General features: G+C 62.3%; 75 protein-coding genes, 5 tRNA genes and 1 other RNA gene. 48 read left to right on the top strand and 33 right to left on the bottom strand.

Going from position 1 to position 99,894, the window contains the following annotated elements; genetic code table 11:
* Positions 1 to 129: 129 nt before the first annotated feature.
* A complete protein-coding gene (locus tag H6A21_RS04090) occupies positions 130 to 558 on the bottom strand; it encodes an Hsp20/alpha crystallin family protein (RefSeq protein WP_204560475.1) in 429 nt (142 codons plus the stop codon).
* 309 nt (positions 559 to 867) lie between these two features.
* On the opposite strand from H6A21_RS04090, the gene H6A21_RS04085 reads away from it, so the two are divergent.
* Entirely contained in the window at positions 868 to 1,329 is a 462-nt protein-coding gene (locus tag H6A21_RS04085) for a hypothetical protein (protein WP_204560473.1), read from the top strand.
* A 47-nt stretch (positions 1,330 to 1,376) separates the two neighbouring features.
* Positions 1,377 to 2,615, top strand: a complete 1,239-nt coding sequence (locus tag H6A21_RS04080; RefSeq protein ID WP_204560472.1) for a cysteine desulfurase family protein — start codon at positions 1,377 to 1,379, stop codon at positions 2,613 to 2,615.
* Between the two features lie 417 nt (positions 2,616 to 3,032).
* On the opposite strand, the gene H6A21_RS04075 is transcribed toward H6A21_RS04080, so the two are convergent.
* Complete coding sequence (locus tag H6A21_RS04075) at positions 3,033 to 3,359, bottom strand: Spy0128 family protein (RefSeq protein WP_204560495.1); 327 nt, start codon at positions 3,357 to 3,359, stop codon at positions 3,033 to 3,035.
* Positions 3,360 to 3,570: 211 nt separating this feature from the next.
* Positions 3,571 to 5,265 (bottom strand): phospho-sugar mutase, encoded by a 1,695-nt coding sequence (locus H6A21_RS04070; protein WP_204560470.1) that lies wholly within the window; start codon positions 5,263 to 5,265, stop codon positions 3,571 to 3,573.
* A 1,947-nt stretch (positions 5,266 to 7,212) separates the two neighbouring features.
* On the opposite strand from H6A21_RS04070, the gene H6A21_RS04065 reads away from it, so the two are divergent.
* Positions 7,213 to 7,713, top strand: coding sequence for a hypothetical protein (locus H6A21_RS04065; protein WP_204560469.1), 501 nt, complete (start codon positions 7,213 to 7,215; stop codon positions 7,711 to 7,713).
* Between the two features lie 222 nt (positions 7,714 to 7,935).
* Here the strand turns inward: H6A21_RS04065 and H6A21_RS04060 are convergent.
* Positions 7,936 to 8,011, bottom strand: a tRNA-Ala gene (locus H6A21_RS04060).
* A 62-nt stretch (positions 8,012 to 8,073) separates the two neighbouring features.
* Positions 8,074 to 8,150, bottom strand: a tRNA-Ile gene (locus H6A21_RS04055).
* A 182-nt stretch (positions 8,151 to 8,332) separates the two neighbouring features.
* Between H6A21_RS04055 and H6A21_RS04050 the strand changes: the two genes are divergently transcribed.
* Positions 8,333 to 8,833, top strand: coding sequence for a bifunctional nuclease family protein (locus H6A21_RS04050; RefSeq protein ID WP_204560467.1), 501 nt, complete (start codon positions 8,333 to 8,335; stop codon positions 8,831 to 8,833).
* Between the two features lie 131 nt (positions 8,834 to 8,964).
* Here the strand turns inward: H6A21_RS04050 and H6A21_RS04045 are convergent, their stop codons facing one another.
* From H6A21_RS04045 to H6A21_RS04010, 8 genes are all read right to left on the bottom strand, one after another.
* A complete protein-coding gene (locus H6A21_RS04045; RefSeq protein ID WP_342636058.1) occupies positions 8,965 to 9,594 on the bottom strand; it encodes a helix-turn-helix transcriptional regulator in 630 nt (209 codons plus the stop codon).
* A gap of 335 nt (positions 9,595 to 9,929) precedes the next feature.
* Positions 9,930 to 12,701, bottom strand: coding sequence for a DNA gyrase subunit A (gene gyrA / locus H6A21_RS04040; protein WP_275052455.1), 2,772 nt, complete (start codon positions 12,699 to 12,701; stop codon positions 9,930 to 9,932).
* 145 nt (positions 12,702 to 12,846) lie between these two features.
* On the bottom strand, positions 12,847 to 14,871 hold the full coding sequence (gyrB, locus tag H6A21_RS04035; protein WP_342589673.1) for a DNA topoisomerase (ATP-hydrolyzing) subunit B: 2,025 nt from the start codon (positions 14,869 to 14,871) through the stop codon (positions 12,847 to 12,849).
* A gap of 108 nt (positions 14,872 to 14,979) precedes the next feature.
* On the bottom strand, positions 14,980 to 15,543 hold the full coding sequence (locus H6A21_RS04030) for a DciA family protein (protein ID WP_342636057.1): 564 nt from the start codon (positions 15,541 to 15,543) through the stop codon (positions 14,980 to 14,982).
* A complete protein-coding gene (gene recF, locus H6A21_RS04025; RefSeq protein ID WP_342636056.1) occupies positions 15,530 to 16,630 on the bottom strand; it encodes a DNA replication/repair protein RecF in 1,101 nt (366 codons plus the stop codon). Before recF ends, H6A21_RS04030 begins: the two co-directional genes overlap by 14 nt.
* Positions 16,631 to 16,751: 121 nt before the next feature.
* The gene (gene dnaN, locus H6A21_RS04020) at positions 16,752 to 17,855 is read right to left on the bottom strand and encodes a DNA polymerase III subunit beta (RefSeq protein ID WP_204560461.1); all 1,104 of its coding nucleotides are present in this window, start codon (positions 17,853 to 17,855) and stop codon (positions 16,752 to 16,754) included.
* 240 nt (positions 17,856 to 18,095) lie between these two features.
* Positions 18,096 to 19,817, bottom strand: coding sequence for a DnaA ATPase domain-containing protein (locus H6A21_RS04015; protein WP_204560459.1), 1,722 nt, complete (start codon positions 19,815 to 19,817; stop codon positions 18,096 to 18,098).
* Between the two features lie 16 nt (positions 19,818 to 19,833).
* On the bottom strand, positions 19,834 to 21,123 hold the full coding sequence (locus H6A21_RS04010; protein WP_204560457.1) for an ATP-binding protein: 1,290 nt from the start codon (positions 21,121 to 21,123) through the stop codon (positions 19,834 to 19,836).
* 344 nt (positions 21,124 to 21,467) lie between these two features.
* Here H6A21_RS04010 and rpmH point away from each other — a divergent pair, with 344 nt between their 5' ends.
* From rpmH to H6A21_RS03965, 9 genes are all read left to right on the top strand, one after another.
* Complete coding sequence (gene rpmH / locus H6A21_RS04005; RefSeq protein ID WP_085829682.1) at positions 21,468 to 21,611, top strand: 50S ribosomal protein L34; 144 nt, start codon at positions 21,468 to 21,470, stop codon at positions 21,609 to 21,611.
* 15 nt (positions 21,612 to 21,626) lie between these two features.
* Positions 21,627 to 21,965, top strand: coding sequence for a ribonuclease P protein component (gene rnpA, locus H6A21_RS04000; protein ID WP_204560455.1), 339 nt, complete (start codon positions 21,627 to 21,629; stop codon positions 21,963 to 21,965).
* Positions 21,949 to 22,191, top strand: coding sequence for a membrane protein insertion efficiency factor YidD (yidD, locus tag H6A21_RS03995; RefSeq protein ID WP_204560453.1), 243 nt, complete (start codon positions 21,949 to 21,951; stop codon positions 22,189 to 22,191). The genes rnpA and yidD overlap by 17 nt, the downstream gene beginning before the upstream one ends.
* Before the next feature lie 33 nt (positions 22,192 to 22,224).
* Positions 22,225 to 22,995 carry a YidC/Oxa1 family membrane protein insertase gene (locus H6A21_RS03990; protein ID WP_204560452.1) on the top strand — a complete coding sequence of 257 codons (771 nt, stop codon included), beginning with the start codon at positions 22,225 to 22,227 and terminating at the stop codon, positions 22,993 to 22,995.
* Between the two features lie 39 nt (positions 22,996 to 23,034).
* Positions 23,035 to 23,589 carry a protein jag gene (locus H6A21_RS03985; protein ID WP_239462640.1) on the top strand — a complete coding sequence of 185 codons (555 nt, stop codon included), beginning with the start codon at positions 23,035 to 23,037 and terminating at the stop codon, positions 23,587 to 23,589.
* A 111-nt stretch (positions 23,590 to 23,700) separates the two neighbouring features.
* On the top strand, positions 23,701 to 24,471 hold the full coding sequence (rsmG, locus tag H6A21_RS03980) for a 16S rRNA (guanine(527)-N(7))-methyltransferase RsmG (RefSeq protein ID WP_204560448.1): 771 nt from the start codon (positions 23,701 to 23,703) through the stop codon (positions 24,469 to 24,471).
* A 1,785-nt stretch (positions 24,472 to 26,256) separates the two neighbouring features.
* A complete protein-coding gene (locus H6A21_RS03975; protein ID WP_342589670.1) occupies positions 26,257 to 27,057 on the top strand; it encodes an AAA family ATPase in 801 nt (266 codons plus the stop codon).
* 40 nt (positions 27,058 to 27,097) lie between these two features.
* Positions 27,098 to 27,940: a ParB/RepB/Spo0J family partition protein gene (locus H6A21_RS03970; protein WP_204560487.1), complete on the top strand. Its 843-nt coding sequence runs from the start codon at positions 27,098 to 27,100 to the stop codon at positions 27,938 to 27,940.
* Entirely contained in the window at positions 27,930 to 28,184 is a 255-nt protein-coding gene (locus H6A21_RS03965) for a hypothetical protein (protein WP_204560446.1), read from the top strand. The genes H6A21_RS03970 and H6A21_RS03965 overlap by 11 nt, the downstream gene beginning before the upstream one ends.
* Positions 28,185 to 28,292: 108 nt before the next feature.
* On the opposite strand, the gene rlmN is transcribed toward H6A21_RS03965, so the two are convergent.
* Complete coding sequence (rlmN, locus tag H6A21_RS03960) at positions 28,293 to 29,336, bottom strand: 23S rRNA (adenine(2503)-C(2))-methyltransferase RlmN (RefSeq protein ID WP_204560445.1); 1,044 nt, start codon at positions 29,334 to 29,336, stop codon at positions 28,293 to 28,295.
* 69 nt (positions 29,337 to 29,405) lie between these two features.
* On the opposite strand from rlmN, the gene H6A21_RS03955 reads away from it, so the two are divergent.
* Positions 29,406 to 30,434, top strand: a complete 1,029-nt coding sequence (locus H6A21_RS03955; RefSeq protein WP_342636054.1) for a D-alanine--D-alanine ligase — start codon at positions 29,406 to 29,408, stop codon at positions 30,432 to 30,434.
* Positions 30,435 to 30,459: 25 nt separating this feature from the next.
* On the top strand, positions 30,460 to 33,345 hold the full coding sequence (locus tag H6A21_RS03950) for a helicase C-terminal domain-containing protein (RefSeq protein WP_204560481.1): 2,886 nt from the start codon (positions 30,460 to 30,462) through the stop codon (positions 33,343 to 33,345).
* 72 nt (positions 33,346 to 33,417) lie between these two features.
* On the opposite strand, the gene H6A21_RS03945 is transcribed toward H6A21_RS03950, so the two are convergent.
* Complete coding sequence (locus tag H6A21_RS03945) at positions 33,418 to 34,335, bottom strand: helix-turn-helix transcriptional regulator (RefSeq protein WP_204560443.1); 918 nt, start codon at positions 34,333 to 34,335, stop codon at positions 33,418 to 33,420.
* Positions 34,328 to 35,347 (bottom strand): helix-turn-helix transcriptional regulator, encoded by a 1,020-nt coding sequence (locus H6A21_RS03940; protein WP_204560441.1) that lies wholly within the window; start codon positions 35,345 to 35,347, stop codon positions 34,328 to 34,330. Before H6A21_RS03940 ends, H6A21_RS03945 begins: the two co-directional genes overlap by 8 nt.
* Before the next feature lie 213 nt (positions 35,348 to 35,560).
* Between H6A21_RS03940 and H6A21_RS03935 the strand changes: the two genes are divergently transcribed.
* Positions 35,561 to 39,826, top strand: coding sequence for a hypothetical protein (locus H6A21_RS03935; RefSeq protein WP_204560439.1), 4,266 nt, complete (start codon positions 35,561 to 35,563; stop codon positions 39,824 to 39,826).
* 94 nt (positions 39,827 to 39,920) lie between these two features.
* Here H6A21_RS03935 and H6A21_RS03930 read toward each other — a convergent pair whose 3' ends face one another.
* On the bottom strand, positions 39,921 to 40,166 hold the full coding sequence (locus H6A21_RS03930) for a glutaredoxin family protein (RefSeq protein WP_204560437.1): 246 nt from the start codon (positions 40,164 to 40,166) through the stop codon (positions 39,921 to 39,923).
* A 196-nt stretch (positions 40,167 to 40,362) separates the two neighbouring features.
* On the opposite strand from H6A21_RS03930, the gene H6A21_RS03925 reads away from it, so the two are divergent.
* Entirely contained in the window at positions 40,363 to 40,539 is a 177-nt protein-coding gene (locus H6A21_RS03925) for a hypothetical protein (RefSeq protein WP_204560435.1), read from the top strand.
* Positions 40,540 to 40,558: 19 nt separating this feature from the next.
* On the opposite strand, the gene H6A21_RS03920 is transcribed toward H6A21_RS03925, so the two are convergent.
* From H6A21_RS03920 to H6A21_RS03900, 5 genes are all read right to left on the bottom strand, one after another.
* Positions 40,559 to 41,311, bottom strand: a complete 753-nt coding sequence (locus H6A21_RS03920) for a class B sortase (RefSeq protein ID WP_204560433.1) — start codon at positions 41,309 to 41,311, stop codon at positions 40,559 to 40,561.
* Positions 41,312 to 42,610 carry an InlB B-repeat-containing protein gene (locus H6A21_RS03915; RefSeq protein ID WP_204560431.1) on the bottom strand — a complete coding sequence of 433 codons (1,299 nt, stop codon included), beginning with the start codon at positions 42,608 to 42,610 and terminating at the stop codon, positions 41,312 to 41,314.
* 371 nt (positions 42,611 to 42,981) lie between these two features.
* Positions 42,982 to 43,590 carry a hypothetical protein gene (locus H6A21_RS03910; protein ID WP_204560429.1) on the bottom strand — a complete coding sequence of 203 codons (609 nt, stop codon included), beginning with the start codon at positions 43,588 to 43,590 and terminating at the stop codon, positions 42,982 to 42,984.
* Positions 43,591 to 43,636: 46 nt separating this feature from the next.
* The gene (locus tag H6A21_RS03905; protein ID WP_204560427.1) at positions 43,637 to 44,143 is read right to left on the bottom strand and encodes a hypothetical protein; all 507 of its coding nucleotides are present in this window, start codon (positions 44,141 to 44,143) and stop codon (positions 43,637 to 43,639) included.
* Between the two features lie 5 nt (positions 44,144 to 44,148).
* The gene (locus H6A21_RS03900) at positions 44,149 to 48,258 is read right to left on the bottom strand and encodes an MSCRAMM family protein (RefSeq protein WP_204560426.1); all 4,110 of its coding nucleotides are present in this window, start codon (positions 48,256 to 48,258) and stop codon (positions 44,149 to 44,151) included.
* A 319-nt stretch (positions 48,259 to 48,577) separates the two neighbouring features.
* Between H6A21_RS03900 and H6A21_RS03895 the strand changes: the two genes are divergently transcribed.
* Both H6A21_RS03895 and purB read left to right on the top strand, forming a co-directional pair.
* A tRNA-Gly gene (locus H6A21_RS03895) sits at positions 48,578 to 48,652 on the top strand.
* 189 nt (positions 48,653 to 48,841) lie between these two features.
* Positions 48,842 to 50,185, top strand: a complete 1,344-nt coding sequence (gene purB, locus H6A21_RS03890; RefSeq protein ID WP_204560424.1) for an adenylosuccinate lyase — start codon at positions 48,842 to 48,844, stop codon at positions 50,183 to 50,185.
* A gap of 210 nt (positions 50,186 to 50,395) precedes the next feature.
* Here the strand turns inward: purB and H6A21_RS11215 are convergent, their stop codons facing one another.
* Positions 50,396 to 51,949, bottom strand: coding sequence for a LuxR C-terminal-related transcriptional regulator (locus H6A21_RS11215; RefSeq protein ID WP_204560422.1), 1,554 nt, complete (start codon positions 51,947 to 51,949; stop codon positions 50,396 to 50,398).
* A gap of 120 nt (positions 51,950 to 52,069) precedes the next feature.
* Between H6A21_RS11215 and H6A21_RS03880 the strand changes: the two genes are divergently transcribed.
* Both H6A21_RS03880 and H6A21_RS03875 read left to right on the top strand, forming a co-directional pair.
* Positions 52,070 to 52,849, top strand: a complete 780-nt coding sequence (locus H6A21_RS03880) for a hypothetical protein (protein WP_204560420.1) — start codon at positions 52,070 to 52,072, stop codon at positions 52,847 to 52,849.
* Between the two features lie 46 nt (positions 52,850 to 52,895).
* The gene (locus tag H6A21_RS03875; RefSeq protein ID WP_204560418.1) at positions 52,896 to 53,486 is read left to right on the top strand and encodes an iron-sulfur cluster assembly scaffold protein; all 591 of its coding nucleotides are present in this window, start codon (positions 52,896 to 52,898) and stop codon (positions 53,484 to 53,486) included.
* 145 nt (positions 53,487 to 53,631) lie between these two features.
* Here the strand turns inward: H6A21_RS03875 and H6A21_RS03870 are convergent, their stop codons facing one another.
* The gene (locus H6A21_RS03870; protein WP_204560417.1) at positions 53,632 to 54,996 is read right to left on the bottom strand and encodes a coproporphyrinogen III oxidase family protein; all 1,365 of its coding nucleotides are present in this window, start codon (positions 54,994 to 54,996) and stop codon (positions 53,632 to 53,634) included.
* 538 nt (positions 54,997 to 55,534) lie between these two features.
* Between H6A21_RS03870 and H6A21_RS03865 the strand changes: the two genes are divergently transcribed.
* The 5 genes from H6A21_RS03865 (at position 55,535) to H6A21_RS03845 (ending at position 60,856) form a co-directional block, all read left to right on the top strand.
* A complete protein-coding gene (locus H6A21_RS03865) occupies positions 55,535 to 56,257 on the top strand; it encodes a 4Fe-4S binding protein (protein ID WP_204560415.1) in 723 nt (240 codons plus the stop codon).
* Positions 56,258 to 56,275: 18 nt separating this feature from the next.
* The gene (locus H6A21_RS03860; protein WP_204560413.1) at positions 56,276 to 58,519 is read left to right on the top strand and encodes an aldehyde ferredoxin oxidoreductase; all 2,244 of its coding nucleotides are present in this window, start codon (positions 56,276 to 56,278) and stop codon (positions 58,517 to 58,519) included.
* Between the two features lie 23 nt (positions 58,520 to 58,542).
* Positions 58,543 to 59,217: a cytochrome c3 family protein gene (locus H6A21_RS03855; protein WP_204560411.1), complete on the top strand. Its 675-nt coding sequence runs from the start codon at positions 58,543 to 58,545 to the stop codon at positions 59,215 to 59,217.
* A gap of 164 nt (positions 59,218 to 59,381) precedes the next feature.
* Positions 59,382 to 59,645 carry a TIGR03905 family TSCPD domain-containing protein gene (locus tag H6A21_RS03850; RefSeq protein ID WP_204560409.1) on the top strand — a complete coding sequence of 88 codons (264 nt, stop codon included), beginning with the start codon at positions 59,382 to 59,384 and terminating at the stop codon, positions 59,643 to 59,645.
* Positions 59,645 to 60,856, top strand: a complete 1,212-nt coding sequence (locus tag H6A21_RS03845; RefSeq protein ID WP_204560407.1) for a hypothetical protein — start codon at positions 59,645 to 59,647, stop codon at positions 60,854 to 60,856. The genes H6A21_RS03850 and H6A21_RS03845 overlap by 1 nt, the downstream gene beginning before the upstream one ends.
* A 71-nt stretch (positions 60,857 to 60,927) precedes the next feature.
* Here H6A21_RS03845 and H6A21_RS03840 read toward each other — a convergent pair whose 3' ends face one another.
* Positions 60,928 to 61,518, bottom strand: a complete 591-nt coding sequence (locus H6A21_RS03840) for a GNAT family N-acetyltransferase (protein ID WP_204560405.1) — start codon at positions 61,516 to 61,518, stop codon at positions 60,928 to 60,930.
* Positions 61,519 to 61,688: 170 nt separating this feature from the next.
* On the opposite strand from H6A21_RS03840, the gene H6A21_RS03835 reads away from it, so the two are divergent.
* From H6A21_RS03835 to typA, 12 genes are all read left to right on the top strand, one after another.
* The gene (locus H6A21_RS03835; protein ID WP_204560403.1) at positions 61,689 to 62,417 is read left to right on the top strand and encodes a response regulator transcription factor; all 729 of its coding nucleotides are present in this window, start codon (positions 61,689 to 61,691) and stop codon (positions 62,415 to 62,417) included.
* 101 nt (positions 62,418 to 62,518) lie between these two features.
* Positions 62,519 to 64,006: an ATP-binding protein gene (locus tag H6A21_RS03830; protein ID WP_428840756.1), complete on the top strand. Its 1,488-nt coding sequence runs from the start codon at positions 62,519 to 62,521 to the stop codon at positions 64,004 to 64,006.
* Between the two features lie 119 nt (positions 64,007 to 64,125).
* Positions 64,126 to 65,013, top strand: a complete 888-nt coding sequence (locus H6A21_RS03825; RefSeq protein WP_204560399.1) for a phosphoribosylaminoimidazolesuccinocarboxamide synthase — start codon at positions 64,126 to 64,128, stop codon at positions 65,011 to 65,013.
* Positions 65,014 to 65,628, top strand: coding sequence for a hypothetical protein (locus tag H6A21_RS03820; RefSeq protein WP_204560397.1), 615 nt, complete (start codon positions 65,014 to 65,016; stop codon positions 65,626 to 65,628).
* Positions 65,629 to 65,780: 152 nt separating this feature from the next.
* Positions 65,781 to 67,061, top strand: coding sequence for an aminopeptidase (locus H6A21_RS03815; protein ID WP_204560395.1), 1,281 nt, complete (start codon positions 65,781 to 65,783; stop codon positions 67,059 to 67,061).
* Positions 67,062 to 67,260: 199 nt separating this feature from the next.
* On the top strand, positions 67,261 to 68,190 hold the full coding sequence (locus tag H6A21_RS03810; protein ID WP_342636053.1) for a MurR/RpiR family transcriptional regulator: 930 nt from the start codon (positions 67,261 to 67,263) through the stop codon (positions 68,188 to 68,190).
* Complete coding sequence (murQ, locus tag H6A21_RS03805) at positions 68,183 to 69,085, top strand: N-acetylmuramic acid 6-phosphate etherase (RefSeq protein WP_204560393.1); 903 nt, start codon at positions 68,183 to 68,185, stop codon at positions 69,083 to 69,085. Before H6A21_RS03810 ends, murQ begins: the two co-directional genes overlap by 8 nt.
* 37 nt (positions 69,086 to 69,122) lie before the next feature.
* On the top strand, positions 69,123 to 70,580 hold the full coding sequence (locus H6A21_RS03800) for a PTS transporter subunit EIIC (protein ID WP_204560391.1): 1,458 nt from the start codon (positions 69,123 to 69,125) through the stop codon (positions 70,578 to 70,580).
* 124 nt (positions 70,581 to 70,704) lie between these two features.
* Positions 70,705 to 70,777, top strand: a tRNA-Lys gene (locus H6A21_RS03795).
* Positions 70,778 to 71,054: 277 nt separating this feature from the next.
* Entirely contained in the window at positions 71,055 to 71,630 is a 576-nt protein-coding gene (locus H6A21_RS03790) for a J domain-containing protein (RefSeq protein WP_204560389.1), read from the top strand.
* A 140-nt stretch (positions 71,631 to 71,770) separates the two neighbouring features.
* Positions 71,771 to 72,223 (top strand): hypothetical protein, encoded by a 453-nt coding sequence (locus H6A21_RS03785; RefSeq protein ID WP_239462637.1) that lies wholly within the window; start codon positions 71,771 to 71,773, stop codon positions 72,221 to 72,223.
* 97 nt (positions 72,224 to 72,320) lie between these two features.
* Entirely contained in the window at positions 72,321 to 74,156 is a 1,836-nt protein-coding gene (gene typA / locus H6A21_RS03780; protein WP_204560385.1) for a translational GTPase TypA, read from the top strand.
* Positions 74,157 to 74,299: 143 nt separating this feature from the next.
* Here typA and H6A21_RS03775 read toward each other — a convergent pair whose 3' ends face one another.
* A complete protein-coding gene (locus H6A21_RS03775; RefSeq protein WP_204560383.1) occupies positions 74,300 to 75,190 on the bottom strand; it encodes a trimeric intracellular cation channel family protein in 891 nt (296 codons plus the stop codon).
* Between the two features lie 113 nt (positions 75,191 to 75,303).
* Positions 75,304 to 75,393: transfer RNA gene (locus tag H6A21_RS03770), tRNA-Ser, on the bottom strand.
* Positions 75,394 to 75,447: 54 nt separating this feature from the next.
* On the opposite strand from H6A21_RS03770, the gene tadA reads away from it, so the two are divergent.
* The 6 genes from tadA to bilS all read left to right on the top strand — a co-directional run bounded on the left by tadA (position 75,448) and on the right by bilS (position 83,673).
* A complete protein-coding gene (tadA, locus tag H6A21_RS03765) occupies positions 75,448 to 77,208 on the top strand; it encodes a tRNA adenosine(34) deaminase TadA (protein WP_342636052.1) in 1,761 nt (586 codons plus the stop codon).
* A 501-nt stretch (positions 77,209 to 77,709) separates the two neighbouring features.
* A complete protein-coding gene (locus H6A21_RS03760; protein ID WP_204560382.1) occupies positions 77,710 to 78,948 on the top strand; it encodes a MalY/PatB family protein in 1,239 nt (412 codons plus the stop codon).
* Positions 78,949 to 79,058: 110 nt separating this feature from the next.
* An RNA gene (gene ffs / locus H6A21_RS03755) (signal recognition particle sRNA small type) lies at positions 79,059 to 79,154 on the top strand.
* A gap of 187 nt (positions 79,155 to 79,341) precedes the next feature.
* On the top strand, positions 79,342 to 81,171 hold the full coding sequence (locus tag H6A21_RS03750; RefSeq protein ID WP_204560380.1) for an ABC transporter ATP-binding protein: 1,830 nt from the start codon (positions 79,342 to 79,344) through the stop codon (positions 81,169 to 81,171).
* On the top strand, positions 81,172 to 83,040 hold the full coding sequence (locus H6A21_RS03745; RefSeq protein ID WP_204560378.1) for an ABC transporter ATP-binding protein: 1,869 nt from the start codon (positions 81,172 to 81,174) through the stop codon (positions 83,038 to 83,040). It abuts the gene before it with no gap.
* Positions 83,041 to 83,139: 99 nt separating this feature from the next.
* Positions 83,140 to 83,673: a flavodoxin family protein BilS gene (gene bilS / locus H6A21_RS03740; protein ID WP_204560376.1), complete on the top strand. Its 534-nt coding sequence runs from the start codon at positions 83,140 to 83,142 to the stop codon at positions 83,671 to 83,673.
* Positions 83,674 to 83,808: 135 nt separating this feature from the next.
* Here the strand turns inward: bilS and H6A21_RS03735 are convergent, their stop codons facing one another.
* Positions 83,809 to 86,028 (bottom strand): LTA synthase family protein, encoded by a 2,220-nt coding sequence (locus tag H6A21_RS03735; RefSeq protein WP_204560374.1) that lies wholly within the window; start codon positions 86,026 to 86,028, stop codon positions 83,809 to 83,811.
* Between the two features lie 274 nt (positions 86,029 to 86,302).
* On the opposite strand from H6A21_RS03735, the gene H6A21_RS03730 reads away from it, so the two are divergent.
* Together H6A21_RS03730 and H6A21_RS03725 are read left to right on the top strand one after the other, a co-directional pair.
* Complete coding sequence (locus H6A21_RS03730; RefSeq protein WP_204560372.1) at positions 86,303 to 87,574, top strand: amidohydrolase family protein; 1,272 nt, start codon at positions 86,303 to 86,305, stop codon at positions 87,572 to 87,574.
* A gap of 109 nt (positions 87,575 to 87,683) precedes the next feature.
* Positions 87,684 to 88,493, top strand: coding sequence for a nitroreductase family protein (locus H6A21_RS03725; protein ID WP_204560364.1), 810 nt, complete (start codon positions 87,684 to 87,686; stop codon positions 88,491 to 88,493).
* A gap of 177 nt (positions 88,494 to 88,670) precedes the next feature.
* Here the strand turns inward: H6A21_RS03725 and H6A21_RS03720 are convergent, their stop codons facing one another.
* On the bottom strand, positions 88,671 to 90,710 hold the full coding sequence (locus H6A21_RS03720; RefSeq protein WP_239462636.1) for a KUP/HAK/KT family potassium transporter: 2,040 nt from the start codon (positions 90,708 to 90,710) through the stop codon (positions 88,671 to 88,673).
* Positions 90,711 to 90,918: 208 nt separating this feature from the next.
* On the bottom strand, positions 90,919 to 93,225 hold the full coding sequence (locus H6A21_RS03715) for a class I SAM-dependent methyltransferase (RefSeq protein WP_204560360.1): 2,307 nt from the start codon (positions 93,223 to 93,225) through the stop codon (positions 90,919 to 90,921).
* Positions 93,226 to 93,561: 336 nt separating this feature from the next.
* Between H6A21_RS03715 and H6A21_RS03710 the strand changes: the two genes are divergently transcribed.
* Both H6A21_RS03710 and H6A21_RS03705 read left to right on the top strand, forming a co-directional pair.
* Positions 93,562 to 94,383, top strand: coding sequence for an HAD family hydrolase (locus H6A21_RS03710; protein WP_204560359.1), 822 nt, complete (start codon positions 93,562 to 93,564; stop codon positions 94,381 to 94,383).
* Positions 94,384 to 95,136: 753 nt separating this feature from the next.
* On the top strand, positions 95,137 to 95,325 hold the full coding sequence (locus H6A21_RS03705; protein ID WP_204560357.1) for a ribbon-helix-helix protein, CopG family: 189 nt from the start codon (positions 95,137 to 95,139) through the stop codon (positions 95,323 to 95,325).
* Between the two features lie 104 nt (positions 95,326 to 95,429).
* Here the strand turns inward: H6A21_RS03705 and H6A21_RS03700 are convergent, their stop codons facing one another.
* The 3 genes from H6A21_RS03700 to H6A21_RS03690 are packed head-to-tail and all read right to left on the bottom strand — an operon-like array spanning position 95,430 to position 99,717.
* Positions 95,430 to 97,400: an ABC transporter ATP-binding protein gene (locus tag H6A21_RS03700; RefSeq protein ID WP_204560355.1), complete on the bottom strand. Its 1,971-nt coding sequence runs from the start codon at positions 97,398 to 97,400 to the stop codon at positions 95,430 to 95,432.
* On the bottom strand, positions 97,401 to 99,209 hold the full coding sequence (locus tag H6A21_RS03695) for an ABC transporter ATP-binding protein (RefSeq protein WP_204560352.1): 1,809 nt from the start codon (positions 99,207 to 99,209) through the stop codon (positions 97,401 to 97,403). It abuts the gene before it with no gap.
* Complete coding sequence (locus tag H6A21_RS03690; protein ID WP_204560350.1) at positions 99,202 to 99,717, bottom strand: MarR family winged helix-turn-helix transcriptional regulator; 516 nt, start codon at positions 99,715 to 99,717, stop codon at positions 99,202 to 99,204. Before H6A21_RS03690 ends, H6A21_RS03695 begins: the two co-directional genes overlap by 8 nt.
* Between the last annotated feature and the right edge of the window lie 177 nt (positions 99,718 to 99,894).

Genomic DNA, 99,894 nt, shown 5'->3' with positions numbered 1-99,894 from the left:
GGGCGCGGCCGCGCCCCCTGTGGCACCAAACTACCCCGTCCCCGATGAGGACACAAAGGGGGCCGAAGCCGAAGCTCCGGTCCCCTGCCGAGTCTTTTTGCTGAGCCCTGTCAGCTATGCGTGCGAAGGCTAGTCGATGGCGATCTTCGTAACGTTGTTCTTCTCAACGATCTTCGGGACGTTCACGGTCAGGACGCCATCAGCGTAGCGAGCGGAAAGGCCCTCGGACGCGGCGTCCTTCAGATACACGCCGCGGGTCGCGCTGTAGGAGGTGAACTCCTTCTGCAGGTAGTTCTTGCCCTTGTCCTCCTCCTTGTCCTCGACCTTGACGGCGATGGACAGGCGACCCTCGTTGAGCTCGACGTCGATATCATCCTTGCTGACACCGGTGAGGTAGGCCTTGATCTCGTAGCCGTCACCCTTGTCCTCGACATCGATCGGGAACGCCTTGGTCGCGAGCGGCGCGTTGGCGAAATCCATCATGTCATCGAAGGCATCGAGCAGAGACGTCGCCGGACGAAGACCGAAAACCGAACGATAAGGAACCATGCTTGCCATATCAATCACTCCTTTAAGTGATGTCCGCGCTCCCCTTGGGACGCGTTGACTTCTTTGTTCGCTTCTAGTTATTCCCGCGTCCCCACGATGTATTCAACCCGATAGAGATTTTTTAAGCGTCACAATATCATCAAATCTAAGTCTAACTGACTAAGATATTTGAGGAGGACATGCCGGAGGCCCCTCAGCCCGCACTTGGACGGCGAAGGGTCAATGCATGCTCCGCATGAGCGTTTTCTTAATTCCTCGCCGGCGCGGCAACCGAACCGTACAATGAGGTCACGTACCGCATCTGTTCTGAGGCAGCACATGAGCGATCAGACCGGGGACCTCTTCCCCACCCCATACCCTGAGCAACATGGACCGGCAACACCGCCGGCGAGCCCCTCCCCCTCTCGACCTGCGTACCGTCACGAAACCAGACACATCACCCAGGAGCCCATCGACGATGTCGAGACGACGTACGTCACGCGCGAGCGCTATGTGACGCTCGACAAGCTGCAGAAGCCGAGGCGCGTCCATATGGGTGTGGCTGAAGGCGATCCGGAGTATCTGCCGCAGACGAAGGGCGGCAAGGACAAGCGTGGAGCCGCTGGTGGCGAAGGTGGCAAGCCGAGGCTTCACTACGATCGCTACCTCGAGCTTCCCAAACGGGGCAAGTCGATCTTCACCCGGCGCGAGCGGGCCCGCAAGCGCACGCGCCGTCTTATCGCCATCGTTGCGATCCTGGTAGTTATCGCGGTCGTCGTGTGGGTGTTCTTCCTCCGCTAACGCACGCGGCCTCGCCGTCTACATGAACAAAAGAGGTGCCTTGCATCATGTCCGATGAGTCCCAGCCCTACATCTATGCCGACAACGCCGCCACCACACCGCTCTCGCCTGCGGCGCTCCAGGCGATGATGCCCTACCTCACGACTGAGTTCGGCAACCCCGGCGGCATCCATCGCATCGCCAAGGCAGCTGCGCAGGCGCTTGAGGTTGCACGTGCAAAAATGGCGGAGCATCTCGGTGCGAACGCACATGAGCTGTATTTCACCAGCGGCGGCAGCGAATCTGACAACTGGGTCCTGCACGGGGCCGTCGAGCGCTATCGCGATCGATTCGGAACGACCGCACCGACCTGCATCATCACCAGCGTCATCGAGCACCACGCCATCCTGCACGCCTGCGACGCGCTTGAGCGCGACGGGGTACGCATCGTGCTGCTGCCCGTTGATGAGATGGGCCACGTGCGCGTCGATGACCTTGAGCGCGCCCTCGTCGATGCCCGTGAAGCCTCACATGCCGCGGGCATCGACGCGCCCGGCTGCGCGCTCGTGTCCATCATGCTTGCCAACAACGAGGTCGGGACCATCGAGGATATCCCCGCGCTCGCGGCGCGCGCCCACACCCACGGCGTGCCGATGCACACCGACGCCGTGCAGGCCGTCGGCCACATCCCCGTGGACGTGGATGCGCTGGGTGTCGACGCCCTCTCGCTTTCCGCCCATAAGTTCCACGGACCACGCGGCGTCGGTGCCCTCTACCTGCGCGAGAGCTTCTCCATCCCACCGTTTATCGAAGGTGGTGCACAGGAGCGCGGCATGCGCGCGGGAACGGAAAACGTCGCGGGCGCGATCGGTATGGAAGCTGCGCTGGCAGAAGCGCTGGATGGCCTCGATGACCGCCGCACCCGTGTCGCGCAGCTGCGCGACCGCCTTGTACAACATGTACTCGATACCTGTCCCGACGTTCGCTACACCGGGGATCCCGATTCCGGGTGGCGGCTCCCCTCCATCGCGTCGTTCGCGATTCGCGATGTCGACGGAGAGCTGCTCGTGGTCCTGCTCGACCGTGCCGGCGTGGCCGCCGCCACCGGATCGGCATGCTCCACGGGCTCTACCGACCCTTCGCATGTGGCCGTCGCCCTGGGCATCGATGACCCGGCATGGGCACGCGGAACCTTGCGCCTGTCACTTGCTGACGATGTATGCGATGCCGACATCGACGCTCTGTGTGAGCGCGTACCGCGCTGCATCAAGCGGGCTCGCCTGATGTCGGGGAGCTGTGCCGTCTAGCGCGGGGCACAAAACAAAAGACAAACCGCCGGCGCCTCGGTCACATGCATATCAGACGAATCCGCAAGTGACCGAGGCGCCGTCTTCTCTTCTGCTTAGACGCCACGAAACGTCATCTTCATCAGCATATAAAGGCAACAAGCTGTCTAGCGAAACACAAAAAGCCCGGCACCTGGGTCGGGTCGGTGCCGGGCCAAACCGGAGCCGGGGGTCGGGACCGGCTTCCGGATTACGCGGCCACGCCCCGGGTCGGGAGGGGACGGGCCGATCCGTGCGGGCAGGCGGATGATTGGGGCCGGCCCCGCATCGCCACGCATCGCGCGGTACTATGCAAAGCCCGCAGGGGGCGATGCATCAAGAGAAAGGAATCGTAGGAGCGGAGCCGGATTCAATCCGGCTCCGCTCAACGGACAGCCGCTAGCGGTTGGTACGACGGCGCAGATACAGGCCGGCCGCAATCAGGGCGACGGCCGCGATGCCGATACCGCCCACCGTGGCGAGCGTATAATCGCCCGTCTGCGGGATGCTCGAGGAGGGCTTGCCAGGCTTGGATGTGCCGGGCTCCTCCGGAATGAAAGGCTGCTGGTAGGTGTTGACGAACGTCGGGGCCTGACCGGAGCCGTCATAGGTGACGGTGGCCGTCAGCGTTCCGTCGCCGTTGTAGACGACCGTGACGACCGCGGTGTGGACCGCCGTGTCGTAGGTCACGCCGTCAAGGTCACCCGCAACCCATCGGCATCCCACGCTTCACAGCGTGCATCTCGGGCAGGCCCGACCCTCCATCAACCCTGCCATCTTGCCCCACCGCGGCGCCTGTATGACAAGCACCATGTCGCTTGCGCGCGCTCCATATAAATAAAAGGAGAGCGCTCGAAAGCACTCCCCTTTTTCACTAACGGTTTGGTCTGACTCGGTTCATGACGCAGTCGATGGCGTAATAAAGAACACCGGCCCTCTAGCTCAGAAGCTCACGACCGGCAGCCTCGATGGCATCAATCTGCGCGTCAGCGGCTGCAGCATCCTCACCCTTGGCAAAGATGTACAGCTTGATCTTGGGCTCGGTACCGGACGGGCGGACAATCGCTTTGTCGCCACCGGCAAGGTCGAACTCGATGACGTTCGCCTTGGGCAGGCCGTTCACGCCGGTCTCATAGTCCACAACGCCCTCGACCGCAGCGCCTGCGATCTCGGTCGGAGCGCTCTCGCGCAGACCAGCCATGATGCCGGACATCTTGGCAGCGCCGTCGGCACCCGGGTAGCTCAGCGAGATGGTCTTGTTGTGGTAGTAGCCGTACTTCTCGTACAGGGCACGCATGGCCTGGACCAGGTTGATGCCCTGCAGCTTGTAGTACTGAGCCATCTGGCAGATGAGCATGGAGGCGTTCACGGCGTCCTTGTCGCGCACGTGGTCGCCGGACAGGTAGCCGTAGCTCTCCTCGAAGCCGAAGATGAAGCGGTCGACCTCGCCCGCATCGGACAAGCTGGTGATGATGTCACCGATGTACTTGAAGCCGGTCAGGCAACGACGAAGCTCGAAGCCGTACTCCTCGGCGAGCGCATCGACCATGGCGGAGGACACGATCGTGGTCACCGCGACCTTGGTGGACAGGTCCTCGCCGCGCTCCGCGCGCATCTTGCAGATGTAGTCGAGCAGCAGCACGCCCATCTCGTTGCCGGTCAGCAGCGTGTAATCGTCGCCGTCGGCGCAGGCAACGCCCACGCGGTCGGCATCCGGATCGGTCGCGAGCAGCAGGTCGGGCTTGACCTCCTGGCACAGATCGATACCCTTCTGCATGGCCTCGCGGATCTCCGGATTCGGATACGGGCAGGTCGGGAAGTTTCCATCCGGGTCCTTCTGCTCGGGCACGATGGTGATGTCGGTGATGCCCACCTTGTTCAGGACGGTCGTGACCGGGATAAGACCCGTACCGTTGAGCGGAGTGTACACGAGCTTGAGCGGAGCCTCAGCAACCTGTTCGGGCGTGAGGTTGCTCACCGACTTGTCCACGACGGCGTCGTAGTAAGCGTCGAGCACGGAGTCGTCGATCCATTTGACGAGGCCCTTCTCGACAGCCTCATCGAAGTCCATGATCTTGATGTCGGTAAACGGGTTTGTAGCCTCCATAGCAGCGGAGATGGCAGCCGCAGCTTCGCTCGTGATCTGGCAGCCGTCGGGACCATAGGCCTTGTAGCCGTTATACGGCGCCGGGTTATGGCTCGCGGTCATGCAGATGCCGCCGGAGCACTTGAGATAACGGGTAGCCCAGGACAGGGTCGGAACCGGAGAGATCCTCGGGTACACATACGCAGTGATGCCGTTGGCAGCCAGGATCGAGGCGGTCGTCTTGACGAAGAGCTCGCCCTTGTTGCGGCTATCGCGTGCGATGGCAACCGTAGGATTCTCAAACGTCGCGTTCAGGTAGTTGGCGAAGCCCTGCGTCGCGCGGCCGACGGTGTAGATGTTCATACGGTTGGTGCCAGCGCCGATCGTGCCGCGCAGGCCAGCGGTGCCAAACGCCAAATCCTGGAAGAACGCGTCGGTGATGGCGTCCTCGTCGCCCGACTCCTTCATCTGCGTAAGCTCAGCGAGCAGTTCCTCGTCCTTGACATTGGCAATCCATGTGTCGAGGAGCTCATGTACATCTGCCATTGCGTGAACCTTTCCCTTGGCATGTATACATCGCGATAAAACTCCGTGCTGCGGAGTGGATTTGCACAACGTGCGCACCCACTCGCATCGTACCTCATGAGGGCAATGTTTTTGACATTTACCGCCCGACGGCCGATTTGGCCGGTGGGTGTGGCACGCCTGTAAACCTTTCGCGCATCTCTTTACTTTTCGGAAGGATGCAGCTCGCGATGGGAGCGCACGACTTGGCTCTCCCCCGCCCTTTTCCAACCCTCTCTCCATGACGGAGTGAGCCCTTCTCATGGCACGTTGCTCACCAATTCTCGCGGGCGCTGATACTGCGCCTTGATGCAGTTTCCTTTCCGATTCTCGTACCGCATCACACTGATAATGCGCCTGTCGTACATATCTATTTGATTCGGTCATATTCGGTATTCTTGGCGCAATCTTGTCTTGATGATATCGCTTAAAATACCTGTTGATTACCTATTGCAACTATATTGGTCTACACCTGATTCAATCTGGTCCAATAACAATTTGGTGCGATTTGATTGAGTCGTGTCACAGCATCATGGTTCAGATTGACGCCGAGGCGCAGATGGTGTGGACGACGGACTCGGCCCAAGCTCCAGAACAGGTCTCCCGCCTTCCTGTGACGGCAGCCCCGCAAAACCGATGTCGGCCACCTACTTGCATCTGACGGCACCAAAGCCCCTCGATACGACCGATCTCACACGCGTTGCTGTTTGCAGTCGTGCTCTAAGCACGAGATATGGTTCTAACCCGCGGGATCGATCCGGTCAGGAACTGTCTCTCTGGATTGGTACTTTATGTAACCCACCGCCCAAGCGTCCGCCGGCGATGCGCCACCGTGTAGCGTGCGGTGCGAACGCTTGCCCCAGGAAGCCTCGCCCACAGCTCTCGAGCGGACGCGGCGAGGCGAGCACCGGTCGTGAGACGCAATCAACCTCTCTTTGGATTCGCATAGACCCAATCCATGACGCGCATTGCCAACTCGGTCAGCGAGTTGGCACGCGGTTCGCATCCAACGCACCAGACGCAACCGCAATCCTTCTAAAGGATTGAACCGATTCGCTTTCACAGGATGCTTTTGAATTTGATGGACTGGGTCACTGGTGCACAAACAGATGCATCCGCCCCATTGAAGCGCGTCTGATTCACCTTTATGGAATCAGGTACCATCTGCACCAACTACTGTGCCTGCAACGCACCAGCAACGCGCCGTATAACCGATTCCGCTCGTGTTCCTTGGAGCGACCACAAGCAAAGCAAGTTGGACCTGTGCCGCTTGGCTCCTATCAATTCAATAATGCACGCGGTTCGATGCACCTATTTAGCTTTGGTGCAGGGTCCGCCCCATCACAAATCCCCATACGCGTGGTTTGACGCAGTCACAAGTGCAACCTCTTTAGGCTGAAGAAGACCAGACACCGCAGAAGACAACATCATCGAATTCGATAGACGACTACGTAGCCCTCATAACAACAGGAGAGTGACGCACTCTACACATTGAATGCCATATCGGAGCTTGACTCAATCCAATCGATTCATAAGAAGACAACCAATGCGGTCCCACACCAAACAGCCGCCGCATATATTTCATCCTCCTGCCCATCGATTCGACTCAGCCACCGCGTCAATTAAAACAAAGCGGTCTTATACCGATTCAGAAAGATGCAATGGTAGGTGCGTTCCGTCGGACGAACCAACTATCGCGCTACCGGGTCGGTGCATCGGCAGTGCACATTCAGTCAATTGCCCAATCATCACGTAACATGAATCAGTACGGTTCGTTTCCTCCGATTCAAATCATGAACAAGCCAGGTCTATTCCACGTGAATCGTTTTGGACGCACCACGTGGCGCAAAGGCCGTATAATCATTGAAGCGAACTGAATCATGCGATCGATTCGCATGATGCGATAGCCGATAGGGAAGGGGAGAAGCGATGCCGACCATCAAGGAGATTGCCGACGCCACGGGGCGCGGCAAATCGACCGTCATGCGAGCCGTCAAGGAGCTCGGCTTGCGCGAATCGGGTCACGCGAGCCCTGATGGCGCACGAGGAGCCCTTATCATCGATGCCGAGGGCGCATCCATGCTCGCGGACTACCTGACCAAAAACACCGAGTCGCGTCAATCAGGCGACGATACCCAAGGCAAAGAACAGCAGCCGCAGGTCGACATCGAAGCCATCGTGTCGGTCTACCGCGAGCGTATCGAGGATCTGAAGGCTCAAATCGAGGGACTGAACGCTCAGCTGAAGACGAAGGATGATCAGATCAAAGAACTCTCGTGCGCGCTCGAGAACGCCCAGAGCGCTGCCAAGGAGGCCCAAGACGAAACCCGTCGTTCGCACGATCGCGTCGTTTTGATGGCCAGTGCTGGCGTTTGGGAGCGTCTAACAGGATTTAAGGGCCTTCTTGGTCCCGGTGTGGACACTGAGTAGGACTATGCCTTCAAATGGCCGTATACGGCATTTGGTGAGGTCGTTTTTCGGGGTCCCGTGGACCCCGTTCTTATTGCGACGATGAGCGGCGACGATGGACGCGCCACGTGCCCACAAGGACGCAACCCAAGAAGTTCTACAGAAAGAAGGGGAGAGGCCATACCCAAAGGAACATATCTATCAAAAAGAAAAAACCTCGCAGGAGCGAGGTCATCAATCATATGGTGGAGGTTAGGGGGATCGAACCCCTGACCTCAGGCTTGCAAAGCCCGCGCTCTCCCAGCTGAGCTAAACCCCCGTTAGTAATAAACACCCCACCGGCGACTCGGCTCTCGGTGGGGTGTTTATTGCGAAAAGAAGTGGTGGACCTGACAAGATTCGAACTTGTGACCTCCCGGTTATCAGCCGGACGCTCTAACCAACTGAGCTACAGGTCCATCGCGCGAGGAATATATTAGCGCGCACCCGTCTTGAGAGTCAACAACTATTTTTAAAAAATTTTGAGGGCATGAAAAAAGGCAGCGGAGACCGAGACAACGTGCCGTTTTGGGTACTATTACAGACCGGTAAGAGCCGGATAGGATTTCGGCAAAACCACGACGCCATAGGAGGTGCCATAATGATTCGCGTTGATATCGAGACCATTATTATGGCCGCCGGCCCCGTTCCCTCTGCCATCGTGCTGCGCGAGCGCGGTGCTGAGGGGTCTTCGGACGCTCCTCTGCGGGCGCTCTCCATTCAGACGGGCTCTTACGAGGCCGCGGCGGTCAGCCGCGGTATCGAGGGCTCAGAGGGCGCACGTCCCATCACGCACGACCTGATGCTCGACGTAATCAAAAAGCTCGGCGGAAAGCTCGAGCGCATCGAGATCAACCGCGTGGACGTTCCGGTGTTCTACGCATCCGTCGTGCTCGAGAACAACGGTGGGGAAGAGCGGCATGTCGATGCGCGCCCGAGCGACGCGCTGGCACTCGCCGTCCGCACCAATGCGCCCATCTTTGTCGAGGATGACGTCATGAACCGTGCCGGCAGCATCTCGTATCGAACGGAAGACGATAAGGAGAAGGAGCTCGAACGCTTCGATGAGTTCGCCCGCTCCGTCACTCCCGACGACTTCTAACGTGCCCGGAACACCCGGCAGCACTGCGCCCCGTTTCGCATGAACACCATGCGAAACGGGGCGCTCTCATTCATCTGATGATTTAATCAATATCGAATCGCTGGCGCGGTATGTGGTCGAGCGTGCCGCGCTTATCCAAACAGCCTATCGATGGCACCTGAGACGAGAAAGCCGACAAACGCCCCGATTGCCAGGGCGATAAGCGTCCAGCCGACCGTACGGACGGCTTTCATCCACGAAGGGATGGCGCGCTCGCGGCGGCCGCGCTCGGTATCGCGATCGATGGACTCTCCGCGCCAGTACGCAAGGATCTCCTTATAGGTGATCAGGTCATGGCGCTTCTTGATGCGGTCGATCCAAACGGCCGCGAACATCGATATGCCCCAGAGCAACACCGCGACGACTATGGTCGGAAGCGCGTGATCGAGCGGCCAATCCCAGACAGCCACTTGGAAGGTGAACCAGCCGCCGGCGATGACTGTGAGCGCCATGAACGCAAGCATCACGTACGCCAACCGCTTCATGGTCCGGACATCTGAATCGATCACTTTCGTCATGGTCGCCACATCCTCCTTGATTAGGCTGTCAACGGTTACGCCGAAGATCTCGGAGAGCAGCAGGAGGCTCTGAACGTCAGGGTAGGTCTTGTCGTTTTCCCACGAGCTGATCGTCTGGCGCGAAACGTACACGCGCGCCGCCAAATCGTCCTGGGACATGCCCGCCTCGGTGCGGTGCGCCCTGATGTGGTTCCCGATCTCCACGGCCCCCTCCTTCCAGATCTTCGGCCAACCAGGTTCAACCCGCAGCATTCCATGACGGGGCGCATCGTACCATCAAAAGCCCCCGACATCGGATGCGAATCGGTGCGACCGACTCGTCAAAAGGTCTTGACGCACCCGTGACCTGCAGTGATTCGGTCATACATCAGCCGTGGTGCAGCCGTTGTCTCCATCGGGGACGGGGCAGTTTGAGGACACCCTGCGCCCATCCGGGCGCAGGGTGTCCTCAAACTGCCCCGTCCCCGATGGAGACAAAGCAGGGCCGGAACCCGAATGGGATTCCGGCCCTGTCAAGCTCAGCGAGAGGGGAGAGCACGCTACTCGTCCATCAGGTCCTCGAGCGCCTCGTCACCGCTGCCGATGTCCACGTGATCCTCCTCGTTGGGAGCGTCCATAGCGCCAGCTGCCGCCAGATCGAGCGACTCCTGGCCCTCAGCCACCGCGGGGGCCTTCGGCTTCTTCTTGGCGCTCGTCATGCGCGCCACGGCGGTCACGCGATCGCCGTCGGCCACCGTCATCATCTTGACGCCCTGGGTGGCACGGCCGGTCTTCGAGATCTCGTCGGTCTTCACACGGATGACCGTGGCGCCCTCGGTGATGATGAACAGCTCGTGCTGCGGGCCGACCGTCTTCATCGCCGCCAGATTGCCCTTCTTATCGGTCATCTGGATGGTGTAGACGCCCTGGCCGCCGCGGTTCTGCTCGGGGTAGTCGGCAACCGGGGTGCGCTTGCCGTAGCCGCGCTCGGTGATCACGAACAGGTCACCGCGCCCGTTGGAGATCTCCATGCCGAGCACCGTCGTGTCGCCCTTCATGGTGATGCCGCGCACACCGCTCGTGTCGCGACCGGTGGCGCGCACCTGGTCCTCATTGAACATGATCGCCTTGCCGGCCGTCGTGGCGAGGATGACCTTGTCGCCCTCGCGCACGCGGCGCACGTCGAGCAGGTCGTCGCCCGCCTTGAGGTTGATGGCGATGATGCCGTCGCGGCGGCTGCGATCGTACGCGCTCATGACGGTCTTCTTCACCATGCCGCTCGCCGTGGCGAACATGAGGTACTCGTCGTCGGGGAACTCGCGGCAGGAGATGACGCTCGCGATCTTCTCGCCGTCCTCGAAGGGCAGCAGGTTCACGATCGCGGTGCCACGCGCCTGGCGCGTTCCGACCGGCAGCTCGTGGACCTTCAGGCGGTACACCTTGCCGCGGTTGGAGAAGAACAGCACGTACTCATGGGTGCTCGCGATGAACATCTCCTCAATGACGTCGTCCTCTTTCAGGTTCGCGCCGGTCACGCCCTTGCCGCCGCGCTTCTGCGCGCGGTAGGCGGCCACCGGGATGCGCTTCACGTAGCCGGTGTGCGTGATGGTGACGACCATGTCCTCATCGGCGATGAGGTCCTCCACGTCCAGATCGCGCTCGGCGGCGCAGATCTCGGTGCGGCGCTTGTCGCCGAACTTGCGGGAGATCTCACGCATCTCCTCCTTGATGACGCCGAGGATCTTCTCCTCATGCGCCAGCAGGTCCTCGTAGTAGGCGATCGCGCGACGCAAACCGTCGAGCTCCTCCTGGATCTTGTCGCGCTCCAGGCCGGTCAGGCGGCGCAGCTTCATCTCGAGGATGGCCGTCGTCTGCTCCGGGGTGAACCCGAAGCGCTCGATCAGGCGCTGGCTCGCCTCGGCGTCGGTGCGCGAGGAGCGGATGATGGAGATAACCTCGTCGATATGGTCGAGCGCCATGAGGTAGCCCTCGAGGATGTGTGCGCGGGCCTGGGCCTTCTTGAGGTCGAAGCGCGTGCGACGGGTCACCACGTCGACCTGATGGTCGATGTAGCAGCGCAGCATCTCGCGCAGGCTCAGGCACTTGGGCACGCCGTTCACGAGCGCAAGGTTGTTCACGCCGAACGTGTTCTGCAGCGAGGTGTACTTGTACAGGTTGTTGAGGACGACCTGCGGGATGACGCCCTTCTTGAGCTCGATGACAAGACGGATGCCCTTCTGCGTGGACTCGTCGCGCATGTCGGAGATGCCCTCGATGCGCTTCTCGTTCACGAGCTGGGCGATCTTCTCCTGGAGGTTGCCCTTGTTCACCTGATAGGGAATCTCGGTGAACACAAGGCGGTTGCGGCCGGTCTTCGTGGACTCCACATGCGCCTTCGCGCGCACGGTAATGGAGCCGCGCCCGGTCTCGTAGGCCTGGCGGATGCCGTCGGAACCCATGATGCGGGCGCCGGTGGGGAAGTCCGGGCCGGGCATGACCGTCATGAGCTCATCGGTCGTCGCATCGGGGTTGTCGATGAGCATGCACGTGGCCTCGATGGCCTCCGAGAGGTTATGCGGCGGGATGTTCGTCGCCATGCCGACCGCGATGCCCGAGGAACCGTTGACGAGCAGGTTCGGGAAGCGCGCGGGCAGGACCTGCGGCTCGGCGAGCGACTCGTCGTAGTTGGGCTGCCAGTCGACGGTATCCTTCTGCAGGTCGCGCAGCAGCTCCATGGCGGGCTTCGCCAGGCGGCTCTCGGTGTAACGCATGGCCGCCGCGGAGTCGCCGTCGATGTTGCCGAAGTTGCCGTGACCGTCGATCAGCGGGGTGCGCATGGAGAACCACTGCGCCAGGCGAACCATGGTGTCGTACACCGCGGAGTCACCGTGCGGGTGGTATTTACCGATAACCTCGCCGACCGTCCACGCACTCTTCTTGTGCGGGCGGTTCGGATAGATGCCCGACTCGTTCATGGCGTAGAGGATGCGGCGGTGGACCGGCTTCAGGCCGTCGCGCACATCCGGCAGGGCGCGCGCGGTGATGACCGACATCGAGTACTCGATGAAGGACTGCTTCATCTCGTGGCCGAACTCCGAGATCTGGAGCTGGCCGCCGTTGATGTCCTCTCCCGCGGCCTCGCCGCGGTCGACGGTGCCGAAGCTCTCCTCGAGCTCGCCGTCCTCCTCCTCTTCCTCATCGTCATCGGCGTCCGGGTCGTACCCGATGGTCTCGCCGTCGTCGTTTTGCGTCTCGGCGCGGGCAAGCAGGCGCTTGAGATCCTCAGGCAGGCCCTCGGTGCCCTCATCGCCGGCGCCCGGCGTGTTGTTCATATCGTCTGCCACGTACTACCTCCTGTTGGTGACGTCTGGGGGCAGGCCCGCGTCACCATCGTTTACCATCTCGCGTGCGCAGGTCGCGCCGGCCGCAGAGACACCAAGAGCAGCGCTCCCGGCACCTATGCGGCCGGCAGTGCGCTTAAGCGTCGAGGAAGCGCGCGTCGTGGGCGTGCTTCTCGATGTACTCGCGGCGGTACTCCACCTGGTTGCCCATGAGCTCGCGCACCGCGCGGTCGGCCACGGCGGCGTCCTCGATAGTCACGCGCTGCAGGATGCGCGTCTTGGGGTCCATCGTCGTCGACGCGAGCTGCTTAGGATCCATCTCACCCAGACCCTTGTAGCGCTGGACGGTGTAGCCGCGGCGCTTCTTGGTGATCTTGCCACCGGCAGCCTCGTCCTCCGCCTCGTCGGGGTTGAGACCCAGGCTCTTGATGGTGTCGCGCAGGATCTCCTCCTCGGGCTGGCGGCCGTTGGGATAGACGTAATGGATCTTGTTGCGCACCTTGATGCCGAAGATCGGCGGGCACGCCACGTACACGTAGCCCGCATCGATCAGCGGACGCATGTACTTGTAGAAGAACGTGAGCAGCAGGATACGGATGTGGGCGCCGTCGACGTCTGCATCCGTCATGATGATGATCTTGTGGTAGCGGGCCTTCGTGATATCGAAGTCGCCGCCGTCGCCGCTGCCGGTCGTCACGCCGCAGCCGATAGCCGTGATGAGCGACTGGATGGTGTCCGACGAGAAGGCACGGTGGTCGCCCACGCGCTCGACGTTCAAGATCTTGCCGCGCAGGGGCAGGATTGCCTGGATGTCGCGGCGGCGGCCATCTTTCGCCGAACCGCCTGCAGAGTCGCCCTCGACGATGAAGAGCTCGGTCATCTCGGCATCGCGCACCGAGCAGTCGGCCAGCTTGCCTGGCAGGCTGGCGGTCTCGAGCAGGCTCTTGCGGCGCGTGGCCTCGCGCGCCTTGCGGGCGGCGTTGCGCGCCTTGGAGGCCTGCTGGGCCTTCTTGATGATCTCGCGGGCCTGCTTCGGATGCTCCTCGAGGTAGTCCGTCAGGCCATCGGAGACCACCTTGCGCACAAGCGTGCGCATGAAGGAGCTGCCGAGCTTCGCCTTCGTCTGGCCCTCGAACTGCGGGTCGGCGAGCTTGACGGAGATGACGGCGGCGAGGCCCTCGCGGACGTCGTCGCCGGTCAGGTTCGCGTCCTTCTCCTTCAGGATGTTCTGCTTGCGGGCGTAGTCGTTGATGACGGAGGTCAGCGCGGTGCGGAAGCCCTCGAGATGCATGCCGCCCTCGGGGGTGTAGATGTCGTTTGCGAAGCTCATGACCGTCTCGGAGTACGAGGTGTTCCACTGCATCGCGATCTCGACCTCGCCGGTGCGGTCTACCGGAAGACCGGGCTCGGAGGCGCCGGACAGGTAGATGGGCTTCTTCAGGCCGTCGGGAATGTCCTTGCCCTCGTTCAGGAACTTCACGAAGTCCACGATACCGCCGGCGTAGCAGAACTCGTCGACGCGCGGGGCGAGCTCGCGCTCGTCGGTCAGGACGATCTTCAGGTTCTTGTTCAGAAACGCTGTCTCCTGCAGGCGGTTGCGCAGGGTATCGTAGTCGTAGACGGTCGTCTCGAAGATCTCGTCATCCGGCCAGAACGTCGTGGTGGTGCCCGTCGTTTTGGACGTGCCGACCTCGATCATCTTCTGCGTGGTCTTGCCGCGGGCGAACTGCATCTCGTAGATCTTGCCGTCGCGGCGAACCTGGACCACCATCTTCTTCGAGAGCGCGTTCACGACCGACACGCCGACACCGTGCAGGCCGCCGGACACCTTGTAGGCTGAGTTGTCGAACTTGCCGCCGGCGTGCAGGATGGTCATAACGACCTCGAGCGTCGGGATCTTCTTCACGGGATGCTTGTCCACAGGGATGCCGCGGCCGTTGTCCACGACCGTGACCGAGTTGTCCGGGTGCACCGTCACCTCGATCTTGGTACAGAAACCAGCCATGGCCTCGTCGACGGAGTTGTCGACGATCTCCCACACGAGGTGATGCAGACCACTCGAGCTCGTCGAGCCGATGTACATGCCCGGGCGCTTGCGGACGGCTTCAAGACCCTCGAGAATCTTAATTTCGCTGCCGTCGTATTCGTTCTTTTTCGCCACGCACATCTCCTTAGTCACAAGAAGCGTCATTAACGTTCAATATTTTAGATGAATTGCTAGGGTATCTCATCAGGGTTCAAATACCCCTACAAGACCACCAGACGCCATCTACGACGTTTTTGGACCCTCGGTTGAGATTTTGTGCTCAAAACTCGCTTTCATGGCGTTTTTGAGGGCTTGTCGCAGTTTTGTGTCGGAAATCGGCAAGACCTGCGCGTCGAGTTCGCGCTCGGCCTGAGCATCGAGCGGCGTCGCGGGCGGCGGAGTCTTCTTCTCGTGGGCGGTGGGCGCGGCGGCTGCGCTTGGGTGGAACCGGCGCTCATAGCCCTCGCGCGAGCGCTTCACCTTGATGTCGTCGACGTTCACGCCGCGGCGGTACATGCGCGCGCGAATGATCTCGCGCATCATCGTGAGTTCGCTCACCCAGGTCGCACCGTCCACGTACACGATCAGCTCGTTCGATTCGGGAACGTAGTGCAGCCCGGTCACATGCGCGCCCTCGCGCGTGCCCCCGCACACCTCGTTCCACGCGCGGTAGACATCATGGCTCGTCTCGGCGGCGCGCATCTGCTCGCGGCGCTGCGGGGTGGCCCCATCCATGATGCGGCGGCGCTCGATGGGCAGGAACTCAGAGAGGGAATGCGTCTCGCCGGCGCGATCAGACCGCTTCACCGATATGCACCACCTTTGCACCATCGAGGATGTCGGAAGAGAAATACCCCAGGTTCGTCGTGGTGATAACCGTCTGGATCTCACCGGCAATGAGCCGCATGATCGCCTCGCGGCGACGCTCGTCGAGCTCGCTCATCACGTCGTCCAGAAGAAGAATCGGATAGCGGCCGAGGATGTCCTGCGTCACCTCGACCTCGGCGATCTTCCACGCCAGCACGAGGCTGCGCTGCTGCCCCTGGCTCGCAAAGGAGCGGGCGTCGCGTCCATCGATCATGAAGACGATCTCGTCACGGTGCGGACCGACGAGCGTGAGGCCGCGGCGCGCTTCCTCGTCAGCCGTCTCGGCGAGCGCGTCGGCGATCCGCGTCATGACCGCATCACGGTCCTTTGCCTCATCGGCCGTGATGCCGCCGATCGATGCGCGGTAGCGCACGTCAATGGTTTCACGTGGAGCAATCGTGCGATACGCCTCGATCAGACGCGTTCGCACGCGCTCCAGCAGGGCGATGCGGTGGACGAGTACCGCAGCGCCGGCGGAGACGAGCGCATCGTCCCAAGCGGCGAGCAGGTCACGCGAGGTGAATCGGTCCTTGAGGAGGTTGTTGCGCTGCTCGAGCGTCCGCTCGTAGCTCGATACGAGCTGCGCGTAGCTCTCGTTCAGCTGCACGCCGAAGTCGTCGAGTGCCGCACGGCGCACCGACGCGGACCGCTTCACCATATCGAGGTGGTCGGGACAGAACAGCACGCTCGGCAGGATGCCGCGCACGCCTGACGCGGTCACGCGCTTGCCGTTTTTCGTGAACGAGCGGCGCCCGCGCTCGGAGGTGAGGCCGATATCGACCAGACGGCCATCGCCCTCGAGCCGCAGGCTCGCCTGGGCGCGCGTCGCCCCGTCGTGCACGAGGTCGACGGGGGAGGGGCGGCGAAACGACTGGCCCGCCGTGAGCAGCTGGATGGCCTCCACGAGATTCGTCTTGCCCGCCGCGTTCGGACCGACCAGCACGGTCACGCCCTCGTCGAGCGCAAGCTCGAACGAGATGTAGCTGCGGTAATTCTGCGCCGTCAGCGTTCGCGCAAAGATGCCCACCGGTCCCCTTTCCCCATCCGTCTTTCCGCTGTCCTCTTCCGGGACGGGGTTGTTCGGTGCCAGATGGCACCGAACAACCCCGTCCCGGAAGAGGACAGCGCCGTGCTGCCTACAGGTACTTCTAGATGCGCACCGGCATGACCAGGTACAGGTAGTTGATCTTGTCGTAGCTCTTGAAGATGCCGGCCTGGCTGTAGCTCTGCAGCTCGAGGGTGAGTTCCTTCTCATGCGACAGCACGTTCAGGCAGCCGAAGATGTAGTGGTAGTTGAACGCGATGATGCCGGATGCGCCCTCGACCTCGACATCCACGGTCTCCTGCGCCTGGTCCTGATCGTTGGAGATGGCGGATAGGCCCATCGTGCTGGTCTCCGCCGAGATCTCGAACTTCACCGCGGAGTTCGCCTGCGCCACGACCGCCACGCGCTTGAGCGCGGCCGAGAAGGCGTCGACGTCGATTTTCACGGTCGTCGCGCAGGTCGCGGGCAGCAGCGCCTTGTAGTTGGGGTAGTTGCCCTCGATGCGGCGCGACACGTACGTGGTGTTGCCGGCGGCGAACACGACCTGCGTGTCGGTGGAGCCGACCATGATGGTGCCCTGGCCGCCCATGATGTTCAGCGCGTCGTTGAACGCCTCGGCGGGCACGTTCAGCTCGAAGCTCCCCTCGAGCGAGGAGGTCTCGACCTGCGTGTCGCACACCGCCAGACGATAGGAGTCCGTGGCCACGAGGCGCACAGTGTTGTTCTCCACCGTCATGTACACGCCGTTGAGAACCGGGCGGTTCTTGTCGGTCGAGGTCACGCGCCACACGCGCGACACCATCTCGGACAGGATGTCGCACGGCAGCTCCACGGAACGCTCGAGCGCGAGCGTGGGGAACTCGGGGAAGTCGGTCGGATCGAGCGTGTTCAGGCGGAATGAGCTCTTCTCGCACGTGATGGAGACCTGGCGCTCGACGACCTCGAACGACACGGGGGAATCCGGCAGCGTCTTGGTGATGTTGGAGAGCATCTTGCACGGGATCACCGTCTCGCCCTCTTCCTCCACGCGCGCGGCGACGCGGTGGCGGATCGAGATGGTGTAGTTCGATGTCTGGAACTCAAGGACACCGTCGGCGGCCTTGATGAGGACGCCTGAGAGGATGGGGAGTGTGCTCGCGCTCGCGACGCCCTTCATGACGATGCCGAGTGCTTCGGAGAGTGCCGGCTGGCTGACGGTGAATCTCATGTCCTTGCGGTCCTTCCTTTTATATCTTTCTCTATATATATCTATCTAACAATAGTAATAAGGTCGTTGACGGTGTGGATGACTGCCAAATCCCCTGCTTGGAGCCGGTGGATTTGTTGAGAGGGCGCTGTGGATAACATACCCGGTTTTCAACAGAGCTCCTGCGCCCCTGCGCTTGTCCCCGTGCCCTTGCCATCTTCCAACACTTTTTCCCTTCGTAATCCCCCGGTTTTCCACAGGCTATGACTTGATCAGGATGATGTTCTTGAGTTGCTGCAGCTCCTCGTTGAAACGAGCGTCCTCCTTCATCTTGGTCTCCACGACCTCCAGGCTGTGGATGACGGTGGTGTGATCGCGCCCGAAGGCCGACCCGACGGCCTTGAGCGACATCTCGCAGAGCGTGTTGGTGAGGTAGACGGCGACATGGCGGGGGAACGCGATGTTCTTCGAGCGCTTGCGGCCGATCATGTCCTCGTGGCTTACATGATAGAACTCCTCGACGACGCTCTGGACGGTGTCGACGCGCACGACCTTGTGCGCGGTGTCGAAGTACTCGTCGGCGATCGCGTCGATGTCGCTCGCGGTGAGCTCGCCGCCCGCCTGCTCCTTCTCGTAGGAGAGACCGGCACAGCGCTCGCAGAAGCTTTCGAGCTCGCGGATGTTGTTGCCCGAGATCTCGGCCATGTGGCGCAGGTGGTCGTCGGTGAGGTGCCCTTCTTCGAGACCGATGCCGTCGAGCAGCGACGAGGTCGCGCCCCCGAGCGGGCGCGCGGCGGAGCCCAGGATGGTGTGCTCGTAGTAGTTCTTGAGGATCGCGTACTTCATCTCGAAGCCCGGTTCGGAGACGAGGCACAGCATGCCTGAGTTGAAGCGGCTGGTCAGGCGTTCGTCCATGCCGAGCTTCTTGGGCGCGCGGTCGCTCGCGATGACGATCTTCTTGTTCTCGCGGATGAACTCGTCCACGAGCTGGAAGAAGAACTCGATGGACGCCTGACGCCCGATGATGTTCTGGATGTCGTCGATGATGAGGACGTCGGCGGCGCGGTACTCGCGCATGATGGGTTCGCCCGGACCGCGCTGGGCGCCGAGGTCGCGCATGTAGTCGTCGATATAGGCCTGGCTGTTGGCGTACTTCACCCTGATGTAGGGCTTCTCGGCGGCCAGGTAGTTCTTGATGGCGAACAGAAGGTGGGTTTTGCCCAGACCTGAGTTGCCGTAGATGAACAGGCTTGTGCATTGACCCGGCTCGTCGGCGAAGGCGGCGAAGCGCACGGCGCTCTGATAGGCGTGCTTGTTCTCGTCGCCGAAGACGAAGTTCTCGAACGTGTACTTCGCGTTGATGCCGACAGCGGGGTAGGAGTCCTCCGGGGTCTCGGCGGCAGGCTCGGGCGCGGCCTGTGGCGCGTGCGTGCGCTCTGCCGGCGCCGCCCCGCCCGCTTTGAGGTCCGCCATCATGCGCTTGAACTGGTCGGGGGAGATCGTGTTGTTGACATTCACCCGCGCGTCGGCGGACGCATCGGTGGCGAGCATGGGGCCGCTATGGGCAGCCGGCGCGCCCCCATGGGCGGCGATGGTGCGCTCCATGGGGCTCGGAGTGGCGTCTGCCACCGGAACGGTCTGCGTCTGTGCCATCGGAGTCACGGCCGCGCGCTGTCCGTCCTCGGCGCCCTGTGCCTGGACGGGTTCGGTGCGCGAGGTGGGCGTACCGGCGGCAACCTGCGGCACGCAGACGTTCAGCGCCAACGGCGCGAACGCGATCTCCTCGAGGTATCGTTCGATAATCTGACGCTGTTTCACCAGGTACGAATAGGCGAATCGGCTCGGCGCCTCGATGGTGAGGGAGTCCTCGGTGAACTCGGTCGCCCGTGCGCTCGCGAGCATGTTGATAAGCCGCGTGTCCATGCCGTCGCGCTGGCAGAACGCGATGACGTCGTCGAGCAGCAAACGTGCCTCGTTATCCATACTTCACCGACTCTCTCTACGAAAGGTGCGCCTGCGCCCAGGCCCGACCGGCGTCGGTCAAAAAGCGCTTCTGGCCCCGTTTGATAACCAACCCAGCCTGGCCGAGCCCCTCGAGTTCGCGTGACCACGTTGGAGCCGAGGATCCGAAGGCGCCTGCAAGGTCCGTCGGGCCGCAGCTGCCGTGCTCGACGAGAAACCTAATGGCAAGCGCTCCGCGTTCAGACACAAACGGCTCGGTGGCCGGCACCGGCTGCGACTGCGCTAGGGGAGGATATGCTTGCGCCTGCCCTTGGCCGCCCCAGGGCGCACCGGGTGCTTGCCCCCAGGGATTTAGCTGGTAGGCGGGCCAACCGGACGGGTTCTGCCACGCCGCTGGCTGCTGGGACGCCCAAGGCCATCCCTGCTGCGGATAGGGGGCGTAGAGGCCTGCTTGCTGTGGGGCGGCTGCGGGCGCCTGCATGCCATAGGCGCCCATGCCGGCCGCAGCCGCGTATCCCATATCGGGGCCAGCGCCCGGCCCTGGCATCTGCGTACCGTACTCAGGTGTGCCTGCGGGCGCCATCTGCGCCGCGTAGGGTGCTCCTGGCTGCGTGGGTGCCGAGGGCGCCGCGCCGGTGGCCGGCATGGCTGCGCCCGTCGGTATGGTTGCCTGCTCGTGCGCTCCGCGTACCGCGCCGCCGCGGGCGCCCGCCCGCTCGATCTCGGCGACGCGTGCGGGGTCGATCGACACGGTGACCACCGTGCCCTGATGGAGGTTGTCCTCGATCGAAACGGCTCCGCCGGCATGCTCCAGGTACTGCTGGACCATGGGGAACCCCGCGCCGGTTCCGCGGATATAGCGCTTCTGGTTGCGGTCGGCGCTCGTGACGCCGAACTCGAAAGCCCGTTCCTTGTCGTCGATGCCCGGGCCCTGGTCGGCGAAGCGGATGGTGTTGCCGTCATCCAGGATGGAGATGATGGGCTCGACGAAGTTTGCGTGGATGAAGTTTTCCACGATCTCGCGGATAACCATGAGGGAGATGCCGCCGCCCTGCTCCTTCATGCAGCGGTAGACGGTGTTGGTGATTTCCTCAAGGTAGGTCCTGACGTCCTGCGGCGCGATCACGATGACCCGCGGTGTGGAAAACATATCGTCATAGATGGCGATGCGGGTGGCGTAGCTGACCTGCGCCGTCGCACCGTCCGGCGCGTCTGCGCGCTCCGACCTGGCGATATCTCCTTCGGCGTTATCGACGCGCCCAGTGAGGTGCGCGTTGTCCGGGGCGGGATCCCCGGAGTCAACAAAAGGGTAGAAATCGTCAGACATGGGCGGAGTCGCAATCTTCGAAGGGGCGCGGTGGCACAAGCATATCAGCTTGTTGCGAGAGGTTTTGCAGCTTTCAACAACTTTTCCCAACTTGTTGAAAAGTATCGAAAACGGATGAAAAGTTATTAACACTTTCCATCTGGCCTGTGGAAAAGTCGGTGAAAGCTTCTGAAAGGTCTGAAATCGTTGGGTGGGCCAGTATGTAGTTCATGCGCTGAGATGAAGGGAATACGTACATTTAGCTTGCATTTATTGACATCGTCGTTCCATTTTCCCTACAATCTTCAAGCTCACGTGTCTATACCGTGCAAACAGCACTAAATTGCAGCAGGAGGATGTCAACCATGAAGCGTACGTATCAGCCTAACAAGCGTAAGCGCGCCAAGACCCACGGCTTCCGCGCCCGTATGGCCACCAAGGGCGGTCGCGCCGTGCTCGCCCGTCGTCGTGCCAAGGGCCGCAAGCGTCTTACCGTTAGCGATAACTAAGACAATGCTTCTCGCATGAGGACGATAAAGTCTCGCTTGGAATTCGAGCGCGTCTTTCACCAGGGGAGAAGCTACAAGCATCCTCTGATGCGTATGATCGCATGCGAATCCGTCAACGAAGGCGATCCCGGGCGGGTCGCCTTCGTTGCTGCAAAGCGCCTTGGTTGCGCCGTCGTGCGCAACCGCTCGAAGCGCGTTTTGCGTGAGGCTGCCCGTGCCTGCGAGTTCCCTCGCGACGGGTATGACGTCATCCTGTTCGCGACGAATCGATCGCGAACAGCTTCTCCATGCGAGCTGCAGGCCGCCCTTACATCGCTGTGCACACGGGCAGGCTTAGATGGACAACAAAGCTAATGTTCTTGCGCACCTGCCGCGACGCCTGGGCGTTGCAGCGGTGCGCTTTTACCAACGCACCATCTCGCCGATGCTGCCCAACGCCTGCATCTACATCCCGTCGTGCTCTCAGTACACCCTCGAGGCCATTCAGAAATACGGCCTGCTCAAGGGGTGCTGGTTGGGATTACGGCGCATTTTGCGCTGCAATCCGCTTCACGACGGCGGATACGACCCCGTGCCGTAACACGGCGCTTGCAACATTCGGAGGTAATTTCACATGTGGGACTGGATAGTCAACATTCTCTTCCAGATTCTCAAGCTCATTCAGGGTTTTGCGGTCGACTGGGGCCTTTCGATCATCATCCTGGTGGTCATCATCCGTCTGCTCCTGACGCCGCTCATGGTCAAATCGTCCAAATCGACGGCGCGCATGCAGGTCCTGCAGCCCAAGATGATGGAGATCCAGGAGCGCTACGCTGACGACCCGCAGCGTCAGGCCGAGGAGATGCAGAAGTTCTACTCCGAGAACAAGTTCAACCCCTTCGGCGGCTGCCTGCCCTTGCTTATCCAGATGCCGATCCTGTTCGCGCTCTTCACGCTGCTGAGGAACCTTCCCCAGTACTTTTCCGGTGAGAACTTCTCGTTCTACAACATCCTGCCCGATCTTCAGGCTACCCCTGCGGGCACCTTCGGTGAGGGCCTGGCCGTCTCCGCGCCGTATCTGATCGCTCTGATCCTGTTCGCGGTCCTTACGCTCATCCCGCAGCTGTGGATGTCCCGCAACCAGACGGGCCAGCAGGCGTCTACCATGCGCATGACCGCGGTCGTCATGACCGTCATGATGCTGTGGGTCGGCTGGGGCCTGCCCGCCGGTGTTCTTCTGTATTACGACGTCTCTTCTGCTTGGCAGGTCGTCCAGCAGCTGTTCGTGACCCAGCGCGTCATCGACAAGGCGAAGGCCGAGGAGGAGGAGCGCATGGCTAATGCGCCCATCGAGGTCGACGTCGTGCGTCGCGAGCGCAAGCAGCGTCCGCACAAGAAGAAGTAGTGCTGACTGTTATTAGGTACCTAACTAATGGAGTGTAAGATGTCTGAAGAGCTTCACGAGAAAACTGAGGAGGTTACGGGCGAGTACGCTCAGCTTGCTGCGCGTTATAAGGCCGGCGAGGCGCTGACTGACGAAGAGCTCGACACCATTGCCGACCTCGCGGTGTCTGTCCTTCGCGACCTGCTGTTCTATTTTGACGCCCAGGATTCTCCCATTGATGAGTACGATGGCGATGAGGGCGAGCTGATTCTCGACGTTACCGCTCCTGATCTTGCGGTGCTCATCGGCCGCCATGGCAAGACGCTCGAGTCGCTGCAGACGCTGTTCTCGCTTCTGGTGAGCCGTAAGCTGGGCTTCCGCTACCCCGTCGCGGTTGATGTTGAGGGGTACAAGAGCCGTCGACATGACAAGGTCATCTCCATGGCTCACTCCGCCGCTTCCCGCGCGGTGCGCCAGCACATGTCTGTATCGCTGCCCCCGATGTCTGCCTATGAGCGCCGCCTGGTACACATCGCGCTCCGCGATAATGCTCGGGTGGACACTCACTCCGAGGGTTCCGATCCTGAGAGGCGCGTTGTCATCACGCTTCGCTAACGTTTGACGATTGCGATGTTGAGAGGGACGTACGGTTCGTGCGTCCCTCTTTTTTGTCTGAAGTTCTTGCTACACTGATTTCTGTCAGTTTCTTCTTAATTGGAGTGTCTTATGACTGAGTCTTCTGCTCGATCCATTGTGCTTCAGCCGCTTGAGATTTCACCTGACCGCATGGAGTCTCTCTGCTCTCGTCTGAATGACTTGGCCCAGGGGATTGGGGTCGAGATGTCCTGTGCTCAAGTGGCGGCTTGCATCGAGCATCTGCTGTATGTTGATCAGATCAACAGCTATATCAATCTCACGCGCATTACTGATCTTGAGGATGCCCTGACGCTCCACATCCTTGATTCGCTGACCCTGATTCCTTTTCTTGCCGTCGAGCAGTTCTCCTTTGTCGATATGGGAACGGGAGCTGGGTTCCCCGGTGTGCCTCTTGGCATTATCACCGGACAGCATGGTGTCCTCTTGGACTCAGTGGGGAAGAAGGTCAAAGCAGTTAACGCGATAATTGGGCAGTTGGGCCTTTCCAACCTTACTGCGGTGCATGATCGGCTGGAAACCTTTGCCCAGTCGCATCGCGCCGAGGCTGATGTGGTGGTTGCACGTGCTTTAGCTCAGTTGCCCATCCTACTTGAGTATGCGGCCCCGCTGCTTCAGCGGGGCGGTCAGCTCTTGGTGTCCAAGGGCAATCCTGACGAGGACGAGGTGGAGCGTGGTCGCAAGGCTGCTCGCCTTTGCGGATTCGAACTGTATGACGTTCATAGTATCGATTTGCCTGGGGGCTATGGTCATAGAGAGATTTACGACTTCAGGCTCCTCCATAAGCCTTCCGTCAAGCTTCCGCGCGCTGACGGCATGGCCCGAAAGCAACCTCTTGCGTAAGTGGGTGCCCGGTGTTTCACGTGAAACACCGGGCACTTTTGTTTGACACCATTCTGTCGGATGACTACTCCACAATAAGTGATAGATCTGAGCTTCGTGTTCTAGATTGATGTATCTAAAGCCGCCGCGGGTGTCCTGACGTTCTCTCATTGAGCGCTCGTATCTCATCGATGTATTGCATATCGGAGGAGGGACAAGCTCACCGCTTGCATTTGGTCAACAACACTCCATCCAAGGTGATGCACGTTCGCGAGTAATCGGTTGCCCTGGTTTCAGCCTTTTCTGCGGGGCCCGTGAACCTGAGTGTTGGTGCATGGCCCTGAGGCAGATTGGAGCCATGCACACCGATTGTTGGGCCAAACCCCCAGCGGTTGATCGGTTCATGCTATGCAGTGCCGGGTGCCAATCTGTGATGCGGTGAGAATACAGGGCTCTGCATCCACACTGTCGATCATGCTGCTGTGTCGTAATCGGGTCTGTCGGGCACCACGGCCCTGGAAGGATCAGTACTTTGCAAAAGAGTGTTGTTTGATAAGCAGATTGGAGCTGATGCGTGCTGGGCGGTACATCTTTTGGATCTCGATCCGCGTTCGTCATGTTTTTCGCCCACACAATACAATGATCGGGAACACCATACAGGTGTTTTCAATCTAGCGATATTGAAGTTATTGAGCTGATAAGTCGGTATATGGGTTCAGATGCGTTGGATACCTTCGCGTTAAGTGCATGCGTCTTCATGTCTCACCTCATTCGAACTGATGCAGCGATTATCACTCGTTCACCCCTTGGCCTGTCATTGACCGTCTGACATGGTCCCCATGGGTTAGACGCTATTGTTGCTATTAAACTGTTGATTTATTCATTAGAGCGATGCGAGTTTTGAGGAGCCTTTTGTACTGAATGCGAGCCCATTGCCATATTTCTACTGCGACTTTCGCGTAAGAAGACCACTTGCTCGATTATGTTGTGTTATCGCGCATGATAGGTGCTCGTTTGTTGATCTTCGATTCTATTCGAGACGATTCAATCTTCAGAGATGATTATCGTGACAAACGAGCTAGTTAGTCGGATGATTGTTGCCTGCGGGAATGTTTCACGTGAAACGACCAGTGTTTCGCCTGCTCACCGGAGTTAATACGAAGAATTTGCAACGTGCAGGTTGCAGTCATAGAAAACATGGCATGTTGTGATGACTGGAAATTCAGTAGAAATAGATGGTGAGCTAATGCTCACAAAAGCTGGTTTACTGCTATTTGGCAAAGCCGATGCAGCTTTCAACAGCATGGGGACTAAAGCCTATCTCACTTTGAAGACAGTTGGCCCTGCATATTCAGAATTCGTATAGTTGGGAGTAGGGGTACCGTCGTTAAGCTGGTAGTGGCTTATCACATCCTCAAAGCACCATGTATGTGGTCGCGCTGAGGTGTCTTTGACGCCACGCGTGTTCTGCTTTTATTTGAAGGTAGCGGGAGTGACGTGTGTCCACAATAGCCTGTATCGACATGGATGAACTACTTTATATGCCAACAATGGAAATGAAGATTGATGAAGGGCCGTGGCGTAGTGAATTGAGCTTATAGCCATAACGCCGTTATCAGCTGCTGGTGTAAGGTGGATGTTTGAACTGGGCTAGGGACTTCGAAAGTTTTTTACCGAGCGGATTAGGTGAATCTTGCGAACAGGTTTCACGTGAAACATAATGAACGATAATCACGCGGATACACAGCGATGTTTCACGTGAAACCAGCTTTCAGCATGCAGTCAAGGTGCACCAAGGAGGGCGCAGTGGGATTTAAGGACACAAAACGCTCCAAATCGGCAAAAGCGACGCGAGTCATTGCCATAATCAATCAGAAGGGCGGAGTCGGAAAATCTACAACTGCAGTTAACCTAGCTGCTGCCCTTGGAGAACTTAATTACAAGGTGCTTGTTGTGGATTTCGACCCACAGGGGAACACTACGAGTGGCCTCGGTATCGAAAAGGAGCAGCTGGACCATTGCGTATATGATTCACTGCTGCATGATGTTCCGGTTGAAGAGATCATTCAGGATACTGATTGCAAGAAAGTATATGTTGTGCCGGCGACCATTCAGCTTGCTGGCGCAGAAATCGAGCTGGTCTCGACGATGGCACGTGAAACGCGCTTGAAGGACTTGCTTGAGCCAGTCCTGGATGAGTTCGACTTCATCTTTATTGATTGCCCGCCATCGCTTGGCTTGCTAACGATTAACGCATTGACTGCTGCCGACAGTGTATTGATACCAATCCAATGTGAGTATTATGCGCTTGAGGGTGTGACCAAGCTTCTCGAGTCGATGAAGATGGTTAAGTCTCGCATCAATAAGTCGCTTGATACCTTTGGCGTGCTGCTGACCATGTATGACGGCCGTACTTCACTGTCTAATCAGGTTGTGGATGAAGTGAAGGGATACTTCGGGGACAAGGCGTTCAAGACGTGCATCCCTCGTTCAGTCAAGGTGTCCGAGGCGCCTTCGTTCGGTATGCCGGTGGTGACCTATGCTCCCCAGAATAAGGGAGCACTTGCATACAAGGCTCTTGCGAAAGAGGTGGTGAAGCGTGCCTAGTCCGAAAAAGAAAGCGTTGGGTCGTGGACTTGGATCACTTATCCAAGAGGCGCAGTCGGAGGCGGGTGCCCAGCAGCAGCCGGATAACATCATCTCGGTAGAGGAGATTCATCCAAATCCGAATCAGCCTCGTACCCATTTTAATGAAACGGAACTCGAGGAGCTCAGCGAGTCCATACGTGCCCATGGTGTTCTACAGCCGCTCTTGGTTCGTAAGGATAGGACCGGATACGAAATCATCGCAGGTGAGCGCCGCTACCAAGCATCGAAGATTGCCGGTTTGACCGAGCTGCCTGTGATCGTTCGCGATGTCGATGATAGCCAGATGCTCGAGCTGGCACTCATCGAGAATTTGCAACGCTCAGACCTTAACCCCATTGAAGAGGCAAAAGGGTATCGTGAGCTCATCAAGGCGAGCGGGATGACTCAGGAGGCTCTGTCTAGGGCGGTGTCGAAGTCTCGCTCCACTATCACCAATTCTCTTCGCCTGCTGGATCTTCCTCAGCACGTTCAAGATCTTTTGTTCGAGGGCAAGTTGACCGCCGGCCATGCGCGAGCCATTCTTGCTGTTCCGTTTGAAGAACAGCGAATCAAGCTGGCGGATAAGGTTGTAAAAGAGGGTTTGTCCGTTCGAGCGACTGAAAACCTTGCACCGTTGTTTTCTGTCGGAGATACACCTAAAACTCCTCGACCGGTGACGCCTCAGTCCTATAAGAAGGCGGCTCGTGTTCTCCGTCAGGTATTCAACACCAACGTGAAAGTTAAGTCTTCGCGCGGGAAAAACAAGATAGAGATCGAGTTCAAGGATGAAGAGGAACTCGCAGGCATCTTGAACCGTGTCATGAATGACTCAACGGTATCGGAGGTTGAGGATGAAGACTAGGATTCTCGGGGGAGTTATAGCTGGGCTTGTGGTTGCCGCTGGTGCATTTATCGGCTATAAGGTCGCAACTGATGAGGAGTTTCGCGGAAGGTTGACGCGCGGGGCTAAAGATATGTACCAGACATCCAAGAAAAAGGTCGGTGACATGACTGAGGATGTCGCCCTGCGCACCGCTCAGCTCACCAAGAATCCGAAGATCAACCAAGAGTGGGTTGAGAATCAATGGGAGACACTGGGTTACTAGAAATAGTAAAAATTACTAATTAGTAAACAGTAAATATAAAAGGCCGAGTTCCTTGTGAACTCGGCCTTTTTGCAGGCGAACATGTTTCACATGAAACATGTATGATGCCTAACGCGCCAGGTGCTTCTGCTTCAGCTGTCCACAGGCAGCGTCGATATCGTTGCCGCGAGAGTTGCGGATGGTTGCCTCCACGCCGTGCACCTGCAGGCGCTTCTGGAGCGTCTCGATCTTCTTCATGGGGGAGGGCTTCATGAGGGAGGCGGGCGTGTCGTTCAGCGGGATGAGATTGACGTGGCAGAGCGTGCCGCGGCAGAAGTCGATCAAGGCTTCCATCTCGGGGTTCGTGTCGTTGATTCCCTCAATCATGGCGAACTCATAGGTGGGGCGGCGGCCGGTTTTTTCGACGTACTGCTGAATGGCCTCATGGAGGCGCGGCAGCGTGTACTTCTTGACGCCGGGCATAAGCTTGTTGCGCGTGCTCTGCACGGCGGAGTGGAGCGAGATGGCAAGGGTGAACTGCTCGGGAAGCTCGGCGAATCGACGGATGCCGGGGATGACACCGCACGTCGAAACCGTTAGGTGACGCGCGCCGATAGCCATGCCGTCGGGGTCATTGAGGATCCTGAGCGCTTCGACCGTGGCATCCATGTTCACGAAGGGCTCGCCCTGGCCCATGAACACGACGCTCGTGACGCGCTCACCGAAATCGCGCGAGACATGAATGACCTGGTCGACAATCTCTCGGGCAGTTAGCGAGCGCGTGAGGCCGTTGAAGCCCGTGGCACAAAACGCGCAGCCCATAGCACAGCCCGCCTGTGTCGAGACGCAGACCGAGAGCTTGTTGCGGCTCGGCATGCCCACGGTCTCAACGGAGGTACCGTCCGCGAACTGCAGAAGATACTTGCGCGAGCCGTCATGGGAAACCTGCTTCGTGATTTCGGTAGGGGTGGCAAACGTGAATCGGGCAGCGAGCTCTTCACGCAGCTTCTTCGGGATATTGGTCATCTCGTCGAACGAACCGGCCTGCTTGGCGAAAATCCATTCGCAGATCTGCTTGGCGCGAAACGCGGGCTGACCGAGCTCTTTGACGAGATCGGCGATTTCCTCCTCGGTTAAGGAGCGAATATCGCGAAGACGGTGAGAACGTTCCATGCGGCACCTTTCGAAGGTTATACAGCTTACGATACCTATACAATAAAATAACGCGCGGCTCGCGGCCGCATGAGTCGCGCGCAGTGGATAAACAACATCAGGGCATGCGACCGGGTACGCCATAAAGGAGATGCCATTATGCAGAGCAGCCAACGTGCCGATATGCACATTGCCGTATTGGCCGGCGGTATGTCGGCGGAGCGCGAGATCTCGTTTTCTTCGGGAAAGAATGCGGTCAACGCTCTTAAGCAGGCGGGCTTTGGGTCTGTTGAGATGCTTGACCCCGCCGACGACGGCTTTATCGACGCTATGCGCACCGGTTCGTTCGATGCGGCCTTCATTGCGCTGCACGGTACGGGTGGCGAAGACGGCATGATTCAGCATCTCATGGAATACCTTGGCATTCCCTATACCGGGTCTGATGCCACCTCGAGCGTCTGCGGCGCGGACAAGGAGCTCTCGAAGGTGCTGTATGAACGAGCGGGCATTCCGATTGCTGCGGGCGTGACGGTTCACCGTGGGGAGCAGGTCGACGCTGAAGCCGTATTCGAGCAGCTCGACGGCGCTCTGTTCGTGAAGCCTGCAATCAATGGCTCGAGCTACGGTGTCACGAAGGTGACGAAGTCCGACGAGCTTGCCGGTGCCATCGCGCGCGCTCTTGAGTATAGCGACAAGGCGCTGGTGGAGACGTGCCTCGAGGGAACCGAGATCACGGTGGGCGTGTTTGGCGACGAGGATCTTCAGGCGCTGCCTATCGTTGAAATCTGCACTCCCGACACGGTGGACTTTTACGACCTGAGCGTGAAGTACATCGTGTCCGATGACATTCACCGGATTCCGGCGCGTCTGCCCGAAGACGTGTACGCGCGTGCGCAGGAACTTGCGTGCCGCGCCCATCGCGCTCTGGGGTGCTCCGGGTTCTCGCGGAGCGATTTTATCGTTACCGCTGACGGTCCGGTTATTCTGGAGACGAATACCATTCCGGGTATGACGGACACATCGCTGTTCCCCGATGAGGTCCTTCACGCGGGCATGGAGTTCAGCGATGTGTGCGCCCGCCTGGTTGAGATGGCGATTGAGCGCCACGAGCGCCGATAAGGAGTAGCGTGTGCCGATAGCAACGATGGCCGAGGCCGTGATGGCGGGGACGCCTGACGCGGTCGTGGCGGCATATGAAACCCTCGCCGAGCGTGCGAAGACGAGGTCGTTCGGGCTGATCGAGGAGGACGTCATCATCCTCGATACCGAGACGACGGGCCTGTCAGTACAGGACAACCACCTCATCGAGATTGCTGCCGCGCGCTTGCGTGGCCGTGAGATCGTCGACAGATTCGATACGTTCGTGCATCCCGGGATGCCGATTCCCGAGGAAATCGTGCGCCTGACGGGGATTCACGATAGCGATGTCCAGTATGCGCCGTCCGCCGAGGAGGCGGTCGCCATGCTCGCCGATTTCGTCGGAGGCTGTCCTGTCATTGCTCATAACGCGACATTCGATCGCTCGTTTATCGAGGCGGTTCGCGGCGGTGTCAAGGTGAGCGACATCTGGATCGACTCGTTGGCCCTGTCCCGCATCGCCCTGCCGCGCTTGGCATCACATAAGCTGTCCGTTCTGGCCGAACTATTCGACTGCGATGCGGTGTCACACCGGGCGATAGACGACGTCGAGGCGCTCGCCGGCGTGTGGCGCATCCTCCTGGTGGCGCTCACCGACCTGCCGCGCGGCCTGATGCGCCGTCTTGCGGATATGCACCCGGATGTCCCGTGGAGCTATCGCCCCATCTTCTCGTTTCTGGCAGGAGAGGACCCCGACGGCATCTTCTCGCTTCCCGCCGCGCGTACCGAGATTCTGCGTGCTCAGGTTCCCGATGAGCGCATCGATGCCGATGAACTGCCGTTTCTATCGATGCCCTCAGCCGACGAGATCAAAGCGTGCTATGCGCCCACCGGCGTGGTCGACCGGATGTATCCGGGTTACGAGCCCCGTCCAGAGCAGGTGGAGATGGCGTGCGAGGTACGCGACGCCCTCGAGACGCGGACCCATCGGGTAATCGAGGCAGGAACAGGCGTCGGCAAGTCCATCGCCTATCTCATCCCCTTCGCCCACGCCGCGCGCCGCAACAACGTGACGGTCGGTATCGCGACGAAGTCGAATAACCTTGCTGACCAGCTGATTTACCATGAACTGCCGCGTTTGGCGCGCGAGCTTGATGGAGGCCTGACGTTCTGCGCCCTCAAGGGCTACGACCACTACCCCTGTCTGCGGAAGCTCGAGCGTCTCAGCCGCTCCGATGCAGAGATCCATACGGCAAAAGATCCCGCTGACACCCTGACTGCCATCGCGGTCATCTACGCCTATGTCTGCCAGTCGCCGACCGGCGACCTCGATGGCCTGGGCATCCGGTGGAAGAGCGTGAGCCGGGCGGACCTCACCACGCCGTCGCGCGAGTGCGCACGTCGCCTGTGCCCGTTTTTCCCGGATCGCTGCCTGGTGCACGGTGCACGCCGCCGTGCGGCGCGCGTGGACGTCGTGGTGACCAACCACTCGCTGCTGTTCCGCAACGTTGCCGCTGACGGCAAGATCCTGCCGCCCATCCGCCACTGGATCATCGATGAGGCCCATTCGGTCGAGCGAGAGGCGCGCCGCCAGTGGGCGGTTACCGTCTCGGCTGACGAATCGCGAGCGATCTTCGAGCGTCTGGGCGGCGAGCGCTCCGGTGCACTGGGTCAGCTGGTGCGTAACCTGGCGGGCTCGGACGCCGCGACACTCTACATGGGGCTGTCCGCGAAGGCGACCGCGACGGTACAACGCGCCTCCTTGGCTATGGCCGAGGTATTCGACGGGGTACGCGATCTGGCACGGCGGGGGAGAAGCGACGGCTACGACAACGCCAACATCTGGATCGGGCCTGCTGTGCGCGAGGGCGATGCCTGGCAGCATTTCTTGCCTGCCGCGCTTACGGCGCTCGATGCGCTTGAGGAGGCGCATAAGAACCTCACCTCCCTCGTCGAGGCGATATCTGCTGAGAAGCCCGAGTTCGTCGTGGACGTCGCGGATGGTACGCGCCGTCTGGGGGAGATGCTCGAGGGGCTCTCGCTGATTGTGAAGGGCGAGGACGACCGCTATGTCTACTCGCTGCAGGTCAATCGGCGCCTGCGTGCAGGAGGCGAGTCGCTGACCGCCGAGCTGATTAACGTGGGCGAGATGCTTGCCGAACGGTGGCTTCCTGAGGTCCATACGGCGATCTTTACCTCGGCAACCATCTCCATCGCGGGAAATTTCAACCACTTCATGCGGTCGGTAGGGCTCGATCGTCTTGACCGAACGGCCGCGAAAACCCTGCATCTCGATTCGAGCTACGACTTCGATGAGAACATGACGGTCGTGGTTGCGGGCGACGTGCCCGACCCGCGCAGCCGCGACGCCTACCTCGACACCATGGAGCAGCTGCTCGTCGATGTGCATATCGCGATGGGTGGCTCGGCGCTGACGCTCTTCACGAACCGTCGCGACATGGAGGACCTCTACGCGCGCGTCGAGCCCAAGCTCGCCGCCGCCGGGCTCGAGCTCGCATGCCAGCAGCGCAACTCGTCGGCACGCCACCTGCGCGAGCACTTCATATCGGAAAAGTCGTCCTCCCTGTTTGCCCTCAAGGCGTTTTGGGAGGGGTTCGACGCGTCCGGGGACACCCTGCGGTGCGTGGTGATCCCCAAGCTGCCGTTCTCGAGTCCGACGGACCCGCTGGCCTGCGAGCGCGATCGGCGCGAGGAGCGCGCCTGGGCGCAGTATGCCCTGCCCGAGGCGGTGCTCGAGGTCAAGCAGGCGGCAGGACGTCTGATCCGGTCGTCTTCCGATGTCGGTGTGCTGGTGCTGGCGGATTCGCGCCTCGTCACCAAGGGGTATGGCAAGAAGTTCCTGAACTCGCTGCCCACGTCGGGTTATCAGCGTATCGAGAGCGCTCAGGTCGGACGCTATCTCGAGCTGTGGCGTCATGCGCACGGCGAATAGCAGGCCAAGGCATGCAAAACGCAGCGCACCCGCCATCTTCCCGCGACGGGGTGATGGCGGGTGCGCCCGTATCTACGCACGCAGGTTCGCCCCGTAGTCAACAAGGCGCTCGCGCAGCTCTGCGGGCTCAATCAGCTCGAGCTCGCCTGCGGCAGCGAGCACCTGGTCGAAAAGCCAAGATTCGGATGAATAGTACAGACTGAATGCCATCGAGCCGTCTTCATGCGGCTCGATATCCGCCGCGCCAGCCCAATCCAGCAGGAAGGTGCGTGCGCCGGGGCGCAGCACGAGCCGTGCGACGAGCCCCTGCGCACGCAAGCTCTCCGACGCGCTGTGCGAAAGCGCCCCATGGTGCTCAACCGACTCCTCGGTGAACGTCACCTCGCCGACCCGATCGAGACGATAGCGGCGCTCTGCATCCTTCTCGATATCCCAAGCGACGAGGTAGACCTCGCCATGCTCCTCCTGGATCTCTAACGGGTCGATCGTTCGGGTTCGCGCCGCCCCCTCAGTGAGCGAGCGATAGGTCATGGTGCAGCGGATGCCGTCTTCGATGGCCTCGCTCAGGCGCGCGAAGCACGAACCGTAGCGGGCGGGCTCGACGATGCCCGGTGCGCTCATCGCGCCCTGGGCGGGCCCCACCGCGGCGCGGATGCGCTCGCGCGTCTCGTCATCGAGGTCGAGGACATCGAGAATGTGTGCGAGCACCATGCCTTCCTCGAGGCTGAAGCGACGGGGCATGATGAGGGCGGCATCGCCATGCAAGGTGACGCGGCCGTCCGCGATCGTGATGGCCGCGCGCGCCCCGCTTGAGCGGCTCGAGAGCTTGGAGAGGGTGTCGACGATCTGCTCGAGCTCGGCATTCGTGCAGGCGAGGAGCTCGCATGCACCGCCAACCGCAAGCGTCTGGCCAGGCGCTGCGGAGAGCGCCTCGAGAAGACGGATGCCGGAGGCGACTGTCTGCTCGGCAGTGAGATGAGGTTTAGCCATGGAGCGTCACCGCCTTGTCGATACATGCGTTCCACGCGTTGACGATCTTTGCGGGAGAGACGGGGCGCATGCCGGACTGCGCATGTGCGAGGCCGAAGCGCGCGGCGGCGTCGACGTCGCCCGCCTTGATGGTCCAAAGCCAGCGCTTTTTCTGCTCGTCGCGCACAAGCTCTCCGCGTTCCTTGGTGAGCGCGCGTACCTCGGTGGCTTCGATTTCTATCGGAAGGGAGAAGGTGACCTTCGTCGCCATCCCGCTGCCGATGTCGAACGGCAGGAACAGGTAGTCGCGCACGTTGAACCGGGCGGGGACCGTGTAGCTGCCGGTTGGCCGCCAGGCGCGCGTGATGCGGTCGCCGCGAAACGTCCGGACCTGTCCGCTTTGATCGTCGAGGCCGACGTAATAGATATGGCCGTGCTGCATGAAGATGCCCCAGATGGCGAGCACGCGCTGCGTTTCCAGCCCGCGGGCGTCGACGTAGGCGATGCGTACGCGTCGGTGCAGGGCAAACGCGCTCCATAGCGTGTCGGCGGCCGGGCTCGCGGTGGTCTGTTCGCCCGCGACGGCGTCGCCCGCTTCCGCCGATGAGGTCATAGCCGCCAGGCGTTGGCGGATGTCGACAAGAGCCCGGCGGAAGGGGATGTCCTGTCGTGACAGGCACTCGTCGACCGCGCGCAGCAGCGCATCGGCGTCATCGCGCGAGATGGCGCCGAGCGCCGCGTAGGTGCTCGAGCGGTCGATGGTCCACAGGCTCTCTTCGGTTTGTGCCGCGCCTGCGGGTCTGATCTCCTTCACGTTGATGCCGCGCTCGGCCAACTTTTCGCGATCGCGTTTGAACTTCTTCAGGTCGGAGGCACGGTTGGGCGACCCGTAGCCCACGTCGGAGTCGCTGACGATCTCCTCGGTCGTGAGCGGGACGGACGACGAGTTGAGGATGAACAGGAGGTTGAGAATGCGCAGGGCCGTCTCGTTGAGCTCGGGCTCCTCCATCTCGTCGGTACGGTCGGGTTCCATCGGGCGGCACCGCCTTTCTGCCGCAAGGTGCAAAGCTGTGGTTCAGCCCACTATTCTAGTCGATGTGAAGATAGGTGGATGAACGGGTGGCAGAACGCCGCGAGAGGTATGTGCTGCTGCGGGGTCCGAGAGTTCAGGGTATACTTTCGACTATATATGGGCGGATGTCTGCGCATCCGTCCGCATATTAGGACATAACGATGTGGAGCCCGCATGGCGAATACTCAGAAATACTTGAACCACCTGCTTCAGAGCGTCGGTATCACCCCCGCATGCAGCGAGGAGGAGCGCGCCGCCGCTGAGGAGATCGCGCGCATCTTTTCCAACCACGGCTTTGAACCCGAGGTTCAGGAGTTTACGTCATCGTCCTCATCCAAGCTGGTGCGGGCGGTGCTGTGCCTGTTGCTGTTCATCGGCGTGCTGCTGACGGGCTTCGGCGGTGCGATCGGGCTCGTCGGCACGCTGCTCGTTGTCGTCTGCGGCGTGCTGTTCATGCTCGAGCGCTTCGGTCGCATGACCTTCCCGCGCATCGGTGCGGGCGGTCTTTCTCAGAACGTCATTGCGTATCACAAGGCAGCGGGCCCTCTGGCCTCGCCGCGCAACCGCCCCGTCGTCGTGGTGGCGCACTACGATTCGCCTCGTGCCGACTTCCTGGCGCAGATGCCGTTTGCCGCTTATCGCCCGATCCTGGTGAAGCTGCTGCCGTTCGCGATGGTCATTCCCGTGGCCGTCGCCATCGTGCGCCTGCTCCCCATCCCGACGGTCGCGAGCCTCATCCTGTGGATCGTGGCCCTGCTGATTTCGCTCGTGCCGCTTGTGAGCGCGCTTTCCGTGCTCGCGAACCGTTACGTGCTGCCCTACACGAGCGGCGCGGTGTGCAACAAATCCTCCGTTGCGGCGATGCTTGGCGTCATGGACGCCGTCTCGCCGTTCAAGGGTGCTAAGGAGTTCCCGGAGGACATGCCGTTTGCCGCCTACATGGCCGAGCAGCGTCGCGAGTTCAACGATGCCTTCATGGAGGCCGCGGCCGCAAACGGTCAGGCTCCCGTGATCGAGCGCGGCGTGTCCGAGGAGACCTTCGAGGAGGAGCCGGACGAGGACGCGCAGCAGCAGACCCGGTTCCCCCTTGCACCTGAGGCGACTGACGAGTCCGACCAGGACGAGGTCATTCCGCTCACGGGTGCGACGGTGCAGATGCCCGCGGTCGATTTGCCCGGGCCGATTGACGCGCCGGTCGACGTGTCACCCAACGAGGGTGCCCAGGCCGCGCTCGATTCGCTCGATAGGGCGCCCGCGCCGGTCGAGGATGAGCCCGAGACGGAAGAGGAAATTCCTGCTGAAGAGGCTCCTGCTGCCGAGCCCGTTGAGCAGGTTGCCGAGGAGACCTACGAGGAGGAGCCGCCGCTCGTCAACGACGCCGGTTGCATCCGTTTCGGTCTCGACACGCTGCGTGGCCTCGGCATGGTGCCCGAGACCTGCGTCATCGAGTACGAGCCGAATGCACTGCCCAAGCCGAAGCCCAAGGCGGTGCTGAATTTCAAGATTCGTCAGACCGCGCCGAAGCTCGAGCCCGAGCCTGTGCTCGAGCCCGCGCCTGTGCCTGCAGCCAGCGCTGCGGTCCCGGCAGCTCCGGTTGCCGAGCAGGCGCCTCGCGCCATCGCGGACGTGCCGGTTCCACAGCCCGTTTCTGAACCGGTGCTCGATTCCGCCCCTGTTGCTCCGTCTGCCCCCATCGATGTCGCCCCGGTCGCTGAGGTTCAGCAGCCTGTTGCGCCCGCAGCGTACGCTGAGGAGGACGACTTCGAATCCGATGTGGCCGCTCCCGCTGAGGAGGCATACGACTACGCAGCCGAGGCTGAGGCGGACGATGCGTACGACGCCTATGAAGAGGGGGCCGATGGGGCTCCTATGGGCTATGAGGAGGTCGACGTTCCCGGCTACACGGCCTCGACGTATGGTCAGCAGGACGCTGCTGTGTATGTTCCCGACGAGGATGAGGACGAGGACGCCTGGGAGGACGATCTCGATGTGCCGATGGAGGCCATCTTCGAGACCGTCGATGACGAGGATGACTCTGAAGACTACGACGAGGACGAGATTGTCGTCACAGACGGTGACGAGGATGCCTCCGTCGACGATGGCGAGCCTACCGATGACGATGCGTACGACTACGACGAAGCCCAGGAGGCGCTGTACGACGAGGTCCTCGACGAGGATGAGGGCGAGGATGCCGAGATCGACGAGGAGGATATGTTCCCTGTCGACGAGGTGGAAAACGAAGAGGAGTACGACGAATTCGCTGCCGACGACGATGACGCCATCGAGGATGAGGTCGAAACCGAAGATGACGCTGAGGTCGAATCCTACGAGCAGCTCGAGGAGTCTGCCGAGGACCCTGAGGTCGCCGAGCAGGATGCCGGTGAGGAGTACGTCGCCGAGGATACCTGTAGCTATGAAGAGGTGGAGGAGCCCGAGGTTACCGAGGTACAGACCAACGAGGTCGACCCCTTTGCTGCCGGTCCCGATGCGGATGGCGACGCAGAGGAGAAGCTCTACAGCCCCTTCTCGAACGTGAACGTGGAGCATCTGCCGTTCGAGCAGCAGGAAGACGGATCGTGGACCATCGGTGCTGTCGACGATGCGTCCGCTGCTGCGGTCGAGCCTGACGCCACGGCTGTCATGGCCGCGCTCTCCGATCCCGACGCCATCGAGACCGAGTACGTGGAGCCTGTTATCGAAGAGGCTGACGTCGAGATTCTCGATGATGCCGATGAGGAGGCTGTCGAGGAGCCTGCGCAGACGGAGGAGGCTGAAACGGAGCAGACCGAGGAGGCCGACGAGGAGGAGGAACAGCCCGTCGAGGACATCGATTTCGATGAGTCGATGTTCGATTTCGAGCCCCTCGCCGAGGATCTCGACATCATGGAGGCTATCTACGAACCCGTTGACGAAGAGGATGATTCTGCCGAGGTGGTCGATGGGGACGAAGTCGTCTTCGGCGCGACGGAGGACGGTCAGCCCCACCTTGACCACACCGTCGAGTTCAAGGTTCCGGTGCTTACCGATGAGCCCTCTGACGTTGCCGAGCCTGAGCCCGAGCTTTCCGAGATTTCTGTCGAGGATTCCGCTGAGCAGCCCGTGGAGACGGTCGAGGAGCTCGTCTTCGACCAGGTTGCTGTGCCCGAGCCTGTTCAGATTGACGAGACCCCCGAAGTCACCGCGGTTGAAACCGCGGCTTCTGATCAGGATGTCGCCGCCATCGAGCCCGAACCCGTCTCTGTACCCGTTGCCGAAACCGAGCCCGTGCCGGCTTCCGAGCCCGTGCGTCACGAGATTCGCAGCATACCGAACCTGCCGCTTGTCGAGACGGACGAGACTGCTCCCGAATCTGCGGAGAAGCCGCTGGCGGGCAGCACGCAGCTGTTCGATATGGCGAGCGTCATCGATCGAACCATGCCCGCCGTACCCGATGTACCTGAGGCTCCGCGAGAGACCGAGACGGTCGATTCGATCATGTCCGAGATCGAGCATGATATCCCGCAGCGCCGTCAGCGCTCCATTAAGCTGCCGGATATCACGCCGACCGGCGATGCCGTCCCGCAGAATCGCAGCCGTTCGCCCCTGTTCGACCTGCCCGATCCTGCGGCGGCGAAGATCGACCCGCTGGCGAGCTCGAGCAGCTCGGTCACCTCTTCGAGTGCAAAGGGCGGAACGGCTCAGTTCACGGTTGTGAGCTCTGAGGAAACCCCGAAGCCCTCGTCTGGCTCCTTCGAGACCATTTCTGCTCCCTCGCCGACGCAGGGCAAGAAGAGGCGCGGCCTCGGCGGTCTGTTCGGACGCAAGAAGAAGCGTGACGAGGAAAGCATGAGCGAGTGGCTCGGCGTCGATGACGACTATGATGCCAAGAGCTCCGGTCGCAATATCGGCTCGTGGGATAAGTTCAACGGCGACGACAGCTGGAAGGGTGGCGCCGCGAGCGACGGTACCCTCACCGAGGACGAGCTGCGCGGTGCTGTCGCCTCGCTGGGCGACGATGAGCTACTCGGACACGACATCTGGTTCGTGGCAACTGGATCGTCCGAGAACGGCAACGCCGGTATCCGCGAGTTCCTCGATGCGCATCGTGACAAGCTGCGCGGTGTGTTCCTGATCAACCTCGAGTGCATCGGCGCCGGTCGTCTGGCCATGCTGAAGACGGAGGGCGAGCGCCGGGTCCTCAAGGGCGATAAGCGCATCATGGGTCTCATCTCGCGCGTATCGTCTGACTTCCACCACGAGATCGGGTCCGTCGATATGCCGTATCTCGACACGGACGCGCACGCGGCGATGGAGATGAGCTTGCGTGCTTGCACGCTTGCTGGTGTCGAGGGACCGAGCTTAGCGTGCTCGCACAGCCAAGAGGACATCTCGCTGAACGTCGACACGTCGAACATCGCACTTGCTGCCGATGTGATTACCGAGGTCATTCGCCGTTCGTAGGAACAGCGCATCGGTACATGAAAAGCGGTCGCATCCTTTAGGGGATGCGACCGCTTTCTCATATCTACCGAAAATGTTGTGCGCGGTCGATCTGCTAGCAGTCGAATATCTTGCTGAGATGCTCGATGATGTCGGCGGATTCGTAGAGGGGGACGCCATCGATGAACAAGCAGGGCACCTGGCGCTTGCCACCTACCGCAATAAGGGTTTGCTCCGCATCGTGATCCGTGGTGATGTCCTTCAGGGGAATGTTGATACCGTGCTCGTCGAGCCATGTTGTCACACGACGGCAGTACGGGCATCCGGGCATGATGTACAGCTCATATGAGGTTTCGGCCATGCTGGTCTCCTCTCGTTTCGGGAACATGAGCGTGATGTGGCTCTCATACCCAAAAATCAGGGTATAGACTCTGCAGCGTACGTCCGTCTCCATATGGGCTGCATCTCGTTTTTCCGAAGTGTGCCTGCCATGGAACGCTGGGCGGCGAGGATTGCTGGTAGTATACGGTGCATGGAAGATGACTTCGGGAGGGCTTGTGTTCTCATTCATCAGGAGACATTGGGTACTCTATCTGGTTGGGATTGTCATCGCCGTCGCCTTGGGACTCGGCCTTGCGTATTTTGTCGGCATCAAGGGGTCGACACCTGAGTCCGTGCATGCGGCGGAGGTCGCCGCGGAGTCCGGTGAGGCTTCGGCGGCCGATGCGTCCTGAGTTGCATAGAGCTTGCGGCCTATCGTGATGCTGTATCCGGCGAAACAAACACTGTAAGGGTTCTGGTTCTTCCGCCCGCTTGCGCTTCCGAGCAGGTGACAAGCGTGAGGACGCGCGCTGCGCGCTCGATGAGCGTCTTGGCATCGGGCGAGGTGGCCTCGGCGCGCTTTGACAGGCTGATGAGCCAAGAGCGCATCTCGCCCTCGTTGGCAAAGGTGAATCGTTGGATTTCCGAATCCGATGCATCGACGCTCAAGGCGAAGAGGGGATCGAATGTTGTTGCCGTGCCGTTTCGAGTGTCCCATGTTGCCGCCCCGATGCTGTCGAACACCTCTTGCTGACGGGTCTCGGAAAGCTCGCTGAACATCTGGTCGGTTCCTTGCATATGGTGACCGAACACCATAAGGTGCTGTCCTGTGAGGTCGCAACGCCGGTCGAGGTAGGGGCACCCTAGGGGATCCCATTCTCCCCAAACATTATGGGAGAGGTACCAGTCACGGGGGAGATTCGCGACGGGTTGGACGACAGGGTAGGAGATATGCGTTCCTTCCACCTCAAGCCATGCGGCAATGTGCTCAGTGATCGCGTCCTGTGGTGCGCTATCTGGTTGTCCGGCACGCGATGACGCATCAAACAGACTGGCTGCGCGAAGGTTCTCATACGCCCGCTCGCTGATGATGCTGCGAGCGAAGAGGATCGCGATCGACATGACACAGACCACGCTGATGAACAGGGCGCCCATGTGGATGGCGCGCCGAATGAGTCGCATCATCTATTCCGCCTCGAACGTGAAACTCACCAAGCAGAGTTCTTGGGGTGATTGAGCTGCTGCGGCGATAAGTTCGGCGTTGAGCTCTGCGTCAAACGGTGCGACGTTCCAGGTGAGGTTCTTGGAAGCGTTGGCATCGATCGAGAACCCTGGTCCCCCGTCTTCGGTCGACCACGCAACGCTTTCGCCGTCAAGCAGTTCGACTGCGGTGTTCGGCGCCTGTTGCAACACCTCGATGCTGGAGGTGCGCACGGGGATTGACGACCTATTCTCGATGGCGTAACTATCGTTTGTGACAACCTCTCCTGACGGGAGAAGCGTACATGCGACTGTCGTCGGTACGCGAACCGTGATGACCGGTTCGTAGACGGGCTGCACGACCATGTCGCTGTGTATCTGCGTCAGATCCTGATCCCAACCGCAGGAGGCATACCCCTCGATATCGGGTATAGCGGGCGGTGCTGCATCTGCACCATCATCGACAACGACGCGATCGAGTTCAACGCCGTCGCGGTCGAGGAAGACGACTGTCCAGACCTTGGTGAATGTTGCGGCGACGCAATGATCATCATCGACGTTGTTGAACGTGAACGACGAAATCGGTCCATAGGGCGTGCCATCGATGAGGACCTGCTCGGTGCGGTATCCAGCGTCTGGTGTGATGGTGCAAGCAAAGGATGAGCCCGGTTTCGCATAGGTCGGTTTGTCGGGATTGATGCTCCCGCCCTCGGTGACGCTCGGAGTAATGACATAGGGGACATAGACGTAGAAGTCCCACCCCGCCTTCGTTTGCGTGCCGCCGCGAAACGGTATCTCGATACTTGTGATGTGGTGCACGCCGCCCTTGGAGAGTCGGAAGGAGGTGCCTTGGCTAATGCTTTCGCCCTTACCGGCCTCCTCTCTATTCTCAGGAATAGATGCAACCTCAACGCCGTCGCAATAAATGGTTTTCGTCGTGGTCCACATGACGGTAGGGAGGCTGATGTTATAAATGGTCGTTTTGATTTCGATCAAGATGTTGCCCTGATCGTCAGGCTCTGCCGCGATGCGGTACTCGTTTACCTGCTTTGCCCCGTTGATGACCTCTGAGTCATCCTGGATCCATATGCCGGTCGGACTCTCCTCTATGGTGCGTGCAAGGGACATGGTTCGAGGAGTGGCGTCGACGGGAGGTCGGAGCCCATAGTAGTCGGCGATATCGGCAAGGTCGCTGGCGTAAGAGCTTATCGGCTGCAAAGCGATTGCGAGCAGACAAGCGAGGAGGAGGACCGCCCCACGGGTCGTGTGAATGATTCGATTCATGAAGCGGTCCCCTTTCCTTCCGGTTTGGTTACTGGCGCTGACGCGATGGGCTTTCCGATGTCGCTGCGAAGAGCGCACATGACCCGCATGCGGCGATAGCGAGCATGGCGAGAGGGTTGTTGACGCCGGTCTGCGCCAGGTCACCAGTTGGGCTGCTGGCGTTTCCCGTCGTTGCGGGTTTCGACGAGGTCGCCTTGTCCTGGTCGGTTTGCGGCGAATCGACGCCGGTGATGGTGACATCGGTTGCGCCTGATCCCGAGTCGGGTGTGATGTTTGGTGTGACCGTCTGCCCCGCCCACGCTGGCTGTGCGCCGAAGAGAAGTGGTGCGCATCCAGCAATCAGGCAAATCCGGGCAGCGATATCTCGGAGGCTAGCTGCTCTGCGCATCATGGTGCTGACCAGCCTCGATGGTCCACGTGATCGTCGCCGCCTTTACGCCGCCATCGAGGGAGAGATCCTGCGTCGTGTTTGAGATATTGCCCGCCGCATTCAGTTCGAGCGATGAGCTTTCTGAATTAGCAAATCCCATATCCCAAGCTGCATCTCCCGACAGGTCGATTCCACCTGGGTGAGACGCTTCGTATGCGGATCTGGCATTCATGTTTGGACCAACCTTAAAGCTGATTGAATTGTTGACGCCAGATGTCGTTGCTTCCTCTACAAGCGTCCAGGGCGATTCAGCGCTCACCGCCATATTGGTTACGTGGATGGCGAAAATCGAGCGGTTTTCGATTACAAGGTTTTCGGGATTCGCCGCTTGAAGCTTACCGTCCGGCATGGCGGCAAAGGCAATGACGGTGGGGACAGTAAATTCTAGGTTGCCATCCGCTGCCGCAACGGTTACCTCTGTTGTGTTCTTATCGCCGTCATCTGAGAATGCAGCGAATGCCGCTCCCGGGGCGAGGAGCGCCGCCGATGCGCTGAGCGCGCAGGCGCAAGCGGTGCAACGTCGCAAAGCTCGATGCATCTGTTCTTTCATGGTCAATCCCTTTCTCTTCGCGGCATCGTCGGTTACCGATGCCTGATTACGAGGCTGATGCCTCATTGACCGCGATGTTGACCCGCATGGGGCTGCCGTGATCTTCACCTGTTTCCTGGTCGACGGCTTGGATTTCGATGCTGGCGGACCCAGGTTCCAATCCGTTCACGTGGCAGGTTTCAATCTTTCGTCCCGGATTCAGCTGGTCCGATGTGTAGAGAACCTCGTCGTTCTGAATGATTGAGAATCGCTGGGCGAACCTGTTCTCGGAAACGTTGATGACGTTCACCCTGACCGTGCCGTCAGCCTGAATCGTTGCGTTCGGGGCAACTGAGATGGTCATCATGTTTTCGCGTGCTGACCGGTTGAGCTCCTCAATGATCTCCTCGCGGGTCAGTCCTTCGTAATCGCCGATGGTGGTGCCAACCTGCCCCCTGTCTGTGCCCACGAAGCGCCAGATGAGGCATCCGAGGCAGATAAGCGCGACAAGCAGTGCGCCAATTATTGCGATGCGCCGAGCGGTCGGCTTTCTCGATGTGTCACGTGAAACCATGATGATTACCATCTCCTTCGAGTGCTACGCGTGGTGCGGTGAGATCCTCCCCGGACGACGGAGATTGCGCTGACGCCTGCGGCAGTCGCGGCGACCATAAGAAACCCTCTGATTGAAAGCCCCGTTTGATCGAGGTCCCACGTTGCGGCTCCGGCTGTCTGCGTGACGCGGTCGGTGTCGTGAGCTTCCAGCCCATCTCCTCCGCCACTTCGATACAAATCGACCGATGCTGTGTTAGAGAGTTCCGCGCCATCGCGAAACGCATCGGTGGTTGCGAGGCGGACAACAAAAGGCTGAGAGGTATCCTGCTCGCCGCTCTGGACGGGGGTGAACGAGTCATTCGAATCTTTCAGGTCCGAGCGGTCCCAGGTTTGTGGGCTCGTGGAGAAGTCGGCCTCCACCGCACCGAATTCCAATCGAATCGCGACGATGCGTTCTCCCTCTTGAAGTTCCAGATCATCGGCGGAGACGGCGTTGTCATGGGAGCATTCCACGTTTTCCTTCAGGAGCCTCCAGCCCTGGTAGTCGAGTGCCCGGGCATCTTCACCGATGGACATCTGAATCGCCTGGTCTTCAAGCTGCGGGTTGGCGTGTCCGTCGTCGAGCGTCGCGTTGGCATCCGATGCCTCGGGTCCTTCCGACCCGCCTTCGGTCCGGTACCAGACGTTGACCAGGCCATCGACATCACCGGTGACATCAGGCAACCGGATGGTCTCGACCTCGGCGATACCATCTGCTGCCGCCTCAATCTCGTCGGTGACGGTGAATTCGTCGACCCAGGTGTCGCTGAGATTTCGGAAGTCGATGCTGTAGGAGACGAGCCTTCCTGCCCCTCCCTCGTCATCTAGGAGTTCCTGTCGCTTATCGACCTGCCCGCAGATGAGGGGTGCCTCGTCGTACATGGTGACTGTCTGCACGCTGGCTGTTTCTTTGACGGTGAATTCGAGCTTGGTGTCCTCGATGTAGGTGCCCTCCGCAGTTTTCTCAGCAAGAACGTAGGACCCTGGTGCGATGCCCTCGATGCGGTGGGGAGCTGCTTCAGTCGTCCAGCTGTCGACAGCTTGGTCCTCGCTATCGAGCACGACGAGCTGTGAACCGACGACGAACGATTCGTCAAGTTTGCTGCGCTTGGATATGTCGACCTTGGTGCAGTCATTGGCAATATGGACCGGCAGGTTCGCTTGGCCATCGATCAATCCGTTTTCGTCGATGGTGAACGTGAGCCCATCGGAGTCCGAGACATAGCCGGCAGGAGCCTTGATTTCTATAAGGCGATAGGTTCCCGACTCAAGATGAAGCGCACTGCATGTACCGGTCTCGTCGGTCACGTACTGTGTGGCGGCATCGGTGTCGCTTCCGTCATCGGACGGTGTCGACTCGTCCTCGTCGGTTGCTGCATCGTCATTGTTTCCGGAGGGTCGGTTGACGGACGGCTCCGTGGCCTGGTCGGCATCAGCTTCATCGTCTGGCGCATCTTCGACAGGGTCGCCGTCTTCTGCGGAAGCGTTCGTTTCCGCCGCATTTTCGACGTCCTCCATTCGCTCATTTTCTGCGTCGGCTTCGACATCCTCTCCTTCGGTGGAGTCGTCACTGTCTGGCGCGGTCTCATCGGTGCTGTCGTTGCTGTCTGGTGCTTGCTCGTCGTCCTGTACGGGGACGATATTGAACGTCGCGCCGGCAAGTACTTTTGTCTTGTCATGCGCGCTGACTTTGCTGATCGTGATGCCGGTCGCCTCGGAGACCGCCTCGATGCGGGCCTCGACGTCAGGTGTCTGCTGATCCTGGTAGGCGAGTTCGAACGGAATGGGCTCTGTGTTGAGGGCGTGGCCGGGTGCCGCTTCGGTCTGTACGAGGGTGTAACCGGTGCGTTCCCCTCCCAGGGGCAGGCCTTCGATGTGGGCTGTGCCGTCGGCGCCGGTGGTCGCATGTCCTGCGACCTGGCCGGCAGGAACCAAAACCGTGCCGTCGGGGGCGACGATATCGCTCTGCGCGACGATGTCGTACTCAGCGCCGGCAAGTGGTTGCCCGTCGACGGAGCAGATGTTCGTGATCGTGGCCGATCCGGTGGCGGTGCTATCCGCGACAGATACGGCTGCCTCGGGTGACCCCGTGTCCTCACTGATTTCGAGGACGGTGTCCTCTTGGGGAAGCACATAGGGTGCCACCGCATTCGTCTCGCGAATGCGATAGGTGCCTGCGCGCAGGTATGCAGGTAGCGTTACCTGGCCCGTCTCATCAGTCGTGAACGTGTCGGATGCCGGTGCCTCGGGGTACCAGGCACTCTCATCGAGCGGCTGCCCCGTGCCGTCGAGCACGGTGAAGGAGAAGCCGGCCTGGGTTACGGGGTGGCCCGTTGCGGCGTCGGTTTTGACGATGGTGACGCGAGAGGTGACCATCGTGTTGGTCACGGCGAAGTGAAGCGTTGCGCCGTTGACGAGGTCCTCGGGTTTGATGGTCCAGTCCTCAAGTGCGGTGAATCCCTCAGGCGTGGTTGCGGGGTCTTCGTGCACCGTGTAGCCCGCGGCGTCGAAAGGCAGTGCTCCGGCAGCGTCTGCAGGGCGTGTGCCCGCGCCCATCCACATGTCAGCGCTCGTTGCCATGCCCTGTTCGTCGGTGGTCAGCGTGCCAACGACCTCATGCGTCGTGTTGGAGATGATCTGGAAGCTGATGCCTTCGGCTGCGGTGGAGCCGTAGTCCGGATCGTCCGGCTGTCCGATATCGAGCGTCTTAATGAGTTCGATGTCGCACGCGATGGGAGTTTCGGGGAAGTCATTGGCAGGGGAGAGGGTAAACGGTTCACCGTTCTCGGCATCTTCCGGCGTTACCTCATAGGTCTTCACGCCGGTATCGAGTACATAACCGAGCGAGGGCCGGGTTTCGACAATCTGGAACTTACCCAGGGGAATGCCCTCGAGCGTCAGGTGGCCCTCGCTATCGGTTGCTCCGCTGGTGGCGAATCGATGGGTCGTGATGGAGGAGAGCGTATATTCTGCGCCCTCAAGCGATGCGCCCGGCTGCGCCGCTCCACCGGTTGCCGCATCCTTCTTGGTGATCTCGAAGGCGAAGGTGCGCGGGGTGCTTGTGAGCTCAACGGTTTGGGAGCTGGTGCCGGTGCTGAACGGAATGTGCTCGTTTGTGAGCTCGTAGCCGGTCGAGGCAGACGTTTCCACCGCGTAGTACGACGTGTTCGGCTCAAGCGCAAGCGTTGCCCGTCCATTCTCGTCGGTGGTTATGGTGTCGACAAGTTGTTCGCTATCGGCGAGGTAGACCTCGTACGTGGCGCCTTGCAGCGAGTACACCGAACTCAGTTCGGTGATGTCGGGTGCGCTGGACGTTTTCTGGAAGGTGACGGCAATCGTCTTCTTGGCAGTCACGAGGGCTTGGTAGCTCGCGGTGCCGTCGCTGTTGTTGACGGTGCGGTTGAGCCACAGGACGGCGCATCCGTCCTCGTCGCCACCAGCTCCCTCGTTGCGGTAGTCGACTGCGTCCTCATACAGGTCCATGGCAGCGGTTTTGACCTGCTCGTTCTCAAGGCGCTGCCAGCGCTCGAGGTACATCTTGTTGCCATGGGTCGCTTCGCTATCGGATGCGGTGTACCCCAGGATGTCCTCACGCTGGTTGCCGATGGCGAGCCAGACCGCAGCGGTGGTTGCCGCTTCGGACTGCTCCTCATCGAGCCCGTAGAGGGAGGTGACGGTTTCGCCGTCGTAGCCGTGATACATCACGTAATCGAGTTCGGGGATATCGAGATCGCCATGACGCTCGAGTTTCTGGCCCTCCTGCGGTGTGATGAGCCAGCCTTGCGCGCAGTATGCGACGGGAGTCGTCCCGTTGCTCGTCCGGACGAAGCTTCCCGCCCCGCCATACGAGTAGGGGTTGGGGATGAGCGAATCCACGACGATGGATTGCGGGTCTGCCCAAGCGGCGTGCGGATATGCTGCAAGGACGATGCCCACGAACGCAATGACGCACAACAGGATGGCGCCGATCAACGATTTCACGGATGCGCTGATGCGGTCGAGCACACGCAGGGGCGGTTTCGCCATTTCGTTCGGTATCAGGTGACGGAATGCGGCGGCGTTCAATCGGTTGCCGCCGCAAGTCGATGGACTCATATCGGACCTCCTTCACAGACTGGTGAGGGAGATCGTAGAAGGGCGTACTTGGTGGATATCCCGCCGGTTCTGCCATATGTCGAACGCGCTTCCGTCTGCGGTCCTAAACATTTCCAACAATGCAGGTCAGATCCCTCATCGGGTGGTTTTAGAGGCATTGGCGGCAGATGGTCGATGCCAGCTGCAGCGCACGCGCACAAAACCAGCAAGGTGAGCCGATTTCATGCTGTTCGAGTTTGTTTCCCATTCGAAACCTTGTCCCGTGAAAACGGGCGGGCTATACTATCCCTTACGTCGGTTAGCCCCGGCGAACGCATATGCGGGCATCGCCAAGTGGTAAGGCATCAGCTTCCCAAGCTGACACTCGCGGGTTCGAGTCCCGTTGCCCGCTCCAGTACATGACGAGGTCCCCAGCGATGGGGACCTTTTGTTGTGCGTGCGCCGCCATGACTCGAACCGCGAGGTCGCAGGCCGTGCAAATCTGTCGAATGTGCCCGCCCCCAACGGCGAAGAGAAAAGAACGCCTGCGCCGCGTACAATAGAGAGGTACCAACAGCGTGCCAATACTCAAAAAGGAGCCGCCATGATCGACCGTTATACCCGTCCGGAGATGGGCCACATCTTCTCGCTGGAGAACAAGTACGCCATCTGGCAGGAGATCGAGGTGCTCGCATGCGAGGCGCAGGCAGAGCTCGGCAAGATCGGCATCACCAAGGAGGAGGCCGCTTGGATTCGCGAGCACGCCGCCTTCAACAAGGAAGAGGTCGACGCTATCGAGGCCGTGACCAACCACGATGTTATCTCCTTCCTCACCAACATGGGCGAGTATATCGACAAGGACGTCCCCGAGGGCGAGCCCAAGCCGAGCCGCTGGGTCCACTTCGGCATGACGAGCTCCGATCTGGGCGACACTGCCCTGTGCTATCAGCTCGTTCAGGCGACCGACATCCTGATTGAGGACTGCAAGAAGCTCGGCGAGATCTGCAAGCGCCGCGCGTTCGAGGAGCGCAACACCCTGTGCGTCGGCCGTACGCACGGCATCCATGCTGAACCCATGACGTTCGGCATGAAGTTCGGCAGCTGGGCCTGGGAGCTCAAGCGCGACCTCGATCGTCTGAAGGACGCTCGCGCCAACGTTGCCTTCGGCGCCATCTCCGGTGCGGTGGGCACCTACTCCTCCATCGACCCCTTCGTGGAGGAGTATGTCTGCGAGCACCTGGGCCTTGTTCACGATCCGCTGTCCACCCAGGTTATCAGCCGCGATCACCACGCATATCTCGCCGGCGTGCTCGCCACGACGGCAGCCACCTGCGAGCGCATCGCCACCGAAGTGCGTAACCTCCAGAAGACCGATACCCTCGAGGCCGAGGAGCCGTTCAAGAAGGGCCAGAAGGGCAGCTCGGCCATGCCGCATAAGCGCAACCCCATCACCATGGAGAAGGTCTGCGGCCTCTCCCGCGTGGTGAAGGCTAACGCACAGGTCGCCTTCGACAACGTGGCTCTGTGGCACGAGCGCGACATCTCGCACAGCTCTGCCGAGCGTGTGGCCCAGGCCGACAGCTTCATCGCCCTCGACCACATGTTCCAGTGTCTCATCCGCGTCATCGACGGCCTCATCCTCTACCCGGAGCAGATGAAGGCGAATCTCAACAAGACGCGCGGCCTGATTTTCTCCTCCAAGGTGCTGCTGGCGCTTGTCGAGACGGGCATCACGCGTGAGGAGGCCTACGCTATCGTCCAGGAGAACGCCATGGCAACGTGGCGCGAGGTGCAGCAGTGCGTGGCGGGCACGACGTTCCGCGAGAAGCTCGAGGCGGATCCGCGCTGCACGGTGCCGGCTGAGAAGCTCGACGAGATCTTCGATCCCTGGGACTTCTTGACCCGCATCGACCGTGTCTTCGATCGCCTGGAGCTGCTGGAGTTCTAGCTTCCATAATTGATGCTTACAGCGAGTCGTGATTGAGCGACCGCACCGTGCATATGCTGCGCGGTGCGGTCGTTTTCCTTGCGTGGTGCAGATAGAAGACTATGAGATAACATATCGTAGAATGTACGGTATACAGATCATGTATTCATAAACAGATTATCGGGGCATTTTCATGCGACATCGGTCCATTAGCGTGCGGGACCGGCGTATCTAGCGCTTGGGGCTTCCGTACTCGGCGATGTAGTCCAGGATCTCTTGGCGTGAATGGAGATCCGTCTTGTCGTAGATGCGCTTGATGTGCGTGTGCACCGTGTTCGGCGAAAGCTGCAGTTCCTCGCTTACGCGCGCTTGCGTGTGGCCGAGTGCGTAGAGGGTGAGAACCTCCACCTCGCGTCCGGTAAGGCCGAAACGTTGACCCATTTCCATGACGGAGGTGGCGATATGCACGTCGGGAGTCTGCTGGACCATGGGCGCCTGCTCCTGCGGTGCGATGGCGAGCACGCCCATGAGCGGGATGCGACGGATATCCTCCTCGGTTACGGGAGCTGCCGCCTGCTGGCGCTCGGCGCGCTCGGTGGGGGAGGCGAGCAGGCGGGTAAACACGACCTGCGCCGCTATGAGCACGAACAGGCTCATAATGGAGATGATGACCGGGGTGTTATCGGGGATGAGGCGGGTTATGACGGCATCCACGCGCATACCGGCAATGACCAGGATCGTCTTGGCGATCCAGGCGGCCGAGCAGTAGTAAAACGGGTCGCGCCAGCCGAAGCTGATGAACGCGATGGTGAGATACCAGACAAAGGCATTCAGGATGAGCGATGAGCTCATGACGAACGCGGCACCGACCGAGACCGTCTTGGGCCACACGGCGAAAAAGATGGCGCCCAGGGCGATGAAGATCTGCATCACGACCCAGATGCTCGTCGTGATGGCGCGCATGCGCGAGGCAAGGCCGAAGCGGATCCACTGGAGGGACACGCCGACGACGAACAGCAGGACCATGAAGCGGGGGACGGTGCTCATGTAGATGGCGTCTCCCGCGGAAAAGCCCAGTCCCATGCCCATGGGGATGGAGATGCACCAGATGCCAAGGGCAGCGACGGCAAGGAAGCTGCGGTTGGAGAAGCGGTCCTCGTTGGTGCCGAAATACGACTCGGACACGGCGGGGAAGGGGTCGCCCGCCGCGCCCAGCACACGGGATGCGCGAACGGCGGTGAACTGCGCGTAACTGAGGAGCATACCCGCGGTGTACCACACGACCTCGCTTGAGAAGCTAAGCACGAAGGTGATGAACTCGGAGAGGGCGAGTGCGCAAAACACGACGATGACTGCGGCCTGGGCGGACGTACCGCGCAGCTTGCGGAGCCAGTAGAACTTGAGGAAGGTGGACCCGAGCGCGACGCCGGTTTGCAGGATGACGGACAGTTCGAACGCGATTTGGGTCCCCTGGGCGGAGAGCAGCGCGAGCGCGAGGCAGCAGAGCGCAGCGATATGCGTGGAAGCGAGCACGAACACCGAGACGAATCGCTTCGTGAATCGTTTCACCATGAGCGTTGCCAAGAAGAGGCACCCGCACATGAGAGCGGCGATGACCATGGACGTGCCGTTGAACGTCGCCGCGCCCGTGGTTCGATGCGCCTGCTGGACGACGATGTTGATGGTCGTCGATGCGAGCGCGAGCCCCACGATGGAGGGGATGAGAACCCGGTAGGTCTCAAACGAGATCGGCGGCATCGCCTGGTTGTCCTCGCGTTGCGGCACCTCTACCCCCATACCCTGTGCGAAAGGTCTCTGTCACCTGTTTTAGGCGATATAAAAGTATAGCTTGTACTACACTGAACCATGCTGATTCGAATACGGGACTTTGCGAGGTGAACAAGAGTGCAGGAGCAGTCTAAGGAGCTGGCCGGCCCCGCATCTCTCGACAACGAGGCGGTCGCGGCGGCGCCTGTCGGCGCTCCCGAGGTCACACCCGAGGAGCTTGAGCGCATCCATGCCCAGAACGCCTTCATCCGCGCCATGGACGAGGCGCTGACCGATGTGCGTCAGCGGTCGTACGAGGGCAAGCTCACGAAGTCATCGCGCTGGCGCAAGCTTGCGCTCGCGCCCGCCGGCATGGATGGCCGTGCGTTCGAGGAGCAGGTGCTCACCTATATCGAGACGCATGAGCATGCCGAGGATACGCCGGCCATGGGCAAGCTGGTGGCGCCCAAGCCGCTGACGGTCCAGCTGGAGGGGGCCGATGTCTCTCCCGACGAGCCGCTGCCCGAGCTCGACGTGACCGATTTGGTGCTTATCTTCGGCAAGAAGGGCATCTACCTGTACTCCAAGGCGCTGATGTCCCACAGCTTCGCTCACGCGCTCTACCAGACCGCTGAGAACAGCGCGGTTGCGACCTTCGTCGATGTCGTGCGCAGCGAGTCGAAGAACTACCCGCGCCCCGTGTCGATCGGTTCGTTCATGAACGCGCCGTACCTGTGGGCGAAGTCGAAGACGCTCGAGGTATTCGAGCAGGTGCAGCAGTCCGGTTCGTTCGATGACATCCATATGGTGCGCACGAGCATGAACGAGCCGTATTTCTACTCCACCCTCTACCTGTCCGACGCCCAGGGAAAGGCGTTGGCGGAATGGTACGGCGTGGAGAAGGGGATGAACCCGTAGGCGCGATTGCGCCCGCGATGAGGGAAATTCGAAAGAGGAGAGACCCATGCCCAAGCGGAAACTGACCGAGGACACGCCCTTCCTGCGTACCCCCGATATGTATCAGATTGAAAACGACGCGCCGATCACCGAGTATTCCGATAAGCTGCTCGACCTGATCGCCGACACCCCCAACGGGGGCATGCCCGATGGCGCGAACGCCTTCTGCAGCGTGGGCAAGGAGAAGCGCGGCACAGTTCAGATGCAGCTGTTTGCCGTCATCGATCCTGAGACCGAGACGTTCGGGCCGGTGGGATTCAGGAGCCACGGTTGCCTGGCTGCCATCGGCAGTGCGGCGGCGCTGGCCGAGATGCTGCCGGGCAAGACGTTCGCCGAAGCGCTCGCCATCACGAAAGACGAGATCAAGGAGCGTCTGGGTGGGGTTCCGGCATCCAAGATGTACACCCTGATTCTGGCCACCTGTGCGGTCAAGGCGGTGATCGGCGACTATCTCATTCGCGTGAAGCGTGCGCAGGCGGAGCTCGATGAGCTCTTTACCTGCGAGATCCTGTCCGTCGACTGCATCATCACCGAGAACTGCTCGCTGCGCGACGAGCGCGTCGACGAGTACATGCGCGCCTGCGGGGAAATCGAGTAGACGAGGGACCTCTTTTCGAAGGTGTCTCCATGGGGGGCGGGGTAGTTTGGTGCCATGCGGGCGCGGTCGCGCCCGCATGGCACCAAACTACCCCGTCCCCCATGGAGACACCGCACTGAACAGGTGTTTTGATGTCAGCTTCGTTTTAGTTGGCGCGATGCTCCGCCGCATCGGCTGCACGCGCGGCGGCGATCTGACGCTCGGCGGAGTCCGAGAACATCTTGCGCTCGTTTGCCGGCAGCTGCGTACGCAGACGATCGCGCTCGGTGTTCATGCCGATGAAGATCTGACGCATCATGACAAGGACCAGGTAGCGTCCGCGGCGTGTGAGCGTGAGCTCGTCGGCGTTGTTCGTGGCGAACGCGCCGTTCGCGGCGAGGTAGCCGTACTCGATCGGCATGTCGTACTGGATGTACTTGCCATAGTCGCGGCGCCAAGCGCGGTTGTCGAGACGCAGGCCGAACAGCTCACGTCCCATGCGGTAGCGCTTCCAGTTGGCGTGACCCATCTCGATGCAAGAGGCGACGCTCATGTTGCCGCTCTCGATGCGCTGGATATAGCCGGATACCGAGGAATCGTTGTTGAAGATGTGCTCGTCGAGGAACGAGTACGCACCGCATCCGGCGCCGACGTACTCGGCGTAGTCCACGACGTACTCGTCGATCATGGCGTTGCGGTCGGCGGCGAACGTGTAGACGTCGGTGGCAAAGAATCCGGCGCCCCCTTCGCTTACGGGCGCGGTCATGCGGTCGAAGAGCGTGTTGTAGAGCGTCTTCTCCAGGCTGTAGTCGACCTGCCCGTGGAAGCAGGTCTCCATGAGCTTCTCCGAGCCGGGCGACGCCATGAGCGGGTAGTAGGTGATCTGGTTCGCACCGGTTGTCTTGAAGACGTCGATATCGTGCAGGATCATCTCCGGGGTCTGACCGGGGAAGTTGAAGATCATGTCGACGTTGAACGTGTCGAACATGTCATGGACGCTCTGGATGCGTTCGACAATCTCAGCGGCGCTGCCGTACTTCTCGTAGCGGTCCATACGCTTGAGCAGCGTGTCGTCGAAGCTCTGGACACCTACCGAGAAGCGCTGCACCATGCGCGAGATGCGCTCCAGGCGCTTGCGGTCGAGGTGCGGCGGGTTGGTCTCGCTGGAGACCTCCTTGATGGTGGGGAAAAGCTCGCGCATGTAGTCGATGGTGCGCTCGAGCTCATCCATCATGATGGTGGGCGTGCCGCCGCCGATATAGGCGCTCGGCGGCTCGTAGCCCAAGTCGTGGATCATCTTGAGCTCGGCGCGCAGGGCCTCGAAATAGCGGCGTGCAAGGTCCTCCTTGAACGGGAAGCGCGTGAAGGAGCAGTAGGGGCATAGCACGTCGCAGAACGGGACGTGCACGTAGAGCAGATACTCATGACCGTGTTGCGGCGCGGGGACCATGGGGCTGACCGCGTTCTTGGAGCGCAGCAGATGCGTCGCGCCGAAACCGATGGTCTTCGAGAGCAAGCGTTCAGAGAGCATTGGCGTATACCTCCTGCGGGGCGTGCCCGCGTGTGACAACTCTCCCATTTTGCCACACTCCCTGCGGACGTACGGCGTAAGAAGCCGGAGCGCCCCGCGACGGTGACGCGAACCGTCTGCGTCTCTATGCACCAGCGCAGTGTTGTGGTGCGGATGTGGTTCGGTGCCATTGAATCAGCGCAGGTAAAATGCATGACGTATATGGCGTTTCGCGCAGAGCTATCCGCATATCTGGTTCGGTCAAATGATGTGATGGCATGGTGCGCGCGTCGATTTCGCTGACGGAATCCTCCACCCATCAGCTCGGTGGGAGATAGGCCTCACCCGCAGGTAATCGGCATACCCTCTTCCAGGTGACAGCCAAATCGTCCATTTTTCGCCGCCTGGGTCAAATTACCCATAAGGAGGTGACGGTATACGCGCGCGCATAGAGAAAATAGTGTGGACATGTTATGGCGCACATCGCCGTGCGCTATGTCGTGAAACGGGTCCGGCGTCTGCCCTGGGCGCCGCGGCCGAAGACCGAAAAGGGGGGACTATGAAAGAGAACACCGCTTTGGAGCATGTGGGCTCCGGCGCGGACCGTCTCGACTCCTTCTTCACCCGTCGCGGGTTCGTGAAGGTATCGAGCGCGTTCGTGGCCAGCATGGTGGCGCTGGGGCTGCTCCCCGACTCCGCTGCAGCGGCTCCGACGAGTTCGAAGGGCAAGATCGACTACTATGCGACCCCGTCTCACGTGCTGAAGGTGAACCGCTCCAAGTGCACCGGTTGCCAGCGCTGCGAGATGAGCTGCACCCTTCTGAACGACGGTGTGGCGCAGCCGGCGGCTGCCCGCATCCACGTGAACGACGGCTACTTCTACGGTAGCGAGCTCGGCAGTGGCGACGGCATCTACTACTCCATGGAGTGGAATGTCCGCACCTGCCACATGTGCACCACCGCCCTGTGCCAGACCGCCTGCCCGCACGGCGCCATCGTCACGAACGACAACGGCGTGCGTGAGGTCGATCCCGAGAAGTGCGTCGGCTGCGGCACCTGTGTTGCCGCCTGCCCGTGGCACATGCCCACGGTGAACACCGTGACCGGCAAGTCTTCCAAGTGCATCGCCTGCGGTCGCTGCGCCGAGCAGTGCCCGAACGGCGCCCTGGAGCTTGTCGAGTGGGAGGACGTCAACCACGCTTCCGGCCCAACCCGTCAGGAGAATCCGCTGCCGCTCGTCAGCGAGGAGCAGGACTTCGTCGCCGGCGGCAAGATCGCGTAACGTAGAGGGAGAAACGCAATGGCTGATAACGTCTCTTACGGTTGGATGGGCTGGATCGCCCGTGTCAACCTTTCGACTGGCGAGATCACCGAAGAGTCCGATGAGGCGATGCAGAAGGACTATATCGGTGGCATGGGCTTCGCCAACAAGATCATGTACGACGAGGTGCCCGCCGGCGTCGACTGGATGGACGAGGAGAACAAGGCCGTTCTCTGCGTCGGTCCTCTGACCGGTTCCGGCGTGCCGCTGGCCGGCCGCTCCACCTGGGCCACCCTGTCGACCTTCACGACCGACCACCTGGTCGTCGACTGCCACTGCGGCGGTCAGCTGGGCGCCAAGCTCAAGTACTCCGGCCATGACGGCCTGATCATCGAGGGCAAGGCCGACAAGCCGGTCTACATCTACATCGATGACGACAAGATCTCGATCGAGGACGCCTCCGCCCTGTGGGGCAAGGGCACCCGTGAGACCAACGAGGCCCTGTGCAAGAAGCACGGCGTCGACGTCTGCGTGGCCGCCATCGGCCCGGCGGGCGAGAACCTGCTTCCGTACGCCTGCGTCATCAACACCCGCAGCCACTCCGCGGGTGCCGGCCTGGGCGCGGTGCTCGGTTCCAAGAACGTCAAGGCGGTCGTCGTGCGCGGCACCAAGGGCGTCAACGTCGCCGACCCGCAGATGGTCGCCGACCTGTCCGACTACATGATCGACCAGGTCATCGGCTCCAACAACAACCATGTCGTGCCCTCCACCCAGCAGTCCTGGGCCGAGTACTACGACAAGGGCTCCCGCTGGACGGCCCGCAAGGGTCTGTACTGGGCTGCCGCCGAGGGCGGTCCCATCGAGACCGGCGAGCCGAAGCCGCATGAGCCCAACACCATGGGCTATCGCTGCATGAAGTCCACGAAGGACCTCGGACCCGAGGCTGAGAAGTACACCGTCAAGATGGCCGGCTGCCACGGCTGCCCCGTGCGCTGCTACGCCCAGGTGAAGCAGCCGCAGATCCTCGAGATGACCGGCTACGAGTCCATGGGCAACACCTGCGTGCCGAACTTCCCGTTCTCCAGCTACATGCAGAGCATGATGAAGGTCCCCGGCACCACGACCGAGGAAGGCACGCTCACCGAGCAGTCCATCCTGTACAACCTGCTCATCCAGGCTGTCGTTGACGATCTGGGCCTGTGGTGCAACTATGCCCAGCTCTACCGCGATATCGCCCACACCTATGTGGACGGCATCCTCGAGCGCGAGCTCGGCGACCAGTTCGCCGAGTACGGCTTCGACCAGATCATGGCCGGCGACCCCACGCCGTTCATCAAGATCCTCTCCGACATCGCGTCCAACGACACCGAGAACAAGCCCATCGCCTGGCTCGGGCACGGCCCGCTTGTCTGGACGGAGAAGTGGAACGACGCCAAGTGGTTCGACGACACCCGTTCCTGCCTGATCAACTACCGCGGCTGGCCGGTCCATCACGCCATCGAGTGCTTCGCCCAGGTCGGCGGCCTGTACAACATGGTCTTCAACCGTGACGACATGATCCACTCCGCCGTCAACTTCCAGGGCTGCGGCCTGCCCATCGACCTCAAGAAGGAGATGGCCGCGGAGATGTGGGGCAGCGAGGACGCGGTCGACCCCGACAAGAACTACACCCCGATGAACGAGGCGAAGGCCGAGTTCGCGTGGTGGTGCATCGTCACCGACGTCCTGCATGACTCGCTGACGCTGTGCAACTGGGTGTGGCCGATGGCCATGGCTCCGGACAAGGACCGCAGCTACCGTGGCGACCTGGACCTCGAGGCCCAGTTCTACACCGCGGTCACCGGCCAGGAGGTCACCATCGACGACCTGTACAAGGCCGGCGAGCGCATCATGACCCTCCAGCGCGTCAACACCGCCCGCGGCATGACCGACGCTGACGGCAACATGGGCTGCAACGACTTCCGCAACGTCCACGACGTCATCACCGAGTGGCCGTTCACCAAGGATCCGGACATCGAGCCGTTCACCGAGGGCACCGACAAGATGGAGAGCGAGGACTGGCAGACGGCCCTTACCATGCTCTACAAGCGCTTCGGTTGGGACGAGGAGCTCGGCTGCCCGACGAAGGAGTGCCTGGAGGACCTCGGCCTGACCGAGCAGGAGGCCGACCTCGAGGAGCTCGGTCTGCTCACCGAGGGTGGCGCCAAGTACGACGAGCGCACGCGCAAGTACGACCACGTGCTCGAGAAGTACTGCGGTGACAACCCGGCGCTGAGTGCCTAAGCGCAGCTCGAGAGGAGAACACAATGGCTGACGAGAAGAAGGAGACCACGGAGGCCACCGCCACCGAGAAGGCTCCGAAGAAGAAGATCAACTGGAAGGGCAAGCGCCTTCCCATCGTCATCGCCCTGGTCGTCGTCGTGACGGTCATCGGTGTTGCCGGCTGGGCTTGGCATGCCACCCCTGAGTGCTGCGACACCATCTGCCACAGCACGATGGGCAAGTACTACGACACGTTCGTGAACGACACGGATTCGCTGGTCTACAAGCACCGCGCCGCCGCGAACAACCAGTGCCTCGGCTGCCATGAGGCCACGCTGCCCCAGATGGTGCACGAGGTCCAGGTGCAGCTGTCCGGCGACTACCCGCAGCCGTTCGAGAAGGTCGCCTTCTCCAACGACTTCTGCCTGCAGAGCGGCTGCCACGCCGGGGCCGGCGTGATGCCGGGCGCCACCGAGTCCTCCACCGCCGACTGGAGCTTCGACCCGCACAGCGATTACCACGGCGTGCAGCAGTGCAACTCCTGCCACCTGATGCACGACCAGAGCGTCTTCACCTGCGCGAGCTGCCACCAGGTCGGTGCCTGGGAGGGCGAGGGCGGCGTGCCCGAGGGCTGGGTCGTCCAGGAGCTGGGCGACGGCAAGACGGGCGCTGTGCCCGAGGGCTGGACTACCCCGATGCTGTTCGAGGCTTCCGAGTAGTCACACGCTGATAAGCGCGCGGTATCGACATCGCTCGTACATGCAGCGCGCATGAAGACGGGGCGACTCCGTGAGGGGTCGCCCCGTTTGTGTCATTTGGGGTGCCGCTGGGTATCAGGGCAGCACGACCCGTATAATGGCGTCACGATTTGAGAGAGGTACCGATGATTCATCTTGACTTCAAGCCGCGTGGCGTCTGCGCCCGCGCCATCCATGTCGACCTGACCGACGACGGCAAGACCATCGAGGCGGTATCGTTTGAGGGCGGCTGCAACGGCAACCTCAAGGCCGTTTCCAAGCTCGTTGCCGGCCAGCCGGTCGAGCACATCGTTGAGCTTCTGGCGGGCAACACCTGCGGTCCGCGCAAGACGTCGTGTGCAGACCAGCTGACGCGCGCCCTCACCGAGGCTGCATCGAGGGCGATGTAATGAAGCTGTTCGGCAAAGACGGCGTGACGCGGCGCCGGTTTCTGATCGGCGGAGCAGCCGCGACGGCTGCGACGGCCGCTGCCGTCTCGCTTGCCGGCTGCAACGATGGCAACGAGAACGACAACACCGGCGAGCCGCAGGTAATCGATGACGATTCGCAGATCATCGACGCGCTGGACGAGTACGCCAGCGCCGATGCGGCCGCAACGCTGAGTGCCACGTGGACCCTGCCGCTCGGAACGCTTCTGTATCACACCGACGGCGTGTGGTCGGCGGCTATGATGGCGCCGGAGTCCGCCACCTCCATCAATACGCTCGGCGTGCTGTCGCTCACCTCGGGCAACCTCATCACGCTCGTCTCCTCACCGGTTCGGGGGAGGACCTACGACTTTCACGATGTCCGGTGCGGCAACGGGGTGTTCGCGTGGTTGGAGGTGGAGTACTCGACGCTGACCTGGGTGCTTTTGGCGTCGAGCTTTGCCGATGGAACGTTGACGAGCGATCCGGTCGAGCTGGACAGCGGTAGCGCCGATTGGGACCCGCCGATGTTCACGGCGGTGGGCTCGACGGTGTTCTGGCAGAAGATGCCGAGTCTTTCCGGTGATCGCACATCTGAGGCGAGCCATTGCTATGCCTGGGCGGTGGGAGACGACGATCCGCGCGACGTGTGGGAGTCTCCCGGGCGCTTCGCCACGCAGCCCCGGGTATCCGACGGCATCCTGACGATCACGCCGCGCGTGCGTGCTGACGAGGGAACCTACTACGGCATGACCGCGCTCAATGTGGGTGACGGCACCTACAAGCAGATAGACCAGCTGGTGCTGCCCGCCGGTGTGCACCCCTTCGAGGCCGTGTACATGAACTCGAGCTTCGCGTTCGCCATCGAGGCGAGCTACAGCGGAAGCGGCAGCTTGGGCAACATGGGCACCTTTATCGGTCGCGAGGGCGGTCCGTATGTGTACATCAGCCGTGAGCCCGCTGCATGCCCGGCGGGCAAGGGGACGCGCTACATCGTCAAGATCCGCTCGTCGCACTACGTGATCGATACGGACGCGCAGACCTACGGGATGATTGCGTGCCCCGACCGCTCGCTCGACTACGGCGACTATCCGGCAAGCGAGGGAACCTGCGACCTGTTCATGGTCTACGCGACCGTGAAGAACGACCAGGGCATGCCCGACAGCGTGACGGCGCGGGTCTTCGCGCTGTAGCGAACCTCATATATATTAGTAAGGCAACGCGTGGCCGGCACCGCTTCGACTCGAGGTGCCGGCCACGCGTGCTATACGCCGACCCCGGTATTTGCGCGCTCGAGCACCGCCTGCACCTCGGAGTCGGTGGGAACATGATGCGCGGCGGGCGCTTCGTCGCAGGGAAGCAGCTGCTTTTCAAGCCAGAGGACCGAAAGCCATCGACCGAGCTTGAAGCCGCAGGACTCCTGACGGCCGCACAGCCGGTACCCATGGCGCTCATGAAACGCGACCGATGCCTCATTTCCCTCGGTGATGCACGATTCGGCCATATGGATGCCCTGCAGGCGCATGAGCTCCTCGAGGGTGCTCAGAAGCGCCGACCCGAGGCCACAGCCCTGGTAGGGTTCGGCGATATAGATCGAGATCTCGGATGCCCAATCGTATGCGGGGCGCGAGCGAAACGCGTGGTTGTACGCGTAGCCGGCAATAGCTCCCGTGTCGGTGTCCTCGGCGACGATAAACGAGAAGCGTGCGAGCGTGTCTGCGATGCGCCGGGCGAACTCAGCGGCATCGGGTACCTCGGTTTCGAAGCTGATGCACGTGTCGCGTACGTACGGTTCGTAGATGGCGGCGACCTGTGCTGCGTCATCGACGGTTGCGACGCGAATCCGGAATGCCATGGCTGCTCCCTGAACTCTGCTGGAAGACAATCTGCGTCCTGGGAATAATGTACAACAGCTACGCCGCTCCGCGGTGCGACGCGTTCCGTATGGCGCCTCGATGCGCACGGCGCACGAATGTGCGCTAAAATGGGCGAATGTCGAGTCAGATAGGAAAAGGAGGCCGCAACATGGCTTCGGATGCAAGGAAGATTCTGCTAGTCGAAGACGAGAAGGCAATCCGCGACGCTGTTGCCGCCTACCTTGAGCGCGAGGGATATTGGGTCGTCGGTGTCGGCGATGGCCAGTCCGCTGTCGAGGAGTTCGAGAAGCATCAGTTCGACCTGATCGTGCTCGACCTCATGCTGCCGAAGCTGTCCGGCGAGCGCGTCTGCCGCGCCATCCGCGACACCTCCGACGTGCCTATCATCATGCTTACGGCCAAGGGCGAGGTCGAGGACCGCATCATCGGTCTCGAGCTCGGTGCAGATGACTACCTGATCAAGCCGTTCAGCCCGCGCGAGCTCGTGGCACGCGTGCGTGCGCTGTTCCGTCGCACTCATCTCGCCGACGAGCCGCAGGTCGAGGTGCTCGACTTCGGCGACCTGGTCATCGATATCTCCGGCCATAAGATTTTGGTTGAGGGCCGCGAGGTCGATCTCACGGCGTCCGAGTTCAAGCTGCTGACCACGCTGGCGCGCCATCCGGGCCGTGTGTACAACCGCATGGAGCTCGTCGAGAAGGTGCTCGGCTACGACTTCGAGGGCTATGAGCGCACGATCGACAGCCACGTCAAGAACCTGCGCGCGAAGCTGGGTGACGACCCCAAGAAGCCGAAGTGGCTCTACACCGTCCACGGCGTCGGCTATCGCTTCGAGGCGCCCCAGCAGCCCAAGAAGGATGAGGATACCAGCAAGTAATGCTTCCGGCACGTTTGGTTACCGAACAGAAGAATAAGCAGGATTCCGAGGCGAGTTCCCGCGCGAGCTGGAACACGCCTCGTTCCGATTCTCGAGGCCGCATGAGCTACGGCACGCGCATGGCGCTCTCGTTCGCGCTGACCTCCCTCATGACGGTGCTCATCATGGTGTGCGTCGTCTCGGTGGTGTGGAGCGGCGTGTTCTCCGAGTACACGCGCTCGAATGTGACCGAGATTGCCCAGCTCACGGCGCAGAAGCTTGCCAACATGTATGAGTCGAGCGGTTCGTGGAGCCTGTCGGATTTGGCGTCGCTCGCCGATTCGACCATTTCTTCGAGCGATATCGGTCTACAGGTGGTGGATGTCGACGGGACGATTCTCTACGATGACACCTGGCCCGCAGCGCCGGTGGCTGCCGAGCTCAAGCGCCTGAAGGAAAGCGCCGGCTCCCAGGAGGAGTCGGATGAGGGGGACAAGGAGTGGTCGAAGCAGGCCCACAGCCTGGTGTCCACCGCGCCGATCGATTCCGAAGGGGCCGTCACCGAGCCGATCGTCACCTCCGACGGCAGGATCGTGGGCAAGGTGAACCTGTGGGTCATGGGCAGCGACGTGCTGCTCACCAAGGCGGACACGATGTTTCGCGACCGCACGTTCAACGCCATGATCATCGCGGCGTTCGTCGCCGTGGCCATCGCACTGCTGATCGGCCTGCTCGTCTCGCGTATGCTCACGAATCCCATCCGCCGCATCACGAGCACGGCCAAACAGATTCGCGACGGAGACCTGTCCGCCCGTACCGAGCTGCGCGGCGACGACGAGATCGATCAACTCGGCGAGACGTTCGACGAGATGGCGACTTCGCTCGAGAAGGACCTCAAGCACGAGCGCCGTCTGACCTCCGATGTGGCCCACGAGCTGCGCACCCCGCTGATGGCCATGCTCGCCACGGTCGAGGCCATGCAGGACGGCGTCTACCCCACCGACTCCGAGCACCTCGAGACCGTCGCCTCCGAGACGCGCCGTCTGGCCCGCCTGGTGCAGCAGATGCTCGAGCTGTCGCGCATGGAGAACCGCACTGCGCCGCTCAACCTCGAGAAGGTCGACATCGTGGCGCTCGCGCGCAACGTCGTGAACGCCCAGGAGCAGCTGTTCGTCCAGCGCGACCTGCGTCTGCGCTTTGCCGACGAGACCGCCGGGCGCGGCGCCACCATCGAGGTCGATCCGGACATGATCACACAGGCGATCATCAACCTGCTCTCCAATGCCATGCGCTACACACCCGAGGGCGGCTGGGTGGTCGCCACGGTTGCGCTCGACCGTAAAAACGTGCTGATCTCGGTGGCCGATACGGGTATCGGTATCGCCAAGGAGGACCTGTCCCGCATCTTCGGCCGCTTCTGGCGCGCCGATGCGAGCCGCGCGCGCGAGGCGGGTGGCCTGGGTGTCGGCCTCGCTGTGACGAAGCAGATCGTCGAGCGTCATCACGGGTTTATCTCCGTGGAGTCGGAACTTGGAAAGGGTACGACTTTTACGATTCATCTGCCGCGTGAGCATGCACTCGAAGCGCCATCTACTACAATGAAACACTAGTCTGCCGCGATACGGTGAAGGAGCGGCGGGGAGCTTGCGCTTCCCGCCGCTGCCGTTCCGCTATCGGGCGGACCACGCGTATGCGTGCCATAACCCGTCTATGTGAGGAGTTGACCAACGTGACTTCGATCGAGCGTCGTCCGGATTCCAAGGGCAAGGTTCGTGATATCTACGATGCGGGCGACAACCTGCTGATGGTCGTGTCCGACCGCATCTCGGCCTTCGATTACATCCTTCCCGACGAGATCCCCTTCAAGGGCGAGGTCCTGAACCGCATCTCCGCGTTCTGGTTCGACAAGTTCGCCGATATCGTGCCGAACCATCTCGTCTCCATCGACGTGGACGATTTCCCTGCCGAGTTCGCCGAGTACCGTGATTACCTGGCGGGTCGCGCCATGCTGGTCAAGAAAGCCGATCCCATCAAGATCGAGTGCATCGTGCGCGGCTACCTGACCGGTAGCGGCAAGAAGACCTACGATGCGGACGGCACCGTCTGCGGCATCAAGCTGCCCGCGGGCCTGACCGAGGCCTCGAAGCTGCCCGAGCCGCTGTTCACGCCTTCCACGAAGGCCGACCTGGGCGATCACGACGAGAATATCTCCTACGAGCGCTGCTGCGACATCGTGGGCACCGATATCGCCTCGCAGATCCGCGATCTTTCGCTCAAGATCTACACCGCCGCCGCCGATTACGCGGCGACCCGCGGCATCATCATCGCCGACACGAAGTTCGAGTTCGGCATCATCGACGGCAAGGTCACCCTCATCGACGAGTGCCTGACGCCCGATTCGAGCCGCTTCTGGCCCGCCGACACCTATGAGGAGGGCAAGGTCCAGGACAGCTACGACAAGCAGTACGTGCGCAACTGGCTGCTCGCCAACTGGGATATGACCGGCGACGCGCCGCACCTGCCCGCAGACGTCATCGAGGGCACGTCGGCCCGCTACCGCGAGGCCTACGAGATGCTCACGGGCACCAAGTTTGAATCCATGAAGGAGAACAAGTAAGTGAGTACCCGCAACCCTATGAACAAGCGAAGCCAGGCGCAGCAGCAGGGCGAGATGACCGGCTTCACCCGCAAGTCCGCCGCATCCGCCAAGCCCGCCCGCGCCGCCGCCGCTTCGGTTCGTGTGGTCCCCGCCTCAGCAAAGGAAAAGCGCAAGCAGGCCGAGCGCGGCGAGTCCCTCGCCGGTCTTTCGCGCGAGGAGAAGCGCGCCCGCAAGCGCGAGCTGCGCCTCAAGGAGGATCGCATCTACACGGCCTCGAACGAGCTGCTGAAAAGCGAGCCCGATTACGGTAAGCATCGCCGCGTGTTCTGGGGTCTGCTGGTGCTCGGCGTCATCGCGAGCGTGTTCGTGTGGATCGTCCTGCTCGGTCTGCCGGCGGGCAGCACGGAGCTTTCCACGCCGATCCAGATCGGCGGTCTGGTCGTGGCCTACGTGTGCATCATTGCCGCGTTCATCTACGACCTGGTGAAGATCCGCCCGCTGCGCAACGATGCCCGTCGTCGGGCCGAGGGCATGTCCGACGCCAAGATCGACGCGCTGCTCGAGGAGACCGCCGCGGCCGCCCGCGCCAAGCGCGAGGAGCGCGAAGCGAAGCGCAAGAGCAAGAAGAAGTAACGCCGCGCGACGCTGTGGCGCACAGACTCATGCGCGTGTGGAACCGCTCGCGCATGCATATGATGGCTACGGGGCGTGTCGCATACGGCGGCGCGCCCCATATGTGTAGAGGGAAGCCCTTCTGCCAGAGGTTTCCGTAAGATTGGAGAGACATGGAGAGAGCCGAGATGACTGCCCAGGAGGCGCGCGAGGGCATCAGGGCCCTCATGCCACAGATCGACAGGTATGCCCGGTTGGTCGTCAGGACCGGCGTCAACATCAAGCCCGGTCAGGAGCTCGTCATCCAGGCGCCGGTCGATACGAGTGAGTTCGTGCGCATGCTGGTGAAGCACGGATACGAGGCGGGCGCCGGCCACGTGACGGTCATCTGGTCCGACGATTGCGTCACGCGGCTCACCTACGAGCATGTTGAGACCTCCTATTTCGAGCAGACGCCCGAGTGGCAGCGCATCCAACTCGATTCCCTCGCCGAGGCGGGCGCGTGCTTCGTGTTCGTCGAGGGCTCCGACCCCGAGGCCCTGCGCGGTATCGATCCTGCGAAACCCGCCGCCGCATCCAAGGCGCGCAACACCCAGTGCCGTGCGTTCCGTCGCGGACTCGACTTCAACATCAATCCGTGGTGCATTGCCGGCGCTCCCGTTCCCGCATGGGCTGAGCACGTGTATCCCGACGTTCCGACCGAGGTCGCGATGTATCGCCTGTGGCGCGCGATCCTCTCGGTCGCCCGCGCCGACGGAGACGATCCGGAAAGCGATTGGGACCTGCACAACGCGACGTTCGAGAAGAATCTGCGCTTCTTGAACGAGAACCATTTCGTGGCCCTGCACTATACCGCCGAGAACGGCACGGACCTCACGGTCGGACTGACCGATAAGCACCTGTGGGCAGGCGGCTGCGGCGAGACGCCCGACGGCCATCCGTTCTTCCCCAACATCCCGACCGAGGAGGTCTTCACCTCGCCTGATTGCGAGCATGTCGAGGGCATCGTGCACTCGGCGCTGCCGCTTATCCACCATGGCAACCGCGTAGACGGCTTCTGGCTGCGCTTCGAGGGAGGCAAGGTCGTGGAGTACGACGCCGTGGTCGGCAAGGACACGCTCACGAGCATTCTCGAGACGGACGAGGGCGCTCGGCGCCTGGGCGAGGTTGCGCTCATCTCGAAGAACACGCCGATCCGCGAGAGCGAGACGCTGTTCTTCGACACGCTGTACGACGAGAACGCGAGCTGCCATCTGGCGCTCGGCATCGGGTTCGCAGAATGCTACGAGGGCGGCTACGACATGACACCCGAGGAGCTGCGCGCCCACGGCGTGAACACGTCGAGCACGCACGTCGATTTCATGATCGGCACCGATGACCTGGATATCATGGGCATCTGTGCAGACGGTACCGAGGTTCCGGTCTTCGTGAACGGCCAGTGGAGCTGGGAGTAGGTCGTAACTCTCACGTGAATCGGCATCGGCGGTCCCGCCTCATCTGAGGGGCGGGAGCGCCGTTTTTTGTGTCGCGGGTATACCTCGTTTGGGCTGAACGGTTCGAACCCCACCACAGGCGGGATGTTTTGCACCAAGAAGCGGAACAAAGTTTCATATCTTTGCTCCAGCGGTGACCAAAGAGCATCGCTGCGGTGTAATGCGAGGTGACGGGAGGAGCACGAGTATGATGACGAGCGGTTTGTTGCTCAGGCTCAAGGAGCAGAAGCCTTACGCGAGCCCATCCGAGCGAAATATCATCCAATTCGTTCAAGCGGATCCGCAGCGGGTGCTTTCGATGAGCATCCGGGAGCTTGCCGAGCAGACCTACACATCGCCTTCAGCAGTCGTGCGGTTCTGCCGCAAGCTCGGGTGCGATGGGTATAAGGGCTTCCAGCGCGAGCTGGTGTACGAATTCGCCGCCATGCAGGAGCGCTCCGACATCGCCCTGCGGGAGATCGACCCTGCCGACAGTGTGGGCGAGATCGTTGACAAGGTGGTGCAGGGCGACGTGCTGTCCATCGAGGCGACGAGCCGTCTGCTCGATATAGTGACGCTCAGTACCTGCGCCGACCTTATCGGTTCGTGCCGTGTGGTCGATGTGTTCGGTATCGGAGCGTCCCTGCTCGTGGCGCACGATTTGGAGATGAAGCTCACGCGGGTCGACAAGGAGTGCCATGTGTACGACGACTGGCACAACCAGTGGCTCTGTGCGCGCAACATGCACGCTGATGACCTGGCGATCGTGGTCAGCTACTCGGGATTTACCGACGAGATGATCGAATGCGCTCGCTGCGCGCATCGCCGCGGTGCCCCGGTCATCGCCATCACGCGCATGGGCAACGATGCGGGTCTCGCACGCCACGTCGACTACGTGCTCGGCATCGCGGCAAGCGAGCCGCTCGTGCGCAGTGGAGCCATGGGGTCGCGCATGTCGCAGCTGTTCGTCGTCGATGCGCTGTATGCGGTCTATGTCGCGCGGAACTACGAGCAATGCGCGGACATCATCACCCGCAACTACACCGTCAAGGAAGATCCGGAGAAGCGCCGCGGTGCGGCCGGGTTGGAAAGGAAATCCGAAGATGCTTGACCTGTCGCAGCTGACCACCGAGTCACGCAATCCCGACACCATGAATCTGGACGAGATGAGCCCGCTCGAGATCGCGCAGGTGATGAATCGCGAGGATGCGCATGTCATCGAGGCGATTCATGCGGAGCTGCCCCATATCGCGCAGGCGATCGAGTGGGCGACCGAAAGCCTGCGCGCGGGCGGGCGCATCGTGTATATGGGCGCTGGTACGAGCGGGCGGCTCGGCGTGCTCGATGCCGTCGAGTGCCCCCCGACGTTCGGCGTGTCTCCCGATACCGTTGTTGGTCTGATGGCCGGCGGCACCGGCGCATTCGTGTGCGCCGTTGAAGGCGCTGAGGACAGTCAGGCCCTCGGCGTTGACGATCTGAAGGGCATCGGAATCTCCGCACGCGACACAGTTGTCGGTATTGCGGCAAGCGGACGCACACCCTATGTCGCCGCCGCGCTCGACTACGCCCGCGAGGTCGGCTGCCACACCGTCGCCATCGCTTGCAACAAGGGTTCGGTGATTGGCGCCCATGCCGAGCTCGCGATCGAGCCGGTTTGCGGGCCGGAGGTCTTGACGGGCTCGACGAGGCTCAAGGCGGGCACCGCGCAGAAGCTCGTGCTCAACATGATCTCGACCGGCAGCATGGTGGGGTGCGGCAAGGTGTACCAGAACCTGATGGTCGATGTGCAGCAGACGAATGAAAAGCTGGTGGTTCGCGGCCAGAACATCTGCATGGACGCGACCGGATGCACACGCGAAGAGGCCATTTCGGCGCTCGAAGCAGCTGGCGGGCACGTGAAGACGGCCATCGTGATGATTCTCAACAACCAGACGGCAGACGAGGCACAAAGAGCGCTCGCAGCGGCGGACGGCCATGTGCGTGCCGCCATCGTACGGAATGTATAGCACTCGTATTGATGCATAGCGGAAAGGAGCGACACCAATGACGAATGAAGAGCTCGTACAGGCGTGTTTCGAGAGGATGGGCGGCCGCGACAACGTGACGGCGGCCACGAACTGCATGACGCGGCTGCGCATCCACGTGGCGGATGACAGCAAAATCGACGATGAGGGGCTGAAGAACGTCGAGGGCGTTCTCGGTATCGTTCATGACAAACCCGGCTATATCGAGATCGTCATCGGCCCGGGTAAGTGCCGCAAATGCGCGGACATCTGCGCCGCCATGGGCATCCCCGTGTCCGCCGAGAGCGGCGGGGGAACCTCAGTCGACGGCGACTGGCAGGCGAACAAGGCCGCGATGAAGGCGGGCCAGAAGCAGGGCAAGATCAAGGGCATGCTGAAGACGTTCGGCGAGATCTTCGTGCCCCTGATTCCCGGCGTCATCGCCGCGGGCCTGTGCTCGGGATTTGCGACCCTGCTGACGCAGCTCGTGCCGGGGTATGCGGAAGATACGTTCTGGGGCGTGGTGTACAACCTGCTCACGCTCATCAACCAGGCGTTCATGACCTACATCACCGCATGGGCGGGCTACCGCGCGGCAGAGCGCTTCGGCGGCACGCCGATTCTCGGTGGCATGCTGGGCATGATCACGTCGCTTTCCGGCATCGATGCGATCTCGCAGCTTGTCGGTCTCTATAACGATGCCCAGCCGCTCGACGCGATTCTGCGTGCCGGTCGCGGCGGTGTGCTCGCGGTGATCATCGGCGTCTGGTTCATGGTCAAGATCGAGAAGGCTATCCGTTCGAAGATGCCCGACAACATCGACATCGTGTTCACGCCGCTGCTTACGCTCATCGTGACCGTGATCCCCTACGTCTTCATCGTCATGCCGGCTACCGGCTTCATTTCCACCGGTCTGGTGTGGATCGTGCAGCAGGTTGCCATGAGCGCGAACCCGATCGTGCGCGTGATTGCGGGTTATATTTCCGCCCTGCTGTTCCTGCCTATGGTGGCCATGGGCATGCATCACGGACTTGTGGCGCTCTACACCGTGCAGCTTGAGACCTTCGGCTACGTGACGCTGTATCCGGCGCTTGCGATGGCCGGTGCCGGTCAGGTTGGTGCGGCGATCGCGATTTATCTCAAGGCGAAGAAGGTCGGCAACCAGCGCATCTGCTCGGTGATCGACGGCGCGCTGCCCGCTGGCATTCTTGGCGTGGGCGAGCCGCTTATCTATGGCGTCACCCTTCCCATGGGCAAGCCGTTCATCACAGCCGGTCTTGGTGCGGGCTTCGGCGGCGCGTTCGTTATGGTAATGCAGGTTGCGTCGACCACTTGGGGTCCGTCCGGCGTACTTGCATTTCCGGTCATGACGGCAAGTCCGGTAAACGACCCTGTGATGTCCATGGTGTTCTACGGCATCGGGCTCGTGCTGAGCTACGCGGGAGGTTTTATCATCACGAATCTGTTCGTGAAGCCGGAGGAGGTTGCCGCGGCGTAGCGGAAGCGATACCGGCGCTTGTGCAATGAACGCGGCGTTGAGATTGGCGTGCGAGACGCATGCGACATGTGTTGACGCTGCTGTGAAGCCGTCTGCGCGCCGGGCGTGGTACAATGCGAAACGCGGACCGTTAGCTCAGCTGGCAGAGCAGGGGACTTTTAATCCCAAGGCCCAGGGTTCGAACCCCTGACGGTCCACCTGTTGACGTGAGGGCCCCCGGCGACGGGGGCCTTTCGCATAGGCGCCGCCCTGGGGGTTCGAACCCGGGAGGGCGCGGAGCGAGCCGGCGCGGGGGCGCCGGCCGCGCAGCGCGCGAGGGCGCCGCAGGCGGCCGAAGCGGGGCGGGACGCCGCGAGGCGGACCGGAACCCCTGACGGTCCACCTGTTGACGTGAGGGCCCCCGGCGACGGGGGCCTTTCGCATATCGAGTCAGTCCGCGGCGCGATGGCGCCGCATTCCGAAGGAGGACGGTGCATGACGCGCGACGAGGCCTTGCGTGTATTGGGCCTTGAACCGGGTGCCACGCGCGAAGAGATCGCGACGGCGTATCGCGAGCTCGCCCAAATGCTCCATCCCGATAAATACGGTACGAACAAGCGCCTGCGTGAGCGCGCCGAGCGTCAGATGAGCAGCATCAACGAGGCGCGCAGCGTGCTTTTGAAGGGTGCGAAAACGACATCCCGGTCCGCGGGGCGCGCGTCTGCATCTGCCGCTTCACCATCCGCTATCGTCTTCGAGGCGACCGCCCGGGCCAACGCTGCCGAGACGGCGCGCCTGGCCGTGGTGGCGGAACTGCGCACCATGCGCGAGCGGCGCCGCACTATGGTCACGATGGCGCTCGTCGCAGCAATCGTTGCGCTTCTGTCCTCCCGCGCGCGCGGAAGCATCGGCGCCTTCGCGTTCTCCATCGCCTCGATGCTCACGCTGTGGGGCATTGTCGACGCCGTATTGTTGTCTAGCCAAGTGGATGCCCTGCAGAAGCGTTCGCGGGAGCTGCTGCAGACGCGCGATGCGGCGAGAAAGATCGCCGAGGAGGCAGCGCGGCTCTGACGCCAGGCGATTCTGGCGGTCGCGCAACTGAGAAAAAAACCCCGCTTTTCGTGCAGAGACGTTCCGGCCGTACATCTTACTCGCGTGTCCACGGTACAATAAAACGGTTGGCCCTGCATGCAACAGAGAGGATGCGCGCGATGCCCCAGAACGATCAACAGCCCGGTGCGGTGTCGGCTGAGCTCGACGCCATGACCTGCGATGTCATCGGGGCGTTTCTGGATTGTCTCGCCGAGGGCGAGGATCCCGGCGTTGTGGTGTGCGTCGAGGACGCGAACGGGGTGCGCTACGAGGCGGAATTCACCGATGACGGCGAAGAGGCCTGCCTGACCGCCGCGCAGGAGTTCGTTGCCCAGCACGCGGCGCGCGGCATTCCCGATGAACAGGTGCGCCGGCTCGAACGCTACGCCATCGCCTATACGGGATGCATCGACGTGGACGGCGACTACCTGAGCGCAGTGCTCGTGAGCTTCTGCGAGCGCGGTCTTGCGTGCGGGTACTCCGCCTACGTGCTGTTCGACGGCATGGGCGAGGGCGATAACTTTATGTGGAGCGACCCTGAACCTGCAGGTGAGGAGCCCGAGCTCTTCTAAGAACCGCTACTATATATACGTTTTTCGAACCGGTTACCGAGAATATCGTGCGCCCGCCGATTGAGGCTGGCTTTGTTGTGTGAAGGAAAGGGACCACATGCGCGTTGAGAACCTGAGGGACATCGCCATTATCGCCCACGTCGACCATGGCAAGACCACGCTGGTGGACAAGCTGCTTCGTGCCACCGATGCGTTCCGTGCGAACCAGAAGGTCGAGGATCGCGTGCTCGACTCCAACGATCAGGAGCGCGAGCGCGGCATCACCATCTTGGCCAAGAACATCTCCATCGAGTACAAGGGCGTGAAGATCAACGTCATCGATACCCCGGGTCACGCCGACTTTGGCGGCGAGGTCGAGCGCGTGCTGCGCATGGCCGACGGTGCCCTGCTGCTCGTCGACGCCTTCGAGGGCCCCATGCCCCAGACCCGCTTCGTGCTGCGCCATGCCATCGACACGGGCCTCAAGATCATGATCGTCATCAACAAGATCGACCGTGACGGTGCCGATCCCGAGCGCGCCTACAACGATTGCCTCGACCTTATGGCCGACCTCGGCGCCACGGACGATCAGCTCGAGTTCGCCATGGAGCACGTGGTCTACGCGAGCGCGGTCAACGGCTTCGCCCGTCTCGATCCCAACGACGGCAATATGGACATGTACCCCCTGCTCGACATGATCCTCGAGGACCTGCCGGCGCCCGACGTGGATGTCGACGGACCGCTCGCCATGCAGTGCGTGACCGTGGACCACTCCAGCTACGTGGGCCGTATCGGCATCGGCCGCGTGTACTCCGGCACGATCCACCAGGGCGACACGATCCTCGTCGTGAAGAACGACGGCGAGCGCGCCACCGCCACGGTCAAGCAGCTGTTCACGTTCGACTATCTTGGCCGCACCGAGTGCACCGAGGTGGGCGCGGGCGATATCGCCGCCGTCGTGGGCGTCGACTCCACCGACATCGGCGATGTCTACACCGATCCCGAGAACCCCGTCGAGCTCGACCCCATCCAGATCGACCCGCCGACGCTGTCGATCGTCTTCGAGGCATCGACCTCGCCGCTCGTCGGCCGCGACGGCGACATCGTGGGCGCCCGTCAGCTGAAGGAGCGCCTGTTCAACGAGCGCGAGAACAACGTGACCATGCGCATCGAGGAGCTGCCCGACAAGAGCGGCGTCGAGGTGTCCGGCCGCGGCATTCTGCACCTGTCGGTTCTTATGGAGACCATGCGCCGCGAGGGCTTCGAGTTCCAGGTCGGCCGCCCGCGCGTCCTGTTCAAGAAGGATGAGGACGGCAATCGCATGGAGCCGGTCGAGCAGGCCGTCGTCGAGTGCCCGGACGAGTACGCCGGCAAGGTTATCGAGGTCTTCGGCAACGCCGGCGGCACGATGACGAACATGCAGGCGGGCAAGACGGTCACCCACATCGAGTTCCGCATCCCCACCCGCGGCATCATGGGTCTGAAGAACCGCGTCATGAACGTCACGCACGGCGAGGGCGTGTTCTACCACACCTTCCTCGAGTACGGTCCGTACGCCGGCGAGATCGGCAACCGCAACAACGGCGCCATGATCTCGATGACGACCGAGAAGGCCGTCGCCTACGCCCTGGGCACCCTGCAGGAGCGCGGTCAGCTGTTCGTCGAGCCCGGCACCGAGTGCTACGAGGGCATGATCGTGGGCGAGCGCTCCAAGCCCGGCGACATGGTCGTGAACATCGCGCGCACCAAGAACCTGGGCAACCAGCGTTCCTCCACGGCCGACATCGCCGTGCAGCTCGTGCCGCCCCGCACCTTCTCGCTCGAGGAGGCGCTCGAGTATATCGCAGACGATGAGCTCGTGGAGATCACGCCGAAGCACATCCGCCTGCGCAAGCGCCTGCTGAACGCGACGGACCGCAAGAAGGCGGCCGTCCGCGCCATGAACGCCAAGTAGTAGCGCAGACGCACATCAACCTGCTATGAAAACGAGGGCCGCTCCTGCCGGGGTGGCCCTCGTCGTATCGTCCCGCTTGTCGAGAGTACCGGGGGCGCTCAGGCGGTGCGTCGCGTGAATGGGCAGGAGTCCCCTGTGCGGCCCTATACGTCGATGCGTCGGCGTGAGCGGGCGCGGCGGTGCTTGTGCAGCTTGTCGAGGGCTGCTTTGCGTCGCTCGTAGCGACGACGGCGATCGATGTCGGCCTGCACGCGCTCACGGCGCTCCTCGAGTTCGTCGACGGAATGGTTGGTCGTTTCGGGGCGTGCGCCGGCACGCGCTTTGCGCCGGGTGCGCGCGACCACCTCGACGAGGTCCACGTCGGCCGGGCTCTTGATGTCGAAGTGGAGTGACAGGTAGCGCAGGGCCATGGTGACCGCCACGCAGACGATGAGCGCGAAGATGTTCGAGATGCCGGCGTCGACAAGCAGCACGTAGGAGATCGCGCCGCCGATGGCGGCCACCGCGTAGAAGTTGCTGCGCTGGAAGATGGCGGGCGTCTGGCCGAGGCAGATGTCGCGCAGCATGCCGCCACCGACGGCGGTGAAGAAGCCCATCATGACGCCGATGAGCGGACCGAATCCATAGACAAGCGCCTTGTCGGCGCCCGTGGCGGAAAACAGGCCGACCGAGAAGATGTCGAATAGGGCGATGATGCGGTCCTGTTTCTCCACGACCGACGGGATGAGGAAGACGACGGCTGCCGTGATCATGGCCGCGGGCAGCGCGAGCGGCTGGTTCAGGATGTAGACATTGCCAACCTGCAGGATCATGTCGCGCAGAAGACCGCCGCCGAGGCTGCACATCACGGCAAAAAAGACCGACCCGAGCAGGTCGAGGTGCTTTTCGCGCGCGGTGAGGGCGCCGGTGATCGAGGCCGCCACGATTGCGATCATCTCGAACCCGATGGGGATGGTGACCATGCGGCCGGCGGCTCCCGAGCCGGCGACGGCTGCCATGATGGCGGGATACATGATGGTGAGCGAGGCGGTCATGCGTGGTCTTTCCGATTGAGAGCGTGCAGGTGCGGCTGTGAAACCGTCATGCCATCTTACACGGATTTGCGCATATCGACCGGGCGCGTGGTGCAGTTGTGGGGATGGGTGGGTGGCGGAGAGAGAGGGATTCGAACCCTCGGAACGCTCGCGCGCTCAACGGTTTTCAAGACCGCCGCATTCAACCGCTCTGCCATCTCTCCGTAGGATGTAATGATAGCATCGAATCCAGTGAGGTACAGAGGCGGGAGGCTTGTGTGGGCGGACGGGAAGACGACGAGCGGTTCATGCGCGAGGCGCTGGCCGAAGCGCAACTCGCGGCAGCTGAGGGCGAGGTTCCCATCGGCGCGGTCGTCGTGTATGAGGGGCGCGTGATCGCTCGCGCGCACAACCGTCGCGAGCTCGATGAGGATCCGTCCGCCCACGCCGAGTTCTCCGCCATGGTGGCCGCCGCCCGTGCACTCGGCCGTTGGCGCTTGGCGGGCTGCACGGTCTACGTCACGCTCGAACCCTGCTGTATGTGCGCTGGCCTTATGGTGAACGCCCGCATCGACCGGTGCGTCTACGGTGCGGCGGACCCCAAGGGCGGCGCGGTCGGGTCGCTCTACGATCTGAGCCGTGATGCGCGGCTGAACCATGCGTTCTCGGTCACCGCGGGCGTGCTGGAAGACGAGTGCGCCGGGGTGCTGAGGGACTTTTTCGCCGCGGCCCGGCAGCGCACGGAGTCGCGCGAGGTTCCCGATGATGTTCCTGTGCGCGCAGGGGGTCCCGTGCCACGCGCGGTCGCGCCGAAGGTGCTGCTCGCCCTCGATTCCTTCAAGGGATGCGCCTCGAGTGCGCAGGTGGAGCGCTGGGTCGCCGAGGGCGTGCGCGCGGCCTGTCCTGCGGCGCAGGTGCGAATGCTTCCCGTAGCCGATGGCGGCGAGGGTACGCTCGATGCCATCGGCGCCGCGCTCGGGGGCGTGGAGGTCCGGCTGAACGTTACCGGGCCGCTTGGCGCGCCCGTGCGTGCGCGCTACCTGTCCGGTGCGGGTGAGGCGGGAGACGTCGCGGTTATCGAGATGGCCGAGGCGGCGGGCATCGAGTTCTCGCCGCTCACGCCTGCTGCCGCGCTTGTGGCAACGACCTACGGCGTGGGCGAGCTTTTGCGCGATGCGGTCCAGCGCGGCGCCCGCACCGTGTATTTCGCCTTAGGCGGCAGCGCGACGAGCGACGGCGGTGCCGGTTTTCTCCAGGCGCTCGGTGCGTGCCTGCTTTATGCGGACGGAAAGCAGGTCGCGCCCGGCCTTGACGGGCTGGCGCAGCTCGCACGCATCGACCTTGCACCCGCATATGAGCTCGTCGGCAACTGCCGCCTCGTTGTGCTCTCCGATGTGGACAATCCGCTGGTGGGGGCGCGCGGTGCGGTGCGCACCTACGGCCCGCAGAAAGGTTTGGCATCTGATGCGGAAAACGAGGATGCCCGCGCAGCCGAGCTTGTGTGCCTCGATGCCGCTATGGTCGCCTACGGCCGCGCCCTCGATGCCGCGCGCGCCGCGGTGATGGGGGAGCGGGATGCAACAGAGGCCCTTTCGGGCAAGCGGTTCCGCTCGGTTCTCGGCGTGCCGGGTGCCGGTGCCGCCGGTGGTATGGGTGCTGCGCTCCTCGCGCTGGGCGCCGAGCTCGTTCCGGGGGGTTCGGCCGTGCTCGACCTGCTGGATTTCGATACGCACGTGGCATGGGCCGATGTGGTGATCACGGGCGAGGGGATGGTCGACGGGCAGACGGCCCACGGCAAGGCTCCCGTCGCGGTCGCTCGGCGCGCACATCGCGTCCACAAGCCGGTCGTGGCGCTCGGCGGTGGGCGTGCCGTGGACTTGGACGCCGTGTTCGAGCAGGGTGTTGACCTCGTGCTTCCCATCGTGCGCAAGCCCATGGCACTTGATGAGGCGCTCAAGCCCGAGGAGGCCGCGCTGAACCTGCGCTGCGCCGGCGAGGAGGCCGTGCGCGCCTATCTGCTGAGGGATGCTGCGCGCTAGCGGCGTTCATGATGGGGTCTCGCAACCAAGGGCGCCGCGCAGGGGCGTTTGCGCCGAGAGAAGCATGATCCATCGGGCTTTTGGCCGGGGTCGCCTTGGCTCGCGGAGGGTATGTGTCCGCCTGTTGCTCACTATTGACGGTATTAGGCTCCTGAAATAGGACCGTGCGGAAAAGCAGCCGGGACGAGCGGCACTTACCAGGGCTTTTGTCCACCGAACAGGTGCTGGTTCATAGGGGCTGCCAGATGGGGCGCCTAATATCAGAAATAATGAGCAACTCGGGGTCGGCGGGCAACCGCTTCGGTGGGGCCTTCCGCCGGGGCGGCTATCGTCTGGGAAACATTTCATGTGCTGTCTCGTTGCGGGAGATGGCGCACGGGCCTGCAGGACGCTGGTCGGATGCGACTGCGTGCATTCAGCGCCGCACATTGGGCACGCGGGGCACGAAGCTGGCTGCGTGGTACGATGCCAACCATATGACCCACATGCGAAGGGAACAACATGTCGCAGCATATCGTCTACAACTTCGATGAGATCATCGACCGTCGCCATGATCGCTGGAGCTATTCGGAAAAGTGGAGCGATTCGGCGGAGACCGCGGCGCACTGCGGCGTATCGCATATCGCCGACGACCATATCGCCCTGTTCACGGCCGATATGGACTTCCGTTGCGCGCGTCCGATCCTGGATGCGCTGCACGCCACGGTCGATCACGGCATCTTCGGCTACTCTGGCCTTGCCGGCAACGAGCGCTACTACACTGCCCTGCACGACTGGTTCGCCCGCCGCGACGGATGGGATATCGATACATCGCTAACTGCGTATTCGGCCGGTACGGTGTCGGCGCTCAACACCTGCGTGCGCGCGTTCACGGAGCCGGGCGATGCGGTGATCATCCAGCGTCCGGTGTATCCGCCGTTCACGGGTGCCGTCGAGGGCGCGGGACGCGTGGTGCTCGACAACCATCTCGTGCGCCATACGGACGCCGATTCCGAGGGCAACCTCTACTACACCATGGACTTCGAAAACCTCGAGGAGCTTGCCTCCCGCGACGATGCGCACATGCTCATCTTGTGCAACCCGCACAACCCGGTGGGTCGCGCTTGGACGGCCGACGAGCTTGCGCGCCTGGCGGACATCTGCATGCGCCATGACGTGCTGATCGTGGCCGATGAGATTCACGGGGACCTCATGCAGCCCGGGTTCACCATGGTCCATCTCGCCCAGGCGGCGCCGACAGCGCGCATCATCACCTGCACGGCGACGAACAAGACGTTTAACCTGGCCGGTCTGCCCGCGACCAACATGGTGTTCAGCTGCCTTGAGGACAAGGTGCGCTTCGGGCAGATGCGCGGTTACGCGGAACCCTCGCCGTTCGCCATCAGTGCCGCAATCGCGGCGTATGAGGAGGGAGAGGACTGGCTTGCGCAGTGTCAGGCCTACATCGCCGACAACATCAACGCGGTCATCGCGTATTTCGCCGAGCACCTGCCCGACGTGGGCGTCCGCGCGCCGGAGGGTACCTATATCCTGTGGTTCGATTTCGAGCGCCGCTGCCGTGCGCTGGGCATCGATGGAGCCGAGCTGCACCGCCGCATCTACGAGGACGCGCGCGTGCTGTTGCAGGACGGCACGAACTTCGATCCGGCGGGTGGCGAGTTCTTCCAGCGCATGGTCGTGCCGAGCCCGCGCTGCGTGCTGCTCGATGCGTGCGAGCGCATCGCCCGGGTGCTTTCGTGAGACCTGTCCACTAGCTGAGGGAGTAGGCGCGACGGGGCTTCGGGTTCCGTCGCGTCGTCTTGCCACCGGGGCGGCAAGCGGGTATGATGTCCCCTACAGCGCCTGCGCGCTCGATGGGTTCGGGTGACGATATGTTCCGAATCTGGTCAGGTCCGGGAGGAAGCAGCCATAAGGAGCCTCTGCCGGGCACCCGTTCCCATCGAGCGCACGGGCGCATTTTCATGCGTAATCGCATGGGGTATCTGCGCATTGCCTGAACTCTCGGCCGCCCCTTACGCTCACGTTACGTTTCAGGCCAGCTGGTGGCGTATGATGGCGGAACGACTTCGTTTCGTCGCCCGTCCCGTCTGGCGCCACATGCCGGTGGATTGTGCGACCAGTTAGGATCCCGGTATGCTGGAACTGCTGAAACGTTTCTCTGTCGGCTTTCGCCGCTATTTTGTCATCGGGCCCGCGTGCAAGCTGCTCGAGGTGTTCTTCGACCTGCTCACACCGCTTGTGATCGCCCGGATGATCGATGAGGGCGTTGACGGCCACGACGTCGGCGTCGTGCTGCGCTACGGCATGCTCCTTATCGTGATGGCGGTCGTGGGCATGGGCTTCACGCTCGTGTGCCAGAAGATGGCCGCTCTCGCGTCGCAGGGCATGGGCACCGCCATCCGCTCCGCCCTCTATCGCCGTATCAACGAGTTCTCGTTTGCGGAGCTCGACCGCTTCGGCACCCCCTCGCTCATCACGCGCCTCACCAACGACATCAACCAGGTGCAGCTTGCGGTGGCGCTCGGCGTGCGCCAACTCATCCGCTGGCCGTTTCTGGCGGTCGGCTCCATGGTCGCCGCGCTTCTGATCGACCTCAAGCTCGGGGTGATCTTCCTTATCTCCACCCCGCTCATCGGTCTGGTGTTCTGGTTTGTCATGGCGCGCTGCGTGCCCTACTTCAAGCAGATGCAGGCGAAGCTCGATCGCATCGGCCTCATCACGCGCGAGGGCCTGTCCGGCGTGCGCGTCGTGCGTGCGTTCGTGCGCGAGGAGCACGAGCGCCGCCGCTTCCGTACGGCGGCGTTTGAGCAGGCGGCGGTGGCCATCGCGGTCGGCAAGCTCTCGAGCATCCTGAACCCGGTGACGTTCCTCGTCATGAACCTCGGCGTGTGCGCCATCCTGTGGATGGGCGGCATCCAGGTGAACGTGGGCGACCTCACCCAAGGCGAGGTCATGGCGTTCGTGAACTACATGACGCAGACGCTGCTCTCCATCGTTTACGTGGCGAACCTCGTGGTCGTCTTCACGAAGGCAAGCGCCTCCGCCTCGCGCGTGAACGAGGTGCTGCACTGCGAGCCGAGCATCACCGATGCGGGCAACGCACCGGTCGCGCTGCCGTCCGCAGAAGACGTCGCGCGTAACGCGGCGGCGCCGGCGCTCAAGATGAATGCCGCCTGCTTCGCGTTCGGTAACGCCGAGGTGAACACGCTCGACAACGTGACGCTCGAGGTCGGGCTCGGCCAGACGCTCGGCGTCATCGGCGGCACGGGTTCGGGCAAGTCGACGCTCGTCTCGCTCATCCCGCGCCTGTACGACACGCGCTCCGGCGCAGTTGAGGTCATGGGCACGAACGTGCGTGCCTGGCCGCTTGATCAGTTGCGTCACGTGGCGGGCATCGTCCCGCAGCGCGCCTCGCTGCTCTCCGGCACCATCCGCTCCAACCTGCAGTGGCGCGACGGAGCGGCATCCGACGAGGAGCTCTGGTCGGCGCTTGAGACCGCGCAGGCCGCCGACTTCGTGCGCAAGCTCCCCGCAGGGCTCGATGCGCCCGTCGAGGCAGGCGGCAAGAACTTCTCTGGCGGTCAGCGCCAACGCCTCACGATCGCGCGCGCCCTGGTGGGAAATCCCCTGCTGCTCATCCTCGACGACTCCGCTTCGGCGCTCGACTTCAAGACCGATGCGGCGCTGCGCCATGCCGTCCGCCAGCGCTCGCGAAACGGTGCCGCCGCAGGCGGGCTGCCGCTCACCACCGTCATCGTGAGCCAGCGCGTCTCGTCGGTGCGCGACGCCGACCTCATCTGCGTGCTGTCGCACGGGCGCGTGGCCGGTTTGGGCACCCATGGGGAGCTGCTCGCCACCTGCCCGCTCTACGAGGAAATCTGTCTGTCGCAGCTGCGGCGCGAGGAGCTTGAGGGCGCGGTGGGTCCGACCCCTGCGGCGACCTTGGGAAAGGAGGGGTGCTAGATGAACCCGTATGCATCTTCCGGTTCCGTCGCGACGGTGACGGCGAGCGTTTCTGGCAACAACAATCTGAACGGCGACGAGGGCGGCGGCGCCCCGCGTGAGGACATCGGTGGGGCGCGCCTCTCTACCTGGGAGGTCACGCGCAGGCTTTTGTCCTACGTGCGCCCGCATGCCGTGTCGCTCACCGTCTCGTTTATCTCTGCGGCCATCTCGGTCGTGCTTCAGCTCTATACGCCCATCCTCATCGGTCGCGGTATCGACCTCATCATCGGCACGGGCAGCGTCGACTTCGCCGCCCTGTTCCCGCTGGTGCGCGAGTTGGCGCTCGTCGTCGTGGGCGCAGCGGCCTTCCAGTGGCTCCAGGGCTATTGCGTGAACCGCCTGTGCTACGAGACCGTGCGCGACATGCGCATCCAGGCGGATGAGAAGCTCGAGCGTCTGCCGCTGTCGTTTATCGACACGCATCCGCATGGCGACCTTATCTCGCGCGTGGTGAACGATGTCGACCAGGTGGGCGACGGCATGCTGCAGGGCTTCACCCAGCTCTTCACCGGCGTGATCACCATCGTGGGGACGCTTCTGTTCATGCTCTCCATTTCGGTCCCCATGGCCATCGTCGTAGTGCTTGTCACCCCGCTATCCGTGTTGGCCGCCTCGCTGATCGCGAAGTTCTCCAACCGCAGCTTCGCCGACCAGCAGCGCATCCAGGGCCAGCTCGGCGGTTATATCGAAGAGTACGTGGGCAACCAGCGGCTCGTGGAGGCCTTCGCCCACGGCAGTGAGGCGCAAAGCGGATTCGACGCCATCAACGGCGAGCTGTACACGGCGGGCGAGCATGCGCAGTTCTTGAGCTCGCTGTCGAACCCGGGCACGCGCTTCATCAACAACATCATCTACGCCGTCGTTGCCGTGATCGGCTGCGCGGGCGTCATCACCGGCGTGCCTGCGCCGCTCACGGTGGGCGAGGTGCAGACGTTCCTCTCGTACGCCAACCAGTATACGAAGCCGTTCAACGAGGTCACGAGCGTCATCACGCAGATTCAGACTGCGTACGCCTCGGCACGGCGCCTGTTCGCCATGCTCGACGCCACGGAGGAGACGCCCGATGCCCCCGATGCGCTCACGCTCACCGACCCGCGCGGCGAGGTGCGCTTGGAGCATGTGGACTTCAGCTATGTGAAAGACCGCAAGCTGCTGCAGGACATCTGCATCGACGCGCATCAGGGCATTCGCTTCGCGCTCGTCGGCCCCACCGGGTGCGGTAAGACGACCCTCATCAATTTGCTGCTGCGCTTCTACGATGTGGACGACGGCACGATTCTACTCGACGGGCACGATATGCGCGGCATCACGCGTGCGAGCCTGCGCCGGAGCTTCGGCATGGTGCTGCAGGACACGTGGCTGTTCGAGGGGACGGTGCACGACAACATCGCCTACGGGCGCCCGGACGCCACGCGCGAGGAGGTCGTTGACGCCGCCCGGCGCGCGCATGCCGACGCGTTCATCTCTCAGCTGCCGCAGGGGTACGACACGATGATCGGGGAGGACGGCGGGTCGTTCTCCACCGGGCAGAAGCAGCTTCTGTGCATCGCCCGTGTCATGTTGACCGACCCTGCGATCCTGCTGCTCGATGAGGCGACCTCGAGCATCGACACCCGTACCGAGCTACAGGTTCAGGAGGCGTTCGACAAGCTGATGGAAGGCCGCACGAGCTTCGTGGTGGCGCATCGCCTGTCGACGATTCGCAACGCCGACTGCATCCTCGTGATGCGCGACGGCAAGATTATCGAGCGGGGCACGCACGACGAGCTGCTCGACCGCGGCGGCGCCTACGCGGAGCTCTACAACTCTCAGTTCGCCGAGGCCTAGCGTATCGATGTCGGGGCGTCCCCGATGAGTACGCCCGACGCGGCAAAATGGGTACATAGGGTAATGGCTATAAAGTATCTACAGGGTAGGGTGAGGGAAATGACCTACGCAATCGTGTACAACAGCCGCGGGGGCAACACGAAGCTCGTGGCCGAGGGCCTGCAGAAGGCACTTGCCGAGGCGGGAGCGGAGGCGACGCTGACCGAGCTGACGACAGGCGCGGTCGCGGAGGCCTCCAAGGCCGTCGCGCAAGCGGATACGGTCCTTGCGGGCTTTTGGACCGACAAGGGAAGCTGCACCCCTGAGATGGCCGAGCTTCTCGATCGGCTCCACGGCAAGCGGGTCTTCCTGTTCGGCACCGCCGGCTTCGGCGGCGAACCAGCGTACTTCGAGCGTATTCTTACCGGTGTCGAGGAGAAGCTCCCGCAGGATGCGACATATCTCGGCGGGGCGATGTGCCAGGGCAAGATGGGTCCTGCCGTGCGCGCCCGCTACGAGGCGATGCTCGTCGACAAGCCTGGCGATGCGCGCATCGAGGCCATGATTGCCAACTTCGATGCGGCGCTCGAACATCCGAACGCAGCGGACATCGATGCCATTGCCGCGGCAGCCAAGGACGCTCTCGGTTTGTAGGATGTCCTCAAAGGGGACGGGGTAGTTTGGTGCCACTTTGGCGCGTACCGCGCGCCCAAGTGGCACCAAACTACCCCGTCCCCTTTGAGGACATCCGACCCCTGAGGAGCCGGATGTCCGTTACTTTACCGTCCGTTACTTGATCTGCGTCGTGCCCGGGTCGAGGTTCGGATCCGTCTCGTTGGCAGCCGACTGCTTGCGCTTCGTGTAGATGCTCTTGCCGTCGTAGAACATCTCGTAGTACTGAATGATTGCGTAATCCTTGCGTGCAGCGTTGGCCGCCTGGGCCGCCAGCGTATCGCCGGTGTCGTCGCCCGTCAGGTACCACGTGCCGTCAGCATCCTCGAAGCCCGTCGTGTTGATGGCGGGCAGCGCCTCGCGCAGGCTCATGAGCGCCTTCTGGTAGGTGGACAGCGGCGCACCGATGACCTCCATGAGTTTGGCACCCAGGTAGTTGACGGAGAGGTCGTCGACCTCGCTTGTCTGGTCGTTGCCGGCCACGTCGTAGTTCGCCCAGATGATGTAGTCGGTCTGCCACAGGCGCTCCTGGTGCACTGCCGGGTCCTCGTCGGTGAACCACAGGTCGTTGAACGTCGAGGGGAAGTAGGGCTGGTGGTCGCCGAAGAACACGACCACGACCTTGCGGTCGAGCTGACGGAGCTTGCCGATGAACTCGGCGAGCGCGCGGTCGGACTCCTGGATGAGCGAGATGTACTCGTTGACCTCGGCGTTGCTCATGCCGTCGATTGACAGCTCGACCCGCTTGTCGGAGGGGATGAGGTTCGTCTCGTAGCCCGAGTGGTTCTGCATCGTCACGTCGAAGATGAACTGCGGGTTGCTGTTCGACTCGAGCTGCTCGAGGATCGTGTCGTATGTGGCGCTGTCGGTCACCATGCCGCGCAGCGTCTCGGAATCCTCGAAGTCGTCGATGGAGAGAAACTCGTCGAAGCCGAAGTCCTCATAGACGTTCTCGCGGTTCCAGTTCGTGGCGTGGTTGGGGTGCATGGCGAGCGTGTCGTACCCCAGGTCCTTGAACTGCTGGGCGAGGTTGCCCACGTCGGACAGGTTGTAGATGGTGTAGGGGTACACGCCCGAGCCGAGGTTCGCCATGGAGTTGCCGGTCAAGAACTCGAACTCGGTGTTCGCGGTGCCGCCGCCATAGGCGGACACGTAGAGTGTGCCGCGCGCCAGGCAGTTCGACAGGCTCTTGAAGTAGCTGGGACCCGTGTAGTCGGCGTGCAGCATCTGGTAGATGGACAGATCGGAGAACGTCTCGTTCATGATGGCGATGACCGTCGGCTTCTCCTCGTTGAACTGGGTCTCGGCCGCAGCGCGGTCCTGGTTGGTGGCCTCATCCTCATCGTAGGCGGCGGCGTACTTGTCGACGAGCTCCTCGGCCTCGGAGACCTTGTAGCCGGCGGGCTTGGGCGGGTTGATGGTCTGCGCGCCGGAGATGAACGCGGGCAGGAAACCCTGGCGGTAGTAGCTCTCGAGCGGGCGCCACGTGTAGATGGTGATGCCGAGCGTGTTGTAGTAGTCGATGAGGGCCGCGTGCGCACCCACCGCGCCGATGAGCGCGATGCCCACGACGAGGTTGATGATGAGGCTGCGGCGGCTGCGAAGCGCGCGCGCCGGGCGCAGGCAGCCGGCCGCCTCGCAGCTCAGAAGGGCAATCGCGCAGAACGCCAGGCCGTAGAGGCAGAAGGCAGACAGCGTGTAGGTGTAGCCCGACCCGGCGACGGCGGCGGCGGTGGAGAGTGCCGACAGGTCACCCGGTGAGATGGGCATCGACTTGAACAGGATGACGAAGTACTCGGCGATGCCGATGAAGAACAGGGCGAATGCGAGGATGCCGCTCGCGACGCCGCGGCGGCCGAACAGGAAGAAGAGACCTGCGAGCAGGCCGCCCACCAGGAAGATCTCGAGCAGCAGGCACGGCGGGTAGATCCATGTGAGGTCGTGGTTCGAGGGGAGCTCGAGTGCGAGGACCGAGCAGACGGTCGCAATCAGCAGCAAGACGATGGTGGTTGCAAGAGGATGGCGGCGGATGATGGATCCGTCGGCATCATCGCCGGCGGCAGCGCTGGCGCACGTGGCGATGGCATGGCGGTTGAAGCTTGCCGCGGCACAGCCCGTGAGCGCGATGTTCGCGACCAGGGCGGACAGCACGTCATCCTGCACGAGTCCGATGCCCGACCAGACGGCGATAAACGCCTGCATCAGGAGGAACGCAACGCCCCAACCGATTGCGCCCGGCGCAAGCGTACGCTGCGCGGCGCGCGCATGCCTTACGGCACCGAGTGCGGAGGCGAGCGTGCAGATAAGGCCAACACACGTGATGATCGTCACGACCATGGTGGAAATACTCCTTTAGGCGCAAAGATGCAGTTCAGGTGATAATGCCGCGGTTATGGCATCGTCATGATCCGGTAAGAGCCAATGGTACCGAACGATTGTCGAGATTGTATCGATTCGACAAGGAGTGCACGATTGCGCGCTCGCCTTTAGGCTGCCGAAAGCTGTGCGTTGCGCCGGCGGGCGCGCGCCCCGCGCGCCCCATGGTGTATGCTCAGGCGGGCGCGGCGCCGCTGCGCTGCGGCATCAACTCTCTTACCTCAAGGGGTCGACCATGGTTGCGAACTCATTCGTCCTTGCGGGCGACATCTGCTACAGCACATCGCCCACGCAGGTTTCATGCACGCGCGACGGGTACCTCGTCTGCATCGACGGCGTGAGCGCCGGCGTGTTCGAGACGTTGCCCGATGCCTATGCATCGCTGCCGCGTCTCGACTGTACCGGGCAGCTCATCGTACCCGGTATGAGCGACATCCACCTGCATGCCCCGCAGTACGCGTTTCGCGGTATCGGCATGGACCTCGAGCTCATCGACTGGCTGGATTCCCATGCGTTTCCCGAGGAAGCGCACTATGCGGACCTGGCGTATGCCGAGCGCGCCTACGGCATCTTCGTCGAGGATCTGAAACGCTCCGCCACCACGCGCGCCGTGGTGTTCGCGACCCTGCACGTCCCGGCGACCGAGCTTCTGATGGACAAGCTCGAGCAGACGGGCCTTATCACCTATGTGGGCAAGGTCAACATGGATCGCAACTCGCCGGACGACCTGCGGGAAACCCGTGAGGAGTCCGCCCGTGCGACGCGCGTGTGGGCAGAGCGCACAGCGGGGCGCTACGCGCGGACACGGCCCATCATCACGCCCCGGTTCACCCCGAGCGTCAGCGATCCCCTGATGGCCGATCTTGCCGCCATACGCGAGGAGTTCGACCTGCCCGTGCAGAGCCATCTGTCCGAGAACCTCTCGGAGATCGACTGGGTGCGCGAGCTGTGCCCCTGGTCCAGCTGCTATGCGGACGCCTATGGGCATTTCGGCCTGCTCGGCCCCCAGACGATCATGGCCCACTGCGTGCATTCAGGCGATGAGGAGATCGAGCTTCTGCGCGCAAGCGGCACCTATGTCGCGCACTGCCCGCAGAGCAACGCCTATCTGGCAAGCGGCATCGCGCCGGCGCGCCGGTATCTCGAGCGCGGCGTGAACATGGGTCTGGGCACCGATATCGCCGGTGGGGCCTCGCTGTCGATGTTTCGCTGCATGGCGGATGCCGTCGCCGCCTCCAAGCTGCGGTGGCGCCTGGTCGACCAGAGCCTGGCGCCGCTGACCGCGCAGGAGGCCTTCTGGCTCGCCACCGTCGGCGGCGGATCGTTCTTCGGGCAGGTGGGCTCGTTTGCACCTGGCTACGAGCTCGATGCGCTCGTGCTCGATGATGCGGGTATCCGCACCCCGCACGAGCTGGGGATTTGGGAGCGCGTGGAGCGCTATATCTACCTTGCCGAAGAAGGGGGCGCCATCGCGCGCAAGTTCGTCGCGGGTCGCGTGGTCATCTAGCGGCGCGCGCCTGTCCACTTGCGGCCCGTTTCCATCCGCCGCGCCTGCTATTGCAGCAGACCTATACTGATACCCATCGTGCCGATACGAAGGCGAGAGGAGAGGTCCCATGAACGATACCTGCACGCCGTACGCCAACGAGGTGCTCGCGGTGATCGAGCAGCGCAGCTCGACGCGCGCGTTCGCGCCGGATACGCCCGTGACGGATGCGCAGCGCGAGGCCGTGCTGCACGCGGCGTCGCGCGCGCCGTCGGCGGGCGCCATGATGATGTACTCGATCATCGACATCCGCGAGCAGGCCACGTTCGACCGCCTGGCCGTGCTCTGCGACAACCAGCCCATGATCGCGAAGGCCCCCTGGGCGCTCGTCTTCGTCGTCGACTACTGCAAGTGGATTGACCTGTTCGAGCACGTGGGCTGCTTCACGCCCGAGTTCGTGGCGCGCACGGGCAAGCAGCCGCGTCGCGAGCCGGGTCTCGGCGAGTTCGCCATCGCCGCACAGGATGCCGTCATCGCCGCTCAGAACGCCGTGGTCGCCGCCGAGGCGGTGGGCCTCGGGAGCTGCTACATCGGCGACATCGTGGAGTGTGCCGAGGAGGTGCGCGCGCTGCTCGATCTGCCCGAGCACACGCTTCCGCTCTCGATGCTCATCCTGGGCGCGCCCGCCAAAGACCGCCCCGCCACACCGCACCCCACGGTGAACCTCGTCATGTCCGAGCGCTATCGGCGCTCCGATGCGGCCACGCTTGACGCCCAGGTGGCCGAGATGGACCGGATGTTCCGCCCCCATGCGAGCGCGCCGGGCGAACGCGTCATCGATATCTACACCCGCAAGCACACCTCCGACTTCATGGTCGAGATGGGCCGCTCCATGGAGCTGTGGCTCAAGAATTGGATGGGGAAGGAGCTGCGCGCCTAAACCTGCGCCCAGCTCCGTTTGTCCTCATCGGGGACGGTGTTGTTTGGTGCCACCTAGCCCGGGCTAGGTGGCACCAAACAACCCCGTCCCCGATGAGGACAAGAACAAAAGCGCGCCCGCCGCCAACGATGGCGACGGGCGCGCTTCATGTCATGCGCATGGGTGCCGTTTGCGCTGCTACTCGGTTTCCGGGTAGATGCGCTTCAGGCGGTCGACGGTCTTGAACTTGGTGAACAGCGGTACGTACTCGTAGATGACGTTGGAGTTCTCCAGGCCGTACCACTGCACCGGCGAGCCCGCATGGCGGCGGATCGCGTACTTGAGGGCGATGGCGGAGCGCTCGCTCGGGTCGACGTCGGACTCGGGTGCAAGCGTCTTGTAGACCATGCAGAAGCGGAACGAGCCGATGGGGCCGGGCGTCTTGTAGACGGAGTAGTCGCTCTTCTGCGCCGGCAGCTCGCCGGAAGCGGACAGGTCGCCCACGACCTGGCGCAGGTAGGCGTTCACGCGCTGGTTGACCTTATAGCCCAGGTAGAACGTCACGCGGAACACGTAGTCGGTGCCGAAGTTCTCGACGGAGTACTCGAAGGTGTGCGGCTCGTCGGTCACCTGAACGTTCAAGAACCAGTAGGCCTGCGCCCGCTTGGGATGCTTGTCGAAGATCGAGTACAGGATGTCGCGGTCCAGGTAGTCGGGACGCGGGTTGTTCGTCAGGTAGACGAGGTTGTCGCACAGCTTGTCGTAGGTCTCGTCGTGGCGCAGACGGTTCAGCTGGTCGAGATAGTCGTGGATGGGCAGCAGGTTCGCCTGGCGACGCTCCACGCGGCTGCCGTTGTACCAGCTGATCATGATGGCCATGATGAGGGCCGCCAGCAGGATGGTGAAGTAGCCGCCGTGGAAGAACTTCGTGAGCGAGGAGAAGAAGAAAAAGCCCTCGAGCGCGACGAAGAACACCACGAAGATGAACGGAAGCACCTTCACGTGGCGGATCTTATGCAGGTAGAAGAACAGCAGCAGCGTGGTGCAGATCATCGTGATCGTGATGGCCAGGCCGTAGGCCGCCTCCATGTGCGCGGAGGATTGGAAGAGCAGCACGACGACGATGCAGCCGACCCACATGACGTTATTGACCATGGGGATGTAAAGCTGGCCTTTGGTCTCGGCCGGGTAGAAGACCTGCATGTGCGGCATGAGGTCCAGGCCGCTCGCCTCGGAGACGAGCGAGAACGCGCCGGTGATGAGGGCCTGCGAGGCGATGATGGCCGCGCAGGTGGAGAGGATGACGCCGAACGGGCGAATCGCGTCGGGCAGCATCTGGAAGAACGGGTTCAGGTCGGTGATGGGCAGAAGCTCGACGTTGCCGGCGTTCGCGAGCAGCCAGGCGCCCTGACCGAGATAGGACAGGATGAGGCAGATCTTCACGAACGGCCAGGTGGCGTAGATGTTGCCGCGGCCGACGTGGCCCATGTCCGAATAGAGCGCCTCGGCGCCGGTCGTGGCGAGAAAGCAGCTGCCCAGGATCATGACGCCCGCGTGGTTGTTGGGCGAGAACAGGAACATGATGCCGCGGATGGGGTTGAACGCCTGCAGGACGATGGGGTTGCCCAGTACCTGCATGAGGCCGGAGATGCCCAAAAACAGGAACCAGAACGTCATGACCGGGCCGAACGCGCGGCCGATCTTGGAGGTGCCGGCGCGCTGCACCATAAACAGGATGCAGACGATGACGAGGGTGATGATGACGACGTTCATCTGGTTGTCGCCCATGATGGCGTGCACCTCGGGGATGGTGCGCAGACCCTCGATAGCGGTGGTGATGGTCACCGCGGGGGTGAGGACGCCGTCGGCGAGCAGTGCGGATCCGCCGAGCATGGCGGGGATGATGAGCCATTTGGCTCCGCGGCGAACGATGCTGTAGAGGGCGAAGATGCCGCCTTCGCCGTGGTTGTCGGCGCGCAGCGAGATGAGGACGTACTTCACCGTGGTGAGCAGCGTCACCGTCCAGATGACGAGTGACAGGGCGCCGAGGATGAACTCCTCGGTGACAGACATGATGCCGCCGTTGCCGGCGAGCAGCGCCTTGGTGACGTACATGGGCGAGGTGCCGATGTCTCCGTACACGACGCCCAGAGTGACCAGCATCGCCCCGATGCTAATCGGGATTTCATGCGCGTGCCCGGTATCAGAACCGGCACGCCGTCCTAGGGAAGAACCCATGATGAACATAACTCCTTGTGGTATACGACGTTACTTGGGAACACATTATACGTAGACGCGCTGCGAGTTGTATGTAAGGAGTACCAGTTGTTCCGGTGTGTCCTTCAGGGGGACGGGGCAGTTTGGTGCCATCGCGCGCCGGCTCGGCGCGCGATGGCACCAAACTGCCCCGTCCCCCTGAAGGACACACCCCGGCCGAATACAGCTGCTACGCGCGGCGGACCAGGTAGCAGTGGTGGATCTTGCCGTTGCGGGAGAAGTCCTCGGGGATGGTCTCGGCTGTGATGTCCTCGACCGAGACGCCTGCCGCGGCAAGCTCGTCGAGCGCGGGCTTGAAGGTGCGCAGGTTGCACGAGAAGATCGCGAGACCGCCCGGCGTGAGCAGGTCGGCCAGGCAGGTGAGGAGCCACACGTGGTCGCGCTGCACGTCCCAAGTGCGCTCGCCCATCTTCGACGAGTTGGAGAACGTCGGCGGGTCGCAGAAGATGAGGTCCCAACTGCGGTGCGCGCGCCTGGCATCGTCGATCCACGCGAGCACGTCGGCGCGCACGAACTCATGCGCGCGGCCGGTGAAGCCGTTGAGCTCCATATTGCGGCGCGCCCAGTCCAGGTAGGTGTTCGAGAGGTCGACCGTGGTGGTGCGCTCGGCACCGCCGTCTGCGGCGTAGCAGGTCGCGGTGCCCGTGTAGGCGAACAGGTTGAGGAAGCGCCGGCAGCCCTGCGCGCGCTGACGCACGAGGTCGCGGGTCACGCGGTGGTCCAAGAAGATGCCGGTGTCGAGGTAATCGTTGAAGTTGACCGAGAACGTTAGGCCACCCTCCTGGATGAGCGGGCTTGAAGCATCGGTTGAGGCGCCGCCGCGGTTGCGCGACCCGGCGCCGGCATACTGCGAGCCGCCGCGCGAACGGGTGCGCGATCGCGCCGCCACATGGTCGGGTTCGACGCCGAGCACGCGCGAGGCGATGGCGAGCATATCGAGCAGGCGCGCCTGGGCGAGCTCGGGGTCGACTGAGCGCGGGGCGGCGTACTCGGCGATCACGAGCCACCGGCCCGGTGTGGCGGCAGAGCCCTCGTACAGGTCGATGGCCGCGGCATAATCGGGCAGGTCGGCGTCGTAGACGCGATAGCACGTGACGCCGGTGCGCTTCGCCCACTTGCGGCGCAGGCGGGCGACCTTCTTCAGACGCGCGGCGAACTGGTCGGATTCTGGAATGAGCACGGGGATGGGGGAGCCATCGCCCACGTCGACCGTGGCGCGCGGCGTGGCGGAGGCGTCATCGTCGCGCGCTCCGTCGCCGGCGGGGGAGGGGGCCGCCGCGGCGTCGCCCGTGGCCTCGGCCCCAAAGACCAGCAGGCGCGCCGGGTCGTTGTTCGGCCTGATGCGGATATGGGCGATGGCGTCCTCGCCGAGTGTTCGCTCGAGCAGATCGGTGCGCTCAAGTGCGACAAGGGGCAGTGCTGCGGTTTCGGGCGCATCGCGCAGATCCTGCAGCAGCGTGAGCGTACGGCTCATGCGGGAAAGGGCGATATCGGTGGTGTCCGCCACGATGGTGCCGGCCAGAACGGGTGCTATGGCATCGTGGCGGTTGAGGCCGAGTTTGGATAGCAGCTTGTCGGCGTTCGCCTGCGTGAAGATGACCTGCTGGTCGAGGTGGGAGCTTTTGAGGATGCGCCGCGCGAGGGCGACGGCCTGCTGGTCGCTGTCGGTGGCGACGATGCGGATCGCGCCGCAGCGACACTCATGTGCGCGGGCATCGGCGAGCAGCTTGGTCCAGGCGATGGGGTCGTGCGCAGCCCAGCTGGTGAAACCCCAGAACTCGCGGCGCGCGCCCGGGGCGCGGCCGGCTGCGATGGAGGCCGCTTCGAGGACGATGCCGCCGCCAGCGCAGCAGGCGTCGATCAGGACGCAGGGCGCGTTGGTGTCCGCGGCGGTGTGGCAGGCGTCGGCCCATTTCGCCTGGGCGAGGGCGAGTGCGGCGTAATCGGGACGCAGCACATGGGCACCGCCGGCACGCGTGGCGTCGCGCGGCAGCCGGCGGAACAGCGCATCGCCGGACAGGTCGAGCTGGATGCTCGCGCGCTCGCCGCGCAGCGTCAGGGTGACGTGCGCGTCGGGGTGCTCGGTGTCCACGTCGGCGCGGGCGCCGGTCTCGTCGGCCAGCCGGTCGCAGATGGCGTCCTTCACGCAGAGCGAGGCGTAGCGGGTGTTGCGCAACTCATCGTTCGTGCCACGTGCCGAGACGGCGATCGTCGACCCGCGGCGCAGGATGTCCTCCCACGCGATGTCATAGGTGCCGTCATACAGGTCGCGCGCGTCGCGGCAGCCGAAGCGTCCTACGACCACGAGCACGCGGCTCGCCAGGCGCGACCACAGGCACACGCGCTCGGCGTTGAGCGGCTCGCCCTCGAACGACACGCGGCCCTTGAGCTTGCGAACGCGCGGGGTTCCCAGGGAGCGCAGCTCGTCGGCGAGGGCGGACTCAAAGCCTTCGGGGCAGCTTGCGTAGAACTCCATGGGAAACCTTTCGAACGTATGCGGCGGCATGCCTGCGTGCGCCACTGTGCCGAGGTGCAGGAGCAGCCGAATCGCGCGCATCGCCGCCGCGTGCTGGGAATATGTTCTTCGCATCATAATATGCTGGCGCGCGGTGGCGAACCTGCGCAGGTAAGACCGTGGGAAATCCGCACTATGCACGTGGCGCGGGGAATGTGAGATAAGAGGGCAAGCGCCCAGGCCCGCCGTTTGCTCAAGCTAAAACGCCGGAACATCCCGTACAAAACCAAAGTGGCTCATGCTCCTACGCATATCGCCGTCATATAATGGCGCGCAGTCAAGAAAGGACGGATGCGCATGCAGGGCAACGACGCGAACGCGGTTATCTTTTTCGACGTCGACGGCACGATCGTCTGGCATGATCCGGCGAACAACGCGGCGGAAAACGTCGCCCGGGCCCGCCCGTCTGCCGCGGTCGCCGATGCGTTCGCGCGTCTGCGGGCACGCGGCCATGCGGCCATCATCTGCACCGGTCGCCCGCTCTGCCTGGTGCAGCAGCCGCTGCTCGACTTGGAGCCCGCCGGCCTCGTGCTTTCCGCTGGCGCCTGCCTTTACATGGACGGGCGCGTCATCGAGGAGCGCATGATTGACGAGCAGCTCCTCGTCGAGACGCTTCTGCGCTTCACCGACCTCGGTATCGAGGCTGTGTTCGAGGGAACGAACACCTTCGCGGCCTACCTGCCGAACGGCGGCGATTACACCGACATCCCGGGCACCGTGGTCACGCACTCGCTGGAGGAGATGCGCGACCTCACGGATATGCGCTTCAGCAAGTTCTCCTTCACAAACGACATGCTGCCGAAGCTCGCGCAGATCTCCGATTTCATCGATGCGCATTACGGGCGCTACGATCTGGGCCTCGGCACCGGCGAGTGCACCCTGCTCGGCGTCGACAAGGGCGCGGGCGTTCGCTCGGCGCTCTCGTATCTGCAGCACGGCGTCCACAACACCTATGCGTTCGGCGATTCCGAGAACGACCTGCCGATGCTGCGTGCGGTGGAGACGCCCGTCGCCATGGGCAACGCCCTCGATTCGGTCAAGGCGATGGCGGCATATGTGACCGATACGGCGGAGCACGATGGCGTCGCCACCGGCCTTGAGCACTTCGGCCTCGTGTAGGGCATCCGACACATTCTAGTTGGCTGGATCCACATGTGAAGAATGGTCATGCGGAGCGCTTCTGTGGGCTGCCGTCCATGACAAACAACCGGGGAGCCTCGGGCGGCACCTGCTCTCAAGCCCTGCGTAATCCATCCCCGGTCAGGTCCCGAATAGGTTCGTGAAAGAATGCGACAGGCATTTTGTCGGCCACTTCCGAATGGGCATCAAGGGATCGCATCTACGCTTGCAACACAACGCTCAAACAGCGTTGAACTGCAAGATAATTAGTTTTACCATATAAAGTAATACTAAAGGTAGGGGGTGCCCATGCGTTCCAGACCGATAGTAGCTTCCCATGCTTACCAGCATGGATTAAGCAAGCAAGACATTTTGCATGTATGGCGAAATGCGTATAAGGAGCACGTACGCCATGGTCCGTATCCTCCGCAGCACGTCATGATTGGGCCGGACGCAACAGGGCATGATATTCAGCTGGTTGCCGTATGGAACGAGGAAAAGGAACGATGGGTCATCTTTCATGCGATGAGGGCGACAAATAAGGTGAGGAAAGCACCCGGTCTTCTGTGAGGTGAGGCGAATATGGCGAAGATAAAACCGTTTCACACTGAAGACGGAACGGAACTAACAGAGGAGCTGCTAGATAAGCTGGCGGCGCCGTGGGATCGTGGTGAGATACCGGAGGGCGAATGGGGCCCTGTCTTTCTCGGCCCCGGGTCTCCCGGCGGTCCCACGAAGCGCGAATGGCGCCGCATGCACGCGACGCCTCCGGGGCGCCCGCCCCTGTCTGAGGACGAGCCTTCTGCGGTCGTCACGTTCAAGATGCCCCGGTCGCTTGTCGACTACGTGAAGCGGGCGGCGGATGCCTGCGGCCAGACGAAGTCGAAGTTCATCCGCGAGGCGGTGTTGGAGAAGGCGCGCAAGGTGCTCGGCTCCGAGTAGGCCAGCGCGACAAGAAAAGCGGCGCGCACCCGGAGGGCCATCGGCCGAAGGGTGCGCGCCGCTTCCCATATGCGACGGTCGCGTCGCTGCGAAGATCTACTCGCTTACTCGAGCTCGAAGGCGCCCGTGTAGAGCTGGTAGTACGTGCCGCGCTTGGCGATCAGCTCGTCGTGGCTGCCGCGCTCGATGATGCGGCCGTGGTCGAGCACGATGATCGCGTCGGAGTTGCGGACGGTCGACAGGCGGTGCGCAATCACGAACGTGGTGCGGCCGCTCATGAGGGCGTCCATGCCCTTTTGGACGATCGCCTCGGTACGGGTGTCGATCGAGGAAGTTGCCTCATCGAGGATCATGACCGGCGGGTCGGCGACGGCTGCGCGCGAGATCGAGAGCAGCTGGCGCTGGCCCTGCGACAGGTTCGAGCCGTTGTCAGTCAGCATCGTGTTGTAGCCCTCGGGCAGGCGCTCGATGAAGCCGTGTGCGCCGGCGAGCTTGGCCGCGGCGATGCACTCCTCGTCGGTGGCGTCCAGACGTCCGTAGCGGATGTTGTCCATGACGGTGCCGGTGAACAGGTTCACGTCCTGCAGCACCATGCCGAGCGAACGGCGCAGGTCGTCCTTCTTGATCTTGTTGATGTTGATGCCGTCGTAGCGGATCTTGCCGTCGGCGATGTCGTAGAAGCGGTTGATGAGGTTCGTGATGGTCGTCTTGCCCGCGCCGGTGGCGCCCACGAAGGCGATCTTCTGGCCGGGCTTCGCCCACACGCTCACGTCATGCAGCACGGTGTGGCCGGGCTTGTAGCCGAAGTCGACATGCGACAGGCGCACGTCGCCCTGGAGCGGCACGAGCTCGCAGGTGCCGTCGGCATGCGGGTGCTTCCAGGCCCAGCGACCGGTCTGGCGACCGCTCTCGACCTCGACGAGCTGGCCGTTCTCCATCTTGGCGTTCACGAGCGTGACGTAGCCCTCGTCGGCTTCGGGCTGCTCGTCCATGAGCTCGAAGATGCGCTCCGCGCCGGCAAGGCCCATGACCACGGCGTTGATCTGCTGGGAGATCTGGCCGATCTGGCCGGCGAACTGCTTGGTCATGTTCAGGAACGGAACGGTCACGGCGATAGAGAAGCCGAGGCCCGAGATGGACAGGTTCGGCACGCCCGTGGCGATGAAGATGCCGCCGGCGAGCGCCACGATGACATACATCAGGTTGCCGAGGTTCATGAGGATCGGGCCGAGCGTGTTGGTGTACATGTTCGCGGCGCGGCTCGCGCGGAACAGCGCCTCGTTGCGCACGTCGAAGTCGGCCTGGGCGGCGTCCTCATGGCAGAAGACCTTCACGACGCGCTGGCCGTTCATGATCTCCTCGACATGTCCCTCGACGACGCCGATCTCGCGCTGCTGCGCCACGAAGTTGCGGGCGGAGCGGCCGCCGAGCGTCTTGGTGGTGTTGGCCATCACGAACACGCCGATGAGCACGACAAGCGCCATCCACACGCTGTAGTAGACCATGACGAACACGACGGAGAAGCAGGTGATCACGGTCAGCGTGATGTTGGGCAGCGACTGCGAGATCATCTGGCGCAGCGTGTCGATATCGTTGGTGTAGTAGCTCATGATATCGCCGCGCTGGTGCTGGTCGAAGTAGCTGATGGGCAGGTCCTGCATGTGGTCGAACAGGCGCTCGCGGAACTTCTCCAGCGAGCCCTGCGTGATGATGGCCATCATGCGGGTGTATACGGTGGTCGAGGTCAGCGCGATGACGTACACCCCCACGAGCGCGAGGGTGATGCCGCCGATCTGGCCGGCGACGGCGCTCCAGTCGCCGGTCTGCCAGTGGGCGGTCACGACCTCGAGGGCCCGCTGCATGAACATGGCGGGCACGGCCGAGAGCACGGCCGAGACGATGATGCACACGAACACGATCGGCAGCATCTTGGGATAGAACTGGAACAGGGTCTTGATGAGGCGCACGAGCGTCTTGCCGCGCCCGCCCTGCTTGCCGTCGGCAGGCTTCTGGCGGCCGGCGACGTTTTGGCGCTTGGCCTCGTATTCCTTCTTGGCGTCCTCGTTCACGCTCATCTACGCGACACCCCCTTCCGTGGTCTGGACATCCGTCGCGGGCTGCCCTGCCGGCTGCTCCGTCGCGGATCCATCCTCTCCGTCTGTACGGTTCTGCTGGATATAGGTATCGCGGTAGATGTCGCACGTCCGCATGAGCTCCTCATGCGTGCCCAGGCCCGCGATGTGGCCGTTGTCCAGGATCAGGATGCGGTCGGCGTGCTCGACCGAGCTCGTGCGCTGCGCGATGATGATCTTGGTGGTATCGGGCAGGTACTGCGCCAGGCCCTCGCGGATGAGCGCATCGGTCTTGGTGTCGACGGCGCTCGTGGAGTCGTCGAGGATCAGCACCTTCGGGCGCTTCAGCAGTGCGCGCGCGATGCACAGGCGCTGCTTCTGGCCGCCGGACACGTTCGTGCCGCCCTGCTCGATATAGGTGTCGTACTTCTGCGGGAAGCCCTGGATGAACTCATCGGCCTGCGCGAGCTTGCAGACCTCTACGAGCTCGTCGTAGGAGGCGTTCGGGTTGCCCCAGCGCAGGTTCTCCTTGATGGTGCCGGAGAACAACACGTTTTTCTGCAGCACGACGGCCACGTTGTTGCGCAGGTACTCGAGGTCGTAGTCGCGCACGTCCACGCCGCCGACCTTCACGGAGCCCTCGGTCACGTCGTACAGGCGGCTGATGAGGTTCACGAGCGAGGTCTTGGCGGAGCCGGTGCCGCCCATGATGCCGAGCGTCTCGCCGCTCTTGATGTGCAGGTCGATCTCGGCGAGCGCGCGGTGCTCGGCCTTCTCGGAGTACTTGAACGTCACGTCGTCGAAATCGATGGAGCCGTCGCGCATGTAGGTGACGGGGTGCTCCGGGTTCTCGATGGTCGGCTCGGTCTCGATCACCTCGACGATGCGCTCGGCGCTCTCCTGGGCCATGGTGATCATGGCGAAGACCATGGAGACCATCATGAGGCTCATGAGGATCATGAAGCCGTAGGTGGTCAGCGCGGAGAGCTGGCCGACGTTCAGCAGCGTGCCCTGGCTGGAGATGATGAGCCAGGAGCCGAACTGGATGATGACGACGAACACGACGTCGACGGCGAAGTTCATCATCGGGGCGTTGAGCGCGAGGATCTTCTCGGCGCGCGTGAAGTCGGCGCAGACGTCCTGGGCGGCGACGCCGAACTTCTTCTTCTCGAAGTCCTGGCGCACGTAGCTCTTCACGTCGCGCATGCCCGTGACGTTCTCCTCGATGGACTCGTTCAGCGCGTCGTACTTATGGAACACCGCGCGGAAGATGGGGTGCACGGTGCGCACGACCTTGAACAGGCCGAAGCCGAGGAGCGGTACGATGATGACGAAGACGAACGCGAGCGGACCGCCCATGATGAAGGCCATGACGACGCCGCAGATGAGGATCAGCGGGCAGCGCACAGCGGTGCGGATGATCATCATGTAGGCGAGCTGCACGTTGGTGATGTCCGTGGTCAGGCGCGTGACGAGCGAGGAGCTCGAGAACTGATCGATGTTGGCGAAGCTGAAGCGCTGCACCGCGGCGAATACGTCGTGGCGCAGGTTCTTGGCGAAACCGCAAGCAGCCTCAGAGCACGTGACGCCCGCGCCGATGCCGAAGGCGAGTGAGGCGAGCGCCATGGCCACGAGGATGCCCGCGTAGGGCAGCATGGCGGAGATATCCGCTCCATTCTGGATCGCATCGATGAGCTGAGCGGTCACGAAGGGGATGGCGACCTCCATGACCACCTCGCCCGACACGATGACGGGGGTGGCGATCGACGCTTTCTTGTAATCGCGGATGCTCCCCATGAGAGTTTTAATCATCCATTTCCTCCCAATGTTTGCGAATCGTATCGAGGGTCTCGACGAGATGCTCCTGCTCTGCAGCCGAGATGCACGAGAACGCGCGCTGGCGGAAGCGCTTTCTGGCTTCCTGCTCGCGAGCGGCCTCCTCGGAACCCTTCTCGGTCAGGCGGATGAAAAGCTGACGTCGGTCTTCGGGATTGCGCGTACGCTCGATGAGGCCGGCGTTCTCGATCTTGGCGAGAATCTCGGAGAGCGAGCCGGGGCGAAGCTCGAAATAGGCGCCGAGCTCCTGCTGCGACATCTGGCCGTCGTTTTTGGCGAGCAGGCAGATGATGGCCGCCCTGCCGGAACGGCCGCCGCTATGGAAGTGCAGGTAATGGCTGAAATAGCCAAGATCCCACAGCAGGCGCCGGGCCCGGGCTTCCTCGGGCGTGTCGTTCGGCTGCGGCTTATCGGCCGGCGCACGGCGGCTACCGAAGCCCTTGGCGGAGCTGCCGTCGGGGCCGGGTTCCGTGCTGACACACATGCGGTACTCCTTTCTTTTTTTTCGCGGGTAATCTGGTTCGATCGAAAAAGATTACTACGGCGAAACTGAAAGTCAAGGTACCGAATAATTAGGTGTACGAAACGTTACATCCCCACTATGTCTTCATTGGGGACGGGGTAGTTTGGTGCCACTTGGGCGCGCGATACGCGCCCAAGT

Origin of the sequence: Collinsella tanakaei, from assembly GCF_016902615.1 — a bacterium.
Classification (GTDB): domain Bacteria; phylum Actinomycetota; class Coriobacteriia; order Coriobacteriales; family Coriobacteriaceae; genus Collinsella; species Collinsella tanakaei_A.
This window is presented reverse-complemented; position numbering and strand designations above follow the sequence as displayed.

Bases quoted from the DNA above. Each gene is read 5' to 3' on its own strand.
- H6A21_RS04090 (WP_204560475.1), bottom strand. From the start codon at position 558: ATGGCAAGCATGGTTCCTTATCGTTCGGTTTTCGGTCTTCGTCCGGCG.
- H6A21_RS04085 (WP_204560473.1), top strand. From the start codon at position 868: ATGAGCGATCAGACCGGGGACCTCTTCCCCACCCCATACCCTGAGCAA.
- H6A21_RS04080 (WP_204560472.1), top strand. From the start codon at position 1,377: ATGTCCGATGAGTCCCAGCCCTACATCTATGCCGACAACGCCGCCACC.
- H6A21_RS04070 (WP_204560470.1), bottom strand. From the start codon at position 5,265: ATGGCAGATGTACATGAGCTCCTCGACACATGGATTGCCAATGTCAAG.
- H6A21_RS04065 (WP_204560469.1), top strand. From the start codon at position 7,213: ATGCCGACCATCAAGGAGATTGCCGACGCCACGGGGCGCGGCAAATCG.
- H6A21_RS04050 (WP_204560467.1), top strand. From the start codon at position 8,333: ATGATTCGCGTTGATATCGAGACCATTATTATGGCCGCCGGCCCCGTT.
- gyrA (WP_275052455.1), bottom strand. From the start codon at position 12,701: ATGAACAACACGCCGGGCGCCGGCGATGAGGGCACCGAGGGCCTGCCT.
- dnaN (WP_204560461.1), bottom strand. From the start codon at position 17,855: ATGAGATTCACCGTCAGCCAGCCGGCACTCTCCGAAGCACTCGGCATC.
- H6A21_RS04015 (WP_204560459.1), bottom strand. From the start codon at position 19,817: ATGGATAACGAGGCACGTTTGCTGCTCGACGACGTCATCGCGTTCTGC.
- H6A21_RS04010 (WP_204560457.1), bottom strand. From the start codon at position 21,123: ATGTCTGACGATTTCTACCCTTTTGTTGACTCCGGGGATCCCGCCCCG.
- rpmH (WP_085829682.1), top strand. From the start codon at position 21,468: ATGAAGCGTACGTATCAGCCTAACAAGCGTAAGCGCGCCAAGACCCAC.
- rnpA (WP_204560455.1), top strand. From the start codon at position 21,627: ATGAGGACGATAAAGTCTCGCTTGGAATTCGAGCGCGTCTTTCACCAG.
- yidD (WP_204560453.1), top strand. From the start codon at position 21,949: ATGGACAACAAAGCTAATGTTCTTGCGCACCTGCCGCGACGCCTGGGC.
- H6A21_RS03990 (WP_204560452.1), top strand. From the start codon at position 22,225: ATGTGGGACTGGATAGTCAACATTCTCTTCCAGATTCTCAAGCTCATT.
- H6A21_RS03985 (WP_239462640.1), top strand. From the start codon at position 23,035: ATGTCTGAAGAGCTTCACGAGAAAACTGAGGAGGTTACGGGCGAGTAC.
- rsmG (WP_204560448.1), top strand. From the start codon at position 23,701: ATGACTGAGTCTTCTGCTCGATCCATTGTGCTTCAGCCGCTTGAGATT.
- H6A21_RS03965 (WP_204560446.1), top strand. From the start codon at position 27,930: ATGAAGACTAGGATTCTCGGGGGAGTTATAGCTGGGCTTGTGGTTGCC.
- rlmN (WP_204560445.1), bottom strand. From the start codon at position 29,336: ATGGAACGTTCTCACCGTCTTCGCGATATTCGCTCCTTAACCGAGGAG.
- H6A21_RS03955 (WP_342636054.1), top strand. From the start codon at position 29,406: ATGAGTCGCGCGCAGTGGATAAACAACATCAGGGCATGCGACCGGGTA.
- H6A21_RS03950 (WP_204560481.1), top strand. From the start codon at position 30,460: ATGGCCGAGGCCGTGATGGCGGGGACGCCTGACGCGGTCGTGGCGGCA.
- H6A21_RS03945 (WP_204560443.1), bottom strand. From the start codon at position 34,335: ATGGCTAAACCTCATCTCACTGCCGAGCAGACAGTCGCCTCCGGCATC.
- H6A21_RS03940 (WP_204560441.1), bottom strand. From the start codon at position 35,347: ATGGAACCCGACCGTACCGACGAGATGGAGGAGCCCGAGCTCAACGAG.
- H6A21_RS03935 (WP_204560439.1), top strand. From the start codon at position 35,561: ATGGCGAATACTCAGAAATACTTGAACCACCTGCTTCAGAGCGTCGGT.
- H6A21_RS03930 (WP_204560437.1), bottom strand. From the start codon at position 40,166: ATGGCCGAAACCTCATATGAGCTGTACATCATGCCCGGATGCCCGTAC.
- H6A21_RS03920 (WP_204560433.1), bottom strand. From the start codon at position 41,311: ATGATGCGACTCATTCGGCGCGCCATCCACATGGGCGCCCTGTTCATC.
- H6A21_RS03915 (WP_204560431.1), bottom strand. From the start codon at position 42,610: ATGAATCGAATCATTCACACGACCCGTGGGGCGGTCCTCCTCCTCGCT.
- H6A21_RS03910 (WP_204560429.1), bottom strand. From the start codon at position 43,590: ATGAAAGAACAGATGCATCGAGCTTTGCGACGTTGCACCGCTTGCGCC.
- H6A21_RS03905 (WP_204560427.1), bottom strand. From the start codon at position 44,143: ATGGTTTCACGTGACACATCGAGAAAGCCGACCGCTCGGCGCATCGCA.
- H6A21_RS03900 (WP_204560426.1), bottom strand. From the start codon at position 48,258: ATGAGTCCATCGACTTGCGGCGGCAACCGATTGAACGCCGCCGCATTC.
- purB (WP_204560424.1), top strand. From the start codon at position 48,842: ATGATCGACCGTTATACCCGTCCGGAGATGGGCCACATCTTCTCGCTG.
- H6A21_RS03875 (WP_204560418.1), top strand. From the start codon at position 52,896: ATGCCCAAGCGGAAACTGACCGAGGACACGCCCTTCCTGCGTACCCCC.
- H6A21_RS03870 (WP_204560417.1), bottom strand. From the start codon at position 54,996: ATGCTCTCTGAACGCTTGCTCTCGAAGACCATCGGTTTCGGCGCGACG.
- H6A21_RS03865 (WP_204560415.1), top strand. From the start codon at position 55,535: ATGAAAGAGAACACCGCTTTGGAGCATGTGGGCTCCGGCGCGGACCGT.
- H6A21_RS03860 (WP_204560413.1), top strand. From the start codon at position 56,276: ATGGCTGATAACGTCTCTTACGGTTGGATGGGCTGGATCGCCCGTGTC.
- H6A21_RS03855 (WP_204560411.1), top strand. From the start codon at position 58,543: ATGGCTGACGAGAAGAAGGAGACCACGGAGGCCACCGCCACCGAGAAG.
- H6A21_RS03850 (WP_204560409.1), top strand. From the start codon at position 59,382: ATGATTCATCTTGACTTCAAGCCGCGTGGCGTCTGCGCCCGCGCCATC.
- H6A21_RS03845 (WP_204560407.1), top strand. From the start codon at position 59,645: ATGAAGCTGTTCGGCAAAGACGGCGTGACGCGGCGCCGGTTTCTGATC.
- H6A21_RS03840 (WP_204560405.1), bottom strand. From the start codon at position 61,518: ATGGCATTCCGGATTCGCGTCGCAACCGTCGATGACGCAGCACAGGTC.
- H6A21_RS03835 (WP_204560403.1), top strand. From the start codon at position 61,689: ATGGCTTCGGATGCAAGGAAGATTCTGCTAGTCGAAGACGAGAAGGCA.
- H6A21_RS03830 (WP_428840756.1), top strand. From the start codon at position 62,519: ATGAGCTACGGCACGCGCATGGCGCTCTCGTTCGCGCTGACCTCCCTC.
- H6A21_RS03815 (WP_204560395.1), top strand. From the start codon at position 65,781: ATGGAGAGAGCCGAGATGACTGCCCAGGAGGCGCGCGAGGGCATCAGG.
- H6A21_RS03810 (WP_342636053.1), top strand. From the start codon at position 67,261: ATGCGAGGTGACGGGAGGAGCACGAGTATGATGACGAGCGGTTTGTTG.
- murQ (WP_204560393.1), top strand. From the start codon at position 68,183: ATGCTTGACCTGTCGCAGCTGACCACCGAGTCACGCAATCCCGACACC.
- H6A21_RS03800 (WP_204560391.1), top strand. From the start codon at position 69,123: ATGACGAATGAAGAGCTCGTACAGGCGTGTTTCGAGAGGATGGGCGGC.
- H6A21_RS03790 (WP_204560389.1), top strand. From the start codon at position 71,055: ATGACGCGCGACGAGGCCTTGCGTGTATTGGGCCTTGAACCGGGTGCC.
- H6A21_RS03785 (WP_239462637.1), top strand. From the start codon at position 71,771: ATGCCCCAGAACGATCAACAGCCCGGTGCGGTGTCGGCTGAGCTCGAC.
- typA (WP_204560385.1), top strand. From the start codon at position 72,321: ATGCGCGTTGAGAACCTGAGGGACATCGCCATTATCGCCCACGTCGAC.
- H6A21_RS03775 (WP_204560383.1), bottom strand. From the start codon at position 75,190: ATGACCGCCTCGCTCACCATCATGTATCCCGCCATCATGGCAGCCGTC.
- H6A21_RS03760 (WP_204560382.1), top strand. From the start codon at position 77,710: ATGTCGCAGCATATCGTCTACAACTTCGATGAGATCATCGACCGTCGC.
- H6A21_RS03750 (WP_204560380.1), top strand. From the start codon at position 79,342: ATGCTGGAACTGCTGAAACGTTTCTCTGTCGGCTTTCGCCGCTATTTT.
- H6A21_RS03745 (WP_204560378.1), top strand. From the start codon at position 81,172: ATGAACCCGTATGCATCTTCCGGTTCCGTCGCGACGGTGACGGCGAGC.
- bilS (WP_204560376.1), top strand. From the start codon at position 83,140: ATGACCTACGCAATCGTGTACAACAGCCGCGGGGGCAACACGAAGCTC.
- H6A21_RS03735 (WP_204560374.1), bottom strand. From the start codon at position 86,028: ATGGTCGTGACGATCATCACGTGTGTTGGCCTTATCTGCACGCTCGCC.
- H6A21_RS03730 (WP_204560372.1), top strand. From the start codon at position 86,303: ATGGTTGCGAACTCATTCGTCCTTGCGGGCGACATCTGCTACAGCACA.
- H6A21_RS03725 (WP_204560364.1), top strand. From the start codon at position 87,684: ATGAACGATACCTGCACGCCGTACGCCAACGAGGTGCTCGCGGTGATC.
- H6A21_RS03720 (WP_239462636.1), bottom strand. From the start codon at position 90,710: ATGGGTTCTTCCCTAGGACGGCGTGCCGGTTCTGATACCGGGCACGCG.
- H6A21_RS03715 (WP_204560360.1), bottom strand. From the start codon at position 93,225: ATGGAGTTCTACGCAAGCTGCCCCGAAGGCTTTGAGTCCGCCCTCGCC.
- H6A21_RS03710 (WP_204560359.1), top strand. From the start codon at position 93,562: ATGCAGGGCAACGACGCGAACGCGGTTATCTTTTTCGACGTCGACGGC.
- H6A21_RS03705 (WP_204560357.1), top strand. From the start codon at position 95,137: ATGCACGCGACGCCTCCGGGGCGCCCGCCCCTGTCTGAGGACGAGCCT.
- H6A21_RS03700 (WP_204560355.1), bottom strand. From the start codon at position 97,400: ATGAGCGTGAACGAGGACGCCAAGAAGGAATACGAGGCCAAGCGCCAA.
- H6A21_RS03695 (WP_204560352.1), bottom strand. From the start codon at position 99,209: ATGATTAAAACTCTCATGGGGAGCATCCGCGATTACAAGAAAGCGTCG.
- H6A21_RS03690 (WP_204560350.1), bottom strand. From the start codon at position 99,717: ATGTGTGTCAGCACGGAACCCGGCCCCGACGGCAGCTCCGCCAAGGGC.